Annotated in this window: 94 protein-coding genes, 19 tRNA genes, 2 pseudogenes and 1 riboswitch; of the genes and pseudogenes, 90 read left to right on the forward strand and 25 right to left on the reverse strand. The window is 38.6% G+C overall.

Annotation, left to right across the window (positions count from 1 at the left end; translation table 11 throughout):
- The first annotated feature begins 58 nt into the window (after positions 1–58).
- From B5D30_RS03920 to metK, 21 genes are all read left to right on the forward strand, one after another.
- Positions 59–144, forward strand: a tRNA-Leu gene (locus B5D30_RS03920).
- 18 nt (positions 145–162) lie between these two features.
- Positions 163–236, forward strand: a tRNA-Arg gene (locus tag B5D30_RS03925).
- An 8-nt stretch (positions 237–244) separates the two neighbouring features.
- Positions 245–318 (forward strand) — tRNA-Pro (locus tag B5D30_RS03930).
- Between the two features lie 12 nt (positions 319–330).
- A tRNA-Ala gene (locus B5D30_RS03935) sits at positions 331–403 on the forward strand.
- A 5-nt stretch (positions 404–408) separates the two neighbouring features.
- Positions 409–482 (forward strand) — tRNA-Met (locus B5D30_RS03940).
- Between the two features lie 15 nt (positions 483–497).
- Positions 498–571, forward strand: a tRNA-Ile gene (locus B5D30_RS03945).
- 15 nt (positions 572–586) lie between these two features.
- Positions 587–676 (forward strand) — tRNA-Ser (locus tag B5D30_RS03950).
- Positions 677–691: 15 nt separating this feature from the next.
- A tRNA-Met gene (locus tag B5D30_RS03955) sits at positions 692–765 on the forward strand.
- A gap of 40 nt (positions 766–805) precedes the next feature.
- Positions 806–878, forward strand: a tRNA-Asp gene (locus B5D30_RS03960).
- Between the two features lie 13 nt (positions 879–891).
- Positions 892–964 (forward strand) — tRNA-Phe (locus tag B5D30_RS03965).
- Between the two features lie 5 nt (positions 965–969).
- Positions 970–1,040: transfer RNA gene (locus tag B5D30_RS03970), tRNA-Gly, on the forward strand.
- 25 nt (positions 1,041–1,065) lie between these two features.
- Positions 1,066–1,139 (forward strand) — tRNA-Ile (locus B5D30_RS03975).
- Positions 1,140–1,163: 24 nt separating this feature from the next.
- Positions 1,164–1,251: transfer RNA gene (locus tag B5D30_RS03980), tRNA-Ser, on the forward strand.
- Positions 1,252–1,261: 10 nt separating this feature from the next.
- A tRNA-Glu gene (locus B5D30_RS03985) sits at positions 1,262–1,333 on the forward strand.
- A gap of 12 nt (positions 1,334–1,345) precedes the next feature.
- Positions 1,346–1,435: transfer RNA gene (locus B5D30_RS03990), tRNA-Ser, on the forward strand.
- A gap of 14 nt (positions 1,436–1,449) precedes the next feature.
- Positions 1,450–1,523, forward strand: a tRNA-Met gene (locus B5D30_RS03995).
- Between the two features lie 68 nt (positions 1,524–1,591).
- Positions 1,592–1,662, forward strand: a tRNA-Gly gene (locus B5D30_RS04000).
- A gap of 24 nt (positions 1,663–1,686) precedes the next feature.
- A tRNA-Ile gene (locus tag B5D30_RS04005) sits at positions 1,687–1,760 on the forward strand.
- Between the two features lie 12 nt (positions 1,761–1,772).
- Positions 1,773–1,844: transfer RNA gene (locus B5D30_RS04010), tRNA-Glu, on the forward strand.
- Between the two features lie 6 nt (positions 1,845–1,850).
- A riboswitch (SAM riboswitch) is annotated at positions 1,851–1,935 on the forward strand.
- 70 nt (positions 1,936–2,005) lie between these two features.
- On the forward strand, positions 2,006–2,773 hold the full coding sequence (locus B5D30_RS04015) for a hypothetical protein (protein ID WP_078806745.1): 768 nt from the start codon (positions 2,006–2,008) through the stop codon (positions 2,771–2,773).
- 18 nt (positions 2,774–2,791) lie between these two features.
- A complete protein-coding gene (gene metK / locus B5D30_RS04020; protein WP_078806746.1) occupies positions 2,792–3,988 on the forward strand; it encodes a methionine adenosyltransferase in 1,197 nt (398 codons plus the stop codon).
- A 143-nt stretch (positions 3,989–4,131) separates the two neighbouring features.
- On the opposite strand, the gene B5D30_RS04025 is transcribed toward metK, so the two are convergent.
- Positions 4,132–4,818: a MurR/RpiR family transcriptional regulator gene (locus B5D30_RS04025; RefSeq protein WP_078806747.1), complete on the reverse strand. Its 687-nt coding sequence runs from the start codon at positions 4,816–4,818 to the stop codon at positions 4,132–4,134.
- 134 nt (positions 4,819–4,952) lie between these two features.
- On the opposite strand from B5D30_RS04025, the gene B5D30_RS04030 reads away from it, so the two are divergent.
- From B5D30_RS04030 to B5D30_RS04040, 4 genes are all read left to right on the forward strand, one after another.
- Positions 4,953–6,569, forward strand: a complete 1,617-nt coding sequence (locus B5D30_RS04030; protein WP_234984618.1) for a peptide ABC transporter substrate-binding protein — start codon at positions 4,953–4,955, stop codon at positions 6,567–6,569.
- Between the two features lie 39 nt (positions 6,570–6,608).
- Positions 6,609–7,694, forward strand: coding sequence for a M42 family metallopeptidase (locus tag B5D30_RS04035; protein WP_200806709.1), 1,086 nt, complete (start codon positions 6,609–6,611; stop codon positions 7,692–7,694).
- An 87-nt stretch (positions 7,695–7,781) separates the two neighbouring features.
- Complete coding sequence (locus B5D30_RS13470) at positions 7,782–7,949, forward strand: hypothetical protein (protein ID WP_159443195.1); 168 nt, start codon at positions 7,782–7,784, stop codon at positions 7,947–7,949.
- Positions 7,946–8,788, forward strand: coding sequence for a M55 family metallopeptidase (locus tag B5D30_RS04040; RefSeq protein WP_078806750.1), 843 nt, complete (start codon positions 7,946–7,948; stop codon positions 8,786–8,788). The genes B5D30_RS13470 and B5D30_RS04040 overlap by 4 nt, the downstream gene beginning before the upstream one ends.
- Positions 8,789–9,037: 249 nt before the next feature.
- On the opposite strand, the gene B5D30_RS04045 is transcribed toward B5D30_RS04040, so the two are convergent.
- The gene (locus B5D30_RS04045) at positions 9,038–9,388 is read right to left on the reverse strand and encodes a hypothetical protein (protein ID WP_144399475.1); all 351 of its coding nucleotides are present in this window, start codon (positions 9,386–9,388) and stop codon (positions 9,038–9,040) included.
- Between the two features lie 278 nt (positions 9,389–9,666).
- Positions 9,667–11,022, reverse strand: coding sequence for an Nramp family divalent metal transporter (locus B5D30_RS04050; protein ID WP_078806752.1), 1,356 nt, complete (start codon positions 11,020–11,022; stop codon positions 9,667–9,669).
- A gap of 210 nt (positions 11,023–11,232) precedes the next feature.
- Between B5D30_RS04050 and B5D30_RS04055 the strand changes: the two genes are divergently transcribed.
- Positions 11,233–11,637: a hypothetical protein gene (locus B5D30_RS04055; RefSeq protein ID WP_159443196.1), complete on the forward strand. Its 405-nt coding sequence runs from the start codon at positions 11,233–11,235 to the stop codon at positions 11,635–11,637.
- Between the two features lie 185 nt (positions 11,638–11,822).
- The gene (gene glmU / locus B5D30_RS04060; RefSeq protein ID WP_078806754.1) at positions 11,823–13,199 is read left to right on the forward strand and encodes a bifunctional UDP-N-acetylglucosamine diphosphorylase/glucosamine-1-phosphate N-acetyltransferase GlmU; all 1,377 of its coding nucleotides are present in this window, start codon (positions 11,823–11,825) and stop codon (positions 13,197–13,199) included.
- A gap of 221 nt (positions 13,200–13,420) precedes the next feature.
- Here glmU and B5D30_RS04065 read toward each other — a convergent pair whose 3' ends face one another.
- Positions 13,421–14,281, reverse strand: a complete 861-nt coding sequence (locus B5D30_RS04065) for a methyltransferase domain-containing protein (RefSeq protein WP_078806755.1) — start codon at positions 14,279–14,281, stop codon at positions 13,421–13,423.
- A 263-nt stretch (positions 14,282–14,544) separates the two neighbouring features.
- Between B5D30_RS04065 and B5D30_RS04070 the strand changes: the two genes are divergently transcribed.
- The 4 genes from B5D30_RS04070 to B5D30_RS04085 all read left to right on the forward strand — a co-directional run bounded on the left by B5D30_RS04070 (position 14,545) and on the right by B5D30_RS04085 (position 17,240).
- The gene (locus tag B5D30_RS04070; RefSeq protein ID WP_078806829.1) at positions 14,545–15,183 is read left to right on the forward strand and encodes a copper homeostasis protein CutC; all 639 of its coding nucleotides are present in this window, start codon (positions 14,545–14,547) and stop codon (positions 15,181–15,183) included.
- A gap of 174 nt (positions 15,184–15,357) precedes the next feature.
- Positions 15,358–15,762 (forward strand): hypothetical protein, encoded by a 405-nt coding sequence (locus B5D30_RS04075; RefSeq protein ID WP_144399476.1) that lies wholly within the window; start codon positions 15,358–15,360, stop codon positions 15,760–15,762.
- Positions 15,763–15,881: 119 nt separating this feature from the next.
- Positions 15,882–16,280, forward strand: a complete 399-nt coding sequence (gene spx / locus B5D30_RS04080) for a transcriptional regulator Spx (protein ID WP_078806757.1) — start codon at positions 15,882–15,884, stop codon at positions 16,278–16,280.
- 162 nt (positions 16,281–16,442) lie between these two features.
- On the forward strand, positions 16,443–17,240 hold the full coding sequence (locus B5D30_RS04085) for a formate/nitrite transporter family protein (protein ID WP_078806830.1): 798 nt from the start codon (positions 16,443–16,445) through the stop codon (positions 17,238–17,240).
- 55 nt (positions 17,241–17,295) lie between these two features.
- Here the strand turns inward: B5D30_RS04085 and B5D30_RS04090 are convergent, their stop codons facing one another.
- From B5D30_RS04090 to B5D30_RS04100, 3 genes are read right to left on the reverse strand one after another with little or no spacing between them, the layout of a single operon-like run.
- Entirely contained in the window at positions 17,296–18,069 is a 774-nt protein-coding gene (locus tag B5D30_RS04090; RefSeq protein WP_078806758.1) for a TPM domain-containing protein, read from the reverse strand.
- Positions 18,066–19,151, reverse strand: coding sequence for an ATP-binding protein (locus B5D30_RS04095; protein ID WP_078806759.1), 1,086 nt, complete (start codon positions 19,149–19,151; stop codon positions 18,066–18,068). Before B5D30_RS04095 ends, B5D30_RS04090 begins: the two co-directional genes overlap by 4 nt.
- Positions 19,152–19,176: 25 nt before the next feature.
- On the reverse strand, positions 19,177–20,400 hold the full coding sequence (locus B5D30_RS04100; RefSeq protein WP_078806760.1) for an SPFH domain-containing protein: 1,224 nt from the start codon (positions 20,398–20,400) through the stop codon (positions 19,177–19,179).
- 479 nt (positions 20,401–20,879) lie between these two features.
- On the opposite strand from B5D30_RS04100, the gene B5D30_RS04105 reads away from it, so the two are divergent.
- The 5 genes from B5D30_RS04105 to B5D30_RS13140 all read left to right on the forward strand — a co-directional run bounded on the left by B5D30_RS04105 (position 20,880) and on the right by B5D30_RS13140 (position 29,903).
- A complete protein-coding gene (locus B5D30_RS04105; protein ID WP_078806761.1) occupies positions 20,880–21,371 on the forward strand; it encodes a GAF domain-containing protein in 492 nt (163 codons plus the stop codon).
- 268 nt (positions 21,372–21,639) lie between these two features.
- Positions 21,640–21,858, forward strand: coding sequence for a hypothetical protein (locus B5D30_RS04110; RefSeq protein ID WP_078806762.1), 219 nt, complete (start codon positions 21,640–21,642; stop codon positions 21,856–21,858).
- A 369-nt stretch (positions 21,859–22,227) separates the two neighbouring features.
- Entirely contained in the window at positions 22,228–25,857 is a 3,630-nt protein-coding gene (rpoB, locus tag B5D30_RS04115) for a DNA-directed RNA polymerase subunit beta (RefSeq protein WP_078806763.1), read from the forward strand.
- A gap of 179 nt (positions 25,858–26,036) precedes the next feature.
- Positions 26,037–29,690 (forward strand): DNA-directed RNA polymerase subunit beta', encoded by a 3,654-nt coding sequence (gene rpoC, locus B5D30_RS04120; RefSeq protein ID WP_078806764.1) that lies wholly within the window; start codon positions 26,037–26,039, stop codon positions 29,688–29,690.
- 30 nt (positions 29,691–29,720) lie between these two features.
- Complete coding sequence (locus B5D30_RS13140) at positions 29,721–29,903, forward strand: hypothetical protein (RefSeq protein WP_144399478.1); 183 nt, start codon at positions 29,721–29,723, stop codon at positions 29,901–29,903.
- Between the two features lie 31 nt (positions 29,904–29,934).
- Here B5D30_RS13140 and B5D30_RS04125 read toward each other — a convergent pair whose 3' ends face one another.
- Positions 29,935–30,741, reverse strand: coding sequence for an AraC family transcriptional regulator (locus B5D30_RS04125; protein ID WP_078806765.1), 807 nt, complete (start codon positions 30,739–30,741; stop codon positions 29,935–29,937).
- Between the two features lie 296 nt (positions 30,742–31,037).
- The gene (locus tag B5D30_RS04130) at positions 31,038–31,814 is read right to left on the reverse strand and encodes a helix-turn-helix domain-containing protein (protein ID WP_078806766.1); all 777 of its coding nucleotides are present in this window, start codon (positions 31,812–31,814) and stop codon (positions 31,038–31,040) included.
- Between the two features lie 410 nt (positions 31,815–32,224).
- On the opposite strand from B5D30_RS04130, the gene B5D30_RS04135 reads away from it, so the two are divergent.
- Positions 32,225–32,629, forward strand: coding sequence for a hypothetical protein (locus B5D30_RS04135; RefSeq protein ID WP_078806767.1), 405 nt, complete (start codon positions 32,225–32,227; stop codon positions 32,627–32,629).
- A gap of 612 nt (positions 32,630–33,241) precedes the next feature.
- On the opposite strand, the gene B5D30_RS04140 is transcribed toward B5D30_RS04135, so the two are convergent.
- Both B5D30_RS04140 and B5D30_RS04145 read right to left on the reverse strand, forming a co-directional pair.
- Complete coding sequence (locus B5D30_RS04140; protein WP_078806768.1) at positions 33,242–34,903, reverse strand: helix-turn-helix domain-containing protein; 1,662 nt, start codon at positions 34,901–34,903, stop codon at positions 33,242–33,244.
- A 539-nt stretch (positions 34,904–35,442) separates the two neighbouring features.
- Positions 35,443–36,864 (reverse strand): MFS transporter, encoded by a 1,422-nt coding sequence (locus tag B5D30_RS04145; protein WP_234984619.1) that lies wholly within the window; start codon positions 36,862–36,864, stop codon positions 35,443–35,445.
- Positions 36,865–37,102: 238 nt separating this feature from the next.
- Here B5D30_RS04145 and pepV point away from each other — a divergent pair, with 238 nt between their 5' ends.
- The 23 genes from pepV to B5D30_RS13480 all read left to right on the forward strand — a co-directional run bounded on the left by pepV (position 37,103) and on the right by B5D30_RS13480 (position 63,078).
- Positions 37,103–38,509 (forward strand): dipeptidase PepV, encoded by a 1,407-nt coding sequence (gene pepV / locus B5D30_RS04150; protein WP_078806770.1) that lies wholly within the window; start codon positions 37,103–37,105, stop codon positions 38,507–38,509.
- Between the two features lie 32 nt (positions 38,510–38,541).
- Positions 38,542–39,507: a LacI family DNA-binding transcriptional regulator gene (locus B5D30_RS04155; protein WP_078806771.1), complete on the forward strand. Its 966-nt coding sequence runs from the start codon at positions 38,542–38,544 to the stop codon at positions 39,505–39,507.
- A gap of 15 nt (positions 39,508–39,522) precedes the next feature.
- Complete coding sequence (locus tag B5D30_RS04160) at positions 39,523–39,855, forward strand: hypothetical protein (RefSeq protein WP_078806772.1); 333 nt, start codon at positions 39,523–39,525, stop codon at positions 39,853–39,855.
- Between the two features lie 50 nt (positions 39,856–39,905).
- Positions 39,906–40,775 (forward strand): ribokinase, encoded by an 870-nt coding sequence (locus B5D30_RS04165; RefSeq protein WP_078806773.1) that lies wholly within the window; start codon positions 39,906–39,908, stop codon positions 40,773–40,775.
- A 130-nt stretch (positions 40,776–40,905) separates the two neighbouring features.
- Positions 40,906–41,535 carry an ECF transporter S component gene (locus tag B5D30_RS04170; protein WP_234984620.1) on the forward strand — a complete coding sequence of 210 codons (630 nt, stop codon included), beginning with the start codon at positions 40,906–40,908 and terminating at the stop codon, positions 41,533–41,535.
- Positions 41,528–42,268, forward strand: coding sequence for an energy-coupling factor transporter transmembrane component T (locus tag B5D30_RS04175; protein ID WP_078806774.1), 741 nt, complete (start codon positions 41,528–41,530; stop codon positions 42,266–42,268). The genes B5D30_RS04170 and B5D30_RS04175 overlap by 8 nt, the downstream gene beginning before the upstream one ends.
- On the forward strand, positions 42,265–43,110 hold the full coding sequence (locus B5D30_RS04180) for an energy-coupling factor ABC transporter ATP-binding protein (RefSeq protein ID WP_078806775.1): 846 nt from the start codon (positions 42,265–42,267) through the stop codon (positions 43,108–43,110). Before B5D30_RS04175 ends, B5D30_RS04180 begins: the two co-directional genes overlap by 4 nt.
- The gene (locus B5D30_RS04185) at positions 43,107–43,904 is read left to right on the forward strand and encodes an energy-coupling factor ABC transporter ATP-binding protein (RefSeq protein ID WP_078806776.1); all 798 of its coding nucleotides are present in this window, start codon (positions 43,107–43,109) and stop codon (positions 43,902–43,904) included. Before B5D30_RS04180 ends, B5D30_RS04185 begins: the two co-directional genes overlap by 4 nt.
- Positions 43,901–44,836 carry a nucleoside hydrolase gene (locus B5D30_RS04190; protein WP_078806777.1) on the forward strand — a complete coding sequence of 312 codons (936 nt, stop codon included), beginning with the start codon at positions 43,901–43,903 and terminating at the stop codon, positions 44,834–44,836. Before B5D30_RS04185 ends, B5D30_RS04190 begins: the two co-directional genes overlap by 4 nt.
- Positions 44,837–45,171: 335 nt before the next feature.
- A complete protein-coding gene (locus tag B5D30_RS04195) occupies positions 45,172–46,143 on the forward strand; it encodes a S66 family peptidase (RefSeq protein WP_078806778.1) in 972 nt (323 codons plus the stop codon).
- Between the two features lie 163 nt (positions 46,144–46,306).
- Positions 46,307–46,993 carry an ABC transporter ATP-binding protein gene (locus B5D30_RS04200; RefSeq protein ID WP_078806779.1) on the forward strand — a complete coding sequence of 229 codons (687 nt, stop codon included), beginning with the start codon at positions 46,307–46,309 and terminating at the stop codon, positions 46,991–46,993.
- Positions 46,990–48,309: an ABC transporter permease gene (locus tag B5D30_RS04205; RefSeq protein WP_078806780.1), complete on the forward strand. Its 1,320-nt coding sequence runs from the start codon at positions 46,990–46,992 to the stop codon at positions 48,307–48,309. Before B5D30_RS04200 ends, B5D30_RS04205 begins: the two co-directional genes overlap by 4 nt.
- 291 nt (positions 48,310–48,600) lie before the next feature.
- A complete protein-coding gene (locus tag B5D30_RS13475) occupies positions 48,601–48,777 on the forward strand; it encodes a hypothetical protein (protein WP_159443197.1) in 177 nt (58 codons plus the stop codon).
- A gap of 95 nt (positions 48,778–48,872) precedes the next feature.
- Positions 48,873–49,634 (forward strand): ABC transporter ATP-binding protein, encoded by a 762-nt coding sequence (locus B5D30_RS04210; protein ID WP_078806781.1) that lies wholly within the window; start codon positions 48,873–48,875, stop codon positions 49,632–49,634.
- Between the two features lie 4 nt (positions 49,635–49,638).
- A complete protein-coding gene (locus tag B5D30_RS04215) occupies positions 49,639–51,561 on the forward strand; it encodes an ABC transporter permease (RefSeq protein WP_078806782.1) in 1,923 nt (640 codons plus the stop codon).
- Positions 51,562–51,617: 56 nt separating this feature from the next.
- Entirely contained in the window at positions 51,618–51,980 is a 363-nt protein-coding gene (locus tag B5D30_RS04220; RefSeq protein ID WP_078806783.1) for a YxeA family protein, read from the forward strand.
- A 519-nt stretch (positions 51,981–52,499) separates the two neighbouring features.
- Entirely contained in the window at positions 52,500–53,147 is a 648-nt protein-coding gene (locus B5D30_RS04225) for a bifunctional 2-keto-4-hydroxyglutarate aldolase/2-keto-3-deoxy-6-phosphogluconate aldolase (protein WP_078806784.1), read from the forward strand.
- Between the two features lie 16 nt (positions 53,148–53,163).
- Positions 53,164–54,156, forward strand: a complete 993-nt coding sequence (locus B5D30_RS04230; RefSeq protein WP_078806785.1) for a sugar kinase — start codon at positions 53,164–53,166, stop codon at positions 54,154–54,156.
- 267 nt (positions 54,157–54,423) lie between these two features.
- Positions 54,424–58,749: a coiled-coil domain-containing protein gene (locus B5D30_RS04235; RefSeq protein WP_144399479.1), complete on the forward strand. Its 4,326-nt coding sequence runs from the start codon at positions 54,424–54,426 to the stop codon at positions 58,747–58,749.
- 248 nt (positions 58,750–58,997) lie between these two features.
- Positions 58,998–59,753: an IclR family transcriptional regulator gene (locus B5D30_RS04240; RefSeq protein WP_159443198.1), complete on the forward strand. Its 756-nt coding sequence runs from the start codon at positions 58,998–59,000 to the stop codon at positions 59,751–59,753.
- 445 nt (positions 59,754–60,198) lie between these two features.
- Positions 60,199–61,344 (forward strand): cysteine desulfurase family protein, encoded by a 1,146-nt coding sequence (locus B5D30_RS04245; protein ID WP_078806788.1) that lies wholly within the window; start codon positions 60,199–60,201, stop codon positions 61,342–61,344.
- A gap of 283 nt (positions 61,345–61,627) precedes the next feature.
- The gene (thiI, locus tag B5D30_RS04250; protein ID WP_078806789.1) at positions 61,628–62,848 is read left to right on the forward strand and encodes a tRNA uracil 4-sulfurtransferase ThiI; all 1,221 of its coding nucleotides are present in this window, start codon (positions 61,628–61,630) and stop codon (positions 62,846–62,848) included.
- Positions 62,849–62,922: 74 nt separating this feature from the next.
- On the forward strand, positions 62,923–63,078 hold the full coding sequence (locus tag B5D30_RS13480; RefSeq protein WP_159443199.1) for a hypothetical protein: 156 nt from the start codon (positions 62,923–62,925) through the stop codon (positions 63,076–63,078).
- Positions 63,079–63,252: 174 nt separating this feature from the next.
- On the opposite strand, the gene B5D30_RS04255 is transcribed toward B5D30_RS13480, so the two are convergent.
- Positions 63,253–63,702, reverse strand: coding sequence for a YybH family protein (locus B5D30_RS04255; RefSeq protein WP_078806790.1), 450 nt, complete (start codon positions 63,700–63,702; stop codon positions 63,253–63,255).
- Positions 63,699–64,883 carry an MFS transporter gene (locus B5D30_RS04260; RefSeq protein WP_078806791.1) on the reverse strand — a complete coding sequence of 395 codons (1,185 nt, stop codon included), beginning with the start codon at positions 64,881–64,883 and terminating at the stop codon, positions 63,699–63,701. Before B5D30_RS04260 ends, B5D30_RS04255 begins: the two co-directional genes overlap by 4 nt.
- A 460-nt stretch (positions 64,884–65,343) precedes the next feature.
- Here B5D30_RS04260 and B5D30_RS04265 point away from each other — a divergent pair, with 460 nt between their 5' ends.
- The 16 genes from B5D30_RS04265 to B5D30_RS04335 all read left to right on the forward strand — a co-directional run bounded on the left by B5D30_RS04265 (position 65,344) and on the right by B5D30_RS04335 (position 80,946).
- Entirely contained in the window at positions 65,344–66,132 is a 789-nt protein-coding gene (locus B5D30_RS04265; RefSeq protein ID WP_078806792.1) for a helix-turn-helix domain-containing protein, read from the forward strand.
- A gap of 309 nt (positions 66,133–66,441) precedes the next feature.
- Positions 66,442–67,911, forward strand: a complete 1,470-nt coding sequence (locus tag B5D30_RS04270; protein WP_078806793.1) for a nicotinate phosphoribosyltransferase — start codon at positions 66,442–66,444, stop codon at positions 67,909–67,911.
- A gap of 84 nt (positions 67,912–67,995) precedes the next feature.
- Positions 67,996–68,475, forward strand: a complete 480-nt coding sequence (locus B5D30_RS04275) for a hypothetical protein (protein WP_078806794.1) — start codon at positions 67,996–67,998, stop codon at positions 68,473–68,475.
- 45 nt (positions 68,476–68,520) lie between these two features.
- Positions 68,521–68,850, forward strand: coding sequence for a hypothetical protein (locus tag B5D30_RS04280; protein WP_078806795.1), 330 nt, complete (start codon positions 68,521–68,523; stop codon positions 68,848–68,850).
- Between the two features lie 40 nt (positions 68,851–68,890).
- Positions 68,891–69,034, forward strand: coding sequence for a hypothetical protein (locus B5D30_RS13485; protein WP_159443200.1), 144 nt, complete (start codon positions 68,891–68,893; stop codon positions 69,032–69,034).
- A 23-nt stretch (positions 69,035–69,057) separates the two neighbouring features.
- The gene (gene nadE / locus B5D30_RS04285) at positions 69,058–69,882 is read left to right on the forward strand and encodes an ammonia-dependent NAD(+) synthetase (RefSeq protein WP_078806796.1); all 825 of its coding nucleotides are present in this window, start codon (positions 69,058–69,060) and stop codon (positions 69,880–69,882) included.
- Between the two features lie 25 nt (positions 69,883–69,907).
- Positions 69,908–70,774 (forward strand): alpha/beta fold hydrolase, encoded by an 867-nt coding sequence (locus B5D30_RS04290; RefSeq protein WP_078806797.1) that lies wholly within the window; start codon positions 69,908–69,910, stop codon positions 70,772–70,774.
- A 200-nt stretch (positions 70,775–70,974) separates the two neighbouring features.
- On the forward strand, positions 70,975–73,155 hold the full coding sequence (locus B5D30_RS04295) for a BglG family transcription antiterminator (protein WP_078806798.1): 2,181 nt from the start codon (positions 70,975–70,977) through the stop codon (positions 73,153–73,155).
- On the forward strand, positions 73,155–73,646 hold the full coding sequence (locus B5D30_RS04300) for a PTS sugar transporter subunit IIA (protein ID WP_078806799.1): 492 nt from the start codon (positions 73,155–73,157) through the stop codon (positions 73,644–73,646). Before B5D30_RS04295 ends, B5D30_RS04300 begins: the two co-directional genes overlap by 1 nt.
- Positions 73,633–73,929, forward strand: a complete 297-nt coding sequence (locus B5D30_RS04305) for a PTS sugar transporter subunit IIB (protein ID WP_078806800.1) — start codon at positions 73,633–73,635, stop codon at positions 73,927–73,929. The genes B5D30_RS04300 and B5D30_RS04305 overlap by 14 nt, the downstream gene beginning before the upstream one ends.
- 87 nt (positions 73,930–74,016) lie before the next feature.
- Complete coding sequence (locus tag B5D30_RS04310) at positions 74,017–75,294, forward strand: PTS galactitol transporter subunit IIC (protein WP_078806832.1); 1,278 nt, start codon at positions 74,017–74,019, stop codon at positions 75,292–75,294.
- Between the two features lie 124 nt (positions 75,295–75,418).
- The gene (locus tag B5D30_RS04315) at positions 75,419–76,486 is read left to right on the forward strand and encodes a galactitol-1-phosphate 5-dehydrogenase (protein WP_078806801.1); all 1,068 of its coding nucleotides are present in this window, start codon (positions 75,419–75,421) and stop codon (positions 76,484–76,486) included.
- 440 nt (positions 76,487–76,926) lie between these two features.
- On the forward strand, positions 76,927–77,358 hold the full coding sequence (gene rpiB, locus B5D30_RS04320; protein WP_078806802.1) for a ribose 5-phosphate isomerase B: 432 nt from the start codon (positions 76,927–76,929) through the stop codon (positions 77,356–77,358).
- 32 nt (positions 77,359–77,390) lie between these two features.
- Positions 77,391–79,385, forward strand: a complete 1,995-nt coding sequence (gene tkt, locus B5D30_RS04325; RefSeq protein WP_078806803.1) for a transketolase — start codon at positions 77,391–77,393, stop codon at positions 79,383–79,385.
- An 8-nt stretch (positions 79,386–79,393) separates the two neighbouring features.
- Entirely contained in the window at positions 79,394–80,041 is a 648-nt protein-coding gene (gene rpe, locus B5D30_RS04330) for a ribulose-phosphate 3-epimerase (RefSeq protein ID WP_078806804.1), read from the forward strand.
- 2 nt (positions 80,042–80,043) lie between these two features.
- Positions 80,044–80,946 (forward strand): 6-phosphofructokinase, encoded by a 903-nt coding sequence (locus tag B5D30_RS04335; protein ID WP_078806805.1) that lies wholly within the window; start codon positions 80,044–80,046, stop codon positions 80,944–80,946.
- Between the two features lie 81 nt (positions 80,947–81,027).
- Here the strand turns inward: B5D30_RS04335 and B5D30_RS04340 are convergent, their stop codons facing one another.
- Entirely contained in the window at positions 81,028–82,122 is a 1,095-nt protein-coding gene (locus B5D30_RS04340; RefSeq protein WP_078806806.1) for a glycerol dehydrogenase, read from the reverse strand.
- 253 nt (positions 82,123–82,375) lie between these two features.
- Between B5D30_RS04340 and epsC the strand changes: the two are divergent.
- The 8 genes and pseudogenes from epsC to B5D30_RS04380 form a co-directional block, all read left to right on the forward strand.
- Positions 82,376–82,894, forward strand: a pseudogene (epsC, locus tag B5D30_RS04345) (serine O-acetyltransferase EpsC); the annotation flags it as partial.
- 211 nt (positions 82,895–83,105) lie between these two features.
- Positions 83,106–84,518, forward strand: coding sequence for a cysteine--tRNA ligase (gene cysS, locus B5D30_RS04350; protein ID WP_078806808.1), 1,413 nt, complete (start codon positions 83,106–83,108; stop codon positions 84,516–84,518).
- Entirely contained in the window at positions 84,518–84,931 is a 414-nt protein-coding gene (locus B5D30_RS04355; protein ID WP_078806809.1) for a Mini-ribonuclease 3, read from the forward strand. The genes cysS and B5D30_RS04355 overlap by 1 nt, the downstream gene beginning before the upstream one ends.
- Positions 84,918–85,688, forward strand: a complete 771-nt coding sequence (gene rlmB / locus B5D30_RS04360; RefSeq protein WP_078806810.1) for a 23S rRNA (guanosine(2251)-2'-O)-methyltransferase RlmB — start codon at positions 84,918–84,920, stop codon at positions 85,686–85,688. The genes B5D30_RS04355 and rlmB overlap by 14 nt, the downstream gene beginning before the upstream one ends.
- A 29-nt stretch (positions 85,689–85,717) precedes the next feature.
- Positions 85,718–86,239: an NYN domain-containing protein gene (locus tag B5D30_RS04365; RefSeq protein ID WP_078806811.1), complete on the forward strand. Its 522-nt coding sequence runs from the start codon at positions 85,718–85,720 to the stop codon at positions 86,237–86,239.
- Positions 86,240–86,313: 74 nt separating this feature from the next.
- The gene (gene fic, locus B5D30_RS04370) at positions 86,314–86,925 is read left to right on the forward strand and encodes a protein adenylyltransferase Fic (RefSeq protein ID WP_078806812.1); all 612 of its coding nucleotides are present in this window, start codon (positions 86,314–86,316) and stop codon (positions 86,923–86,925) included.
- 161 nt (positions 86,926–87,086) lie between these two features.
- A complete protein-coding gene (locus tag B5D30_RS04375) occupies positions 87,087–88,283 on the forward strand; it encodes an AAA family ATPase (protein WP_078806813.1) in 1,197 nt (398 codons plus the stop codon).
- Between the two features lies 1 nt (position 88,284).
- The gene (locus B5D30_RS04380; RefSeq protein WP_078806814.1) at positions 88,285–88,839 is read left to right on the forward strand and encodes an RloB family protein; all 555 of its coding nucleotides are present in this window, start codon (positions 88,285–88,287) and stop codon (positions 88,837–88,839) included.
- A gap of 708 nt (positions 88,840–89,547) precedes the next feature.
- On the opposite strand, the gene B5D30_RS04385 is transcribed toward B5D30_RS04380, so the two are convergent.
- Together B5D30_RS04385 and B5D30_RS04390 are read right to left on the reverse strand one after the other, a co-directional pair.
- A complete protein-coding gene (locus tag B5D30_RS04385; protein ID WP_078806815.1) occupies positions 89,548–90,264 on the reverse strand; it encodes a pseudouridine synthase in 717 nt (238 codons plus the stop codon).
- Positions 90,265–90,325: 61 nt separating this feature from the next.
- Positions 90,326–91,972: a putative polysaccharide biosynthesis protein gene (locus tag B5D30_RS04390; protein ID WP_078806816.1), complete on the reverse strand. Its 1,647-nt coding sequence runs from the start codon at positions 91,970–91,972 to the stop codon at positions 90,326–90,328.
- Positions 91,973–92,124: 152 nt separating this feature from the next.
- Between B5D30_RS04390 and B5D30_RS04395 the strand changes: the two genes are divergently transcribed.
- The 3 genes from B5D30_RS04395 to B5D30_RS04405 all read left to right on the forward strand — a co-directional run bounded on the left by B5D30_RS04395 (position 92,125) and on the right by B5D30_RS04405 (position 97,860).
- Positions 92,125–93,645: a UDP-N-acetylmuramoyl-L-alanyl-D-glutamate--L-lysine ligase gene (locus tag B5D30_RS04395; RefSeq protein ID WP_078806833.1), complete on the forward strand. Its 1,521-nt coding sequence runs from the start codon at positions 92,125–92,127 to the stop codon at positions 93,643–93,645.
- A 294-nt stretch (positions 93,646–93,939) separates the two neighbouring features.
- Positions 93,940–95,850, forward strand: coding sequence for a fructose-specific PTS transporter subunit EIIC (locus B5D30_RS04400; RefSeq protein ID WP_078806817.1), 1,911 nt, complete (start codon positions 93,940–93,942; stop codon positions 95,848–95,850).
- 90 nt (positions 95,851–95,940) lie between these two features.
- A complete protein-coding gene (locus tag B5D30_RS04405; protein ID WP_159443202.1) occupies positions 95,941–97,860 on the forward strand; it encodes a BglG family transcription antiterminator in 1,920 nt (639 codons plus the stop codon).
- 61 nt (positions 97,861–97,921) lie between these two features.
- On the opposite strand, the gene B5D30_RS04410 is transcribed toward B5D30_RS04405, so the two are convergent.
- The gene (locus B5D30_RS04410; protein WP_078806819.1) at positions 97,922–98,584 is read right to left on the reverse strand and encodes a hypothetical protein; all 663 of its coding nucleotides are present in this window, start codon (positions 98,582–98,584) and stop codon (positions 97,922–97,924) included.
- A gap of 136 nt (positions 98,585–98,720) precedes the next feature.
- The gene (locus B5D30_RS04415; RefSeq protein ID WP_078806820.1) at positions 98,721–99,455 is read right to left on the reverse strand and encodes an epoxyqueuosine reductase QueH; all 735 of its coding nucleotides are present in this window, start codon (positions 99,453–99,455) and stop codon (positions 98,721–98,723) included.
- Between the two features lie 481 nt (positions 99,456–99,936).
- Between B5D30_RS04415 and B5D30_RS14255 the strand changes: the two genes are divergently transcribed.
- Positions 99,937–100,068 (forward strand): hypothetical protein, encoded by a 132-nt coding sequence (locus B5D30_RS14255; protein ID WP_268802096.1) that lies wholly within the window; start codon positions 99,937–99,939, stop codon positions 100,066–100,068.
- A gap of 83 nt (positions 100,069–100,151) precedes the next feature.
- On the opposite strand, the gene ntdP is transcribed toward B5D30_RS14255, so the two are convergent.
- The 7 genes from ntdP to B5D30_RS04450 form a co-directional block, all read right to left on the reverse strand.
- Positions 100,152–100,685 carry a nucleoside tri-diphosphate phosphatase gene (gene ntdP / locus B5D30_RS04420; protein ID WP_078806834.1) on the reverse strand — a complete coding sequence of 178 codons (534 nt, stop codon included), beginning with the start codon at positions 100,683–100,685 and terminating at the stop codon, positions 100,152–100,154.
- A gap of 124 nt (positions 100,686–100,809) precedes the next feature.
- Positions 100,810–101,934: an A/G-specific adenine glycosylase gene (gene mutY / locus B5D30_RS04425; protein ID WP_078806821.1), complete on the reverse strand. Its 1,125-nt coding sequence runs from the start codon at positions 101,932–101,934 to the stop codon at positions 100,810–100,812.
- On the reverse strand, positions 101,924–102,724 hold the full coding sequence (gene recX / locus B5D30_RS04430) for a recombination regulator RecX (RefSeq protein WP_078806822.1): 801 nt from the start codon (positions 102,722–102,724) through the stop codon (positions 101,924–101,926). Before recX ends, mutY begins: the two co-directional genes overlap by 11 nt.
- A gap of 64 nt (positions 102,725–102,788) precedes the next feature.
- Positions 102,789–104,285 (reverse strand): glycosyltransferase family 39 protein, encoded by a 1,497-nt coding sequence (locus B5D30_RS04435; protein WP_159443203.1) that lies wholly within the window; start codon positions 104,283–104,285, stop codon positions 102,789–102,791.
- A gap of 365 nt (positions 104,286–104,650) precedes the next feature.
- Entirely contained in the window at positions 104,651–105,406 is a 756-nt protein-coding gene (locus tag B5D30_RS04440) for an ABC transporter permease (RefSeq protein ID WP_078806824.1), read from the reverse strand.
- On the reverse strand, positions 105,393–106,262 hold the full coding sequence (locus B5D30_RS04445; RefSeq protein ID WP_078806825.1) for an ABC transporter ATP-binding protein: 870 nt from the start codon (positions 106,260–106,262) through the stop codon (positions 105,393–105,395). The genes B5D30_RS04440 and B5D30_RS04445 overlap by 14 nt, the downstream gene beginning before the upstream one ends.
- 387 nt (positions 106,263–106,649) lie before the next feature.
- Positions 106,650–107,516 (reverse strand): helix-turn-helix domain-containing protein, encoded by an 867-nt coding sequence (locus B5D30_RS04450; protein ID WP_078806826.1) that lies wholly within the window; start codon positions 107,514–107,516, stop codon positions 106,650–106,652.
- Positions 107,517–107,675: 159 nt separating this feature from the next.
- On the opposite strand from B5D30_RS04450, the gene rlmD reads away from it, so the two are divergent.
- Both rlmD and B5D30_RS04460 read left to right on the forward strand, forming a co-directional pair.
- Positions 107,676–109,052, forward strand: coding sequence for a 23S rRNA (uracil(1939)-C(5))-methyltransferase RlmD (gene rlmD, locus B5D30_RS04455; RefSeq protein ID WP_078806827.1), 1,377 nt, complete (start codon positions 107,676–107,678; stop codon positions 109,050–109,052).
- Between the two features lie 201 nt (positions 109,053–109,253).
- Positions 109,254–109,495: pseudogene (locus B5D30_RS04460) on the forward strand (hypothetical protein); the annotation flags it as partial.

The following is a 109,495-nucleotide window of genomic DNA, read 5'->3' on the forward strand; positions in this document are numbered from 1 at the left end:
TCACCTTGCCAAGGTGGGGGTCGCGGGTTCGAACCCCGTCGTTCGCTTGACTACTCTCGCCGGGGTGGCGGAACTGGCAGACGCACAGGACTTAAAATCCTGCGGTGAGCGATCACCGTACCGGTTCGATTCCGGTCCTCGGCATTCTAAGAAGTAAATAACGCACCCTTAGCTCAACTGGATAGAGTACCTGACTACGAATCAGGCGGTTAGAGGTTCGACTCCTCTAGGGTGCATAGACGAACGGGACGTAGCTCAGCTTGGTAGAGCACTTGGTTTGGGACCAAGGGGTCGCAGGTTCGAATCCTGTCGTCCCGATTTTTCTATTTTGGGGCCTTAGCTCAGCTGGGAGAGCGCCTGCTTTGCACGCAGGAGGTCAGCGGTTCGATCCCGCTAGGCTCCATTTTTGGCGGTGTAGCTCAGCTGGCTAGAGCGTCCGGTTCATACCCGGGAGGTCGGGGGTTCGATCCCCTTCGCCGCTATAAATATTGGATAAAGGACCTTTAGCTCAGGTGGTTAGAGCTCTCGGCTCATAACCGAGCGGTCGTAGGTTCGAGTCCTACAAGGTCCATGTGGCTTTGTTTCTGGAGGATTACCCAAGTCCGGCTGAAGGGAACGGTCTTGAAAACCGTCAGGCGTGTAAAAGCGTGCGTGGGTTCGAATCCCACATCCTCCTTTTTTATTCATTTATCGCGGGATGGAGCAGTCTGGTAGCTCGTCGGGCTCATAACCCGAAGGTCGTAGGTTCAAATCCTGCTCCCGCAATTCTGTAAAAAATATTTACAGTGAAATTTTCTATTAAAATGGTCCCGTAGTGTAGCGGTTATCACGTCGCCCTGTCACGGCGAAGATCGCGGGTTCGATTCCCGTCGGGACCGTTAAAAATCATTTGGCTCGGTAGCTCAGTTGGTAGAGCAATGGATTGAAGCTCCATGTGTCGGCGGTTCGATTCCGTCTCGCGCCATTTCTGCGGGTGTAGTTTAGTGGTAAAACTACAGCCTTCCAAGCTGTTGTCGCGAGTTCGATTCTCGTCACCCGCTTTACCATAGTAATGGTTTTCAATAGGGGCCTATAGCTCAGCTGGTTAGAGCGCACGCCTGATAAGCGTGAGGTCGATGGTTCGAGTCCATTTAGGCCCATTATATCAATATTTATATTGGTATGGGGAAGTACTCAAGAGGCTGAAGAGGCGCCCCTGCTAAGGGTGTAGGTCGGGAAACCGGCGCGAGGGTTCAAATCCCTCCTTCTCCGTTTTATATACGGCCCGTTGGTCAAGCGGTTAAGACACCGCCCTTTCACGGCGGTAACACGGGTTCGATTCCCGTACGGGTCATTTTTGAATATTGGAGGATTACCCAAGTCCGGCTGAAGGGAACGGTCTTGAAAACCGTCAGGCGTGTAAAAGCGTGCGTGGGTTCGAATCCCACATCCTCCTTTTTTATTCGTTATCGCGGGATGGAGCAGTCTGGTAGCTCGTCGGGCTCATAACCCGAAGGTCGTAGGTTCAAATCCTGCTCCCGCAATTTTGATAATTTCATCTCTCGGAACGTTCTCTACGAGAACGATATTTTTCTGTTAGGAGAGAATTTCTGCGGGTGTAGTTTAGTGGTAAAACTACAGCCTTCCAAGCTGTTGTCGCGAGTTCGATTCTCGTCACCCGCTTTACCATAGTAATGGTTTCAATAGGGGCCTATAGCTCAGCTGGTTAGAGCGCACGCCTGATAAGCGTGAGGTCGATGGTTCGAGTCCATTTAGGCCCATTTTATTTTTATGGCCCGTTGGTCAAGCGGTTAAGACACCGCCCTTTCACGGCGGTAACACGGGTTCGATTCCCGTACGGGTCATTATTATATTTATCAAGAGTACGCGAGAGACTGGCTCCATGACCGTACAGCAACCTGCATTTGTAAGGTGCTAAACCCAGAGAGATAAAGGAAAAGTTTGTCAGCCTTTATCGGCTGGCTTTTTTGTTTAGAGACACCCTTATTACAAGGAGGTGAATAACGTGTTGAAAAAATTTTTAAAATTGGATAGACCAGAGCTCTATGATTTTAAAACGGTTGATAGAAACAAAGGAAGTAGCGAGAGTATTCATCCGATTGAGTTGTTTTTGCGTTATAAAAATGGTGAGTTAAAGGTGAAAGATTGCGATAAGGAAGCGTTCTTTATTTATCAGACGTTTGGTTGGCAAGAGGATGTTGACAGTATCATCAGAGGGGAGGTTATGAACTCTTTTTGGAATCCATATAAGACCATGATGAAGTTGTCTTATCCAGAAAAATGGAGAGGACAACATCCGACATTAAAAGATATTCCCTATATTTTGGCTCATTTTCATGAATTTCAAGAGGTTCATGAAAATCATGAATTAAAAAAATTCGCCACGCTTACGCATACGATTGGCAATTTTATTGTCATTCCGCATTGGATGAATACAGGACGAAGTCTTCCTTTGAGAGATTACTGGGATTTGACTTTGAAGTCGTTGTACGATTATTTTCATCTATTTGATGATGAGGACGATGCATGGGAGAAGTTTATTCAAATATTTTATTTAGAGCCGTTTGTAGAAAGGAAAAAATTTGAGCCTAAGATATTTGACAAACTTCATTTTGCGAGTAACCAAGGAAAAGATGAGCTAAATCTTTTTTTACAAAAGACCAATCAAAGAATTGAGCAGCGTGGAAAATATATGGTGAATGAACTTTATAAAAGTTATGAGAGTGAAAAATATAATGCACAGATGAAAATTCTTTTTTCAGATGAACTATAAAAAATAAGGAGAAACATTATGACAGAAAAACGTTTGTTTACATCAGAATCTGTATCTGAAGGACATCCTGATAAGATTGCAGATCAGATAAGTGATGCGATTTTGGATGAGATTTTAAAACAGGACCCAAATGCACGTGTGGCAGCTGAAACAGCGGTTTATACAGGGAGTGTTCATGTGTTTGGTGAAATTACGACAAGTGCGTATGTTGACATTAATAAAATCGTACGTGATACCATTCGTGAAATTGGCTACACACGTGCAAAATTTGGGTTTGATGCGGATACAGTAGGTGTTCATCCGTCAATTGTGGAGCAATCACCTGATATTGCTCAAGGGGTCAACCTTGCACAAGAGGCACGTGAAAATAATGATCACGATCCACTTGATGAAATTGGTGCGGGAGACCAAGGATTGATGTTTGGTTTTGCAGTAGATGAAACGCCAGAATTGATGCCTTTGCCGATTTCTCTTAGTCATAAACTTGTTTGGAAATTAACAGAGCTAAGAAAAACGAATAGACTTCCATATTTGCGACCAGATGCGAAAAGTCAAGTGACAGTGGAATATGATGAATTTGACCACCCAAAACGTGTGGATACGATTGTTATTTCTACACAGCATGACCCAGAAGTAACGCTTGAGCAAATTAAAAAAGATGTGATTGAGCAAGTGATTCATGCGGTGATTGCAAGTGAATTACTAGATGATGAGACGAAAATTTACATCAATCCAACAGGTCGTTTTGTTATCGGTGGCCCTCAAGGAGATTCTGGATTGACAGGTCGAAAAATCATCGTGGATACTTACGGAGGGTATGCACATCATGGTGGCGGTGCATTTAGTGGAAAAGATCCAACAAAAGTTGACCGTTCTGCAAGCTACGCAGCACGTTACATTGCCAAAAATATTGTCGCAGCAGGAATTGCTAAAAAACTAGAAGTTCAGCTTGCCTATGCGATCGGAGTCGCCCACCCTGTTTCCATTTCAGTGAATACATTTGGGACAGGAGAAGTGAGTGATGAAAAAATCATTCAAGCGATTCGTCAATTCTTTGATTTACGTCCCGCAGGAATTATCGAAATGCTTGATTTGAAACGCCCAATTTACAAACAAACCGCAGCCTACGGTCATTTTGGTCGAACAGATATGGCATTGCCTTGGGAAAAATTGGACAAAGTAGAAATTTTGAGAGATTTTTTTGCGAAAAGTTAAGCAGTATTATTTTAGAGGTGTCCTTATAAACGAAGAAACATATTCCAAAGTAAAAGGAATATGTTTCTTTTTGACTAATAATGCTTGTGTTGTTTGGAATTTTCTATAAAATAAAGAGAAATACTTTATTTTTAGAGGTACACTTAAATCTGGTTAAGATACTCACAAATTAACTCCTCAAAAGAGATAAGTGTCTGCCCGAAAAACACTTGTGGTTTTGCATGAGAGGTTGAAAATGGACTATAAGAGTTTGTGGAAAACGTAAGGTCAGCCATTTTTCCAAGCGTTGAAAATTTATCACCTAAAAACGCAATGGTTGGGTGATGATACTTTTTAGCAAAAGTGATTGTTTTCACCAATTCTTCCTCCTCGCCAGAGTGAGACACAAAGAGAAAAAGGATTTTCTGCTGTTCGGTTTTCTGTATGAGCCTCGTATGAGAGGTACAGACATTCGGGATAAAATGAAAATTCAGCACTTCGCTAATGTAAGAGCAAATAGGAAATGAAAACCCCGTTCCGATAATTGCGACCAAACCGTCTTGATTTTCTTTGAAAAATTTGGCAAATTTCCTCTTCTCCTCATCAGAAATACTAGGCGAGGTTTGTGAAGGAAAATGCATTGCTTTAATCTTGAAAAGAAGTTCGTTATAGCCAGATAAATTCAATTTTTTGGCTAATCGGACGATACTAGACGGAGAAGTGAAACATTCTTTGGCAAGTTTTCGAATACTTATCTCAACGCCTGCATTGACCTGTGTGTCAAGATAGTCGAGAATAGTACATTCGTTTTCGGTAAGGTCAAATAAATCTTTTAAGTAGTAAATATCCATGAGTGCCTCCTACCAATTTAAAGTATGAAGTAAGTGTACCAAAAGAATAGGTTGTCGTCAAAGTTATATCTGAAAATTTTGAATCCCCAGAGTTTTATCGGATAGAACGAAAAGAAAAGGAAAAGGTGAAGAAAATGAAGAAATGGAAATTAGCTGTAAGTTTCATGATGTTACTAAGTTTGGCTGCGTGTAGTTCGCCAAAAGAGTCCTCTAAAAAAGAGGTAGAACAAGTATTGAAAGCCAGTATCGCCTCAGAGCTTTCAACGGCAGATGTTTCACTTGCTATGGATAATACAGCTTGTGAGGTGATGAGCCAAGTTGCTGAGGGGCTTTATTCTTTTGATATAAAAGGAAATGCTATCCCTGCTTTAGCGGAAGAAAAAGTTACACCAACAGAAGAAGGCTTGCGTTACACTTTTAAAATCAGAAAAGGGGCAAAATGGAGTAATGGCGAGGAGATTACGGCAAAGGATTTTGTCTATTCATGGCAAAGAACGGTTGATCCAAAAACGACTTCTCCTCAAGCATTTTATTTCTCAGGGATTGAAAACTATGCAGAAATTAGCGAGGGGAAAAAACAGCCGAGTGAGTTAGGAGTGAAAGCGACAGATGATTACACATTGGAAGTCAAACTTGCTTATCCAATGAGTTATTTCCAACAATTACTTGCCGTGCCTGCATTTTTCCCACTAAATCAGGCGTTTGTAGAAAAAGAGGGGGCAAAATATGGAACAAATGCCACTTCAACTCTTTACAATGGTGCCTTTACCCTAAAAGATTGGGACGGAACAAGTATGTCTTGGACGTATGAAAAAAATAATCAATACTGGGATAAAAAGAATGTAAAACTAGAAAAAGTTCAAATGCAAGTTGTAAAAGAAGTGGGAACAGGGAAAAATTTATTTGATGACGGAAAACTAGATGAAGTAGCGATTTCTGGAGAAGTAGTCGCTCAAGAAAAAGCAAACAAAGCACTTCACATTCGTGAACTTCCGGGAACGTATTATGTGGAGTTAAACACGCAAAAGAAATTGTTTGCCAATAAAAATGCACGGAAAGCCATGTCTTTAGCATTAGATTCTGAAAAACTTGCCAAAAATGTATTGAATGACGGGTCGCAAAAAGCGTTGGGATTTGTTCCAGCAGGTTTTGTCAATCAAGAAACGCAAAAAGATTTTGCCAAAGAAGTAGGCGATATTAACCCTCATGATAGCAAAGAGGCGAAAAAACTTTGGGAGGAAGCGAAAAAAGAGCTTGGTGTAACCAAAGCGGAATTTACCATTCTTTGCTCAGATGCGGAAGGGCCTAAAAAAGTGAGTGAGTACATTCAAGGGGCATTAAGTGAAACACTTGACGGCTTGAGTATCTCTATTTCACCCGTACCGTTTGCCAATCGTTTAGAAAAAAGTAGAAGTGGTGATTTTGACGTTGTGCTAGGAGGGTGGACACCAGTCTATGCTGACCCAATTGATTTCTTGAATTTATTGCAATCAGAGAACTCTAACAACTTTGGAAAGTGGAAAAATACAGCATTTGACCAATATGTTGAGCAAGCCAATGTTACTTATGCCAACGACTATCAAAAACGCTGGGAAGCAATGAAATCTGCCGACAAACTTATTTCTGAGGAAGTGCCATTGATTCCGCTTTATCAAATCTCTGAGGCACATTTAATCAATTCAAAAGTAAAAGGTTTAGAATTTGGTCCGCTAGGTTCTGCTTACTATAAAAATGTAGAAATTGTAAAATAGAGTAAGAAGTACCCAAAAATGAAAGAAGGTATAAATTTCGTGAAAAAAATGGAAACTATTGAACTCATTCAAACACTTTCCACAGCGAATGGAGTGTCAGGTTTTGAAGAGGAAGTTGTGAAAATTTACAAAGAAACGTGTCAAGAAATAGGCGAAATGTCAACGGACGGCATGAAAAATCTCTACATTCAACGCAAAGAAAATCAGGGCAATCGCCGAATTGTTCAGCTAGATGCACATAGCGACGAGGTGGGATTGATTGTGCAAGCAATTTTGCCAAACGGTATGCTCCGATTTTTGACTGTTGGCGGTTGGGTGGCAAACAATTTATCAGCTCAAAAGGTGAGAGTGAGAAATCGGCAGAAAAAATATATCACAGGTGTCGTAACAAGTATTCCTCCGCATTTTCTATCGGAAAGTGAACGCAAAAAACCGCTTTCGGTGCAAGATTTGCTGATTGATGTTGGTGCGAAAAGTAAAAAGGAAGTAGAAGAAATTTACGGCATTGCTATTGGTTCACCGATAGTACCAGATGTAGAGTGTAAATTTGACGAAAAACGAGGATTATTTTTAGGGAAAGCATTTGACTGTCGCATTGGTTGTGCTTGCATGGCAGATGTTTTAGACGAGTTAAAAGGTGAAGAATTGCCATTTGACGTAGTAGCAACACTTTCTTCCCAAGAAGAAGTTGGTTTGCGTGGTGCAACAGTTGCTGCAAATAAAGTAAAAAGTGATCTTGCAATAGTCTTTGAGGGTTGTCCAGCAGACGATTTATCAAAAGAAAGTTTCATGATACAATCGGCAATGGGGAAAGGTCCAATGCTTCGCCATTTTGATGTTTCGATGATTACAAGCCCAGAATTTCAAGAATATGCTTTAGAAGTTGCTAAAAAGTTGAATATTCCAGTGCAAGTATCCGTTAGAAGTGGTGGAGGAACCAATGGTGCAGCGATCCAAAAGGCAACAGGCTCCCCAACGATTGTGATAGCCATACCAGTCCGCTACGCACACACACACCACGGCATGGTAGAGTATCAAGACTACCTTTACGCAAAAGAACTTGCCCTAGGCATTCTAAGAAAACTTTCCAACGAAGAAATAACCACACTAATTCAACCAGTGTGAGAATAAGAAAAGCTACGAGGGGCGTTTTGAAGTCTGCAACAGCGAACACTGTCGTTCATTTACTAGAAACGTAAGTTTCTAGCGACATTGAGAGCAGTTGCCAGACTTCAGCCCCTCACAGCTAGACAAAGAAAAGCGAAGAGGGGCGATTTGAAGTCTGCAACAGCGAACCATGCCGTTTATTTACTTCAAGCGACATTGCGAGCAACCACCAGACTTCAGCACTTCACAGTTAGATCAAGGAGAATAAAATGAAACTATATATATCATGCGATATTGAGGGATTAGCAGGAATTGCGAATTTTGATATGGAGAAAGACGATCACGAGCGTTTTTTAGATTTATACCACGCCCATGTTCAATGGGTGATAGAGGGGATTCAACAAAGCGAGAAAAATCAAGAGATTACAACGATTACGATTTCTGATTCTCATGCAAGAGGAGTGAATTTGAGTTTGCCACGTCTTTGCGAAATGGACGAGAGAGTAGAGCTTATTAGCGGGTTTCCTCGAATGGACTATATGATGACAGGTTTAGATGAATCCTATGACATGGTCATTTTTCTAGGGTATCACGCAGGAATTGGCAAAAAGTATGGAAGTATGGACCATGGGTATAGTGCAAGTGTTGCGTATTCTTTAGAGATAAATGGAAAATACATGAATGAAACAACTATTAATGCTGCATTTGCAAGTGAATTAGGTGTGCCAGTTGCCTTAATCATTGGCGAAAGCGGGCTAAAAGAACAGCTTTTTGATGAAAAAATGTTTCCATATGTTGATTATGTATCGACAAAGCAATCACTTGGACGATATAGCGTAAAAAACAAACCGCTACAACAAGTAAGAGAAGAAATAATTGCCCAGACAAAAGCGACTTTGGCTAAGGAAGTTTCACAACTCAAGAAATACACGCTCACCACACCGTTAGAAGTGAAATTGCAATGCTACACAACAGCACAAGCGGATAGATTAGAGATGCTTTCGACGATAGATCGAATAGACGGGCGAAGTGTCTCTTTTACAGGCGAGAGTATGAAAAATGTTATGAATGACATTGTAGCACTTGTAGGATTAGCGGGAACGGTGCATTAAGGGGAACTCTAAAAACTCACGCTTACCCAAAATTGCTAATTTTGGCTTAACTGGAGTTTTTAGCTCCCTTTAAGCAAATACCAGAGATAAGCACATTCGCTTACCTCTGGTATTTTTATCTTGGTGTAGAATTTGTCGTCGAATAACTTGTAGTGGTTCGTTTGTCTTTTTCACGTTTGGCAACACTTGCTTTGATTTGGTCTAAAAGCTGTGAAAAGTCCTTGTTGAATGTTTCAATAACATGATTTACTAGTTCCCCAAATTTTTCATCAAAGAAATAACGGGAGTCGTATCGTTGGATTTAAATTCCAAAGACTTTAAGAACACTGCATTTTCGGCTAAATTGTTGTTCCAAAGTCGTTTTTCTAACCCCGGGAGGAAAATCATAAGGGTGTAGCCCATTTTTATTAATTCGTTGATGTTTCCTTCTGTACTATCCAAATCAACTGTCCACTCGAGATTGTCTTGAAGAATATCTTTTTGTAACTTTTTCAAATATTTCTCTACATTTCCATCAAACCGAAAAGTTGATTGTGGTGACATCATAAGAAGTGGTTCAGCATAATAGATTATTACGGCTTTGTTCATTTTTATAATCATTCCTTTCGCTCCGAAAAAGGCACAACACCGTATGAAAACGGTCTTCTTGAACGGTTTTTTTTCTTTTCTTTGTTATAAAATCTATTTAGAAGAAGTCTGCATACACTACAAATCACGGGGAGGTGAATAAGTGCGAAGAATCACTTTTCTTTTCTTGTATGTTTATATGTGTCGCTCGACTTTTCAAGTGCAACTAACTGTGGTAATGAACACGTAAACTTATCTTTGGATAAACGACTCGTTTGTGTAGGTCTGGCAGTTAAGGTGCTGTACTTCTTCTAAAACAACGTTGCAAGTGTCTCATAGACGAGACGGATATTCAATAAGGTCAAGACAATGGTAATCACCCAACTTAAAACACTTACCCATTTACTATTGACAAATCTTCCCATGAGCTTTTTGTCGCTTGTATAGATTGTCAATGGAATCATGGAAATAGGCAGAGCGATAGAAAGAAAGACTTGAGAATAAAGCAACAAACTTTCTACGGCACTTTCTTTTCCACCGTAAAGGATAACGCAGATGATAACTGGTGTTACAGCAAGTCCACGTGTTACCACACGACGTAGCCAGAGTGGCATTTTCAAGTGTAAAAATCCTTCCATAACGACTTCCCCAGTCAATGTGCCGGTAATCGTTGAATTTTGCCCACTAGCGAGTAAGGCAATGGCAAACAATACGGAGAGTACGGGACTAGCGATAGCTCCGACAATTTTATCGTTTGAAAGGGCGTTGTATAAATCGACAAATCGCCCGAGAGAATCGCCATGACCAAAAAACATAGAGGCACCTAAAATCAAGAGTAAACTATTGATAACAAATGCACCAGCAAGTTGGATATTGCTATCAATTCCTGCAAAACGTACTGCACGAGCGACTTCTTCTTCATTTGTGTAATCAATTTTCCTCGTTTGTGAAATGGCGGAGTGTAAATAAAGATTATGTGGCATAACGGTTGCCCCGACAATTCCGAGTGCAACGGTTAGCATAGAGCCGTTTGTTACAACTTTTGTTTGTGGCACATATCCTTTTACAACACTTGCCCAATTGGGATTGCTGAGTAGCACTTCGTAGGCGAATACAATCAAAATGACTGCGATGAGTGTGACCACAATTGCCTCCACTTTTCTAAAACCTAGTTTTTGTAAAAGTAATAAGAGCATGACGTCAAATACTGTAATAATCACACCAAGGAGCAATGGAATGTGAAAGAGTAACTCAAGAGCCACCGCACTTCCGATAATTTCGGCAATATCCGTTGCCATAATTGCCAATTCCGTTGTCACCCAGAGTGTTATACCGAGTTTTTTTCCTGTATGGTGGCGAGTGGCTTGTGCCAAGTCCATGCGAGTAACAATGCCAAGTTTTGCTGCCATATATTGCAATAGCATGGCAATAAGAGAACTTAGTAAAATAAAAGAAAGCAATGTATATTCAAATCGACTTCCACCTTCGATAGAGGTAATCCAGTTTCCGGGGTCCATATATCCAACTGCTACCAACGCACCGGGTCCTGAAAAGGCGAAAAGCGTCCGCCAAAAACCAGCATTTTTCGGCACATCAACGGTAGCATTTACTTCTTCTAAACTAGGACCGTTCGCATATTTCAACATTTGTTCATGTTTTTCTTCCATTTGAACCCTTCTTTCTTTATGTAAATTTACTGAATCATTTATTTTTAGAAAATCCCATAGTTGCATTATATAAGAAATTAAAGCAGTTGTAAACAAAAAAGTTAGGCGAACCGAAAAAATAAGTAACGGTTTCAAAGGGGAGAAAAACGAAGAGGGGTGTTTTGAAGTTTGCAACAGTGAGCCGTGTCGTTTATTTAATCGCAACGTTAGTTGCGATCGACACTGCGAACAGTTGCCAAACTTCAGCCCCTCGTAGTTAGACAAAGAAAAACGAAGAGGGGCGTTCAGGAGTTTGTCGCAGTGAGCCATACCATTTACTTGCCTGAAGCAGAGCTTCAGGTGGCATTGCGAACAGCGACCCAACTCCTGCCCCTCGCAGTTAGACAAAGAAAAGCTACGAGGGGCGTTTTGAAGTCTGCAACAGCGAACCATGTCGTTTATTTACTTGAAGCAAAGCTTCAAGCGACACTGCGAACAGTTGCCAAACTTCAGCCCCTCGTAGCTAGACAAAGAAAAACGAAGAGGGGCGTTCAGGAGTTTGTCGCAGTGAACTATGTCGTCCATTTACTTGCAACGTCAGTTTCAAGCGACATTGCGAACAGTTGCCAGTCATAGCTAGACAAGAAGAAAACTTGCAATTTGAAAGAAGTTTGAGTTTTTATAGTTCTACACATTATTACTGTCTCCATTGAAAAATGATAAAGACACTTTCTCCTCCAGTTGTTCTTTCTTTCTCTCATTTTCAAACTGTGCTAAACTTAACGGAGAAACAAAAAAAGCAAACAGAAAAGAGTGAAATTATGGAAAATCGGTTTGTAATTATTTTGGCGGCAGGTAAAGGGACACGTATGAAGTCCAAACTTTACAAAGTTTTGCACAAAGTGGCAGGAAAAGCTATGGTTGACCATGTGCTAACGCAGGTGGAAAACACACGTCCTGACGAAATCGTGACGATTGTAGGGCATGGAGCGGAGGCTGTAAAGGCGACACTTGGCGAAAGAAGTAAGTATGCACTTCAAGCAGAACAGCTTGGAACGGGACACGCCGTTTTGCAGGCAAAAGAACTTCTTGCAGGAAAAAAAGGAACGACTTTGGTTGTCAGCGGAGATACACCGTTATTGACTTGGGAAACACTATCCAATCTTTTTGAATACCATGCAACACGTCAGTCAAGTGCGACAATTTTAACTGCAAATGCACCCGATCCATTTGGCTATGGTCGAATTATTCGTGACCATATTGGGATTGTGGAGCGTATTGTGGAGCAAAAAGATGCGAGTGCAGAAGAAGCACGAGTTACGGAAATCAACACAGGAACGTATGTTTTTGACAATGAACTACTTTTTGATGCTCTTGGGAAAATTGACACGAACAACGCACAAGGCGAATATTATTTGACAGATATTATCGAGATTTTGAAAAATGAAGGACAAACGGTTGCGGCTTTCCAAATGGATAATTTTGATGAATCTCTTGGAGTGAACGATCGCATTGCACTATCGGAGGCAAACCGCATTATGCGTGATAGAATCAACAAATACCATATGGTGCAAGGAGTAACGCTCGTTGATCCTGCGTCTACTTACATTCAATACGGTGTAAAAATTGGCAGTGATACGATTATTGAGCCAAATGTGCATATCAAAGGGAAAACAGTGATTGGCAGTGACGTGGTTATTGGAGCAAACAGTGAAATTGTTGACTCTACGATAGAAGACAATGTGAAAATCAGAAGTTCTGTGATTGAAGAAAGCATTGTCAGAACAGGTGCTGACGTAGGACCAATGGCACACCTTCGCCCGCTTGCTGAAATTGGCGAAAATGCACACGTTGGCAACTTTGTCGAGGTGAAAAAAGCGACACTTGGCAAGGGAACAAAAGCAGGACACCTCACCTACATTGGCAACGCTGAAATTGGGAACGAAGTGAACATTGGTGCAGGTGTTATTTTCGTCAATTATGACGGAAAAAATAAATACGAATCAAAAGTAGATGATTTTGCATTTATCGGTAGCAATGCCAATATTGTCAGCCCCGTTCACGTTGGAAAAAATGGCTTGGTAACGGCAGGAAGTACGATTACAGAAGATGTGGCGGAAGATGCTCTTGCATTTGGACGTGCAAGACAGGTAAATAAAGAAGATAGAGCAAAAAACTACCCTCATTATAAAGGGTAAAGAAAAGGACGATAGCCTTGATTGTTATCGTCCTTTTTGTGCAAAAAAAAAGAACGAAACCATTCGAGCCAATGCTTGCGAACAATCCCGTTGTGTAGTGCTGTTTACGGACTTTTATCTGAGGGCAACAGGTAAAAACCAATAAAGAGCGACCTGCTAGTAACTATAACAAAAGATGTAGGAAGTTGCAAGGAAAATTTGAATTTTTTCAGAGAATTTTCTTATCCTACGATTTCACGCTTTTCTCCTACCAAAATTAAGACGTCCACTGTAATTTTTTCCAAAGGATGTTTTTGTAATTCACGCTTTACTTCTTCTGTCACCCCCCACTCAAGTGGCGACATTTCAAGCAAATCAAGCTGATTTTCTTTTGGCAAATCAAACGTATAGCTCACTCTCTCCATAGCTGCTACATTCATCTCCTGCTGAAATTTGGCAAGCACTTCTGCATTGGAGTAGTGCTGTTTTTGCTCATCGTCAGGATAAAACGCAAGACGTAGCTCTTCTAAATAATGTTCTTCAGGAATCACTTTGATAAGCACCCCGTCCTCTTTCAACGCTCGTTGAAGTTCTCCGTAGTGTGAGGGAGAGAAAATGTTCAAAATGCAGTCGAATGCTCCTGTTTCAAAAGGAAGTCTCGTCAAATCCGCTACGCACCAAAGTGTTTCTTCGAGAGCATGATTGGTTGCAAGTTGAATGGCATCTTTTGAAATATCAATCCCAAATTTAATCCCTAAATTTTGTAAACAAGCCAGTTTTGCAAGAAAACCGCCCTCGCCAGCACCTGCGTCTAGCACATTGGCATTTTTCGGTAAAAATTCTGCGAGTTTTTCGAGCATTTTATCATACATTCCACAAGCAATGATTCGTCCACGTGGTGCCAACATTTTCTTTGTGTAACCAGTATCCACCGCTTTTTTCAAAAAATACAGCGTTCCTTTTTTGGACAAATCAAATTGATGACGATTCTCACAAATAAGAGAAATCCCACAACCATTCATTGTCGTATGGCAAAACGGACAACGGAAAAATGTTTCATTTTTTGCTAAAAATTCACTTGCCAACTCAATTTTTTTCTTCATGAAGAACCTCTTTTCTTTTATTTTTATGTAAATTATTAACTTCAGTTTACCAAAGACATGGTAAAATAGACAATGAAAATAAATTTAATAAGGGCACCTCTAAAAACTCCGCTTAAGACTAAATTAGCTAGTTTTTCGATTTTCGAGGAAATCGACGAAAGCTATGTGGTTCATAGGTTGAGGAGATTGACGAAGAAAATCGGAAAACTAGCAATTTAGGATAAGTGCGAGTTTTTAGAGGTGCCCATAAGGAGACAGTCATGATTTTAAAAGAATTTTGTGCAGAAAATTTCACTCGTATTCCACAAGCGATTCGAGCAGGGGCAAAACGCATTGAGCTTTGTGATAATTTGGCAGTAGGAGGGACAACTCCGTCTATTGCGGTGATTGAGGAGTCGGTCAAATATGCACATGAAAAAAATGTAAGTGTTTTTGTAATGATTCGTCCACGTGGCGGAAATTTTGTTTACAACGACATTGAAATCAAAATGATGGAAATTGACATCTTAGAGGCGATGAAACGTGAAGTAGACGGTGTGGTGTTTGGTTTACTAACTCCGGATAATTGGATTGACACAGAAGCACTTGAAACACTCATGCTTGCAGCGAATGGCGTGGAAGTAACGTTTCACATGGCGTTTGACGAAATTCCAAAAGAACGGCAAAAAGAAGCGATTGATGTGCTTGCAGACTTAGGTGTGAGCCGTATTTTGACACACGGAAGTGCATTAGCAAGCGAAATCAATGAAAACTACGAACATTTGCGAGAAATTGTCGATTATGCAAAAGGCAAACTCCATATTCTCATCGGTGGCGGTGTGCGGTTTGACAATTTTGAGGAAGTCGTTGATAAAACTGGCACAAGAGAGGTACATGGAACGAAGATTGTGGCAATGCAATAGAACAAAGCGAGTGGGAATATTTTCCTGCTCGTTTTTTATAGTTTGTCTTTCAATAAATCGCTTTATTTCTTTTGACGATTATAGGAAAAGGTGTTATTCTGTTTTTATATTAGAAAACGATAAAAAAATTAGAGGTAATATCATTTGCTTCAGAAAGAAATAGAGGGCAAGCATATGGAGAAAAAACGGTGGGGCATCTATACGCAAGGAATGTTTTTGCTAGATATGATTATCAAGGATAGCCTTTTTCAAATGTATGAGAACGGACATCTTCAAGAAAATTATTATCGTAAAGCATGGGAATTGGAGCAGTTGGCAAAACAGCATATTTCTCATTTTTTGCCAAGTCATAAGGAAGGATTGCCGATGATTGAGGCGGAAAAACTCGAGCTTGCCATGCTAGAAAAAGAGGGGGTTTGCGTTTATTATGCTGAAAAATATTTGGACATTTGCGAACGATTGACCAATGAAACCGCACCACTCGGCAATAGCAATCGTGTTGTTTATCATGAAATGATGAGAGAAATTCATGAAAATATGCAGGACGAGGCAAAACGGATTTTGTATTACATGACTTAAAGAATGTAAAGAAAAAAATCTCTATTTTTAGAGATTTTTTTATCTTAGGGGTATATTTTATCAATGAAAAGTTGTATCATAAAAGAAAGCAAAAAAGATATGAAAAGTGAGGTGAGAGAATGCTGACATTATACTTTTCTCCAAGCTGTACGAGTTGTCGTAAGGAGAAAGCTTGGTTGAACGAGCATAAGTTGCCGTATAAGGAGCGAAATATTTTCCAAGATCCATTACAAGCAGACGAATTAAAGGAATTGCTAATGCTAACGGAAAATGGCACGGAGGATTTGATTTCTGAGAGAAGTAAAGTCTTTCAAAAGCTAGACATGGATTTTGATGATTTGTCAATGAGTGAATTATTGAACTTAGTGCAAGAACATCCAAGCCTGCTCAGACGCCCAATGTTGACAGACGGGCAACGCTTGTTAATCGGCTTTAACGACGAGGAAATTCGTATGTTTTTGCCAAGAGATTTGAAAAAAATGGAACAAAAAAACGCTCGATTGCGTGCGGGGTTATAAGGGGTTCTTTCGTAGAATCTCTTTTTTGCCGTAGTCTATATTTTTAGAGGTGCCCTTAAGATAGAATTTTTTAGTAAAAATATTCGCTCATTATAAAAAAATTGGTTATACTATTATAAGTGAAAAAATATGGAAGAAGATAAAATTCAGAAAGGAGCAACAATGTTATCACCAGCAGAAATTTTAAAAGTAACCGTTCATCATGGGCGTCATAAGGTTGACAAACCTTTTGTGGAAAAGGCGATTTTGGGCTTTATCGGAGGGGCGATGATTAGTCTAGGCTATCTTGCGTATATTCGTGTTGTTAGTTCAATGGCACACGAGTGGGGAAGTTTTGCCTCATTTATCGGAGCTTGCGTATTTCCAATCGGACTAATTGTTATTTTAATGGCAGGTGGCGAATTAATCACAGGAAACATGATGGCAGTTGCCGCAGCATTTTTTGCTAAACACGTAAAACTAAAAGAACTTTTGTATAATTGGCTTGTGATTACAATTTTTAATGTTATCGGGGCAATTTTTGTAGCGTATGTATTTGGTCATGTTGTAGGTTTGACGGAAGTTGCTGCTTTTAAAGAAGAAACAATTCTTGTTGCTCAAGCAAAAATTTCAGCCTCACCACTTCAAGCGATGATTTCAGGGATTGGGTGTAACTGGTTTGTAGGGCTTGCTTTATGGCTTTGCTACGGAGCAAAAGATGCCACAGGGAAATTTTTAGGAACGTGGTTTCCCGTTATGACATTTGTGGCAATTGGTTTTCAGCACAGTGTGGCAAATGCGTTTGTTATCCCTGCTGCCATTTTTGAAGGTGGAGCAACGTGGGGGCAATTTCTTGCCAACTTTTTCCCTGTCTATCTAGGAAATATTATCGGTGGAGCGATATTTGTTGGTGGATTTTATTACTACGCGTATAGAAACGACCCAAAATTGCAAACAGATGAAGAAGCACAAGTAAAATAAGGCTAATCGTATATAAAAGACCTCTCGGAATCAAAGAGGTCTTTTGAGCATAGAATTAAAAACTTCGTCCTCCGCCACTTCCGCCAGAGCTGCCACCACCAAAACTACTGTTATCAGTATGTTTTGGAATACGGCGAGTTGTGACATAGGTGTTTGTGAGAATATCTTCACGTATATGAATGTTGCGGGTGCTGTTTTCACGGAAAGGATATTTCCACGTGCCGAATTTGAGCTGATAGCGTCCAACAGTCGTGGAAATGAACACACCAGTTGCTATCGCCGCAATTGCTAAAGCGATCAAGATTTCGGTTTGGTCGAGAGATTTTTGAACGGTAATATCGCCAGTCGCCTCATCAACGGTATAATTTTGATTATTTGGCAATCCTTTGTCAAAATATTTCTCCACATCTGCCAAAAAATATTCGGCAGATTGAGCATAGTTTCCGTTTCTCATTTCAGGTGTAATATCATCTAAAATGCTCTCAATTCGAGCATTTGTGATATAATACTCCATATTTCCGGTTGCCCAGATATAATTTTTCCTTTGCCCCATATCAATCAATAGCACAATTCCGTTCTTTCCCTCGCCCACACGTTCGGCAAGGTAATTTCTAGCAAAATCTTCAGGTTCATCGTTATTTTCTTTTGTTGTGACAACAAATACGCCAGCTTTTGTCTTTTCTGAAAGAGTTTGTGCTTTGCTGGAAAGTTGCGTTGTATTGCCAAAAATCTTCGCTCCGTCCTCAATACTGCTTAGAACATCTGCAAATGCGTGGTGCGGTAGGAGGCATGAGAGCAATAGAAAACAAGTAAGCAAAAATTTTCTCATATGAACCAACCTCCAATCAACGCAAGAATGAGTACAAGAATGAAAATCAAAATTCCCGCTTGTGCCAATTTTCCACGGCTAATCGGTAAAACTCCACTTGTCTTTCCTGTTTGTCCGTTCATTGCATAATAATAAAGTGTGTCGCTTCCTCGGTCACGGTACGTTACAAGCCAGACAGGCAAAAGCACATAGGAATTTTGTTGGTCAACAAGTTCGAGTGAACTTGTGACATTACTCACAGTCGTATAACCGCTAATTTCTTCTCGAAGTAAACTTGTGCCATATTCCTTTAGCTCATGATCAATTTCTTCTTTTAAGTCGGAAAACTCAAGGTCACGTTTTTCCGCTTGGAAACCAGCCAAATACTGATTTTTAAAAGGAATTGCTCTGTCGAAATCAAAAGGTTGTACACCTGTAACCATTTTTTGCGTCGTATTTTTCCGTAGAGCATTTTTGACTAAATCAAAAAATGTCATATCGCCTTCACGATAAATACGGTACTGTTTTGTTTCTGTGTATTCAATATCCCCAACTACCCAGCTGCGTATGCGTACGCCTTTGGCTTTCATACTACCATGTAGCTTACTGTCAACGAGAAAATAAGGGAAATATACACCTGTTAAGTTTTTAATTTGTTCTTTATTAAAAAATGCTTTCGGCACAAATCGTTTTTTTGCTGTCCACTCTAAAAATTTCTTCTCCGCCTCTTTTTTATCAATCAGAAAAGGAATGACTTTTTCAGGCAAAAATTCTCCACTTAATCGCTCGTTTAAAACCACAGGATTGTGGCAAAAATAACAAGTAGTTGCAGCAGTTGTCGTTTCGGTGACAATTTGAGCCGCACAATTTGGGCAGATAAATAAGCCAATATCATCCACACCGTCACCGTCAGTATCTTTTGGTACTTCTTGTTGTGAAGTTGAGGCAACACTCGCCTGTTTTTCCTCAAACTTGGAGACTTCTTGCTCAGAAAAAACGGACAAACAATATTCGCAATGGAATTTTTGGTCAGTTGGATTGAATGTAAGAGCTCCAGCACAGTTTGGACATTTGTGCGTAAGAACAGTAGTATTTTCTACCATAAGCGTTCAACCTTTCTTTAAAAAATTATAAAGGTTTTGCAATAAATGGTTTGCCACATTCTGGGCAGAATTTTGGCACGCCGTTTGACAAATCAATCACCCCGCCACATTCAGAACAAGCCATTTGGATTTTTACGCTTGTAGTGATTGTTCTCCCCTCACCACAATTGGAACAGAATTTCCCAGTGTTTTGACTGTTACATTTTGGACAAGTCCAGCTTTCAGGTGTGTTTGTTTGTTGAGATTGCTGGCTCATTTGACTTCGATTAGTCTCGCTCGCACTTTGCATAAATCCGCCTGCGGTATTCATGCCCATATTGATACCCATAAACGCATTGCCACTTCCAGCAGGGTTACTTCCGGCATCTTGAATCCCTTTTGCCACGGCACCTTGCACATACCCCTCACGAATGGTTGCATCTTGGAGCATTGCCCCTTGATTTCGCATATTGATGAGTTGTTGGCTTTCATCTGTATAAGAAATGCTTGCCACAGCAACACTTACAATTTCAAGTCCACGCAAATTTTTCCAATCTTCGTCTAAAACGTTTGACATGAACTTTGAAAGCTCCATGCTTTTTGACGGAATATGGCTGACACGTTCGCCTTGTGCAGAATATTGATTGATAGAAGTATTGAGTGCGGTCAAAAATTCTTGCAAATATTGCTCGTTAATATCTGAAATTTCCACTTGCGACTTGTTTTTCGGAATGGCGTTGACGTAAAACGAAATCGGGTCTGTAATTTTTACAGAATACGTGCCGTGAGCACGCAAGAACAACTCTGCGTTATAAAAATTATCAAAGTATTGAAGTGGGGACTGCGTACCAAACTTAATTCCTTTGATTTCTTGCAAATTGATAAAGAAAACTTGTTGTTTTTGAGGGCTGACTCCGCCAAATTTGAAACGGTTGAAAGCCTCACCGACAGCCTCTTTGAGTGATCCGTTAAGCATACTAGGTGCGAGATCATTTTTAACGGTGTAATAGCCTTCTTCTGCGGTATAATCAATAATTTTCCCGCCGTCAACCAAGAGCATCATCATATTTGGGTAAACGTGTACAACGCTACCGTCTGTAATGACATCAACGGTTGATTTTGTATTATTGTTCCGCTTGTCATCTCGGCGAACCATGACTCCTTTTGTCATAACGGTCATATCGCTCATCTCATCAGGTTCAATGACTTCAATCCATTGGTCTGCCGCTGCACCTGCGACACTGTTAATTGCTGCTTTTATAATACCCATTTTTTATAACCTCCTCATTCAGTTGCAAACAACTTTAGGGCACCTCTAAAAACTCGCACTTATCCTAAATTGCTAGTTTTCCGATTTTCTTCGTCAATCTCCTCAACCTTGTCTAGCTACGAGGGGCAGGAGTTTGGTCGCTGTTCGCAATGCTACTTGAAACTTCGTTTCAAGCAAGTAAATAGCATGGCTCACTACGACAAACTCCTGAACACCCCTCTTAGCTTTTTGATGAACCACATAGCTTTCGTCGATTTCCTCGAAAACAAGAAAAACTAGCTAATTTAGTCTTAAGCGGAGTTTTTAGAGGTGCCCTTTACATAATATCATCATTATATCACTCAACAGAAAAACTGTTTACCAAAAGTGTATCACACTTATAAAAAATTCTTTTCAGTCTAAGGAATGATTTTTCTATAAAAAATGATAAGATAGAAAATGTAGTATAAAAACAGAGAGTATAGAAAGCAGGGAAAACAATGGAATGGAAAAATAAACAAGAGAAAAAAGAGGCATATGAATTATTTTTGGCACAACTTTCAGCAGTATTGAAAGCAGAAAAAGACCCGATAGCCAATCTTGCCAATACAAGTGCAATGCTTAACGAGTTTCTGCCAAATACTGTATTCGCAGGTTTTTACTTATTTGACGGTACCTCTCTTGTGTTAGGACCTTTTCAAGGTGGTGTGAGTTGCACGAGAATTGCACTAGGCAAAGGTGTTTGTGGTATTTCAGCTGAGGAGAGACGAACGGTGGTTGTCGATGACGTCAAAAAGTTTGACAATTATATCTCTTGCGACGCTCGAGCTAAATCAGAAATCGTTGTCCCAATGCTCCAAAACGGGAAATTACTCGGAGTTTTGGATATTGACGCCTCTGTCGAAGAAGGGTATGACGAAATTGACCAAGAAAATTTGGAGAAAGTAGTGGAAGTAGTGGTTTCTGAGAGTGAATTTTTAGAGGTGCCCTAAAATAATCCCCTTTGACAACTCACGACACACATGATAAAATGGTAACTGAAGTTATTGTCGGATAAGAACACATAAGCGAGTGAGAAATATTGTCCTCATACGCTTTTATAGAGCTGAAACGGGATTTGACGACTCCTTTATGTAAACGTTTAAATGAAAATCGTTTTTTAAACGTGAATTTTGGTGTGTTTTAGCTGTTATGAATCTTCAGTAAAAAATTTGATCATTTTGAGTATCGTTGGATACAAGTATAGAAAAGAGTGAGACTATGTTTCTTATATCTAGTGCAATTTGCTTTTCATTCTCCATGTTTCTTTTTTGTGGTATTGAAATCTCTAAAATTGTGATGAATGGAGAAGGAAATTTTCTTCATGAGGCAATGAAATATCCAATTATTTTGCTAGTGGTTAGCATTTTGTTACTGGTGATTGAATTATGGACGAATGATTCAATCAAACAATTATTGAACCCGAAAATAAGAAAATGACAGTGTAACTCCCGATTAGCATACGTATTGTGTGTGCTAATTGGGAGTTACACTGCTATTTTTTCCATTTCTTTTTGAGTATAATTTATTTGCCATTCCTCTTGACAATCAAGAAGTTATACGCTAAAATGATAAATTGAAGTTATTGTCGGATAAAAACACATAAGCGAGTGAGAAATATTGTCCTCATACGCTTTCATAGAGCTGAAACGGAATTTGGCGGCAGTCAATCTCTGTTTAAGCTTTTTTTGTGCCTAAAAATCAGTTAAAATGTGATATTTAACGAAAAAGTAAACAAAATGTAATATTTGTAATATCGCAATTGGCTGTTTCCGCAATGAAAAAATTATAGAACAAGAGGTGTTGAACTTGGCTGGACATATTGTCAAATATGGAAAACATCGCGAGCGTCGTAGCTTTGCACGCATTTCCGAGGCGTTAGAATTACCAGACTTGACGGAAATTCAAACAAATTCTTATCAGTGGTTTCTTGACGAGGGACTCAAAGAAATGTTTGAGGACGTATTGCCAATCAATGATTTCAATGACAATCTTTCATTGGAATTTGTTGGTTATGAATTAAAAGATGCCAAATATACAGTAGAAGAAGCTCGTATTCATGATGCGAACTATTCTGCTCCACTTCACGTGACACTTCGTCTTGCCAATAAAGAAACAGGCGAAATCAAGTCACAAGAGGTGTTCTTTGGCGACTTCCCACTTATGACGGAAATGGGAACATTCATCATTAACGGTGCGGAACGTGTTATCGTTTCTCAGCTTGTCAGAAGTCCGGGGGTGTATTTCCACGGAAAAGAAGACAAGAACGGAAAACTAGGCTTTGGAACAACGGTTATTCCAAACCGTGGTGCATGGCTAGAACTTGAAACAGATGCAAAGGATATTAGCTATGTGCGTATTGACCGTACACGTAAAATTCCATTGACGACACTTGTTCGTGCATTAGGATTTCCAGGAGATACCGAGATTTTAGATATTTTCGGTGAGTCAGAAAGTCTACACAACACCATTGAAAAAGATATTCATAAAAACGCAAGCGATTCTCGTACGGAAGAAGGGCTAAAAGACATTTACGAGCGTCTACGTCCGGGAGAACCAAAAACGGCGGACTCATCAAGAAACTTGTTAAACGCACGTTTCTTTGACCCAAAACGTTATGACTTGGCAGCGGTTGGTCGCTACAAAATCAACAAAAAATTAGACTTGAAAACACGTCTATTGAATTTGACCTTAGCGGAAACATTGGCTGACGCTGAAACGGGCGAAGTAATCGTACAAAAAGGAACGGTTCTTAACCATGAAGTGTTGGAAACTTTAGCTCCGCATATTGAAAATGGTTTGAACAAGACAACACTTTATCCAACAGATGATGCCGTTGTTACAGAGCCAGTAGACATTCAAACGATTAAAGTGTACTCGCCAAACGATAGTGAACGCATTGTCAATGTCATCGGGAATGCTTATCCAGACGAGCATACACGTATCGTTACACCAAGTGACATTATTGCCAGCATGAGCTATTTCTTCAACTTAATGGAAGGAATTGGCAATGTGGACGATATTGACCACTTAGGAAACCGTCGTATTCGTTCAGTTGGGGAATTATTGCAAAATCAATTCCGTATTGGTCTTTCTCGTATGGAACGTGTGGTACGTGAGCGTATGAGTGTACAAGACACTGAAACGTTGACACCACAACACTTGATTAACATTCGTCCAGTGGTTGCAAGTATCAAAGAGTTCTTCGGTTCTTCTCAGCTTTCGCAGTTCATGGACCAGCACAACCCGCTTTCTGAGCTTTCCCACAAACGTCGTTTGTCAGCCTTAGGGCCGGGCGGTTTGACACGTGATAGAGCAGGATATGAAGTGCGTGACGTACACTATTCTCACTATGGTCGTATGTGTCCAATTGAAACACCTGAAGGACCAAACATTGGTTTGATTAATAACTTATCTTCTTACGCGAAGATTAATAAATATGGTTTCATTGAAAGTCCGTATCGCCGTGTAGATAAGGCAAATGGTCGTGTAACCGATCAGATTGATTATCTTTCTGCTGATGTGGAAGATTTGTACGTTGTTGCCCAAGCGAACTCACCGTTAAATGAAGACGGAACGTTCAAAACAGATGTCGTAATGGCACGTTCAACAGGTAGCAATATCGAAATTTCAACAGACAGAATTGATTATATGGACGTTTCGCCAAAACAGGTAGTCGCAGTGGCGACAGCGTGTATTCCTTTCTTGGAAAATGACGATAGTAACCGTGCCTTGATGGGTGCGAACATGCAACGTCAGGCGGTGCCATTGATTGACCCGCACGCTCCATTTGTTGGGACAGGAATGGAATATCAAGCGGCACATGACTCAGGTAGTGCTTTGCTTGCACACCATGCGGGAGTTGTAGAATATGCAGATGCAGATGAAATCCGTATTCGCCGTGAGGACGGAAGTCTCGATAAATATGGGGTAACCAAATTCCGTCGTTCAAACTCAGGGAACTCTTACAACCAACGCACGCTTGTAAAACCGGGAGACAAAGTAGATGTAGATGAAATTATCGCAGACGGACCTTCCATGCAAGACGGCGAACTCGCTCTTGGTCAAAACCCACTTGTTGCGTTTATGACGTGGGAAGGGTACAACTATGAAGATGCGGTTATCATGAGTGAACGCTTAGTAAAAGATGATGTTTATACTTCTATTCATATCGAAGAGTACGAAAGTGAGGCACGTGATACAAAACTAGGACCTGAGGAAATCACACGTGAAATTCCAAACGTTGGGGATGATGCGTTGAAAAACCTTGATGAGCTAGGAATTATCCGCATTGGTGCTGAAGTAAAAGAGGGCGATTTGCTTGTCGGGAAAGTAACACCAAAAGGTGTAACAGAACTTACCGCAGAAGAACGCTTGTTGCACGCTATCTTTGGTGAAAAAGCTCGTGAAGTGCGTGATACTTCACTTCGTGTGCCACATGGTGCGGACGGAATTGTGCATGATGTGAAAATTTTCACTCGTGAAAACAATGATGAACTTGCACCAGGTGTCAATATGCTCGTGCGTGTTTATATCGTACAAAAACGTAAAATTCACGTTGGAGACAAAATGGCGGGACGTCATGGAAACAAAGGGGTTGTTTCACGTATCTTGCCAGTAGAAGATATGCCTTATCTTCCAGACGGAACCCCTGTTGACATCATGTTGAATCCACTTGGGGTACCAAGTCGTATGAACATTGGACAAGTAATGGAACTTCACTTAGGTATGGCGGCTAGAACGCTTGGTATTCATATTGCTACACCAGTATTTGACGGAGCTCGTGATGAAGATTTGTGGGCGACTGTTAAAGAGGCGGGTATGGCAAGAGATGCGAAAACTGTTCTTTATGACGGACGTACGGGTGAACCATTTGACAACCGTGTATCTGTGGGTGTGATGTATATGATTAAATTGCACCACATGGTTGATGATAAATTGCACGCTCGTTCGATTGGACCGTACTCACTTGTTACACAACAACCACTTGGTGGGAAAGCACAATTTGGTGGACAACGTTTTGGAGAAATGGAAGTATGGGCATTGGAAGCATACGGTGCGGCTTACATTCTGCAAGAAATCCTTACGTACAAATCAGATGACGTGGTAGGACGTGTGAAAACTTACGAGGCAATTGTCAAGGGCGAACGTATTCAAAAACCTGGCGTACCAGAAAGTTTCCGTGTATTAGTGAAAGAATTGCAATCACTTGGACTTGATATGCGTGTATTGGACGATGAGGAACAAGAAGTCGAATTACGTGATATGGATGACGATGATGATGATTTGATTACTGTTGATGCACTGGCAAAATATGCAGAAGAACATCAAGCGAAAATGGCAGCAAAACAAGCCAAAAATGCTGAGGCAGAAGGTGAAAACACTTCTGAAGAGGAAACTGACGCACAACAAGAAGAAACAGAAGAAGGCGAAGAGTAAGGGATAAAGAATTTTTCACGAACATCATTCGAGCGAAACGATTGTTCGATTTTGCTCGAATGAAAAAGTGAAAACTTCGCAATATCCTCTCTAGTTCTTTATTAAATAGAAAAATTTAAATAAGAAAACAGACCTTTTTGCGAGAAGTGTCGCAGAAAAGTTGAATTGGAGGGAAAAACTTGATTGATGTGAATAAATTTGAGAGTATGCAAATCGGTCTTGCCTCGCCTGAAAAAGTGCGCAGCTGGAGTTATGGTGAAGTCAAAAAGCCAGAAACGATTAACTATCGTACTCTTAAACCTGAAAAAGAGGGTTTGTTTGATGAACGCATTTTCGGTCCGTCAAAAGATTGGGAATGTGCGTGTGGAAAATACAAACGAATCCGTTACAAAGGCATTGTCTGTGACCGCTGTGGAGTAGAAGTCACTCGTTCTAAAGTACGTCGTGAACGCATGGCTCATATTGAGCTTGCAGCACCAGTGTCACACATTTGGTATTTCAAGGGAATCCCAAGCCGTATGGGACTTGTTCTTGATATGTCACCAAGAAGTTTAGAAGAAATTATTTATTTTGCAAGCTATGTGGTTATTGATGCAGGTAGCACTCCGCTTGAGAAAAAACAACTTCTTTCAGAACGTGAATATCGTGAAAAACGTAGCCTTTATGGCATGGAATTTCACGCACTTATGGGAGCAGAGGCGGTTAAGCAACTGCTTGACGGTGTAGATTTGGAAAAAGAAATCGGTGAATTAAAAGAAATGCTGAAAGACGCAACAGGTCAAAAGCGTACAAAAGCTATTCGCCGTTTGGATATTTTGGATGCGTTCCGCAAATCTGGCAACAAACCAAGCTGGATGGTCATGGACGTATTGCCAGTTATTCCGCCAGATTTACGTCCAATGGTACAGCTTGAAGGTGGACGTTTTGCGACAAGTGATTTGAATGACTTGTATCGCCGTGTCATCAACCGTAACAATCGTTTGAAACGTCTACTTGACTTGAACGCACCGAATATTATCGTGCAAAACGAAAAACGTATGCTCCAAGAAGCAGTGGACGCTTTGATTGATAACGGTCGCCGTGGTCGCCCTGTAACAGGACCGGGTAACCGTCCGTTGAAATCTCTTTCTCATATGTTGAAAGGGAAACAAGGTCGTTTCCGTCAAAACTTGCTCGGAAAACGTGTAGACTACTCAGGACGTTCCGTAATCGTTGTGGGACCAAACCTTAAAATGTATCAATGTGGTCTGCCAAAAGAAATGGCGATTGAATTGTTCAAGCCATTTGTAATGCACCAATTGGTTGAACGTGAAATTGCAAACAATATTAAAAATGCGAAGCGTAAAATTGAACGCTTAGATGATGATATTTGGGATGTATTAGAAGATGTTATTAAAGAACACCCAGTTCTTTTGAACCGAGCACCTACATTGCACCGTTTAGGTATCCAAGCGTTTGAGCCTGTCTTGATTGAAGGGCGTGCGATTCGTTTGCACCCGCTTGTGTGTGAGGCGTACAATGCCGACTTTGACGGAGACCAAATGGCGGTTCACGTGCCGCTTTCTGAAGAGGCACAAGCAGAGGCTCGTCTATTGATGTTGGCTGCTGAACACATTCTAAATCCAAAAGACGGAAAACCAGTGGTTACACCGTCTCAGGATATGGTACTAGGAAACTACTACTTGACAATGGAACAAGCAGGTCGTGAGGGTGAAGGGATGATTTTCCGTGATGCAAATGAAGCGGTCATGGCTTACAAAAACGGATATGTTCACTTGCACTCTCGTGTAGGTATCTCGCCACTTGCCGCTGATTTGGATAAACCATTTACCGAAGAGCAAAAAGAGAAAATCCTTGTGACTACGGTTGGGAAAATTATTTTCAACTCGATTATGCCGAAAGAATTTCCATACTTGAACGAGCCAACGCAAAGCAATTTGACGGAAAAAACGCCAGATAAATACTTCGTTGCTCGTGGTGAAGATGTGAAATCTTATATTGAGAGCCAACCACTTGTAGCACCGTTTAAGAAGAAAAATCTTGGGAATGTCATTGCCGAAGTCTTTAAGATTTTCCGCACGACATTGACAAGTGAAATGCTTGACCGCATGAAAGATTTGGGTTATCACCATTCTACTCATGCAGGTTTAACGGTAGGGATTGCGGACATTTCTGCACTTCCAGAAAAAGCGGGAATTATTGAAAAAGCACACGAACAAGTGGAGCTGATTACGAAAAACTTCCGCCGTGGATTTGCCACAGATGATGAGCGTTACCAAGCGGTTATCAACACATGGAATAGTGCAAAAGACGAAATCCAAGGAAAACTTGCCGATGCACTGGATGACAACAACCCAATCTTTATGATGAGTGATTCTGGAGCCCGTGGGAACATCTCCAACTTTACGCAGCTTGCGGGTATGCGTGGATTAATGGCGGCACCGAACGGTCGCATTATGGAATTGCCAATCGTATCGAACTTCCGTGAAGGACTTTCAGTCTTGGAAATGTTCTTGTCTACACATGGTGCTCGTAAAGGGATGACCGATACAGCGTTAAAAACAGCCGACTCAGGTTACCTTACTCGTCGTTTGGTTGATGTGGCACAAGATGTCATTATTCGTGAAGATGACTGTGGAACAGACAGAGGCTTGCGTATTTCTACGATTAAGAACGGAAACGAAATCGTAGAAACGCTTGAAGAACGTCTAATTGGTCGTTATACGAGAAAAACAGTATTCCACCCTGAGACGAATAAAGTAATCATTGACCAAGATGAATTGATTACAGAAGACATTGCACGTGAAATCGTAGGTGCTGGTGTAGAAGAAGTAACCATTCGCTCAGTATTTACTTGTAATACAAAACATGGTGTATGTAAACATTGTTATGGTATGAACCTTGCCACAGGAGATGCCGTTGAAGTAGGTGAAGCAGTCGGAACGATTGCCGCTCAATCTATCGGAGAACCTGGTACTCAGTTGACCATGCGTACATTCCATACGGGTGGGGTTGCCTCTAGTGAAGATATTACACAAGGTCTCCCTCGTATCCAAGAAATCTTTGAAGCACGGAATCCTAAAGGGGAAGCGGTCGTAACAGAAGTGACAGGTATCGTCGAAGAAATTTTTGAAGACCCTGCAACTCGTACAAAACGTGTAACCGTGAAAGGAAATACTGGCGAAGAAGAATATACAGTGCCTTACACTGCACGCATGAAAGTTTCTCAAGGCGACAGTATTCATCGTGGAGATGCCTTAACAGAAGGTTCTATCGAACCAAAACACTTGCTTTCTATTCGTGATGCTCTAACCGTTGAACAATATCTTCTTGCCGAAGTGCAAAAAGTTTACCGTTCGCAAGGGGTGGAAATCGGAGATAAGCACGTTGAGGTAATGGTACGTCAAATGTTGCGTAAAGTGCGTGTCATGGATCCGGGAGATACGGATATTTTACCGGGAACACTTTTGGATATTCAAGATTTCAAAGACTCAAACTACGAAACCTTGATGAATGGTGGCACACCAGCAACAGCTCGTCCTGTTCTTCTAGGAATTACGAAAGCAAGTTTGGAAACAAATTCATTCTTGTCAGCTGCCTCATTCCAAGAAACAACACGTGTCTTGACAGATGCCTCTATTCGTGGCAAAAAAGACCCACTTCTTGGACTCAAAGAAAATGTTATCATCGGGAAAATCATTCCTGCTGGTACAGGTATGGCTCGCTATCGCAACATGGAGCCAAAAGACGAAGTGGCAACTGTCAGTGAAAATGTGTACTCAATCGCAGACATTGAAAAACAACTTGCAGCCGAGGACTCAGAAGAAGAGTAGGAAAGAAAAGCGAGCGGGGCGTTCAGGAGTTTGCGACATTGTGAACAGTTGCCAAACTTCAGCCCCGTACAGCTAGACAATAGAAAAGCAAAGAGGGGCGTTCATGGTTTTGTCGCAGAGAGCCATGCCATTTACTTGCCTGAAGCAGAGCTTCAGGTGGCATTGCGAACAGCGACCAAAACCATGCCCCTCGTAGCTAGACAAACTAAATAATAGAGTCTGCTTTTCGAGCAGGCTCTATTTTTTACCTAGGTGTGTAGCCGTAAAATCGTTTGAATGCATTGAGAAAGGAAGAAACTGTGCCATAGCCAGTTTGAGCGGAAATTTCTTCGATTGTATAATGTTTTCTCATCAGTAATTTTCTGGCATATTGCATTTTCAAAATATGATAAAATTCTGTAAAGCTCATGTTCAATATCATTTGAAAACGACGTTGAATTGTTCGTTCCGTCAGAGTGAATTTTTCAGCTAATTCGCTTAACGAGTGATGAATGGAGAAATCTTTCTTCAAAAAAGCGACAATTTCCATTAATTCCCTCTCATTTTTGCTAAATAGGCAATGAATTACTTGATGATGTAGTGCGTGGTAAATTGTTTCTGTAAAATACAGATTCTTTTTTGGAAATTGTTTGCTGAGTTTCATGAGTTTTAAAAATTCCTCGTTTTTAAATGTAGCAATCTCCTCTGAACTCTCGCTTTGATAAGCACCAGCGATAATCAAGATGTTTTTTGAAGGAAATTCGATAATGCAAAAAGTCAATCCTAAAAAATCATGGAAAATATAAAAACTTTTCCCTAAAAGCATTTCGCAAAATGAAATTTCTTCACATGGTTCTTTACCAAACATTCGATTCAAGTTAGCAATATTTTTTTGTCGCAATTTGTAAGTTTGGATTTTGAATAAATTTTTAATCCAATCATTTTCTACTAATTCTCTTACAAATTTCCCTTCATTTTTGTAAAGTAGAAATCGTTCATTTTCCGTATCCTTCACATGAATAAATGGCAAATCTATTTCCCCCAAACTTTCTAGTAGCACTCCTTTTTCCAATGTAAACCCTCCTTTTGATTTTATTTGATGATTCCCAATTAATTCTAAAATTAAATCAGCATTAAAATTCCCTTTTTTATATAGCTTACATTTTTCTACCGTTTCTTTCAAATAAAAAATGATAGATTTTATAATTTTGTCAGAAACGAACAATTTATTGTCGTGTTTGGCTATGTTTTTTTGGAAAGGATGTAAAAGTTAGGTGTTGAAAAAAATCAAACCAATAGAACATCTAGGAAAAGTGTTCTATTGGTTTGATAGGATTTGATAAGATGTAGAGCGTGGGTTTGAGTCGTTCATTTTGGCAAATTAAAACTTTCGATTTTTCTATATTTATTTGGAGTAATTTTATAAAGTTTTTTAAATGTTCTACTAAAGGAAGAAGCAAACGAAAATCCTGTTAGAAAAGCAATTTCATTTATGTGTAGTTCAGAATTTTTTAGTAAGCTCTTTGCAAATTCCATTCTTAAATAAGTATAATATTGAGAATAATTTTTTCCAGTTTGATTTTTAATGCACTTGGCTATTGTTTTTTCAGAACAGACTAACTCTTTTGCGACTGTGGCTATCGAATGATTGATTGAAAAATCTTTTTTTAAAAAAGCAATTACTTCTGTCAGCAATCGGACTTCTTCGTTAGAAGCAATTCGACTGATTTCACATCTTATCTTAGAAAAGATACGTTCTACTTCTATTTTTTCCTTTTTTGGAAATTGCTTTGACAATCTATCTAAACGAGTGTATTCACAATCGATAAAATCATAGGAAATGCATGGCACACGGTAACCTCCTGCAAGTATCATTAAATCCATTTCTTTAACATAGGTTAAGAAATAATTAATTCCGAAAGCGTCTACAATTGTCTGCTCATACTTATGTTCGTGATTCCCTAGTTCCTTTAATTTTCTAAATTGTATGAGAAAATAGCGATGACAAAATTCATCTTCGACAAAATCTTTCAAGTGCTGCAATAGATTCTTTTTCAACAACGTTTTTTCGCTTTTCATATGAACTGCGAAAACAAATGGTACTTTTAGCGTTGTTAAGGCATTTTCTATTTTTTCTATAATCATGTAATCTTCCTCCAATCATTTTTATTAGGAAATTCTGGAAAAAATAACTTTTATCCAAAAAATAATATTTTTTTCTTTATTATGAACCGTTTTCTTTATGGAAAGTATATCACAACATTTTAAAGAAAAAAAGCGGAAAGTCACAAATTGTAACTTTCCACTCACGAACGATTCTTTTTACATTCTAGGAACTCTTTTGCGAAGTTTATGATTTTAGGATTATGTATGAATTTGTATCAAGAAAAAATGGAATAGGCATATCTCTAGTTTATTTTTTTGTAAAAAGTGTTTTTGGTTAATTTTTTTTCCGTTTCGGCTAATTGTCAAGAAATTTTTTGTGGTATAATCTACGCAAATGAAAAGATTTTATGGTGAAATAGAAAATTTATCTGTTAAGGAGGTATTGTACCATGAACAAAAAAATTTTTTTAACAACCCTACTTATTTCTTCAATTTTTGCAGTTGGAGTATTAGTTTCAACCCAAGTAAATGGAGAATTAAAACAAGAAAGCACTAAAAAGCAAACAGAAATTTCAGAGCAAAAAGCCGAACATAAAGCTATAAGGACAATGGACGAAGCTTATTCAGGTGAAACGATAGATGCTTTGGACATCATCACTGGAGAAGTGATTGGCTCTGTAAAAACATTTAAAGGTCCTGTAACATTGGAAGAATTGGAATCATGGTTCCCCAATGAAGAAATGGATTCATGGTCCCGAGATAAGAATACGGAGGAAGCTGCCGAAAGCTCAAGGGGATATTCAAATGACGAGTTTGAAGCAGCACTAAAAAGAAGACTTTCGCAAAATAATTGAGTTAACAAAAAGATTGTGACAAGATTCAAAGTATAGCTTTAAACAATTTAAAAACAGAAAATCGCAGAAACCTCATTCTCTCAAATGTTGATTTTCAGCGATTTTTCTATTATAATGCCTCTAACAACTCCGTCTAAGCCAAAACTAGCATTTTTTGATAAGCCTGAGTTTTTAGAGGTATCCGTATTTTAACCGCAAAAAAATTTTTATGGTACAATTATTAAAAATTAGGAAAATGGAGTGTTGAACAGACTTTTAGTTTTATAGAATTAAAAATGCACAGACATTCACTAACGTTATAAGGAGAGCTTTATTATGCCAACAATCCAAAACAAAATCTCAATTGCACGAGTAGTAGATAACGGGAAAAATACACAATGATAGATTATATTGTAATAACAATCATTTTCCTATTTTCTCAAATTTTTTATTCTTTTCCTAAGGAAAAACAGAAAAAGAAAGAACTTCGAATTTTAAGAGTGTTAGTAATTGCTCTTTATCTCGCTTATTCTCTTTATCGTCTATTTTTGAACGGTTGATTTCTATTGAAATAAAATCTGATAAATTGCTAAACAACCCCTCGTATCTGTTTCAAGATATGAGGGGATTTTTTTAAGCCAATTCACCTTTTTCCTGTAAGGACTTTCTCGCCTTTTCATGAGCCTCGCGTCTGCGTTCGTCCATTTTTTCCAAATAAATTTTGTCAACGACGACTCTAAAGGTTTCCATCATTTGCTCAGAAATTACTTTATCCCAAAGAAAGACAGTTGTTTCTTTTGAAATGTCTTGCATTGGCAAAGTATTGCCCACAAATATATCCGTTGTATCCGTCAACTTCTCAGAAAAAATCAAATTCTTATCCACGTGCTTGGACAAAATCAATTGAATGTATTCATTTCGGTAAGGGTCATACATATTTTCTACGCAGATAAAAACAGGAGGCGTAAACCGAAAGTAAGGCTGGTCAATTTTCTTGCTTTTGAAAAACACAGTAATAATGCTACGCACCAACTGAAGGAAAACGTGTGTCGTTACGTTTTCCGCATCATTTCTTGATAATGCAGAAGTGTAAAGTTCTTTTTGCAAAACCCGTGCATAACTTCTTGCCACCTGACAAGATAATGGAAATTTCCGTAGGAAATAGGCGTTTTCCATTGTGATATTTCGTGTATAGTCCTGATTGTAAATCAATCTGGCAATAATAGAGGGGAGAATATCGTGAATTTTTTCTCTTTCTTGATTTTCCATAGGTAGAAAAAAGACATTCTCAAAACTATTGTCAAAAAGTTCCAAGAGATAATCAACACGTTCAGAGTAAGTTTCTGAAAATGGCAGTTTTGAGTTCTCTAGCGGTTGGATATACAAGAAGAAAAAGACTGCGATATTTTTTAACTCTAAGTCCAACACTTCTGCTGGGGGATTGAAAATTTTCAAAATTTTACGAAGTACAGTTAGTTTTGGTTCTAATTCTTTCGGAATCCGATTGGCTATATCAAAATAGCGTGATAGATGATCTCGTTTCATATAGTGCTTGGTGTTGATACGAGTGAATGAAACGAAAAGGAAAACTGCAAAACTCAATTGTTCCTCTGATTTCATGTTTCCGAAAAGCTCTGGGTTATCGTTGACCATTTCTTGCACTTGCGTGTAGATAAATTGAAAATCGGCAATCAATTCCTTGTCGGGCAGTGTTTTTTCAGCGAAAAAGAGTGCTGCATTTGACAAGAAAAACTGATGAAGTTGCACTCTAAGCTGTTGCTCGTTGCCGATAAGCTGTAAATTATGATCAAACGAAAATCCGAGATTTTCAAAACGGCGGTTGAACATATTTGTTTTTTTGTAAATCGTTGACTTGGAAACTCCTTTGTATTCTTTGTCATTTGATGTAGGCAGGCAATTATTGTCTACTAATTCACAGAGGTCTGTAAGCTCTACCTTTTCTTGTCGGAAAGCAAGCAAAAGTAGGAAGAATTTCACAGAGTGTGTAAGGTAATAGTTGCTAAGGTAGGCAGATTGCACCACGGAGGTAGGCTCTAAAAATAAGGCATTTCCTCGATTTTCTAGGGGAATTTTATCAAAAATCCCTGCATCTTTGATATCGTTGTCAATTTCGTTAATGTAGCGTTCATAAGTAGAACGAGATTTTTTGTAGTAGGCAAACTCGGGCAACGTTTCAAACCAGTAAGCATTCGCCGAAGCTACTCCGTATCTTTCAATGGCTAACACCATCTCATACTTGATTTTCTCTTTCGGCTCTAATAATTCTAATAACATAAGAATAGCCCCTCCTCATTCTAGCATAAAAATAGTAGGAAAAAATAAATTAAAAACTACCGTTTTACGTCCTTATTATAATAAAGTTAAAAAGGAATTGCAATACCTAAAATTAATTACTATTTTTTGCTTAAAAGCGTAATAATAATTTTTCCTTTGAGTTTAAACTGCTTTACAAACGGCGAAAAGAAAGGCTTTTGTCTATTTATGCAAAAAAACGAGAGGCTTGCCAATGCGAGCTTTTCTCAGTTTCAGAGAGCTTTTTCAAAAAATAACGGGCTAGAACTATCTCGAAATCACGAACATTCCCTTGAGAAAGCGATAAGGTGAGGATCGTTTATTTTAGTATAAAATTTTATCCTATCCTATCCTATCAAAAGATTAGAGAGAAAGGAACAAAAGAACAACACTTTATAATGTAGAACAGTTGTTTTTTTGCTCATTTAATCAAGGAAACAATGAGAGAGGGCAAGAGAGCCTTCTCATCATAAGGGGATTTAAAAAAACCAGAGCAGTGACACAATGCTCTGGTTTCTTTTTTATTTGCTTTTTTTCAACATTCTCCCGACAACAATAATTAATGTAACAACTGAAATCCCAAATGAAACGTAAAAAGCAACGTGCATACCGTTTAGGAAAATATCGTCACGCCCTTCAACGTACGTTGTCACACGATACCCGATATTCTTGCTCATCGTACTGAAAAGGGTAGTAGTGGCAATGGAAATCCCTGTAATCATTCCGAGATTTCGAGCTAGAGCATTGATGCTCCCTGCGACACCGAGATAGTCTTTTTCAACACTTTCCATGACGAGAGCGTTGTTTGGCGATTGGAAAAGACTTGCCCCTGCGGCGTTAAAAACGGTGAAAATCACGATAAACCACCAACTTGTGTCCGCTGCAAAATAAGTATAGCCAAGTTGTGCGATTGCGACGAGGAAAATTCCTGCAACAGCAATTTTTTCCTTGTCGAAATGGTCGCCCAAATACCCTCCGATTGGGCTTACCACCATCATAACAAGAGGAAACACCATCATCAAAATCCCCGCATTTCCCGGAGAATATTTCAACAAATCTTGAAGATAGAACGGCATTAAAATGCTTGCGAAAAAGTTTGTTACAAAGATGAGCATGGCACTGATAAGACTTACTGAAAACAAGGAGTTTTTAAACATTTTCAGCTGAATCATCGGTGTCTTAGTTTTCATTTCGCACAGAATAAATAGGACGAATAAAATAACCGCCAAAATGACTGAAACCACGGTAATTGGCTGATTAAACCCTTGATTTTGCCCGATTTCAATACCGAGAAAGAGACTGCCGATAGAAAAGAAGAACAAAATAGTTCCCCACCAGTCGAGTTGTTTCCTATCAAGTGGTTGTTTTGGCTCTTTCGGGAAAAGTTTTTCTCCGAGAATCATGGCGAAAATTCCAATTGGCACGTTTACCCAGAAAATAGAACTCCAGTGAGAAACTTGCAAGAGCAATCCACCAAGTCCGGGACCTGTAACGGAACCTAGGGCAACGAAAATACCAATCATAGACATAGCTCTCGCACGTGTTTTTGGCGGAAAACAGCTAGTGGTAATGCCAAAACTATTACTCATGGTCATAGAAGCACCGAGTGCTTGGACGAATCGAGCGAATAGCAGAAACTCGAGACCGAAATTTAATCCGCACAGCAAGGAGCCGATAGTGAAAATCAGCGTTCCAACACGGAAAACACGGATTTTTCCGATTAAATCGCCCAGACGACCGAAGAAAATGAGCATGGCACTTACGGCGATTAAATAAATAGAAACCGTCCAAGTTGCCTGATTCATCTGAATGCCAAGCTCTTTAGAAATAGTCGGCAGAGCGATATTGACAATAGAAGAATCAAGTGTAGACATAAAGGTGAACAGTCCGACTGCGACCAAAATGAGCCAGCGACGTGCTGGTGTTAAGTGTTCTGTTTGCAAAAAAATACCCCCTAATTTTTGTTTCTTGCTTGAGAGTAATCCACTCCCCACAAGTAGTCCCCTAATATTCAAGCAAAAATTTTTGTGGAATTGTTTTCCACTTGCGTATCTTATCAAGGAACTTCCGAAATATCAAAAATCTTGTTTAGTTTTATTTTGACACCTTGTATTGTACTAATTTTTTGGGGAAAATGATATACTTATATTAGTTTGATATTAATTTTGGAGGCAAAAAAGAATGAGCATTGATTTTAAAAAAGAAGTGGAATCACGAAAAGAGGCGTTAATTGAGGATTTATTTACTTTGTTGCGTGTTAAATCAGAGCGTGAGGACGAGTTAGCGACGAAGGAGGCTCCATTTGGACCGGGACCGTTGGCTGCAATGAAAAAAATGCTAGAACTTGCACAGCGAGACGGCTTTGCAACGAAAAATATTGACAACTATGTAGGCGAATTTGAATATGGCACTGGCGATGAAACGCTTGGTGTATATGCACATATGGACGTTGTGCCTGCAGGAAATGGCTGGGAAAGCGACCCGTACAATCCAGAAATTCGTGACGGAAAAATTTATGCACGTGGTGCAAGTGATGACAAAGGACCAACTGTTGCTTGTTATTATGGCTTGAAAATATTAAAAGAGTTAGGCGTTCCGCTTTCTAAGAAAATCAAATTTATCATTGGAACAGATGAAGAAAGTGGCTGGGCGGATATGGATTATTATTTCCAACACGCAAAAAAAGCGGATTTTGGTTTTTCTCCAGACGCAGAATTTCCAATTATCAATGGTGAAAAAGGAAATATTACGGAATATCTGCATTTTGCAGGCGACAATAGTGGAGCGTTTACGCTTCATTCGTTCAAAGGAGGGTTGCGTGAAAATATGGTGCCAGAAAGTGCGACAGCGATTTTTACTACGAATCTTCCGTTTTCAGATGTGCAAGCAGACCTTTCTGCTTTCCTTGAGGCTCACGGGGTGAAAGGTGAATTGAGCGAAGAAGAGGGCAAAATTTCCGTTACGATTATCGGAAAATCCGCTCATGGAGCAAATCCACAATCAGGTGTGAACGGAGCGACTTATTTGGCTCGTTTCCTTGTAGCATATGCGTTTGAGGGTGCGGCGAAGAACTTTTTGACGGCAGCAGGGCATTTTGCGTTTAACGACCATTATGGTGAACGTCTAGGTGTTGCCAGTGAAGATGAAAAAATGGGCAAATTAACCATGAATGCTGGAGTATTTTTCTTTGAAAAGGATAGCGACGAAAACAAAATCGCTCTAAATTTCCGTTACCCGAAAGGGACTGATGCCAAAGAAATTATGGCTGGTTTAACAAAAACGGTAGGAAATTTGGTGAGTGAAATTACTTTGAGCGAACATGAGCATACACCGCACTATGTGCCAATGGAAGATCCGCTTGTTTCGACATTGCTTGAAGTTTACGAAGATCATACAGGTGAAAAAGGCTACGAGCAAGTAATCGGTGGTGGTACGTTTGGTCGATTAATGGAGCGTGGCGTGGCATTTGGAGCGATGTTCCCGGGAGATGTGGATACTATGCACCAAGCAAATGAATTTATTCCAGTTGACGTGTTATTGCGTGCGGCTGCAATTTATGCAGATGCACTTTATCGCCTAGCGAAGTAGTAAACACTTTGCAGGTTTTGGAGAGGATTGTTATGACTACAATAAAAGATGTAGCAAAAGAGGCGGGGGTTTCGGTTGCAACGGTTTCTCGCTATATGAATAAAAGTGGGTATATTAAAAAAGAAACGGGCGAAAAAATTGAGCAAGCAATTCAAAAATTCCACTACGTTCCAAACGAAGTGGCACGCTCGCTTTTTCAGAAAAAATCAAAGTTGGTCGGTTTGTTGATACCCGATATTGAAAATCCGTTTTTCCCAACGCTTGCCAAAGGTGCAGAAGATGTTTTCAATCAGCATGGCTATACAATGCTTTTAGGAAATGCGACAGATTCGGAAGAACAAAATCAAGAATATCTTTTGACTTTTGCTAAAAATAATATCGGGGGCATTTTGTCTACCGAGAAAAAAACAGAGAATATCAACGTTCCATTTGTCAGTATTGACCGTTTTTATAACGATGATGATTATGCTGTTTTCTGCAATAATTATGAGGGCGGAAAATTGGCAGCCGAAGAAATTTTGAAAACTAATTTTCACAAGATCACCCTTGTCAAAGGACCGAAAACTTTGAAAGGGGCAGTGGATAGATTTGAGGGTATTTCGGAAGTGCTAACAAGGGAAAATATTCCATATGAAGTCATGGAAATTTCCTCTTATAATGGAGAAAAAGTGAAAGAATACACCGAGCGATTCTTTCGAGAGTACCCGCAAACAGACACGGTTATCGCCTCTCACGATATGCTTGCATTGACAATTTTGCAAGAGGCACAGACACGAGGGATTAAAGTTCCCGAAGAACTGCAAATTATTGGTTATGACGGGATTTTATTTAGCGAAATGTGTTATCCAAAACTCGTTACCATTCGCCAGCCTGTCTATGAAATGGGGGCAGAGTCTGCAAGACAGCTCATTCGCTTGATGAAAGAGGAAGAAATCGAAGAAAAACAGATTATTCTTCCAGTTACGCTTTCTGAGGGGGCGACTTTGAGGTATTTGTAGAGGATTTTGACGTGCTTGTTACAGAATAAAGGAGGTTATCGAAAAGTTGCACAAAGTAAAACGGATGTTTTTTATCAAAGGAAAAACAGAAATTACGATAAAAAAATAGATAACCTCTCTGTCGGCATGAGAATACGAGGAGCAAGTGGGAAAGTGTACCAAGTTACAGGTATTCCTTTTATGCGATACTTCGATAGTTCAAAGCGAAACACGGAGAGTTCCTTTGTGATTGACAGCACATTTGATGAAAAAGAGAGAAAAAGTCGCTTAACGGTGGCTTTTTTTCTTGCTCAAAAAATATTTTTCAAAAAAGACTTGACAAATAAACAGGAAACGGTTACAGTATAATTATGAAATGGGTTACAGAAAACAATTTTGCATGGAGAGGAAATTAGTACATGAAGAAAATAGCGGTATTTGGAAGTATTTCTACCGATTTTGTAGTAGAAACAAAACGGATAGCCGAGAAAGGAGAAACCATTATTGCCGAGAGTTTCCACCGTTATTTTGGTGGAAAAGGAGCAAATCAAGCACTAAGCATTGCACGAAGTGGTGAAGAAGTTGTCTTTATTGGTTGTGTTGGAGCGGATTTGTACGGAGATGAAGCAGTTGAAAATTTGAAAAAGGAGGGAATTGATACAAGTGGCATTGTGCGGACAAAGGAATTTCCGACAGGTTCGGCACATATTACGGTTTGCCAAGGGGATAACCGAATTTTGATTGTTCAAGGGGCGAACAATTCCTCAGATTTTATCGAGAAACACGAGATAGCGAGGTTGCTTGAGGGCTGTGCGTTTGCGGTTATTCAAAACGAAGTGAATCCTAAAATGAATGAGTTATTGCTAAATGTTTGTGAGGAAAAGAATATTTCTGTGCTGTACAATCCAGCACCTGTTACAACGGTAACAAATGAACTGCTGGAAAAAGTACATTTTTTAACTCCAAATGAACACGAGGCAAAAGAGCTATTTCCCGAGAAAACTCTTGAGGAAATGGTGCTTGCGTATCCCGAAAAACTCCTGATTACACTTGGCGAAAATGGCGTTTTATACGCTGAGGGAACAAACGTTAAACGCATAGCTGCCTACAAAGTTGCACCAGTTGATACAACAGGAGCAGGCGATACGTTTAATGGCTACTTTATTTCTGGCATTGTAAAGGGTTACTCAATAGAAAAAGCAATCCGATTTGCCAACAAAGCAGCTTCTCTATCCGTCCAAAAATCTGGTGCTCAAGAGGGTGTGCCTTTTTTGGGGGAAGTGGAGTGAGCAAATGAAACAAAAATAATTGGCAAAGCAACGATTCTTGAAACTGGCTTTGCGAAGAAAGGTTTCGATCGGGCGAAGCGAAAGTTTCAAGATTTCATGCAGTGAAACCGCAGAAAGGAAATAGAAAAAAATGAAAATGAAACAAGGAATTAAATATGATTTTTCACTTTTAGCATTATTGCTAATCCCTGTAGGTGTTTCGTTAAGCGTAGTTGGTTACCAACTTTCTTCGCTGTTGAAATTACCTGTTTTTATTGATTTAATTGGAACAGTTATGGTTGGAATGATTGCAGGACCTTGGGTCGGGATGATTACAGGTTTATTGGGAAATGTGGTCAATGGCACGCTCAATCCGATTGCCATTCCGTTTGGCTTTGTAGCGATGTGCGTAGGTTTTAGTACAGGTTATTTTTCAAAATGGAAAATGTATACCAATATTGTCGGCATTCTAATCTCTGGAGCTTTAGGAGCGATTATTGCAGCAATGTCGTCTGCCGTTGTAACAGTCTTTCTTTTTGGAGGGGTTACAGGAAGCGGAACGGACCTTTTAACCGCAGCATTTTTAACGACAGGTAAACAAATTTGGGAAGCAGTTTTTACAACGAATATTATTTCGGGAATCATTAATACTACGATTAATATGACAATTGCTTTAATTATTATTAAGCGTATCCCAGAGCGATTTCTAGTGAAATTAAACTATGGTTTCCCTTATCTATCGAAAAAATCAAGAGAACAGGAGAAGAGTCGTCATGAATAATTGGGCAACGAGATTGTATCCGTCAACTAAAGTTTTATTTGTTTTACTCGTGATTGTCTTAGGAGTAATGGTACCGGGATATACTTTTCAGTATAGTATTTTTCCTTTTATGATAATTGTTGCATTACTTTCGCAATGTGCAGGAAAATTTCTCTCTTTGTTTATGAAATCAATTTTTGTCATCGTTCTTTTTATTTTTGTTATCCAAGTTTGCATTATTAAAAATGGTGACGAGCAATCACTATTTGCGTTTCTCCATTTTTCAAAAATTGGACTGGATACAAGTTTGAATATGACATCAAAAATTGTTGCAATTAGTTCGTCAGTAATTTGGTTCTTCCAAGTGACGAGTGTTAAAGATATTATTTATTCAATGGAAAAAATTAATGCTCCAAGAAAGATGACTTTTGTGATTGCTTCGACCATTCAACTGATTCCACAGATGACGGCTCTATCTAAGACGATTACAGATGCTCAAAAATCACGTGGTATTGAGACTGAGGGAAATGTTTTAGTGCGGGCAAAAGCGTTTGTTCCAATGCTTGGACCGCTTGTTCTTTCTTCCATTCAACAAATTGAAGAAAGAGTTCTAGCATTAGAAAGTCGTGCGTTTTCGGCAACTGGCAGAAAAACAAGTTTTTATAGTGTACGAAAAACGGTACTGGACTATATATTGGTTATCTTGATGCTGGTCGGATTTATTGCTTATTTATGGATTGGGGGCAAATCATGATTGTTTCACTGAAAAATATAAGTTATCGTTATCCTTTAGAAAAGGAGAGTGTCATTCATAATGTTTCCTTTTCGTTTGAAAAAGGAAAAGTTTACGGAATGCTTGGAGAAAATGAGGCTGGAAAAACCAGTATTTGCAATATTATTCGTGGATTTATCCCGAATTTCTTTCAAGGTGAATTGACAGGAGAAGTTTTCATTAAGGGAAAAGCAATTTCGGAATATACAGTAGGAGAACTTTCTTCGATTGTCGGTTATTCTTTTCAAAATCCTTTTACACAAATTTCTGGTGTAAAAGAAACGGTGGAAGAAGAACTTGCTTACGGTATGGAAAATCTAGGTGTTTCACCAGAAAAAATGAGAAGAAAAGTAGATGAGTTGATTGAGTTGTTTCATTTGCAACCGTTAGTAAATAAAAATCCTTACGAACTTTCAGGAGGACAAAAACAAAGGGTGGCTCTAGCGTCTATGCTGTCACTTGAGCCAGAAGTTGTTATATTAGATGAACCAACTTCGCAATTAGACCCGAAAAGTACCGAGGATATTTTTGAAATTGTTCAGATTTTAAAAGAACAAGGTAAAACGATTTTACTCGTGGAGCATAAAGTAGACTTGTTGGCACAATATTGTGATGAAATTTTCGTTATGCAAAAAGGTGAAATTAAATTTTCAGGTAAGACAGAGGACGTTTTAACCAATCCAGAAATTTTACAATTTGGCGGTCAATTGCCACAGGCAACGCTATTTTGTTTGAAAATGCAAGAAAGAGGAAAACAATTTGCCAAACTTCCACTTTCGGTTGATGAAGCAGTGAGCGTGCTTAGGAATGGAGGGTTAGCATGAGTTTTTTAGAGCTGAGAAATGCACATTATACTTATGAAAATGGTTATCAAGCTGTAAAAGATGTAAACATGAGCTTTGATTTGGGAGAAAAAGTTGCGATTATCGGACAAAACGGTGCGGGAAAAACAACGACAGTGAAATTAATGAATGGTTTGCTAAAGGCGACAAAAGGAGAAGTGCTAGTTGACGGGCAATCGACTTCTAGCCAAACGACTGCTCAAGTTGCTAAAAAAGTAGGTTATGTGTTTCAAAATCCAGATGACCAAATTTTTCAAAGTAGTATTTACAAAGAAATCTCCTTTGGTTTGAAACGCTTAGGTTTAGAAGAAAGTGAAATAACGCAACGTGTACGTGAAGCGGCAAAACTTTGCGGTTTACTTGAACATTTAGAGGAACATCCGTATAATCTTCCATACTCTAAACGAAAATTTGTCACACTTGCAGCTGTTATTGCAATGAATCCACAAGTCATAGTATTAGATGAACCGACAGCAGGGCAAGATAGACTCTCGATTGAGCGACTAGGAGTAATAATTGACGAATTAGCTAAACAAGGAAAACTCGTTATCACGATAACGCACGATATGGAGTTTGTCGTTAATAAATTTGAGCGAGTCATTGTCATGTCAAATAAGCAAGTGCAATTAGATAGTCATGCACGAGAAGTATTTTGGAATGAGGAAGTGCTAAAAATAAGTGATTTGAAACAACCTTATATTTGTCAATTAGCCAATCAATTAGGCTTGAGAGATGTTTTGACGATTGATGAGTTGCTGGAGGAAGTGAATCAATGAAGAAAAATATTTGGATAGATTGCGACCCGGGGCATGATGACGCTCTAGCTATTTTGGTTGCTTTAGCGAATCCGGAGAAACTCAATGTTTTGGGTATTTCAACGATTGGTGGCAATCAACGGCTTGAAAAAGTAACGCAAAATGCTCGCAACATTTTACAATTTATTCATGCTAAAACACCACTTGTTGCAGGACAGGAAACGCCATTGGTAAAAACTTTGACCATTGCTCCAGAAGCACATGGCGACTCTGGCATGGATGGTCCATTTTTTGAGGACGGAGAATATCCTGTTTTATCACAAAATGCGATTTTGTATATGTATGAAACATTGATGAAAACGGAGGGAAAAACGACTTTAGTCGGTTTAGGACCGTTGACGAATCTTGCGTTGTTATTAAAAACTTTTCCAGAGGTTAAAGACAAAATTGAGTGCATTAGCATTATGGGGGGAGGGCTTGATAGAGGGAATTACAATTCATTAGCAGAGTTCAATATTTTTGTCGATCCAGAGGCAGCCCATATCGTATTTCATTCAGGGATAAACATAATTATGTCAGGATTAGATGTAACAGAAAAAGCAGCGATTACTCTTGGAGAAATTCAATCTTTAAAAAACAAAGGTCGAGTAAGTCAATTAGTGTACGAATTGCTTTCATTTTACAACGAAAGTGGCAAACAATTTGGATTTGTAGACAGTCCGTTGCATGATTTGTGTGCTATCGCCTATTTATTGGCACCCGATATGTTTTGCGGAGAAAATTATTATGTAGATGTTATTACTGACAACAATGCTTCACGAGGAATGACATTTGCGGACAAACGGCTTGTCACACAATCTAAAACAAACTCTTTTGTATTGCTTGATGTAAAACGAAAAGAATTTGTGGAATTATTATTGAAGAGCTTAGAGGAACTGGATAATGCTAGGTAAAAAAGGTGTTAAAGTTTTGCTGTAAATAGCTTGATATTTTATTTTGGCGGTTGGTTGTTTCAATCTGAATTAAAATCATGTATATAAAGGAGAACTCTAAAAAATCCGTTTAAGCCAAAACTAACAATTCTGGATAATCTTGAATTTTTAGAGTTACCCTTAAAAATAAATCTAAGCGAAACAAATCCTCAAAGTAAGTTTCACGCATCCACCACTGTGGAACTTGCTTTGAGGATTTGTTGTTTTATTTAGAACAGGATTTTCCTCCCCCATTGCATTCCCAAAAATTCTCCGTTATAATAGAAAAAATCCCCACATCAAGAAAGAGGTTTCAGATGAAAAAAATTTATCCAGAAAAATTAGAAGTTGGCGATGAGATTCGAGTGGTGAGTCCGTCTAGTTCGATTGCGAGAATCGGGGGAATGAAAGTTAATTTTCCAGCGAAAGAGCGTTTGGAGGCGTTTGGCTTTACGGTGACATTTGGCGAATATCTTGAAGAAGATGACTTAGTACATTCTTCTACGATTGAAAGCAGAGTGAAAGATTTGCACAATGCGTTTTTGGATAAAAATGTCAAAATGGTGCTAGTAGTGATTGGCGGGTTTAATTGTAACGAGATTTTGCCTTATTTGGACTTTGATTTGATACGAAACAATCCGAAAATTATTTGTGGCTATTCGGACACGACCGCTCTGCTCAATGCGATTTTTGTGAAAACGGGACTTGTGACTTACTATGGCCCGAGCTATTCCAGTTTCAAGATGAATGGTTTGCAGGAATACCAAAGTGAAATGTGGTTACGTGCAGTGCAAAATACAAGTTATTCCCTAGAAAAAAGTGAAAAATGGAGTAGTGACAATTGGTTTATTCCGTTAATTCCAAGGGAATACTATGCGACAGAGTGGAAAGTTTATCAGAGTGGCAAGACGTGTGGCGAGATCATTGGCGGGGAAATCACGACATTTGCTCTTTTGCAAGGAACGGAGTATCAGCCGACAACGAAAAATCCTGTGCTATTTTTGGAGCTTGCCGAGGAGGACACCTATCACGACTTCAATCGAATGTTAAGTTCGATTTTGCAAATATATCCAAAACCAAAAGCATTGATGATTGGTCGGTTTCCGAAACCGACAGGTATGAGCGAAGAATTACTTTTGTTTATTCTTGCAAAATACCCTATTTTAAAAGAAATACCTGTAATGTATGATTTAGACTTTGGTCACACTCAGCCGATTTTCACGTTTGAAATCGGTGCGGAAATTGAGATTGATACTCAAGCAGGAAAATTAAAAATACAAGAAAAATAAAAGAACCTATGAGAATGCGGAATTACATTCTCGTAGGTTCTTTTTCTAATTCTTAATAAAGCATAAGAAAAGTTAAGATTTTGATAATAATTTATCAAAAAAATTTTGTTATAGTGAACACATAGCTTGAAAACGAGTGAAAAATAGCGAATGGAGAAAGAAAATGATAGACGTAAAAGGTATTAGCAAGAGTTTTGGAAAAGGAGCCAACAGGTTTTATGCGTTGAGAAGTGTGAGTTTTAAAGCGGAGTCAGGAGAAAGTATTGCGATTATAGGGAAAAGTGGAAGTGGAAAATCGACACTTATTCACGCAATTAGCGGGCTTGAAAAAGCAGACAGCGGCAGTGTATTTGTCGAAGGCGTGGATATTTTAAAACTAAACGAAAAAGAAACAGATAAATTTCGTGCGGAAAAACTCGGGTTTGTTTTCCAGCAATTTTTTGTGCAAGGAGACGAGACGGCATATGACAATATCTCGCTTTCGCTTGAGATTAATAACGCAAAATCTAGCGAGCGAACAACGCTCATTCGTCAGGCACTTTCGCAAGTAGGGCTTGAGGGCAAGGAAAAAAGTTTGGCGAGAGATTTGAGTGGAGGAGAAAAACAACGTTTGGCGATTGCAAGAGCAATTGTTAACAACCCGAAAATCTTAATTGCAGACGAACCAACGGGAAATTTAGACAGTCAGACAGGTGCGGAAATTGAGCAATTGCTTTTTGAGTTAAATCAAAAAGGCACAACGCTTATGATTGTTACACATGATAATGAGTTAGCGGAAAAATGTGATATGCAGATTACGATTAAAGACGGAGAAGTGCAAAACGTGAAAAGAAGAGGAGTATCAGCATGAAAAAGACGGATATTTTAAAACGTGCAGTGAAAAATATAAAAAAATCAAAGCGTAGAACAATTTTAACAGCGATGAGTATTTCAGTTGGAGCATTTACCATTTGTCTGGCACTTGCAGCGGGAGGTGGGGCAAATGAATATATTTACAATGTGGCGGAAAAAGTTTCGGCGATAAATGAAATGACGATTACAAAATTTGGGAATATGTTTGAATCAAATGACGAACTAAGGGACACGCCAACTGAAGAAGAACCAGATTTGTCTACTTATACGATTTCCAAAAAGGAACTAGAGCAAATAAAGAAAATCGAAGGTGTGGCGAAAGCCGAGGAGGATTTTTACATTCAGGCAAATGCGATTTATCAAGGCGAAACACCTGAGGGGACGACAAAAACAGCAGAAATTCATACATCAATCAATCCAGCAAAACTCCAAATTATTGCTGGTGAAATCAAGAACAATACAATCGGGAAAAATGAAATAGTTTTACCAAAAGTGTATTGTAAACCGCTAGGTTTCTCCTCTGCAAAAGATGCCGTTGGCAAAGAAGTTACGCTTGAGCTGTATGATTATAGTAAGGAAGATACACCTGCCCTAAAAAGTGAGATGGATCTAAAAACTGTAAAAGTGAAGATGAAAATTATTGCAGTAGAAGAAAGTCAAGATTCCGTTGTGAGTGGTGTTCAGGAAGTGAAAATAGGTGCAGCAAGTGTTCCAACGTTGAAACAATACGATTTTCCAGAGTCGAAAAACGGGGAAGAATACTGCCATTCCGTTCAAGTCTTGACAAAAGAAAGTGATGAAACAAGCGTTCAAGCAGTCAAAGATAAGATTTTGGATACGGTAAAAGGCTCTGGCACTCAAACGTTTTATGATACAAGCAAAACGATGAAAAACGCAATTCTTGTCGCACAAGCAGGGTTAATCGGTTTTGGGTTGCTTGCACTTTTAGCCTCTGTTTTTGGCATTATCAACACGCAATATATCAGCGTATTAGAGCGTACTCGTCAAATTGGGATTATGAAATCTCTAGGTATGAGCAAACGAGATGTTTCCGCTCTTTTCCGCTATGAAGCAGCGAGCATTGGTTTTCTTGGCAGTATGATTGGTATTTTCATTGCCTTTTTGGCAACATTGTTCAATCCAATAATTTCAAGCACGTTAAATTTGCCAAAAGGCATTTCCATTTTACAAATGAAATTATTACCAAACCTCATCTTAGTCCTTTCGCTCATGCTTATTGCTGTTTTAGCAGGATATTTCCCAGCAAGAAAAGCAGCAAGACTTGACCCGGTAAAAGCATTAAAGACAGAATAAGGGAAAAATCGCAGAAAAAACTCTGCGATTTTTTTGTTTTTCCAACCTTACAAAACTGTAAGTTTCCAATCAAATTTGTAAGCTGACTTTATGAAAAAAAGGTCTATAATAAAAAGAAAAGCGAAGAGGGGCGTTTTGAAGTTTGCAACAGTGAGCCACAGCATTTACTTGCTGGAAACGCAGTTTCCAGTGCTGTTGTGAACAGTTGCCAAACTTCAGCCCCTCGTAGCTAGACAAAGAAAAGCGGAGAGGGGCGGTCAGGAGATTGTCGCAGAGAGCCATGCCATTTACTTGCCTGAAGCAGAGCTTCAGGTGGCATTGCGAACAGCGACCAAGCCCCTGCCCCTCGCAGCTAGACAAAGAAAAGCGAAATGGTGCGTTTTGGAGTTTGTAACAGTGAACACTGTCGTTTATTTACTGCTACACTTCGTTTCGCATACAGTCTTTCTAAGAATCAAAGATTCTTGAAAGACTAGCATTGAAGCGTTAGCTTCAAGCGACATTGTGAACAGTTGCCAAACTCCAGCACCATGCAGCTAGACAAAAAAATAAGGAGACTCATCATGTCATTTGTAAAAGTAAATCATGTAAAAAAACAATATCAAACAAAATTTAGTGCAACAACGGTGCAAGCGTTGAAAGATGTGCATTTTGAAGTAGAAAAAGGCGAGTTTATTTCGATTATGGGCGAAAGTGGTTCAGGGAAAAGTACGCTATTGAACATTTTGGCAACGCTAGATGTCGCAACAGAGGGCGAAGTTTTACTTGACGGCAAAGATCTTGCCAATATCCCAGAGGGCAAACTTGCAGCGTTTCGTCGTGACCATTTAGGGTTTGTTTTCCAAGATTTCAACTTGCTTGATACGTTTACCGTTCGAGACAATATTTATTTACCGCTTGTTTTGGCGAAACAAAAATTGTCAATTATGGAAGAGAGAATCAAGCCTTTAGCAAAACAATTAGCGATTGAGGAATTGCTTGAAAAACATCCGTTTGAGCTTTCTGGTGGACAAAAACAACGTGTAGCAATTGCTCGTGCGTTAATTACACAACCAGAAATCGTGCTTGCAGATGAGCCAACTGGAGCGTTAGACTCCAAAAACTCTGAAGAAGTGCTAGAGATGTTTGAGCGAATCAATGCAGAAGGGCAAACACTTCTTATGGTAACGCACTCTGCACTTGCCGCAAGTCGTAGCTCACGTGTGCTTTTTATCAAAGACGGACGTGTATTTCACCAACTTTATCGTGCAGGAAAAAGTCATGAAGAATTTTTCAACATGATTAGCAATACTATGACCAATTTACTAAGCACAAGAGGGGAGTAAGAAAATGCTATTTGCAAAATTAGCGAGCCAAAGTGTTCGTAAAAATAAAATGGAATATTATCCATTTATCTTCGGTGTGATTGTGACATTTGTATTAAATACAATCGTGCAACTCATCATGAACAATCCCGCACTTGACAAGATGAAAGGAGCAGAAACGCTCAAGACACTTTTAAGTTTTGGGAATGTTGTCATCGTGATTTTTACCGTTGTCTTTGTTTTATACGCTCATTCTTTTGTGGCGAAAAAACGTAAGAAAGAGTTTGGATTATATAGCGTTCTCGGCATGAGCAAACGAGATTTGCGGAAGTATCTTCTTTTACAAGCAATGTTCATTTTTGCGATTTCCATTGTTATTGGCTTAATCGTAGGGCTTGTATTTTCAAAAGCGATGTTTCTTGTTTTGGTGAAATTGCTCGGGGAAAGTAATTTTGGCTTACACTTAGAAATCTCCGTCATTTTGAAACTCGTGATAGAATTTTTCATTTTGTTTTTATTGATTTATCTCGTTGACGTGTGGGATGTGCAACGCACGAAGTCAATTGATTTATTAAAATCTGAGAGCATTGGAGAAAAAGAACCGAAAGGTCGTCTTGTGATTAGTTTGATTGGTGTTGTTATGCTAATTGTCGCTTACTCAATGACTTTGCAAATTAGTAACCCAATTTCAGCATTGTTCAAATTTTTCCTTGCGGTGATTTTGGTTATTGTTTCAACCTATATTCTCTACATTGCAGGAAGTATCACAATTTTAAAATTGATGAAGAAAAACAAACGATTTTTCTATCAACCAAAACATTTCATTTCCGTTTCAGGCATGATTTTCCGCATGAAACAAAACGGAGTAGGGCTTGCCAATATTGCGATTCTAACGACGATGACGTTGGTGACATTTGTGACAACCGTAGCACTTTATGCAGGAAAAGAAGTAGTGATTCGTGAAATGGCACCAAGAGAATACGTGGTGAATGTTCTTTCAGGCAGTGAAGAAGAAAAGAAATTAAATGATTTAATGAGCAATCCTGATATAAAAGTAAAAAACAAAGTGACGTATGAAGTTTTCGGAAGTTATACAGGTACGTTTGAAGGGGATGTTTTCAGTAATACCGCTCGCTCAACCAATCTTTCCATGTTGAGTTTTATGACAATAGAAGAGTATGAAAAATTGACAGGAAAAAATGAAAGTCTAAATGCTGGCGAGGCTCTTCTTTTTGACCAGACAGGAAAATTTAAAGGCAAAACTTTCTATGTGAACAAGCAGAAATTTGATGTGAAAGTTGTAGATGAAGTGGCAAATATGGAACGATTGCCAGATTTTGCTCATCCTTTTTACATGATTGTCAAAGACAAGGCTGAGATTGAGAAGATAAGTGCAGATTTGAATAAAGTGCAAAAAGAGGGCGGCAATTTCAGTGAGAACGTGTTGTTTGATATTTCTGCGAGTGACAAACAACGTACTTCTTTTGACAAAGAATTGGTCAAAGAACTTGGAGGAATGGCACGTGTCAAATCAGAAATGGAATCTGCGTACAAATTTTTAACAGGTGGATTCTTATTTATCGGCGTGTTATTCGGATTTAGCTTTATTTTGGCGACAGGTTTGATTATTTATTACAAGCAAATCACAGAGGGCATGGCAGATCAAAAACGCTTTGATATTCTGCAAAAAGTTGGCATGAGTCATAAAGAAGTCAAGCAAACAATTAACGGGCAAATTATCTGGGTGTTTGCATTGCCGATTGCTACGGCGGTAGTTCATTTATTGGTTGCCTTGCCATTTATTTACAGTATGATTGGTTTGTTCAATTTGAACAAATGGAGTGTTATTTTACCAACAGCGGTAGGCGTTGTTGTAATTATTAGCTTGATTTACTATGTCATTTATACAAAAACTTCAAAAGTTTATTACAAGCTAGTAGAAAGATAATTGTTGGGGAGAATGTTTGCAGATGAAGAGAAAACTAGATTTTATGAGGTGATAGTATGAAAGGGAAAATTATTTTTGCGTTACTCATTGTCGTAGCTCTCGTAGTAGCTGGCTATACATGGTATCAATCAGAATACGGCGGGGAAAACTATTATACGCAAATCGTTTCGACAGGTAAAAAAGAAGTTCAAAAAACGGATAGCGGGGAAAAATTCACTCGATATTTTTACAATCAAGCAGTTTTTAACAAAGACGGTAAAGAAATTCAAGCAGAATTTTCAAGTGTAGCCAACGCAGAACCGCTCAGAAAAAATGCCTATCTTGAAATTTTATACAACAAGAAAAAAGGCGTGATAAGCTGGCAAGAAGTAGAAGAAAAAGACGTACCAAAGCCTGCTATGGAAAAACTGAAAGAATAAGTGGACTCTAAAAACTCACGCTCACCTAAAATTGCTAGTTTTTAGAGGAGCCAATATTTACCCTTAATCCAAAAAAATCGCAAGAAGGAGAACTTGCGATTTTTTTGTTGTAAAAACGGTTGACAAAATCGGGAATTTTTTTATAATTTGTGTATAAATAGGAAATAGAGTTTCTTAATAAGAAACGAAAAGGAAAGCGGAGAAGTGCGTTTTGAAGTCTGTGGCAGTGAACCATGCCGTTTACTTGCTCGAAACTTAGTTTCGAGTGGCATTGTGAACAGCCACCAGACTTCAGCACTTCGTAGCTAGACAAAAGAAAAGCGAAATGGTGCGTTTTGGAGTTTGCAACAGTGAACACTGTCGTTTATTTACTGCTACACTTCGTTTCGCATACAGTCTTTCTAAGAATCAAAGATTCTTGAAAGACTAGCATTGAAGCGTTAGCTTCAAGCGGCATTGTGAACAGTTGCCAAACTCCAGCACCATGTAGCTAGACAAAAGAAAAGCGAGGAAACAAGCATGAAAAAAATGAACATTCTTTATCAATTAAGGTCAGCGGGAGTGATTGCGGTAGTGCGTGCGGATAGTGCGGAAGATGCAATCAAAGCAAGCGAGGCAATTATCGAAGGAGGTCTTGCAGGAATCGAAGTAACTTACACCACACCAAATGCAAGCGAAGTCATTCGCACATTAGCGGAGAAATATAAAGAGAAAGACGATGTAGTAATTGGTGCTGGAACGGTCTTGGACGAAGTTTCGACAATGGACGCAATTAATGCAGGAGCTGCATTTGTTGTGAGTCCTTGTTTTGATGAGGCGAGTGCGAAACTTTGCAACTTGTATCAAATTCCTTACCTTCCGGGGTGCTTAACACCGACAGAAATTCGTACAGCATTGACGTTTGGTGTGGATATTGTCAAATTATTCCCGGGAAGTGCGTTTTCGCCAAGCTATGTCAAAAATCTAAAAGCTCCACTTCCGCATATTAACATTATGCCAACTGGCGGGGTAAGTCTTGACAATATGCAAGATTGGTTTGATATGGGCGTAATTGCTGTTGGAATTGGTGGCGACTTACTTGCTCCTCTTGCCAATCGAGATTTCGCAGGTATCACTGAAAAAGCACGAGCTTACAAAGAGAAGTTTTTGTCTATTCAAAAGGGCTAGGCAAAGGAGGAAAAAAATGGCAAATATTGTAAGTTTTGGAGAAATTCTTCTTCGTCTTGCAAGCGAAAATCATACACGTTTTGGCAACGACAGCAAATTATCAGCGAACTTTGGCGGAAGCGAGATGAATGTCGGAGTGAGTTTGTCGCATTTTGGGCATAATGTACGTGTGGCATCTGTTTTGCCAAAAAATAGAATTGGCACAGCAGTAAAGCAGTTTCTTCATTCGCATGAAGTTTCAACAGAGTTCATTTGTGAGTCTGACGGCAGAATGGGAATTTATTTTGTAGAGGCTGGTGCAGGCAATCGTGGAGGCAATGTCATTTATGACCGTGCTTATTCCGTTTTTTCACAAATAAAAGAATTTCCATTTGAACTAGCGGCATTATTGAAAGGGTGCGATTTACTTTTTGTCTCAGGAATCACCCCAGCATTGAGCGAAGAATTGCAAGAGATGACGCTATCTCTTTTGCAAACGGCGAAAAAAATGGGGGTGCGTGTGGCGTATGATAATAATTATCGTGAAAAACTTTGGTCAACTCGTGAAGCAGCTTTTGAAATGACGCGTAAAATTTTACCGTATGTTGATATTTTATCCGCAGGAATTTTAGATATTCGAGCGATTTTTCAGGATGAATCCATAGAAGATTTGGCGACAGGGTATGATTTGTTAACGGAAAAATATCCGAATATCCAAGCTATTTTTTCAACTAATCGTACAACACATTCCACAGAGGATTATGAATTGCAGGGGAATCTTTATGTAGAAGGCAAGTTGTACCAAACAGAAGTAGAGAAAATCGCCAATGCTATTGATCGAATTGGTGGCGGAGATGCTTATGCGGCAGGGATTTTACATGGTTTGATAAATGGCATGGAAAATCAAGAAACCGTCTCATTTGGTGTGGCGGCAACGGTATTAAAACATACGGTTTATGGCGATGTGAACCTCTTTTCAGAAGAAGAAGTGCTTGCGTTTATGAGAGGTGGCAAAGGAATTAAAAGGTAAGGCATACAAGGTGTGGCGAAATGCTGTGCCTTGTTTTTTTAGGTTAATTTAAAGATGAAGTATTATAAATAATACAAAGTATTTTATCAATGTAAAAATACGAAAATGAAAATTTATTTTTTCTTGATAAATATGATTTTAAAAAACGAAAAATTCGATGTATAATTAAAGTAGGATTAATAAAATAAGAGAAGTTTGCCTTTTTCTAAAATCCCCCTAGGTTATTACTACATAGATTCAAAAAATGCTAAGAGGGGTGTTCGGGAGTTGCCGTTGCGAACCGTTGCCCAACTCCTGCACTTCGTAGCTAGCCAAAGAAAAGCGAAGGAGGGGAATAAGATGACGAAGAACACGAAGAGGTTAAGAAAAGCGTCCTCGCTTGCGATTGCGACAGGTTATTTGGCATTTTCTGTTGTGCAACCGGTCAAAATTGTGGCAGATGAGATAATCAAAGTGCAAAGTGCTGGGCGACAGACGAGAGCAGGTACAACGTTTGATGACTATGAAATTTCTAGGCAAGCGTATGAAGAAAAAAGAGCGATTTATGCAGAAAAATTGGCGGATTATTTATCTAAGCAGGCTGATTTAGACGATAAAAGGGCGAGTGCGGATCTTGCGGCAAAAGCATTGGCTCAATTAAAGCCTGAGTATGAGGCTGAAGTGAATGATTATTTGCAGGCAAAAGCAATATATGAAAACGCACTTGCTCAATACGAAACAAATCAAACTGCAAATAAAGAAATTATCAGCCAATATGTTTCAGCTCAAAGTGAATATGTATTGAAAAAGAAAGACTATGATGATATTGTAAATGAATTTGTAAACAAAACGAAAGAGCAAAGCCAAAATTTGGATGCGTTTCATCAAGCGAAAACGAGTTTGGAAGATTTGGCAACAGAATTTCAAACGGCAAAAGATGTGTATGAAACGGCAAAGAGCGAGTATGATACCAAATTGGCAAATATGCTTGAGATGAGAAATGCTTACTTAGCGTTGCAAGAAGAATATTTGGCAGAAGTGGCGAAGACGACTCAAGTGACCTTGGTTTGTGAGGAAGCACTTGAAAAATATCAAGCGATTTTGACGAAATATGACCAAGAACGTGTAGAATTTCAAGCGAAGAAAGAGGCATACGAAGAAGTTAAAGAAACATTTGCCCAAGCAACAGCAGAGTTTAACGAGAAAAAACAAGAGTATGAAACATTGCTTGCTCAATATAAAACGAAACTAGCGAGCTATGAAGAAAATAATCAAAAATATGAGCAAATCAAAGCACAATATGAATCTGTTCTTGCCGAATATAATGAAATAAAAAGTCATTATGATGAAAAATGTGCAGCATTTAACGAGAAAAAAGCGGCATATCTTCAAACAGAGAGCAACTATAATGAAATTGTCGCACAACTTGAGCGTTTGCACGAAGAATTGCAACAAGAGGTTGAGCGTTATACTGTGAAAAAAGTAGCTTATGAAAAAATGCAGGTTGCGTACAATCAAGAGTTTCGTGCTTATCAGTCATATGTTGCGAACTACAAAGACGAAAAAGCGATTTATGATGAAAAGCTGGCTAATTTTGCTCCGATAGAGAAATCCTACAACGAGGCACTTGCAGCTTATAATAAAGTCAAAGAGCAATTTGAGGCTGGAAGTGAACCTTATCAAGAAGCGTTGGAAGAATACAATCGAGTCAAAGAACAATACGACAATGCAAAAAGTGAAGTAGATGTCTTGACGGCTGAATTTGAGCGATTGAGCGAGGAATATCGTGAAAAAACAGAGCAAATGGAGCAAGTTCACGCAGATTACGAAAAAACGCACAATGAATACCTTGAGACAAAAGCAGTCTATGAAGAAACCGAGCAATCGTTGATTGAAACCAAGAAGAAAATGGAAGAAACAAGAGCATTATTTTCACAAGCGAAAACGGAGTACCAAATGCTTGAAGAAGAATATCAACTCGTATTTTCCGATTATCAAACGATAGAACGTGATTTCAAAGAATTAGAAGGAGTCTTTCATCTTAGTCAAGAGCAAAAAGCAGAGTTTGACAAATTGTCCTTGCTTTATCAAGAAACCGAGGGAAATTATAAAGATTTGAAGACGACTTATGTCAATGATGTTTTGGTAAAATATGAGCAAGCGAAAACTTCTTATGATGAGGCGGTAGCAGAATTTACGGTAACGCAAGTAAGTTATGAAGAATGTTATGCAAGATATTTGGCGATTAAAGCTGATTTGGATCATTTGGCAGTAGATAGTGAAAAAAATAAGGAACGCTATCAAACGCTTGAGGCTAAATACAACCAAACGAAAGCTGAGTTAGATGAATTTGCCAAGGAAACGAGTGGTTTACAAACGCAATACATGGCAATCGTCGAAAAATACAATCTTGCGAATTTACAATATACGCAAGTGGTTGCGTTAAAAGATGCGTACAATCAGCAAGTGGCGGATTTGAAAGTGGAATATGATGCGATTGGTGAGGAGTATTTGCAGATTTTGACGAATTTCATCACTCTTGAGACAAAGTACCTTGACGCTGTTATAGCAGTTGTCGATGACGGAACCCAGCACGATGTTCTTGAGGAAGAATATCGCTTGCTCAAAAACGAATATGATGAAATAGAGGCAAAATATGAAAATACCCACCAAGCATACGTTGAGGCACAAGAAGCATATGAGGTGGCTCAAACGGCATATGATGTGGCGAATGCAAGCTATACCGAAGTAGCCGAGAGCTACCCAGAAATCACCGAGCTTTATTCTCAAGTAGAGGGAATGTATCACCAAGCAGTTGATGAGTATGAAACTGTTTATCCTGACTATATTTATGCGATTTTTGCTTATGGTGCAGCGTTGGCTGATTTGGAAGGTTTAGACTATCAAATGACAGAGTTTAAGAAATTTTTGACAACATTTCCAATAGATAATGTCGAAAGCTCAGATTATGCGACCACTCTTTCTGCATGGGAAAGTGATTTGGGCAATTGGGAGACGACTTTGACGACTACGACTGCCCAGTTAGAAACGGATTTTCAAGAGTATGAGGAAAAAGCTGAGGAGTATTATGCAACTGGTTTTGTGGTGGACCCGACAGGTTTGCCGGTAATCAATACGAATGGATTTAATGCAAATGACGTAGTAGCACAGGCGAGAAGTTCTGCTGGGGCAATTACGACACTTGTTGATTCTTACAAAGAGTATTATGCACAATACAATGATTTACTTGAAAAATGGGCGATTTATAATAGTGCGTATCTTTCTAAAAAAGAAGATTATAAGAGAAATGCTGCGATTGTGAATGCTTTAAATGACGCAAACTTTGACGGTTGCCCAGATCACCCTGAGTTGATTGGCTACACGTTAGCCGATTTGCAAAATTTGTCAGGCACAGAAGAATTAGAAAAATTAATTGAGGCGTACAAACAAGCGGCTATACCAGCAGCTCAAAAAGTAACGGAAATCGCTCAATTTCTTTTGCCTTATGCTCAGGGTTGGAAACAAGAAAAAGAAGCGTTTAAGGACGAATTGAAAACATTTGAAGAAAAAACAGGGGTGACAACGGATAATCTAGGCAATCCGTTAACGTTGAGGAATGGTGGAATTGACCAATCTATCGGTATTTTGGAAAATGTAGAGCAAACTTCTTCTTCAATTGTCAGTCGCAATATTTCTGGTTTGGAAAGTTATTTGGAAGGGGTGGATGAAAAATCTAGTTTGCTTGAGTTGTTTGAGAATAACAATTCGACTGGACTTCAAGGCATTTACAATGCACAAGCGAAACCGAGCATAAATGCACCAAAGGCGATTACGCAAAAAATCGAAGTTACTTACAAACTACCGGAACTCAAGGAAATTTCTCATCCAAAAGATGTTGACTTCCAACCTCCGATTAAGCCGATAAGCGTGAAAGGACCAACACCACCGCAACCGGTGAGTGATGTGAGTATGGTTGACATTGTTCCACTACCAGCGGAACAATTGCCAATCGTGTTAAATGTGGAAATGCCAGAACTTCCAGAGTTTGATGATACAAAAGTTGATGTTTCATGGTCTGCGAGTTTGCCGAAAGAAGTTACAGGTGTTGCGGATATTACGTTGTCAAAAGAACCACCAACGGATACACCAAACGCTATTTCGCCTGTTGCACCAGAAGTGATTTTACCATTGCTAAGTTTGCCAGACTTGGCAGAAGTAATACCACCGTTACCTGAGCATGATGACATTTGGATAGAAGAGATTACACCTCCGATTATGCCAGAAGACCAGCTCTACTCACTTGCCATTCAACTCCCAATCATAGATGATGTAGCTGATGTAACGTATGTAGCAGATGAGGCGGAAATGCCAGAAAATGTAACGATTACTCCGCCGACACCGCCGAAAGAATCGCCAAGCGTTCCACCGGGAACTCCACCGAGTGTTCCACCAAACACGCCTCCTGAAAAAGAGCCGAAACGAGTGGAGCACAAGACGAAACATTCTATGCCAAAAACAAGCGAAAAAAGTGGTATGAGCTTGTCTGTTATTGGTGGTGTGATGATTGCGATGATAAGTGTAATCAAACGTAGAATGAAAAAACACAACTCTTAGATTTTAATCGAGCCAGAATTTTTGGCTCGATTTTTTTAGAACACCCTTAAGGGGACGTTCAAAATATTCCCCAAGAGAGCGAAAAAACGGTACAATATAGAAAAAGTAATGCTTAGATTATAGAGTTGACCCCGTATGAAAAGACTTTGAGCGAACGTATTTCGCTAATGCCCCGCTTGGACGGAGCGAAGCGTAGTTCAAGTTTCGAGCAATTTCGCATAAATTGTGTAGAAAGGGAATGGAAAATAATGGAACAAGAAAAACTATACGGCGGAGTCGTTATCAAGGTGATTGCAATTTTGGATTTTTTGCGAGATAGCACTATTCCTCCGACATCAACAGAAATCGCTAAAGAAATCAAGGTGACTAAAGGGACTGCCTCAAAAATTATGAACACCATGACGCAATTAAGACTTGCTACGAAAGACAATGCAACGCAAGGCTATACGATAGGTGTGCGTTTAATTGGCTATGGTGAAAAAGCGATTGAGAGCTTTAGTTTTGAAAAAGAATTACATTCATCTATTGAAAAAATTCACGACGAAATTGGTGAAACTATTCACGTTGGAGTGGAACAAAGTGGCGAGATTGTCTATATTTTAAAGCGAGAAGCCAAAGATGCTGTAACGCTGAAAAGTCGTGTAGGCGATAAATTAAGGATGTACGCAAGTGCGATGGGAAAAGCGATTTTAGCAGAAAAGACGAAACGAAGTGTACAGCAATATTTTAGAGAAACTGCCATTGAGCAATTAACACCACATACGATAACAGAAGAATCTGCGTTTTTAGAGGAATTGGCAGAAATACGAAGAAGTGGTGTCTCTTTTGATCGTGAAGAAAATGAGCAAGGTATTTTTTGCATTGGCGTTTCTTTGACGAGGCGGGGGCATATTTACGGTGCGGTCAGTGTAAGCGTGCCAACGTATCGGTTAGACGAAGAAAAAAAAGAGCGGATTGTGACCGTCTTACTAGAAATGAAAAAAGAAGTACAAGAAAAACTTTAGAACAAAAAGAAAAGCGAAGAAGTGCGTTTTGAAGTCTGTGGCAGTGAGCTACGTCGTTTATTCACTTGAAACTTTAGTTTCAAGCGACGTTGCGAACAGCCACCAGACTTCAGCACTTCGTAGCTAGACAAAGAAAAGCGATCGGTGCGGTTAGGGGATTGTCGCAGTGAGCAATGCCATTTACTTGCCTGAAGCAGAGCTTCAGGTGGTATTGTGAACAGCGACCAAGCCCCTGCCCCTCGTAGCTAGACACAGAAAAGCGAAGAAGTGCGTTTTGAAGTCTGTGGCAGTGAGCTACGTCGTTTATTTACTACTACACTTCGTTTCGCATACAGTCTTTCTAAGAATCAAAGATTCTTGAAAGACTAGCATTGAAACGAAGTTTCAATTGACGTTGCGAACAGCCACCAGACTTCAGCATTTCGTGTTAGATAAGGAGAAATTCATGATTTATTTTGACAATGCAGCAACGACTATTCCATTTCCAGAAGTGTTAGACACGTACATGAAAACAAGTCAGCGAATTATTGGGAACCCTTCTAGTTTGCATAGTTTGGGGGAGGAGGCACGTCGTTTGCTAGTACGAGCTAGAGGGCAAGTTGCCGATATTTTAGGTGTAAAAGGTGAGGAGATTTTCTTCACTTCGGGAGGGACAGAAAGTGACAATTGGGCGTTAAAAGGTAGTGCGATTGCCAAGAAAAATTTCGGGAGACACATCATCATTTCAGCGATTGAACACCCTGCAGTTTATGAAACAGCCAACCAGCTGGAACTTCTTGGTTTTGAAATTAGTCGTGTAGGTGTAGATAATCGTGGAATGGTAAAACTAGACGAGCTTTCTTCGCTTATTCGCAAGGATACTATTTTAGTTTCGATTATGGCAGTGAATAATGAAATTGGCAGTATTCAGCCAATTTCGGCGATTGGCGAGTTGTTAGAACATTACCCCAACATTCATTTTCATGTGGATGCAGTTCAAGCAGTTGGAAAAATTCCAACGGAGAAGTATTTACATCCACGAGTGGATTTTGCGAGTTTTTCGGCACATAAATTTCACGGAGTGCGTGGTGTAGGATTTCTTTATGCAAAAAAAGGCAAAGATCTTGCACCACTTTTGACAGGTGGCGGACAAGAGAGTAATAGGCGTTCCACAACGGAAAACGTGGCAGGTATTGTATCTAGTGCGAAAGCATTGCGGTTATATATGGAAAAAGTAAAGGCGAAAGAAAATCATTTACAGGCACTTCAAAAATATTTGCTCGAATCACTGAAAACCTATGAAAACGTGACATTGTTTACAGAGTGCGATGAAGATTTTTCACCACATATTGTCACATTTGGTCTAAGAGGAGTACGAGGAGAAGTGTTGGTTCATGCGTTTGAGGAAAAGCAAATTTATATTTCGACTACAAGTGCTTGTAGCAGTCGAAAAAAATATCCTGCAAGTACGCTAAAAGCAATGAACGTGCCAACAAACCTCTCTGAAACAGCTGTGCGTGTATCGCTTGATGAGAGCAATACTATGGCAGAAGTGGAACAGTTTTTGATTGTATTTCGTCTTTTGAGTGAGAAGTTTGCGAAAATATCTTAGAGTTTGATACAAAAGCGAAAAGAGGTTAGGACAAAACTAGTAAATCAGGCTAGATTTTAAATGTTGCCACAACTAAGAGAAACTCTAAAAACTAGATAGTTTTTAGGATTCGGTTTGAGTAGTTTGGCTTTTACCTAGCTACGAGTAGCAGGAAGCTAGTCATTGTTCTCAATGGCAAGGTTCACTACAACAAACGCCTCTTTTTCGCTTTTCTTTTTTCTTTGCTTTTAAGATGATATAATAAGAAAGCAAAAAAATAACAAGAGGGAGTAGTGCAGAGGCTATGAAATACACCGAAATAATGGTTCGCTACGGCGAGCTTTCGACAAAAGGAAAGAATCGCAAGAGGTTTATTCAGCAGTTGGCGAAAAATATTCGTCTGGCATTGGTGGATTTTCCTAAAATTAAAATTATTGCAGAGCGGGATCGGACGCATTTGTTGCTAAATGGTGAGGATAGCGATTTGTTGATTCCTGAGTTGAAAAAAGTGTTTGGTATACAAAGTTTTTCGCCAGTTGTGAGAGTGGAGAAAGATTTGGAAGAGATGAAAAAAATGGCGGTGAGTATTGTCCGTGAGCAATTTTTTGAGGGCATGACGTTTAAAATAACAAGTAAACGTAGTGACCATGACTTTGAACTTGATACAACAGGGTTAAATCAATTTCTTGGAAGTGCAGTATTTAACAAAGTCGAAGGTATTCAGGCGAAAATGAAGAAACCCGACTTAGATTTACGTGTGGAAGTCCGCATGGATGCTGTTTATTTTAGTTTTGAAACAATCAAAGGTGCAGGAGGACTTCCTGTTGCAACGAGTGGTCGTGGAATGTTAATGCTCTCTGGTGGAATAGATTCTCCCGTGGCAGGTTATTTGGCAATGAAACGTGGGGTAGAACTTGAAATGGTGCATTTTGCCTCTCCGCCGTACACTTCAGCAGGAGCATTGCAAAAGGCAAAAGATTTAACGCAAAAACTCACTGTTTTCGGTGGCAATATCCAGTTTATCGAAGTGCCGTTTACGGAAATTCAAGAGGAAATTAAAGCAAAAGCACCTGAGGCGTATTTGATGACCATTACACGTCGAATGATGATGAGATTGACCGATAAAATCCGCCAAATGCGTAAGGGATACGTGATTATCAACGGTGAGTCGCTTGGTCAAGTGGCAAGTCAAACGCTGGAGAGTATGCAGGCAATCAACGATGTGACAACGACACCCGTTATTCGTCCTGTTGTTACAATGGATAAACTTGAAATTATTGAGCTAAGCCAAAAAATTGATACTTTTGAAATTTCGATTCAACCTTTTGAGGATTGTTGCACGATTTTTTCTCCAGCCAGCCCGAAAACTCGTCCAAATTTGGAACTTACAAGAGAATATGAGGCACGCCTTGACATTGAGGGCTTGATAGAGAGAGCAATCGCAGGACTAAAAATTTCCGAAATCACCCCACTCGGCGAAGTAGGAAACGTGCGACTAGAAGATGAATTTGAGGATTTATTATAAGAAAAGCTACGAGGGGCGTTCTGGAGTTTGTCGCAGTAAGCCATGCCATTTACTTGCTTGAAGCAGAGCTTCAAGTGGCATTGCGAACAGCGACCAAAGTCCAGCCCCTCGTAGCTAGACACAGAAAAGCGAAGAAGTGCGTTTTGAAGTCTGTGGCAGTGAGTCACGTCGTTTATTTACTGCTATACTTCGTTTCGCATACAGTCTTTCTAAGAATCAAAGATTCTTGAAAGACTAGCATTGAAACTTTAGTTTCAAGCGACGTTGCGAACAGCCACCAGACTTTAGCACTTCGTAGCTAGACAAAAAAAGTTACTAAGAACTTCTATTTTCAATTTTTGAAAAAAATCTAGTTTTTAGAAGTACCCATACAAGCATACGATAGTTTTTAATGCAAAAGAAGTTTAATAACAACTTAAATGTTCATGAATTAATTTCCATTCATTATTTATTTTAGAAAAAATATTTGTGGCTTCTCCATTTCCACTTATTGCTTCCCCTACCGTATTTGTTCCATAGTAATAAAAATTATAGGTAAAAATTTTTAAATATTCGTTTTCTATCAATATCTTTGAGTTTTTTGCCTCATACACTTCATCGCTAAGTTCTTCCCATGCTTTTATAAAATATTCCTCGATATCTTCTATTTTTGAACATTTTTTATCTGAGAAAATAAATTCGGCATTAGGCGATAAAATTTTTCTAACATTTTCAAAATCATGAGAATTAATACTAGAAATATACTCATTAAGAATATCTTCATCTTTTTGAGCATTTTCTTCTTTTAAATAAAAACAGCATTGAGAAACTTCCGTATGTATGTCTGGAAATATTATTTTTTCTATATTTTTCATTTTATCTCTTCTCCTTGTAAACTATGAATTCCTATTAGTAATAAAACGCTTATAGAACTTACTATCAAAAGAATCATCTTATAATCAGTAATAAGAAACAAAAGTCCAACAGTAATAAAACCTAATAAGTAAGCTATCATAGAGAAAAAATGGTTTAAAAAAAATATCCCACTTCTTTCTGTTCCTGTTGTGCTTTTAGTAATTATAACATTAATTATAATCCCGATGGGGTTGTAAAAGATATTTGAGAAAAAATTAAGAATGAAAAATGCTATCGGATAAACTACCATATATGAACTATCATGTAATAGCAGTAATGACAAAATAAAAAAAGGTAACACTTTAGTTAATGATGAATCGCTTATTCTATTTTTTAAATATTTAGTCATTAAATATGCACCTAAAATTTGTCCTATTCCACTTGCGATATACCCATAAGAAAGTCCTACACTCCCCATTTGTAATAGTTGAAGAATTTTATATGAGAAAAAAACATATACAAAACCTGCTATGAATTCTCTTAAAGAGGAATAAGCGATAGCCATTTTTAAGTTTCTCGTTTCTTTTACAACTAAAAAATTTTCACTCAATAAATTTAGATATGATTTTCCAGACTTATCATTTTCTACATCTTCAATTATATCTATTGAAAATACTAATAGTATGGCTAAGAAAAAACTGAACGCATCTATTAATAAAATAATAGGAGCGGATAAATAATTTGTAGCCACTCCACCTAAAGCTGTAGAGATAAGCATTATTCCACTCTGCGAAGTAGCCATGAGACTATTTCCTTTAACTAAGTCTTCCTCTGAAATAATCAATGGAAGAAAAGCTGTTTTTGTAGGGGTAGAAATGGCAGAAAAACAACCATTTACAAATATCAATAGAAATAGAAAACTGATATTTTTTTCACTAATAGCAATTATAAAAAGTAAACTAATAAATAATCGTACTATATCACAAAAAATCAACAACCTTTTTTTCTTTATATATCGAGATATAGGACTAATTATTGGTGTTAATATAATTGAAGGCAATATGCTTAGAATGAAAAAGAAACTAATCACAGAGGGATTTTTTGTTAATACACTTAAAGTTGTAATCAACAAAACTGTTCTAAACCAATCTCCTGTTGCTGATAAAATGATAGATAGTACAAATTTATAGAGATTTTTCATCTTATCTCCTCCTCCTATTTTTGAACAAATATCTTACGGGTAATTCATAAGATAAAAATAGTTTATCGAAATTTTTATATAAAGTACATAACAAAAATAGACAAAATTCTTTGCATAAACGGACAACTTGTGCAATTTTTTATATTTCTATTTGAAATTTTAGAAAGAACAATATAAAATATGGGTACCTCTAAAAACTCCGCTTAATACTAAATTAGCTAGTTTTTCGATTTTCGAGGAAATCGACGAAAGCTATGTGGTTCATAGGTTGAGGAGATTGACAAAGAAAATCGGAAAACTAGCAATTTAGGATAAGTGCGAGTTTTTAGAGGTACCCATATAATTATCGTTTCATTTTCTAATACATCAACTTTTTTGATTGAGATGTTTAATTTCAAGTGTTATATAGTTATAGTAATATTGTTACATTGTTACATAAAGGGAAAGGGGAATTTTTTGTATGGAAAATACTGCAATACTAGAATACTGTAAAACACTTAATCATTCTCTTGTTTATGTGTTAGACGTAAAAAAGAACAAAGTTTTGCTCAACGAAAACAATAACAAACTCATGTGTGAATTAAGTAAAGATGATTTTTTCAAACATCTTCTTCATTCACAAGTAGAACAAATGAAACAAAATTGTTTTATTGGTGGGAAATTTGAGGAAAATCTTTTTTTGGGAGAAAACTTTTCTATCTTTTATGATTTTTTGGGGCTCGCCTACTGTTCATTTGCTATTCCTAGCAAAAATCTTGTATTTATTATTGGTGCTTATCGAACGAATATAAAAAAGATTTCTTTGCGAAACAAGAAGTTATCACGTTATTTAAAGTTGAGCAAAGACATCTTACAGGTTCATTTTTCAGAAATCAAACGCATTTTTATAGGAATCTACAATAGAATTTTGGATTGTGTGTTCGAACATAAAAAGATGATTTACTTAAATTTGAAATCTTTTCTGAAAAACAATATTCACCAACATTATCGACTGAAGGAATTGGCAGAATTGTTTTTTATTTCGCCAAAGACTATTAACAGATATTCTCATCTCTTTGATAGCAAGCCTTTTGCTGATTGCTACAATGAATTAAAGATGGAAAAAGCCAAAGAATTTATTCTTGAAGGTAAAAATTCTCTTCAAGAAATCAGTCAAATGGTCGGCTATCAGGAATATTCTTCCTTTTCACGTGCTTTTAAGCTTTATTTTAATTGTACGCCTAGAGAATTTTCGAAAAATATGGATTAAACTGAACTACTGCGTGTTTTCTATTGAATCATGCAGTATTTTGTCACTTATTCCTTGATTTGCTACATTTTCGCTATCGCAAGAGGCACTTATCGTGAACAAAGGCGATTCCTATACCACGAACTTGCAAAGACTCGCAATCAAATGAAAATGTAACTTGTTCTTTGTAATTTTAAATTTTTTAGAGGTATCTTTGTTGGAGTTATGATTTTATTTTAACGACAAACATCTTCAAGGTTCGCTTATTTTCACAGTTTGTGGTTCATTTGTTATAATAGTATTTATAACTAAAGAACGGAGGCGAAAGAAATGCCACGATTTTATCCAGATGATAGTTTAACACTTCATACGGACTTGTACCAAATTAATATGATGCAGACGTATTGGGCTTGTGGACGTGCGGAAAAAAAGGCGGTTTTTGAGCTTTATTTCCGCAATTTACCATTTAAAAATGGCTATGCAGTGTTTGCAGGACTTGAGCGTATGGTGGAATATTTGAGCAATTTGAGTTTTTCATTGACAGATATTGCCTATTTGCGTGAGGTAGCAGAATATCCAGAAGATTTTTTGGCTTATTTGAAAAATTTTCAATTCACTTGTACGGTGAGAAGTGCGTTGGAGGGCGATTTGGTTTTTAGCAATGAACCGATTGTGCAGGTGGAAGGTCCTTTAGTGCAATGTCAATTAATCGAAACAGCTTTGCTGAACATTATCAATTTCCAGACGTTGATTGCAACAAAAGCAGCACGTATCAAATCTGTTATTGGCGATGACCCGTTGCTTGAATTTGGCACAAGACGTTCGCAAGAAATGGACGCTGCCGTTTGGGGAACGAGAGCAGCGGTGATTGGTGGAGCGAGTGCAACGAGTAATGTGCGAGCAAGCAAAATGTTTGGCATAAAAGCAAGTGGGACACACGCTCACGCTTTGGTGCAAAGTTATGGCAATGATTATGAAGCGTTCAAAGCATATGCACAAACGCACAAAGATTGCGTATTTTTAGTCGACACTTATGACACGCTAAAAGTAGGTGTTCCAAGTGCTATTCGTGTGGCAAGAGAATTTGGAGAAAAAATTAATTTCCTTGGTGTGCGAATTGACTCAGGTGATATGGCATATATTTCCAAAAAAGTGCGTGAACAACTAGATGAGGCAGGTTTTACCGAGGCAAAAATTTACGCGTCAAATGATTTAGACGAAAGTACGATTTTGAGCTTGAAAATGCAAAAGGCGAAAATTGACGTCTGGGGTGTGGGAACGAAGTTGATTACTGCATATGACCAGCCAGCTCTTGGGGGAGTGTATAAAATCGTCTCTATCGAGGACGAACAGGGTGAAATGCAAGACACGATAAAACTCTCTAGCAATGCAGAGAAAGTTTCCACTCCAGGAAAAAAACAAGTGTGGCGAATTACACGCAAAAGTGATGGTAAAAGTGAGGGGGATTACATTTGTTTGGCAGATGAAAATCCAAAGGAACAAGAAGAAATTTTCATGTTTCACCCTGTGCATACGTTTATCAATAAAACGGTGAAAGATTTTGAGGCAAAACCACTTTTACACGACATTTTTGTCAACGGAGAACTTGTGTATGAATTGCCAAAATTAGAGGAAATTTGCAAGTTTCAGCAAGAAAAACTAGGCGAGCTTTGGGATGAGTACAAGCGTGATTTGAACCCACAGCCATATCCAGTTGATTTATCCAAACAGCTATGGCAACATAAAATGAACTTAATCGAGGATGTTAGAAAGAAAGTGAGCAGTTTAGGACATCTCTAAAAACTTGCACTTATCCAAAATTGCGAGCGAACGGGGCTTTCTGAGTTTGAACCATACAATTAAACAAGGCAAGGAGAGAATAAAATGGGAAAATTATTTTTTGAACAAACAGCACTTTCATTTATAAAAGAGGGGAAAGTAATAAATACCAGAGATACATTAGCTTATAAAATGGAAGTACGACGTAGCAAAATGAAAAAGCACTTTTCTTTTTTGCAAGACGGAGTAGAGGTTCTCAGCATTACACGAGAAAGTGGTTCGTTTAACCGTGGGTTTATTGTATGGACGAAAAACGAAACTTTTTCGGTTCAAGTGGATTATCAAAATTTTCAAGAAAAGTATCAAATTCAAGGTTTGAAAGGTCTGAGTTGTACTGAATCAATGGGCGGACATACTATTGAGAGAAATGGCAAAGAAATTGGCGGAGTAACTACGAGGGGACGAACATATGAAATATGGACGGAAGAAGATAAAGACGAGCTACTTCTTTTAGCATTCGGTTTGATTCTTAGTATTGTAAATATACAGAAAAAATTAGGACAACTAGCGGTGCTTATTCCATAATTTAAGCAAAGAAAAGCTACAAGGGGCGTTCAGGAGTTTGTCGTAGTGAGCCATGCCATTTACTTGCTTGAAACGAAGTTTCAAGTGGCATTGCGAACAGCGACCCAACTCCTGCCCCTTGTAGCTCGACAAAGAAAAGCTACGAGGGGCGTTTTGAAGTCTGTGGCAGTGAGCCGTGCCGTTTACTTGATCGAAACGCAAGTTTCGATCGGTACTGCGAACAGCCACCAGACTTCAGCCCCTCACAGCTCGACAAAGAAAAGCTACGAGGGGCGTTTTGAAGTTTGCAACAGTGAGTCACAGCATTTACTTGCTGGAAACGCAGTTTCCAGTGCTGTTGCGAACAGTTGCCAAACTTCAGCCCCTCACAGCTAGACAAAGAAAAGCTACGAGGGGCGTTTAGGAGTTTGTCGCAGTGAGCCATGCCATTTACTTGCTTGAAACGAAGTTTCAAGTGGCATTGCGAACAGCGACCCAACTCCTGCCCCTTGTAGCTAGACAAAGAAAAGCTAAGAGGGGCGTTTTAAAGTTTCCAACAGCGACCGAATACTTCCCCTAGCAACTAGACAAAGGAGATTACTCATGAGTTTACAAGAAGAAATCATCAAGGAATTAGGTGTCAAGCCTGAAATTGACCCAAAAGAAGAAATTAGAAAAAGTATTGATTTTCTAAAAGAATACTTGAAAAAACATCCGTTTATAAAATCGTACGTTTTAGGAATTAGCGGTGGGCAAGATTCAAGCCTTTCTGGTCGCTTGGCACAGTTGGCAATTGAAGAAATGCGTGAGGAGACGAAAGATGCGAGTTATCAATTTATCGCTATTCGATTACCTTATGGTGTACAAGCTGATGAAGAAGATGCACAGCGTGCGTTGAATTTCATTCAACCAGATATTCGTTTAACAGTCAATATCAAAGAGGCGGTGGACGGACAAGTAAATGCCTTAGTAACTTCAGGCGTTGAAGTGAGTGATTTTAACAAAGGAAACATCAAAGCACGTCAGCGAATGATTACTCAATATGCCGTAGCAGGAAGTTATAATGGTGCTGTTCTTGGAACAGACCATGCAGCAGAAAATATTACAGGATTTTACACAAAATACGGTGACGGCGGGGCAGATTTGTTGCCAATTTTCCGCTTGAACAAGCGACAAGGGAAAATGCTTTTGGCAGAGCTTGGAGCAGATGTAGCGATTTATGAAAAAGTGCCGACAGCTGACCTAGAGGACGGGAAACCCGGACTTGCAGATGAGGTAGCTCTTGGTGTAAGCTATACGGACATTGACGACTACACCGAGGGGAAAACAATTAGCACAGAGGCGAAGGAGAAAATTGAAAATTGGTATTTAAAAACGCAACACAAACGTCATTTACCGATTACGATTTTTGATGATTTCTGGAAATGAGACACGTCTCAGAGGGGAAATGAATATGAGGGTAATAGAAGTAAAAAATTATACTTTTGGTAACTTTGAGGTTCAGCAGAAAACCTTTGAATTTGAGGGTGTTCAAGGAAAATATACGGTGAGTGGCGAGGGAAAATCATTTCTACTTGCGATTTTATCCAACAATACAGGACATTTGCTCGCTTTACCGCTTGCTAAAGAATTTCGAAAAGACTACACGACAATCGCTCTTTCCATGCCACCAGTTGCTCAATTTTCGCAAACTGCCGAAGTGTTAAGAGAGATTTTAGAACTTGAAGGCGTGAGGGAATGTCACATGATTGGTCATTCAAACGGTGGTGTGCATTTGCAAAATCTCATCAGCAAGTACCCAGAGTTTGCAAAGAAAATAATATTTTCACATAGTTTGACGGCAATGGAAGAAAAGGACGCACAAACAACCAATGCCTCAGAACTGAGAATTTACAAATGGGCAAGGCGAGTATTAAAGGTACTTCCTGTCTCTGTTTTGACTAATCGACTAGGAAAAATGGTTTTGCCGAAACTAGAATTTTGGAATGACGAAGTGGCAACGAAATTGTTACGAGAATTGTGTAGGGAAGATATGAAACTTATCACGAAAGAAGATTTTTTGGCGATGATTACGTGTATGGAGGAATTTCTCTATGAGTACACGTTCACATCCGAAACGTATGCTGAAAAAGAAGTGTTGATACTAGATAGCCCGACGGATAAAATCGCTAATCCTTTGCAACGAGCGAAAATGCTTGAACTCGCTCCAAATGCCAAGCATTACGAATTTCAAAGCGGTGGGCACGTGCCAATGGTGAGCTGCCCGAGGGAGTATATGACGGTGGTGAAGGAATTTTTGGATTGCAATGAGAACAACTAGAGCAGTCGTATAAAAACGTAGGAAATCAAAGGTTTTAAAATCAGTGATTTCCTGCGTTTTTTTGTGGTGTATCAGTCCAGTCCCACGTTGCACAAAGTGTTGACGGAAAACTTGTGCCAAGAAAGCCTTTTCTTTATAAAATCCTTTTGTATAATAAAAGATATAGAAAAGCTACGAGGGGCGTTTAGGAGTTTGTCGTAGTGAGCCGTGCCATTTACTTGCTTGAAACGAAGTTTCAAGTGGCACTGCGAACAGCGACCAACTCCTGCCCCTCACAGCTAGACAAAACAGAAAGTCAGGAGGAAATTGATATGTTGGATTCGAGAAGTGAATTGCTATTTACAGAATTGATTCATGGTCAACAAAATATGAATACGCAATTTTTCAAAGAGAAATACAAATGGACAAGAGGTCAAATGAATTATTCATTGAAAAATATAAATGAGTGGCTACTCGAACAAAATTACTCACCGATTACAAGAAACAAAAATGGTTATTTTGTAATTGACAATGAGCTTAGAATTGCGTTCAAGAAAAATGCAATTATCCAGCAAAATTCTGACGGTTATTTTAGACGAGAGCAAAGAGTTTTACTGACAGAGCTAATTCTTCTGACGTCAAGCGAATATTTGTCTACCTATTGGTTTATTGATTTTTTCCAAACGAGCAAAAACACAGTGTTGAGAGATTTGAAAATCGTCAAAAAGGAAATGAAAGAAAGAGAATTATATTTTCAATACGATTCGGAAAATGGTTATTTTGTGCAAGGAACGGAATGGATAAAACGCAATTATCTTTTAGAGTTGGTCAATATTTTGATTATAGAGCAAAAAGAATATTCGTTAGTGGAGAAAATTTGCCAGCTTGACAAAGAACGGCTCCAGCTGAGTCATCAGCTGTTAGAAAGATTAGAGGAACAGCTAAAAATTCAATTTTCGGATGAACAGTTGTCTCTTTTGACGTATTTCATTCCTCTGGTGTGCAGTCGAATCCAAAGGGGATTAGAGCTTGATTGTATGTATAGACAAATTGATTTTCACGAGGCATTTTTGAAAACTACGACATCATTAGAACTAAAAAAATTGAGTAGCCTCCTAGAATTGTCCGAGGAGGAGCAAAACTATTTTGCCCTATTGATTTTAAGTGCAAATCGCAGGAAATCCTATCCTCTTGAGCCGATACTTTACCAAAAACTAGAGCAGGCGATGAGGAAAATTATAGAGGAAATCGCACTATTTCTCATGATAGAAATAGATAAAAAGGAGGAATTGATTAGCAAGTTAATGTCGCATATGGAGTCTGCTTACTATCGAATGAAATTTCATTTGACACTGAAAACGGCAGATAAACATTTGTCTGAAATGCAACATTTTCCAATTTATCACTTGATGAAAGGATTTGTTGCACCGCTTGAAGAAGTATTAGGAGAAGCAATGCCTGATGAAGAAGTCTTTTTCCTCTCCATTTTTGTAGGCAGTCATCTGCAAAGTATGAACGAGTCGAATAAATCGGAGAAAAACGTAAAAAAAGCCTTGATTGTCTGTCAAAATGGTATTTTCATCTCCAACTATTATTTCAATATCTTAACGGCAATTTTCCCAGAAATTTTATTTGTTGATACGATTTCGATACGAGATATTGCAAGTTATGAAGAGGAAGTGGATTATTATTTTTCGACAGATGCGATTGTAAAAACGGAAAAACCAGTGTTTTTACTGAGAAATTTACTCTCTACTTTGGCTGAAAAACAGAGATTTCGACAGAGGATTTTGGAGGAGACAAATAATTTTGGGGAAAGTCTTTATGATTTAGGAAAAATGGAGGATTTATTTCGACATTTTGAGGACAAAAACCAAGCGAAAAGAGTGTTGGCAGAAGTATTGGAAATCGTCAATGAAAGACGACCAAAAATTTTTAATCAAAGGGAATCTATCTTTTCTACAATAAAAGATATGTCCATACAAATTTTTCAAAATGAAAGTTGGCAGGAGGTCGTGCAGTCTTTGGGAAATATTTTAATTGAGAAAAAAATTATTGCTCAAAGATATATTGACGAGGTTTTACGGCAATATACAGAAATCACCCCTCAAATCGCTTTGCGTGAGACAATCGCCTTGCCTCACGTGGCAAGTGAGTTTGAGGTTTATGGGACAGGGCTTGCAATGGGAATTGTAAAGGAGGGTATTTGTTTTAAGAAAACCCAGTCTATTTATTTAGTGATTCTTTTCGCTACGAACACCAAAGAGGCGATAGCTGAAACCATGCTAGAGCTAGTTCAGCTATCAGGACAAACGGAGGTGATAGAAAAATTAAAGAAAAGCACAAATGCCAAAGAAGCTAGAGGGTATTTGGAAGAATATTTACGAGAGGAGGTGATTTAATGAGTGCAAATGAGAAAAAATTATCCGACTACATTCAACCCTCATTAGTTTTTCTAGGGGAGGAATTTGAGCAGTCAGACAATGTTTTCGATTATGTCCACAATCAAGCGAGAAAGGATGGATTTGTAGAGGAAATATTTTTGGAAAAAATAAAAGCAAGAGAAGTAGAATTTCCAACAGGAATACAGCTAGAAAAAATTGGTGTAGCCATACCACATACAGATGCCGAGTGTATCAGAGAGGAGTTTATCTCCGTTCTTACTGTACCTGAGGGTGTATCATTTGCCAGAATGGATTTACCCACCTCAAATGTTGAGGCAAAAATCATTTTTGTCTTGGGGCTAAAAGAACCACACGCACAACTATCCATGCTCCAATCGCTTATTAGCATACTAAGGCAAACCGAGGAAATAGAAAAATTGCAAACACAAAAAGAGGTTCAAGCATTTATTGAACAAATAAAGGAGATTGAAAGAAATGAAGAAAATTAAAGTATTAGTAGCTTGCGGTGCAGGAATTGCAACAAGCACAGTCGCAATGAAAAAGATTACCGATTTATTTGCAACAAGCGAATTAGAAGCGGACATCACGCAAATCAAAATTGCCGAGGCGGCAAATATGCAGAGCAAAGCAGATATGCTGATTTCGACTTCTGTTTTGCCGACAACCTATGATATACCCGCAATCACAGCGATTGCCTTTATCAGCGGCATTGGTGAAGAACAGCTGAACGAAAAGATTTTGGCAACAGCCAGAGAGGTGGCATTAGCGTAGGTTAAATTTTTAGAAATCACGAGGAACCTCCTCTGCTGAACAAAAAAATTAGGTATAAAAAATATAAGGAGAAAAACTATGGAATTTATAAAAACAGTCAACGACGTAGTGCAGTACGTGCTAGGACTAGGGCCGTCTGTCATGCTGCCAATTATGATTTTCATCATTGCTTTGATTTTTCGTGTGAAAATTGGTGAAGCGATTCGCTCAGGTATCACGATTGGGATTGCAATGATTGGAGTAAATTTGGTGATTGGTGTTTTGAGTGACAACATCGGTCCTGCCGCTCAAGAAATGGTGAAGCGATTTGGTTTAAATTTAACCATTGTAGATGCAGGGTGGCCCGCAGCGGCGGCAGCAGCATGGGCGGCACCAGTAGCAGCACTCATCATCCCGATTTGCTTAGTGGTCAATTTGCTTTTAGTCGTCATCAAGTTTACCAAAACAGTCGATATTGACATATGGAATTATTGGCATTTTGTTGCAAGTGCCTCAACAGCCTATGTTGTGACAGGAGGGAATTGGGGGATTTCAATTATTGCTGCAATTATCAATGAGGTGATTGTGCTGAAAATTGCTGATAAAACAGCTCCGATTGTTTCAGAGTTTTATGGTTTAGAGGGCATTACTTTGCCGACTACTTCAACGGATGCTTACGGCTTGCTTGGGATTCCGATTGGTTACGGGATTTCAAAAATCCCCGGATTGAATAAAATCAACATCAGTTCAGACACCATTCAAAAACGTTTTGGGATTTTTGGCGAACCAATGATGATGGGTGTGTTCATTGGGATTCTCCTTGGCGTACTTGCAGGTTATGACGTTGGAAAGGTGTGTCAGTTAGCAATGAGTCTTGGAGCGGTAATGTTTTTAATGCCACGTATGGTAAAAATTTTAATGGAAGGTTTAGTGCCGATTTCAGAGGCAGCCAAAGAGTTTCTTTCCACACGTTTCAAAGGAAGAGAAATTTATCTCGGGCTAGATGCCGCTCTCACCACAGGACACCCTGCAAACTTAGCCACTGGTCTACTACTTGTTCCGATTACTTTGCTTGTCGCAGTGATTTTACCGGGAAACAAAGTGCTACCATTTGGGGATTTAGCGACCATTCCGTTTTACGTTTCGTTGATTGTCGGAAGTCGTAAAGGGAATATTTTCCATAGTGTGCTAACAGGTACGGTTGTCATTGCCATTGGGTTACTTTTAGCGACAAATTTCGCCCCTGTTCATACGCAAATGATGGAAGGTGTGGGCAATAAGTTAGTCGAACAAGGAACAACCATTTCCTCTCTTGATGTAGGTGGAAACGTCATTCACTGGGTAATTTTAAAACTGAGCGAATTGTATCAAAGCATTGCTGGCTAGACAATAGTTGGCTTGGTCTATGTTCCAGAATCTTCTGGAGAGCAAGAATCTTTTGTATAGATAGAAATATCTCTCTAAACGAAAAGGAAAACAGACAAAGAAAACAAGAAGAAAGAGGCAATACATGAAAGCAGGAGTATTAAAAGCAGTCAATGAATTTCATTATGAGGATGTAGAATTAGGAGCATTAGCAAGCGGAGATGTACGGATAAGAGTGGCAGCCGCGGGAATTTGTGGTTCAGACATTCACAAAATGCAAGGGCATTGGAAATATCAACTTCCAATGATTACAGGACATGAATTTGCAGGAGTGGTGGAAGAAATCGGAAGTGATGTGCAAAAATTTAAAAAAGGTGATCGTGTGGCGGTAGCTCCGTTAATTCCTTGCTATGAGTGCTATTACTGCCGTTCTGGGCAATATCAAATGTGTGAAGAATACACAATGACAGGCACGCACAGATATGGAGGATTTGCCGAATATTGTGATGCACCGCAAGAAAATATTATCCCGATTGGCGATGATTTATCGTTTGAATCGGCAGCAATGATTGAACCTTTAGCTGTTGCAAGTCATGGCGTAATTGGAATTGAGCCAAAAGTTGGCGATATAGTGGCGATTTTTGGTTTAGGAACAATTGGGCTTTTAACACTGGAATGGCTAAAACTAGCAGGTGTAAAGAAAATTATTGGCATTGACATTGATGAAAACAAACTAATCGAAGCTAAAAAACGTGGGTGTACGCATATGATTAATCCATTAAAGGAGGATTTAGTGGAAAAGGTCAACGAATATACTGACGGCATGGGGGTAGATATTTCAATGGAATGTGCGGGGAGCAAAATCACCGAGGAGCAGTGCTTGTTGATTACACGGAAACAAGGGAAAATCGGCTATCAAGGAATTGCCTATTCAGATGTAACATTAAAGCAAGAGGCATTTGAGAATATTTTCAGACGAGAATGTACGATTAAAGGTTTTTGGAACTCCTATTCCTCCCCATTCCCGGGAAAAGAATGGTTCAATTCGGTAGATTATTTGAGAAATGGAATGTTGAAAATTTCCGACATGATTTCTCATCGTTTTGAACTAGCAGACTTACAAAGAGCATTCAACATCGCCGTCAACCGAGAAGAAAGCTACAACAAAATCATGATATACCCCAACGGAATAGAATTTGCACAAAGGAATTAACAGAAAAGCGAGCGGGGCGATTTGAAGTCTGCAACAGCGAACCATGTCGTTTATTTACTTGAAGCGAAGCTTCAAGCGACATTGTGAGCAGTTGCCAGACTTCAGCCCCTCGTAGCTAGACAAAGAAAAGCAAGCGGGGCGTTCTGAAGTCTGTGGCAGTGAGCCGTGCCGTTTACTTGATCGAAACGCAAGTTTCGATCGGCACTGGGAACAGCCACCAGACTTCAGCCCCTCATAGCTAGACACAGAAAAGCGGAGAGGAGCGATTTGAAGTCTGCAACAGCGAACCATGTCGTTTATTTACTGCTACACTTCGTTTCGCATACAGTCTTTCTAAGAATCAAAGATTCTTGAAAGACTAGCATCGAAACGAAGTTTCGAGCGACATTGTGAGCAGTTGCCAGACTTTAGCTCCTCATAGCTAGACAAGGAGGAACCCAATGAAAATAGCAATCGCAAGCGACCACGGAGGATTTCAGTTGAAAAATGCTTTGATTCAACATTTAGTTCAAAAAGGAATTGAAGTGGAAGATTATGGCACGCAAAATGATGTTGCCTCAGTTGATTATCCTTACTATGGACGACTAATTGGAGAGGCGGTTGTCAATCAAAAGGCGGATTATGGCATTGCCATTTGTGGTACAGGAATTGGCATAAGCATTGCAGCAAATAAAGTTTCGGGCGTTCGTGCGGCACTTTGCCATGATGTATTTTCAGCAAAAGCCACAAGAGAGCATAATGATAGTAATGTACTTTGCATGGGACAACGAGTTATCGGTGAAGGATTAGCTTGTCTCATCGTAGATACATGGCTTGAGGCAGTGTATCAAGGTGGTCGACATGAAAAACGTGTTCAAATGTTGAATGAGTAGAAATCATGAGATAAAATTGGAGGAATATTTACATGAGTCAAGAAGATTTAAACGCAATAACAGCAATTCGAGCATTAAGCATTGATATGATAGAAAAGGCAAATTCTGGTCACCCCGGAATGCCACTTGGAGCAGCGGTAATGGGCTATGCACTTTTTGGGCGAGAGATGAACATTTCACCAAGTACACCTCATTGGTTTAATCGTGACCGTTTTGTATTGGCGGCAGGGCATGGGAGTGCGTTGCTTTATAGCATGATGTATTTACTAGGTTACGAAGACGTGAGTTTAGAGGAATTAAAGCAATTTCGACAGCTTGGCAGTAAAACTCCGGGACATCCAGAATATACGCATACGGTAGGAGTTGACGCAACGAGTGGACCACTTGGTCAAGGAATTGGCACAGCTTGTGGTTTCGCCTTGGCGGAATCCTATTTATCCGCAAAATACAATCAAGAAAACTTTGATTTAGTGAATCACTACACATTTGCTTTATGCGGGGACGGCGATTTGATGGAAGGAGTGAGTGGGGAATCCTCTTCCCTTGCAGGACACCTAGGGCTTGGGAAATTGATTGTCCTATACGATAGCAACGATATTTCGCTAGACGGAGAATTGAGTGAGTCGTTTTCTGAAAATGTACGTCAGCGTTATGAGGCTTACGGTTGGCAAACGTTATTGGTTGAGGACGGGAATGATTTGGAGGCGATTATAAACGCTATTCAAATGGCAAAAGACGAAAGTAATAAACCGACATTAATTGAAGTGAAAACAACGATTGGTTTTGGTTCACCGAATAAAGCAGGAAAATCTTCTTCTCACGGTTCCCCTCTTGGTGAAGTGGAGGCACAAGCAGCCAAAGATTTTTACGGTTGGCAATCGGCACCGTTTGAAGTGCCAGAGGAAATTTTAGCTTATACAAGAGAAATTGGTGTGCAAGGAGATAAAAAGGCTCAAGAATGGTTAGAGTTGTATTTGGCATATCAAGAACAATATCCTCAATTAGCCGAAGAATTTTTAGCAAGTATCGAAGGAGACATAGAATTAGAAGGGCTTGTATTGCCGTCTTTTGAGGAGAACGGAGCAATTGCGACACGAAGTGCCTCAGGTATCGTATTAAATGCACTTAGCGAGCAACTACCAGACTTTTTAGGCGGTTCTGCTGACTTAGCAAGCTCTAATAAAACCAATTTGACCAAATTTGAACGATTTTCTGCAAAGAATCGTCAAGGGAAAAATATTTGGTTTGGTGTGCGTGAATTTGGCATGGGAACGATATTGAATGGTATGACACTTCATGGAGGAGTGAGAGTATTTGGTTCAACGTTCTTTGTCTTTTCAGATTATGTTCGCCCTGCTATTCGGATGTCTGCGTTGATGAATTTGCCAGTATGGTACATTTTCACCCATGACAGCATTGCCGTTGGCGAGGACGGACCAACACATGAGCCAATCGAACATTTAGCAAGCCTACGAGCAATGCCAAACGTGAGAATGTATCGCCCAGCAGATGCAAAAGAAGTGGTAGCTGCATACAAACACGCTCTGCTTGAGACGAATAAACCGAGTATTTTTGTCCTCTCTCGTCAAGATTTGCCTGTCTTGCCAAATCCGCAACAGGTGATAGATGAGGGGGTAGCAAAAGGAGCTTACATTGTTTCCACTCAGAAAAAAGAAAGTGACGGAATTTTGATTGCCACAGGAAGTGAAGTCGCACTTGCCTTAGAGGTGCAAGCACTACTAGCGGAAAAAGGAATTTACACTCGAGTTGTTTCTATGCCAAGTAGTCAATTATTTGATGAACAGTCAAAAGAATATCAAGAAGAAATTTTGCCAGAAAAACAAAAAAATCGACTTTCTATTGAATGTGGGACGAGTTTGGGCTGGAGAAAATATGTTGGCGACAGCGGAGTTGTTATCTCGATAGATGAGTTCGGAGCAAGTGGAAAAGCAGAAGTGTTAATGGAACATTTTGGCTTTACGGCAACCTCTATTGCTGAGAAATATTTAGCAGCATTTGGAAAGTAGGTGAGAAAATGAGCATAAAAATTGCCCCCTCTATTTTAGCAGGAACTTTTGAAAATCTAGGTGCGGTTGTCGAAAAAATTGAACAAACGAATGCAGAAGTAATTCATATAGATGTAATGGACGGTCAATTTGTTCCACCGATTACTTTTGGCTCTCAAATGGTTCAAAGTCTTAGAGCGTACTCGAAAAAACGGTTTGATGTGCATTTAATGGTGCAAAATCCGGAACAGCAAATTCCTTTATTTATTCATGCGGGAGCAGATATGATTAGTTTTCACGTTGAGGCAAGTCGTCACCCACATCGCTTGCTCCAACAAATCAAGCAATCAGGCGTGAAAGCAGGTATTGTCTTAAATCCGGGAACTTCGGCATTTAGTGTTGCTCCATTGTTGAATGAAGTGGATTATGTATTGCAAATGTCTGTCAATCCGGGGTTTGGCGGTCAAGCGTTTATTCCAGAAGTGCTGAAAAATGTTGAACAACTTGCCAAATGGCGAAAAGAGGAACATCTGACATTTGAAATTGAAATTGACGGAGGAGTCAATGAAGAAACAGCTTTTCTTTGCAAACAAGCTGGAGTAGATATTTTGGTGGCAGGAAGTGCGGTACTAGGCACAAATGATTGGCAGAAGGCAATAGACAAATTAAGAGGTTGAATATGAAAAAAGTAGTAGTAATAACGAGCGGGGGAGACGCACCGGGAATGAACGCTGCTTTGTACGGCATTGTCAAGAAAGCAACGGAGGAAAATATCGAAGTGTACGGTGCAAAATGTGGGTATATTGGAATTATCGAGGAAAATTTTGTTCCCTTGACCATAGAAAATACATTTCCCTACCTTCGTCAAGGCGGAACGATTTTAGAAACGATTCGATTTCCCGCTTTTCAAGAAAAAGAAGTCCAAAGAACTGCCGTTGAAATTATGGAAAAACATGACTTTGATGCCCTAATTGTCATTGGTGGCGACGGTAGTTACAAAGGAGCTGCCAAACTCTCGCAATTTTACTTTCCAGTTATTGCGATTCCTGCAACGATTGACAATGATATTTTCGGAACAGAAAATTCACTAGGTTTTTCCACAGCGGTGAGTAACGCAACGGCGGTAATTGACAAGTTAAGTACGACAGCTGCAAGTCATGGGCATATTTTTGTAGTCGAGGTTATGGGCAGACATTCTGGGAATATTGCCAAAAAAGTTGGAAAAGCAGTCGGGGCGGATATGACGATTATTCCTGAAAAAGAATTTACAACAGAGGAAGTCATTGAAAGTTTAGACTTGAGCAAAAAACAGGACAAAAAATATAGCATGATTGTAACGGCAGAAGGTGCAATTAGCTGTCTTGAGTTGACAAAAAACATCGAAAGAAATAGCAAATACAAAGTACACCCACTCATTTTAGGACATATCCAACGAGGAGGAGACCCTGCTTGTGAGGATAGAATTTTAGGCATAGAATTTGGCGAAGTGGCAATCAAACTTTTAAAGAAAAAGAAATATGGCATTGCATTAAGAGTTTACGGCGGAAAAATTGACGCATTACCACTATCAGAGTATCTATAAGAAAAAAGGCTGGGTACAACGATAACCCAGCCTTATTTTGAACGGATAAAATGAACGGAATTAATATGGGTTACCCATATTTTATTTCAAACTCTTAACATAAGCATCCACAGCAAGTAAAGCATCTGCTACGTCTTCAGCTGTTACGACAAAAGGCATTTGGTGAATTGTTTCACCTTCAATGGTGGCTTGTTTGCCGACTTTGAGCAATTCTTCGTAATTTGCATTTCCTAGATGAATTTCTTCAAGAGTAGTCGGTAAGTCAAGAGATTGATAGAAACGGATATATTTATCCAAAATTTCTTTTGGTTTATTTTCTAGTACGAGTTGTGTTAACGTGCCGTAGGCAACTTTTTCGCCATGTGTCAAATGATGAATATCGCCATGCAACGCTGTAAAACCATTGTGGATTGCGTGAGTAGCAGCCAAACCACAGCTTTCAAAACCAATACCACTTAACAAAGTATTTGCCTCTACAACAGCCTCAAGAGCTTCCGTTACCACATTTGCACGATTTGCCTCGATTGCTTGACGTCCGTAGGCAAATAGAGTTTCTTCACATTTTTCAGCAATTGCAATTGCTGCGAGACTTGGTTTTCCACCTGCCATAGTATCTCCATTTTTCTGCAACACGGCACGACCTTCTACCCACGTCGCTAAACCGTCTGCGATACCAGAGGCAAGTAAGCGAGTAGGTGCTTTACTAATTACTTCGGTATCTACCAGCACTAACTCTGGATTTTTCTTGTAGAAAAGATATTGCTCAAATGCTCCTTCTTCTGAATAAATAACAGACAATGCAGAGGTTGGAGCGTCAGTTGATGCGATAGTTGGCAAGATTGCCACAGGTAAAGATAACTTATCAGCAATTGCTTTTGCCGAATCAATCGTTTTTCCTCCACCAAGACCTAGCACTACATCAGACTGATTTTCTGCTGCGATTTTCGACACACGCTCAACTTCAACAAGAGAGGCTTCCCCGTTAAATGCGACACGCACGGTTGTTAAATCTTTTGCGGTCAAATTTTCGACCAACTTCTCCCCAGCGATTTTCCAAACGACATCATCGCAGAGTAACAAGGGTTTCACCCCTAATTTTGCGATATGTTCAATTCCAGTAGTTAACACACCTTTTCCTTGAACATAGCGAGACGGACTTGCAAATACTTTAGTCATGTAAAATCCTCCATTTCTATTTTGAAAACACTTTCTTCGTTACCTGTTCATCATATAGCGGATTACTTGTGAAATCAATATCACAAAGTGAATTTAAAATTATTTGCACATTTGTGCGATTCCTTTTTCACTACTTACCAAGATAGAAAAAAATAATCAAGAAATTCCTCTTTCTTCTCATTTAGTTTTCGAGAATTTCCTTAAAAAATGCTACAATAGGAAAAAGATAATGATTTAGAAAGTAGGGAGTGCAATGGGCTTTTGGAAAGAGGCGATTAAAGTAGTTTTGAAAAATGATCCTGCTGCGAGAAATGCGATAGATGTGCTATTGACCTATCCGGGAGTACACGCACTTGCAGCTCATAGGATTAGTCATTTTCTTTACAATAAAAAATGCTTTTTACTAGCAAAAATGCACAGTCAACTCTGGCGATTTCTTACGCAAATTGAAATTCACCCGGGAGCAAAAATTGCCTATGGAGTGTTTATTGACCATGGAAGTGGTCTAGTCATTGGTGAGACAGCTGAAGTTGAGCGTGGTGTGAAATTGTATCATGGAGTAACCCTTGGGGGTACAGGGAAAGATACAGGGAAACGCCACCCTACCGTTCGTGAAAATGCACTCATCAGTGCACACGCACAAGTCATTGGCCCAGTTGAAATTGGCAAAAATGCAAAAGTTGGAGCAAGTGCAGTTGTCAACAAAGACGTACCAGAAGGTGCCACAGTAGTAGGGATTCCTGCCAAAGTCGTGAGAATTTATGGAGAAAAAATAGGAAAATAAAAGCGAGCGGAGCGTTCTGAAGTCTGCAACAGCGAACCATGTCGTTTATTCACTGCTACACTTCGTTTCGCATACAGTCTTTCTAAGAATCAAAGATTCTTGAAAGACTAGCATCGAAACGAAGTTTCGAGCGACATTGTGAGCAGTTGCCAGACTTCAGCCCCTCGTAGCTAGAAAAAGTAGAAAAAGGAGCATTGAAATGAAGTTATACAACACAATGACAAGACAAAAAGAAGTGTTTGTTCCAATAGAAGAAGGAAAAGTAAGAATGTATGTTTGCGGGCCGACCGTTTACAACTACATTCATATCGGTAATGCAAGAAGTACGGTTGCTTTTGACGTAATTCGTCGCTTTTTGGAATATCGTGGCTACGAGGTGAATTATGTATCAAATTTCACAGATGTAGATGATAAAATTATTCAGCGTGCCAAAGAAGAACAGTTGACACCTGAAGAAATTGCTGAAAAATATATTCAGGCTTTCCGCAAAGATGTCGGAGCGTTGAACGTACTTGAGGCGACAAGCCACCCACGTGTTGTGGAAAATATGGACGATATTATTTCATTTATTGAGGTATTAATTGAAAAAGGATTTGCATATGAAAGTTCTGGAGATGTGTATTTTCGTGCTAGAAAATCGGAAAACTATGGAGCGTTAGCCAATAAAACGATTGACGATTTGGAAATCGGTGCGGGCGGACGTGTGGGTGAGGAGGCAAATCGAAAGGAAGACCCGATTGATTTTGCTCTTTGGAAACAGGCGAAAGAAGGCGAAATCTCATGGCGTTCTCCTTGGGGTGACGGCAGACCCGGCTGGCATATTGAGTGTTCGGTGATGGCAACTAAATTTTTGGGAGAAACCATTGACATTCACGGAGGCGGTAGTGATTTGGAATTTCCACATCACACCAATGAAATCGCACAATCTGAGGCGAAAACGGGAAAAAAATTTGCAAATTATTGGTTGCACAATGGATTTGTAACCATTGGCGAAGATGACGAAAAAATGAGCAAGTCGCTTGGGAACTTTGTCACAGCTCACGAATTGCTCAAGCGTGTAGACCCTCAAATCGTTCGATTTTTGATGAGTACAACGCAATACAGACGTCCGATTCGCTTTAGTGAAACGGCATTGCTTGAGGCAGAAGTAAATTTGAACAAGCTGAAAAATAGCTATCACAATTTTACATTTAGAGAAGAAAGTCTTGTGGAATCTCTTGCGAGTGATGACGAAAAAATGAGCGAACTCATCCGTCTGGAAAATAGATTTATTGCGGAAATGGAAGACGATTTTAACGCGGCAAATGGTGTGAGTGTTTTTTACGAGCTTGCAACATGGATGAACAAAACAGCGGAGGAAACAGCGATTTCTGAGAAAGTTTATGCTCAAACAATCAAAATTTTCCTAGGAATTGCTGAGGTTTTCGGGCTGACATTTACCAAAGAAGAAAATTCACTAGATGAAGAAATTGAACGATTGATTGAAGAGAGAAATCTCGCAAGGAAAAATCGTGATTTTGCAAGAAGTGACGAAATTCGTGATACATTAGCAAGTCGTGGCATTGTGCTAGAAGATACTGCCAATGGTACACGTTGGAAAGTGGTTGAATAATGGAGAAAAAAGATGTGTTACAGATGAACGGTGTCGCTCTTGCGTACATGGGAGATGCGATTTATGAGGTGTATGTGCGAAAATTCCTCATGGAAACAGGTGTCCATAGACCTGCACAATTTCATCATAGAGCAAAGCAATATGTCAGTGCCAAGGCACAAGCTTTTTTGTGGCAAGAAATGACTGCTGCGGAATTGTTGAGTGAAGCGGAAGTTTCCATTTTCAAACGCGGACGAAATGCTCACACGCACACAAAGGCGAAAAATACAGATGCAAAAACCTATGCGATTTCCACGGGATTTGAGGCGGTGCTTGGCTATCTTTATTTGACGGAAGAAACTGCACGGCTAGAGGAAATTATCAATTGGTGTATTGCAAAAATCGGAAAGGTTGACAAATATGACCCGAAATAAACAAGAACATGAAAAAAAAGAAATAGATGAAAATCTTCTCTACGGTCATCACGCAGTCAAAGAGGCACTTTTGAGCGGACGTGTGAATAAATTATTTTTCGTAGAAGAAAGTCGTGGAAAATCTTTAGATGAGCTAAAACGCATTGCTAGAGAAAAGAAAGTACCTGTCAAATTCATTTCCAAGCAAAAAATGGATTCTTTGACAAATGGTGCGGTTCATCAAAATGTCTTGGTTTCAACTCAACCTTTCGAGTATTTGGAGTTAGAAGAATTACTTGCCAAAACCGACAAGGAACAAGCATTTTTGATTGTTTTAGATTCATTGACCGACCCACACAATTTTGGCTCGATTTTGCGAACGAGTGATGCCGCAGGTGTGGACGGTGTGATTATTCCTAAGCATAGAGCGGTTGGCGTGACACCGACAGTTGTGAAAACTTCAACAGGTGCGATTGAACACGTACCAATTGCCCGTGTAACCAATCTTACGCAGGCGATGAAACAACTAAAAGAGCAAGGCTATTGGGTGTTTGGCACAGATATGAAAGGTGTCCCATATCAAAAATGGCAAACAAAGGGGAAAATCGCTTTGATTATCGGCAATGAAGGAAAAGGCATGAGTCAAGGGCTGAAAAAAGAAGTGGACGAGATGATTACGATTCCGATGAGTGAAACTTCTCACGTTCAAAGCCTAAATGCGAGTGTAGCAGCAAGTTTGCTGATTTATGAAGTGTATCGAAATAGAATGAACGGATAGCATAAAAATCTTGGGAACGGAGGTGTAGCATGAAAAAACAACTGTTGATTGTAGACGGGTATAACATGATTGGCTCTTGGCAGGAGTTGGTTTTATTGAAAAAATTGGAACAGCTAGAGGAGGCTAGAGAGCTACTTTTGTTTGAGTTGTCAAATTATGCAAAATTTGAGCATTTACAAGTCATTGTTGTTTTTGATGCTATGCACGTTCCGGGTATTTCCAGAAGTTATGATAAATATCAGCTAGAAGTTGTCTTTACAGGTGAGGGAGAGACTGCTGATAGCTACATAGAAAGATTGGCAGTTGAGAAAAACAATGTTTTGACACAAGTCAGTGTCGCCACAAGTGATTTAGCAGAGCAGTGGGCGATTTTTTCACAAGGTGCATTGCGTGTGAGTGCCAGAGAGCTTTATCAAAAAGTTCAAACGGCGAAGAAAAATATTACAGGTGTTGCCCTAGCCACTCAGGAGCAAGCGAGGCGGCGAAATTCACCTTGGAGTGCGGGACAGTTGTCGGTGTTGGAGGAGATGCGGAAGAGTTTGGAAAAATAATTTCTAGGAGGAAAACGATTGATGACAGAGAATAAAAGCGAGTTAACAGAAAGAATGTAGAGGAGCTGAGCTAATTGTTAGAAAATAGACTGGGGATTACCGATAGCCTCGAATTAGCGAGACAAGAGGAGAAAATCACAAAACTAAAAGCTAAAAAGTTTTTTGACAGTGATGAAATGAATACTATTCAAGTCGGTACGTTCAAAGGTTTGGCAACGATTCATCAATATTTATTTGAAGATGTTTATGATTTTGCTGGTAAGATAAGGGAAGTAAATATCGCAAAAGATAATTTTCAATTTGCACCAAGGATGTTTCTTCCTGCCTCTTTGGACTTTATTGATACATTACCGCAAAATACTTTTGATGAAATTGTTGAAAAATATGTAGAGATGAATATTGCTCACCCTTTTCGTGAGGGGAACGGTCGAGCAATGCGAATTTGGCTTGATTTAATTTTGAAAAAGGAATTAAAGAAAGTGGTTGATTGGTCGCAAGTGGACAAAGATGATTATTTATTGGCAATAGAACGTAGTCCAATTAAAACAACAGAAATCAAAGTAGTGCTATCAAATGCCTTAACTGATAAAGTAGACGACCGAGATATTTACATGAAAGGCATTGACTATTCTTATTATTATGAAGGGTATATGGAATATCATACGGAAGATTTAGATGAAAGTTAAAAATAAGGATACCTCTAAAAACTAGCGATTTTGAGTGAGTGTGAGTTTTTAGAAATATTCATATAAAAAGCTTAACGAAAGTCCATGAAAACGTTTTTCTGTTTTTATGGATTTTTTATGGAAGGCTTGATATAATATAAAAAAGGACAAGGAGGTTTGTGATGTTAATAGAGTTCACATTTGAAAATTTTAAAAGCTATAAAGATGAAGCGTATTTTTCAATGGAAACTGGAGAAAAAGTTAGAAGAACGACAGCAACAAAGTTTAATACGTTTGAAACAAAGCAATTAAGATTATTAAAATCCAGTCTTATTTTTGGTGCAAACGCAAGCGGAAAAACAACTGTAATTGAGGCTTTGTCCGTTTTTCAAAACATTGTGTTGAATCCATTACCAACGATTAATCATATGTTTCCTTTTTCGCCATATAAATTTGATGAAAAGACAATTAATGAACCAACGAATTTTGTATTGAAATTTGTTGATGAAGAAATAGTTTATGAATATTCATTAGCTTATAAGAAAAATAAAGTGGTGAAAGAAACTCTTAAATACACAAAAAATACGAAGAAAGATTTGGATCTTATTTTTTCAAGAGAAAATAAAAACATTCGTGAAAATCAATTGTATCTACATTTTTTGCAACAGGAAAACAATGAGCATTCTAATCGAGTGATGAAATATTTTTCAGAAAAAATTATTATTTTTACAGGGGATACGGAATTTAATACTAGTATTTTCTCAATGTTAGAAGAAGAAAATAATAGGCGTATCTTTTTAGAATTTATGAATGCAGCAGATTTTTCAATCGTAGATTGTGAAGTTGTTGAGGATGAAATGCCATTGGAACTTCGTGAAGAGCTAATTCAAAAATTTAATATTCCAATTTCTCATTTAAAAACGAAGAGGCTTATTTTAAAGCATAGAGTACAGAATGAAAATGCAAACATTAACGGCTCATTAATGTTTGAAGAGGAGAGTCAAGGGACCAAAAAAATGATTTTCGTTGCTTTATTGATGTTGGCTCAAAAACAACAACAAGCAACTTTGTTGATAGATGAATTTGATTCAAATATTCATTTTGAATTAGCACAAAATATATTATCACTTTTTCATTCTGAGTTAAATAGGGGGCAATTGGTTGCGACAACACATAATGTGGAACTTATGGATTGTAATTTACGCAAAGACCAAATATATCTAACAGATAAAAACGAATATGGAGAGAGTACGATAAAAAGTATTTTTGATTTTTCAACTCGAACGGATATTTCATTTAGCAAGCGATATATTCAAGGGAGATTTGGCAGTCTTCCTGTTGTTGATACATTGAAATTAGAGCGTATTTTTGGTGAATGATATGGGAAGGAAGCAATCAAAGAATTTAAAAGAAAATAAGATTCTTACGATTTATACAGAAGGTGAAACGGAGAGAATTTATTTTTCAAAAATCAAGAGTTTGCTAAGAAAGGCAAACCTCAAAATAAATATCACAAATTCGAAAGGGAAATCGGCTCAGAATCTTGTTGATTACGCAGAAAAAACAGAGAAGAAGAAATCTAAAAAAGACAAGTCAGATGTTGTAATACTAATTTTTGATAAAGACGAAAATGATTTGAATGAAATTCAAAGTGTATTAAACAGAAAGAGAGTTGGTTTTTGTAATGAAAGTTTTGAATTGTGGTTGTTATTGCATTATCAAGAAGTAAAAGAGGAATTATCCAGAGAAAAACTTTTGAAGAAGCTAAAAGAAGTAAATCCCAATTATGAAAAAACAGATGAGCGGACAATAGAAGAAATAGCACAATTACTGGATACAGCCGTGAACAATTCAAAAAAACTTTTCAACAAAGAATTTAGAAAAAATCCTTATTGTAATATAGAGAAAGTAATTGAATTACTCAAGGAGAATTAAGGGTACCTCTAAAAACTTCATTTAAGACTAAATTAGCTAGTTTTTCTTGTTTTCGATGCTGTGACCAGTTGCCAGACTTCAGCCCCTCGTAGCTAGACAATAAGAAAAGCGGAGAGGGGCGATTTGAAGTCTGCAACAGCGAACACTGTCGTTCATTTACTAGAAACGTAAGTTTCTAGCGACATTGTGAGCAGTTGCCAGACTTCAACCCCTCGTAGCTAGACAGTCGTTGAGGAGACTGACGAAGAAAATCGGAAAACTAGCAATTTTGGATAAACGTGAGTTTTTAGAGGTGTCCTTTATAGATGAAAGTGAAAACTATAAAGAATACGTTATTCATGAAATGCTATTGAAAGACAATGGTATCTTTCAGTTTTGTATATTGTTGCTGTTGTGACGGAGAAAACTGAACGAAGTAAGGCGTTATACCAGTGGAATAAGTTGAAAAAGCGAAACTGGTAAAAGAAGAATGTGGCTATACGTTTTACAGAATGGCAGATCACAGATGAGTGCAACGTGTTATGGAGGTGATAACTGTTTGGTAAGCTATAAAACTCATTGAGATTATAGATGTTCCTGTTGATGAAGAATTTATTGAATGGTTAGTAATGCTTCATAAAGAACTTCACCACCGTGCTTTACGCTTGCCGTCGTTGGGGGATTTGTTTTGTTATAGGCGATGAAAGAATGGAAAAAAGAGGTTGCCTATTATAAAGCCAACCTCTCAACCTCCTCCCCCGTCAACCTCCGATACTCCCCACGTTCCAATTTTTCATCCAACAAAAGTGATCCCATTCGCACTCGTTCCAAAAATATGACTTTCATTCCCACAGCCTCAAACATTCGCTTAATCTGATGAAATTTTCCTTCGTGTAGAATGATTCTTATTTCACTTGTATGCGTTGTTTCATCGACTTTTTCGATAATGAGTTGGGCTGGGAGGGTTGCCTCCTTGTTTTCAAGAGTGATACCTTTTGCGAATTTTTCAGCGGTATCAAGTGTGGCAATGCCCTTTATTTTTGCGAAATATTCTTTTTCCACGTGCTTTTTCGGTGAAAGTAATTCGTGTGCCAACATTCCGTTATTGGTAATTAATAATAGACCTACGGTATCTTTATCTAATCGACCAACAGGGAATAAATCACTGCGGAAATCATGTTCGTCAAGCAAGTCAATGACTGTTTTCTGCACCTTATCTTCTGTTGCAGACAAGACACCTTTTGGTTTATTGAGTAAAAAATAGTGGAATTTTTGATAGTGAAGTTTCTCGCCATGAAAGCAAATAGTATCTACTTCTTCATTTACATGAAATTTTCCATCTTTTTTCACAACATCATTGACAGTTACCCCGCCTTTTTTCAACAAAAACTTGACCTCTTTGCGAGTGCCAAGACCTGTTTCGGATAGAAATTTGTCTAATCTCATAGTTTTAAAACAAGGCTAAAGCAACACTTCGCCAGTATTGTTTTAGCCTTACCTTTCGTTTTTATTTCATCTTTAATTTCCGTCTTAAACCTGCAATTAGTCCGCCTAACAATCTATCCGCAATCCGTGTAGACAAACTTAGGAATAAATATGCCCCGCCACCAACGAAAGCCGTCAGCATGACCAAGATGAATGAGCTAAACTTATGCGTGTCATCAAGGAAAATGCCGAAAATTTGTTTGGCAATGAACGATAGAAGTGCCATAATTAACGTTAAAATTAATAGCAAGATTGTGCGACGTGTAACTTTTGATAGATTGACCCGACTTACTTTGCGAATGTGTCGAGTAATTAAATAACAAGAAACCCCGAATCCGACAAATGTAGAGATTATTGGACCGTAAACTTCAAAAAGTTTGACGGCAGGAAATTGTACGATAATTTTTACGACCAAACCAACCATCAAATATTTCACTGTAATGCGATTTTGGTACATTCCTTGGAGCATATTGCTTGTGAGCATATAATAGCCAAGAAACAGACTCTGGAGAGCTGCCCATGCAAGAACGTTTGTCCCAAGAGCATCAGGGGTGTAAAAAATCGTGTAAAGTGGTTTGGCAAGAATCATCATGCCTGCGACACTAGGTAGCATAATAAAGAAAAATAGTTGTAAATTATTGGAAACAAGTGTAGCTAATTCACGCTTTTTTCCAAGTGTATAATTTTCCGTAATCAATGGTAATCCAGTGCCAGAAAGGCTGGTCGCAAGTGCAATAATTACCATAGTCAATTTATCAGGATTGGCACTGAAAATGGAGAACAACGTCATTAATTGTTTGTCGGAATACTCGGTGAACAATCCCATTAGTTTTGAAAATGTGAACTGGTCAACAATCTTAAACAATTGCACACCACTTCCCACAATGATAAACGGAATTGACTGCCGAATGGTTTCAATGAGCAGATCGCTCCCTTTAATTTTGATATTTTCCACTCCATGCTTACGCTCTATTGCATCAAGGACGGGCATCTCTCGCCATAAATACCAAATTAAAACGGCAAACGAGGCAATCATACCGATAAACGCGGCGAATGTTGATTGTACAACAGCATTGACATAATCGCCTTTTTGCACTTTCATAATGATAAAAGCAGTCAAAAGCATATAGGCGACACGTGCTACTTGTTCAATAATTTGTGAAACAGCCATTGGTGCCATTTGATTGTTTCCTTGGAAAAAACCTCGGATAACGCTCATGCAAGGGAATACAAAGACTGCTATCGCAAGAGAACGCATGACAGGTACAAGACTTTCCCCACCACCAGATAAATTAGCTAATAAAGGAGCAAAGAGAAACATAATCAGAGCAAAAAACGCTCCAAGTACCGCCATTGCTTTCAGTCCTGTAAAAAAGAGTTTGCGTGAAACTTTATATTCATTGAGTGCATTGTATTTTGCAGTTTGTTTGGCGACTGCCCCCGGAATCCCTGCTGTTGAAATTAAAAGGAACAACGCATAAATATTGTACCCCATACTAAAAAGACCATTTGCCTGATTGGCGTGCGACCCCATCCATGCGTACCAAGGGATAATATAAACAGCACCCAGCAAGCGACTAACCAGATTCCCTGCTGCCATCCACAAACTTCCCCGCACCATTTGACTTTTTTGCTGATCCATTTTTTCAGCATCTATTTGAACGTCCATTATTTTTCCTACTTTCAGTGACCATTTATATATTCTTTTTTTCTCCTAAAGCCTATTTTAATCAATTCCCAGCGGATATGCAATCAAATTTAAAAAGGAATTTCAAAATGTGTTATACTCAAAGAGAAAGTGAACGAAACGGAGGCACAAAGATGAGATTGAACTTCAATAGAGTGAGAGAAATTTTAGTGAAAGACAACTTATTTCGAGAGATGATTGTTGAGGGGAAATGGTTTTATGAAACACCTGAGACAGTAGCAAAACGTGAATTTTACAATTTATCTTATGACTCACGCCAGACGGATAAGGATACCTTATTTTTCGTGAAAGGAATGAATTTTAAGGAAGAATTTTTGAAAAAAGCAGTAGAAGAAAATGGTTTGGAGTTTTACGTTTCAGAAGTAGTCTATGACGTGGAGGCGACAGCGATTATCGTAAGTGATGTCAAAAAAGCAATGTCACTTCTTGCCCAAGCGTTTTACGATTTTCCGCAAAATGACTTGAAAATTATCGCTTTTACAGGGACGAAAGGGAAAACGACAAGTGCTTATTTTGCTAAAGCGATTTTAGATGAAACAACGAAGTGTAAAACCGCTCTGCTTTCAACAATGAACACCACACTTGACGGGGTAACGTTTTTCAAATCACAGCTTACCACGCCAGAGAGCTTGGATTTGTTTCGCATGATGAATGAGGCACGAGAGAATGGAATGACACATTTAATCATGGAAGTTTCTTCACAAGCGTACAAAACCAGCCGAGTGTACGGTTTGCTTTTTGATGTAGGGATTTTCCTTAATATTTCGCCAGACCATATCGGACCGATTGAACATCCTAGCTTTGAGGATTATTTCTATTGCAAACGTCAGATTTTGTCACATTCTAAGGCAATCGTGCTAAATCGTGAGGCAGATTATTTTGAGTTGCTCAAAGAAGAAGCTCTTTCTCAGGAAAAACAAGTGCTAATTTACGGAACAAGCAAGGAAGATGTAGATGTATTTGTCCAGACAAATAAAGAAAAGGTCTTTTCTTTTACACTTGAAAATGGAGAACGCTCGAATTTTTCTGAGTTAAATGGAGAATACTCACTCCGTCTCTCTGGAGATTTCAACAAAGGAAATGCCCTTGCAGCCTCTCTTGCCAGCCTGCTTGTCGGAGCGAGTAAGGAAGAAATCAAAACAGGAGTTGCCCAAACAACCGTTCCGGGACGAATGGAGACACTAGAATTGGCAAATGGTGCGACAGTATATGTCGATTATGCACACAATAAAATTTCCCTTTCTTCCCTTTTGTCAGAAGTGCGAAAACAGCACACAGGGAAAATGATTGTTGTGTTAGGAAGTCCTGGAAATAAAGGGGAAAGTCGCAGAAGTGATTTTGGAGAAGTGCTAAGCGAACAAGCTGATATTGTCATTTTAACAGCGGACGACCCAAATTATGAAAATCCAAAAACAATTGCCAAAGAAATTCAACTGGCGATGAAACACCCAAGAGAAACGCACGTCGAAATTGATAGAGAACGTGCCATTGCTCTTGCGATAAGTCTCGCAGAAAATCCTGAGGATGCCGTTGTTCTCGCAGGAAAAGGTGCCGATTTGTACCAAATTGTCGAAGGGAAACGTGTAGAATATCTCGGAGATTTTGAGGTGGCAAGGAGAATGAGCGAGGGGTAAGGAATGATTGTCAAGTCGAAGATTTCGGCTTGGCTTTTTTGCAAGACAAGACTACAAGGAACTTTAGAGGTACCCTTGAAATAGTTAGCGAATTTCTGTTACAACGGAAAAAAATTGTACTTAATAAAATAAGGTATTCTATTTTATACTATGGTCAGGTCAAATAAAAAAGAAATGCGAAGAAGTGCGTTTTGAAGTCAGCGGTAGTGAGTCACGTTGTTTATTTTAGTTCTATTCGACGTTGCCAACTGCCACCAGACTTCAGCATTTCGTAGCTAGAAAAAGGAGAAAATCATGAAAAAAATTGTAGCTATTACTTCATGCCCAGTAGGCGTGGCACATACCTACATGGCAGCAGAAAATCTTGAGAAAGCAGGAAAAGCACTAGGCATTGAGGTCAAAGTTGAAACGCATGGCTCAATTGGGATTGAAAATCAATTAAGCCCCTCTGATATTGCAGCAGCAGAAGGCGTGGTGATTGCAGCAGATACTAATATTGACAAATCAAGATTTAATGGCAAGGCAATGATAGTTGTTGGCGTGCAAGACGGGATTCATAATGCTACAAAATTATTGCAAGATATTTTAGCTGGAAATGCCTCGATTTATCACGACACATCAAGTACTGGCAATCAAAATACTTCTATACAAGAAGAAGGGCTAGGTAAAAAAATTTACAAGAGTTTGATGAATGGAGTTTCCTACATGGTGCCATTCGTTGTAACAGGAGGATTATTAATCGCTATTTCCTTGACATTGGGGGGAAAAGCAACATCTGAGGGAATTGTTATTCCTGAGGGAACACTTTGGCATACGATGAATACTATTGGCGGGATTGCAATGGGATTAATGGTGCCGATTTTGTCAGCGTTCATTTCACAAAGTATCGCAGATAGACCGGGTCTTGTTCCGGGATTTGTAGGAGGAATGCTTGCGGCGAACGGTTCGCTTTATGGTAGCAGTGCTAACGCAGGATTTTTAGGAGGAATTGTTGCAGGTTTTATTGCGGGATTTGTCGCATTAGGATTGAAAAAAATACCCGTGCCTAAGGCAGTTCAGTCCATTATGCCGATTATTATGATTCCGATTTGCTCTTCTCTCATTGTTGGATTTCTCTTTATTTATATCATCGGGGAACCTGTTGCAACGCTATTTACAGCACTATCCAAGTTTTTAGTGAGTATGCAAGGAGGCAGTGAAATAATTTTGGCAATGATTTTAGGTGCGATGATTGCGTTTGACATGGGCGGACCATTCAATAAAGTGGCATTTCTTTTTGGGTCAGGATTGATTGCAGAAGGCAATTATTCAATCATGGGACCAATTGCAGTTGCTATTTGTATTCCGCCACTTAGTTTAGGTCTTGCATCATTTGTTCTAAAAAATAAATTTTCACCTGCTGAAAAAGAAGCTGGAAAAGCTGCATTTACAATGGGATTATTCGGTATCACAGAAGGAGCGATTCCTTTTGCCTCAAGTGACCCGTTGCGAGTGATTCCTGCGATTGTTGTTGGTGCTATGGCAGGAAGTGTGAGTGCGATGTTGTCCGGTGTAACAGATCACGTTGCTCACGGGGGACCGATTGTTGCCGTTCTTGGTGCGGTGGACAATGTAGTGATGTTTTTCGTTTCTGTAATTATAGGTTGTGTAGTTGTGGTTGGAATGTTACAATTTTTGAAAAAGGATACAGTAAGTGCAGCTCAAGAAACAGTAAATACTGCGGATGTTCCAACAATTGCAGAGGAAAAAATAGACTCCATTGGCTCATTAATTGATTTGGATTCTATTGTGATAGACGAAGAAATTTCTACTAAAGAAAATATGATTTCAATGCTTGTAGCGAGTTTGGAGAAAACAGGAAAAATCACAAGTGCCTCTTCTTTTGAAAAAGCAATTTACGAACGTGAAGAACAAAGCACGACTGGGATTGGTATGGGGATTGCGATACCGCATGGAAAATCTGAAACGGTGAAAAAACCAAGCATAGCTTTTGCAAGGGAAGTAGCAGGGATTAATTGGTCTTCTCTTGATGGCAAACCAGTGAATTTATTGTTCATGATAGCCGTTCCAAAAGAAAGCAGTGGAGATGCACATTTGAAAATTTTACAGCATTTGTCAAGAAAACTTATGGATGAAGAATTTAGAGAAAATCTACTCTCTGCACCAGACAAATATGCGATTAAACAGCTTTTAGATAAAATGTAATTAAGGGTACTTAGCCAAGCATTGGACTTCTATTATTAGTGCTTGGCTGAGTATCATTGTACTTTCACATGAGGAGCAATGGAGAATGAGATGAATAAACGACAAAACAACCTACTTATAGCATTACTTCAGCAAGAAAGTTTTCAAACGCTCAAATTTTATGCAGCGACTCTCTCTGTTTCCGAACGTACTCTACAATCTGATTTGAAAGTAATTGACGAATATTTAAAAACGCAATGTTTAAAACTATTTATTGAGCGAAAAAAGGGGATTGGCATTAGGTTAGTAGCAAATAATATAGAACGCACGCAGTTACTAAAGGACATAGGATTTGTAACGGACAATAACAACGAAGAAGATTTTTTAAGAAAACAGGAATTGATATTTTATCTAGTCATTGGAAAATCACCGCAGTCCATTGAGGAATTGATTGAACGCCTGTATATTAGCAAACAATTACTGAAAAAAGATTTAAAAGCAATAGAGCCTACGATTCAACGCTTTGGGTTAGAATTGATTTCTAAGACGAGAGTAGGCACGTATATTGCTGGCGATGAGCGAAACAAAAGGGAACTTCTCGCTACGACGTTAAAGAATATACGACAAAATAATTTGAATGATGTATTATTAGAGGATTTTTTAGGGAAAGATACGCTACTTGTCATTCAGCACATTCTTGAAGAAGTTTTTCAAAAATTTGATTTTGTGTATGACACGAATAATTTTAGCATTGACGTTCACGTGTACTTCATGCTTGAGCGAATGAAACAAGGTGAAACAGTTCAACTAACAGAAGAAGAACGAGTGCATATTCAAAATTCACTTGCACAAAAGATGAGTGGCTCTATTATTGGTTTGCTTTCTAAAATCTACCCTATAAAATTTTTTCCAGATGAGATAGATTATTTAGCTTGCAGAATTAATGGCGTTATTAATGCGGATTTATCTGGAAAAACAACCAACGATATTTATACAGATGATGTGACAGACTTGATTATTCACAAAGTGGAACAATTAATGGATGTATCTTTACAAGATGATTTTGAATTGAAAGAAAATCTATACAATCACTTGCGTTCGGTTTATTATCGAGTAAAACATGGGTTTTCAATCGCCAATCCTTTGAAAAAAGAAATAATGACAGCCTACACGCAGCTTTTTTTAATTATCCAAATGGTATTGGAAGAGGTTTACGCAGATGAAAAATTCTTGATTCCTCAAGAAGAAATTGCCTATTTGACCATTCATTTCCAAACGGCTATTGAACGAAAGAAAAAACAAAATTTGAAAAGCTATAAAGTAGTTTTGCTTACGCAATATACAAAGTCTATGGCGACTTTTTTTGAGGCAAGATTACAAGCTGAAATTCCAGAGTTAGTGATTGTAGAAAGTATGCAAATAGGAACGGAGAATGTTATTCCAGAGGATTTAGATTTTATCATTAGCACTATACCAATTGAGAGCAGAAATAGCGTAATTACGATTTCACCGATGATTACGGAAATGGATATTGCCAATATTAAAGAGTGGATGTTGCACAACAAACCGAACTGTAAAACAAAAAAACTAGACATTTCTAAATTTGTCACACCGTTTTTAGTTTTTCCGCAATTAGAAATTGAGAACATGGAAAATCTATTGACCATGCTTGGTCAAAACCTTGTAAAACACGGCTATGTTCAAGAAGAGTTTATCACCTCTTTGTTGCAACGTGAATTACGTTCAAGCACAAGAGTCGCACCTCTCATCTCACTTCCACACGGCAATCCTAATTTTGTCAATCATTCAACGATTTCGATTGCTACTATGAAAACACCAATTGATTCTCAAGGCGAAAGCACACAGTTAATTTTATTGCTTGCATTAAGAAAAGAAGATATAAAAACACCGAGTTTTCGCCAAATTTTTTCAGTAGTTGATTTTTTGAAAAGAAGTCCACAACATCTTCAGAGAATTTTACAAGAAAAAAATCAGATTGAACTAATTAAATTATTATCAGAGTATGAATAACCAAAAAAAATCGCATTGAGTGAATGCGATTTTTTTAGTTGAGAATTAGCATATATTTTCACTAATAAGTCTCCTGCAAATATTTCATAGCTTTTTCTGGTGGCGTGATTGCAAAATGTTCTTGGATAAATTCCTTCTCGCTCGGCAATTTGTTTCCATAGTGCAAGAAAAAGTCAACCGCCCATTTGCCTGAGAATTTATTTATATGATAAGAAAAATTATAGGTAATTTCGCAATTTTTTGGGTCATTCAAATAGTTTTCATCTGGTAATTTTTCACCAGATAGCAAAGTACCGCTCTTTTTGACTATTTTTTGCCACGCTCTAACGTCTTCTTTTGTCGTGACTGTTTTGCAAGACGAAGGATTCCAATCTAAAATATTCCCGCTAGGCTCATTATCATTGATTTCAATGAGTTCCTCTGACGGAATTTGGAAAGTGGAAAGATAATCCGTACATTCTTTTTTTGCAGTAGCATTCACATAAGAATAGCGAGCGAAAAATGCAATGCTAAGAACCACAACAGGCAACGCTACCAGACCAATTGCACCCAAAAAACCTAGTAAGATTCGTTTCTTGCTTATGCCAAGATAGAAAAGAGCAAGAATAATTGTGATTGTAGCAGCCAAAAGCACCCATTTGTTCAAGATAATTACAAGCAATGTCAACACAGGAGAAGCTAAAAGTAATCCTAGACCAATCAAAAGTTTCTTTCTTTTTTGCATTGTCCTCGACCTCCAGTTTTTATTTTCACAAGGTTATTTTATCAAAAAAACTTGTCGAAAAGTGTTGATTTGATAGAGTTAAGAAAAAGATAAGAAATAACATAGGACTTCACAATAAAAAAGGATTGAGTCGACATCAATCCTCGTTTTTCGTCTGTTTTTCTAAAAATGCTACCGCCTCGCGATTTTGTTCTTTTAAATCCACGCCTTGCTGTTTTGCTGCAAAAACGCAACCGCAATAGCATTGACGGTAAATATCGTACTCTTTGCACATTTCAATCGAACGTTTATAACCGTTATTCTTTTTAAAATCGCTCGGTAAATAATGCACACCGTAAATTTTCTGTATATCCAATCCGATTTCATTAATTAATTGCCCGTTTTTTTTTGGTGACAACGTCAACGCACTGCCAAAATAGTCATAACCAAGCTCGAGAGCTTTTTCTGCCACAATATCTAGTCGCATTTGGAAACAACTCGCACATCTTTTACCACCTTCAACTTCTGTTTCCAAATTCAAACGTTGCACCATTTGCATAAATTCGTTTGGTTTGTACTCTGCACTTAAAAATTGCACTTGATTATTTGTTCGCTCGTTGAAATCTTTGACAAAATTTTCCTGCACAATCTTGCGACGTTCGTACTCACTTCGTGGGTGGATATTTGAGTTGGCAAAGTAAATTGTAACATCTGCACTTTGTGATAAATATTCCAAACTATATGTGCTACAAGGAGCACAGCAAGAATGTAGCAAAATCTTTGGACGAACATTCTCCCTCGCCCAACTTGTTGCCACTTGCTGAAACACCTTATCATAATTGATTTTCTGATTTTTATTCAACCGCTGTAAAATCTCTTCCGCATTTATCATAATAACACCTTACATTCATTCATTTTTTTTTAGTGTATAACGAAAAAAGAAAACACGCAAGCATTAAAAGCTACGAGGGGCGTTCAGGAGGTTGCGACAGTGAACCATGTCGTTTATATACTCGAAACGAAGTTTCGAGCGACATTGTGAGCAGTCGCCCACCTCCTGCCCCTTGTAGCTAGACAGCATTAAAAGCTACGAGGGGCGTTCAGGAGTTTGTCGCAGTGAGCCATGCCATTTACTCGCCTGAAGCAGAGCTTCAGGTGGCATTGCGAACAGCGACCAAACTCCTGCCCCTTGTAGCTAGATAGTATTAAAAGCTACGAGGGGCGTTTAGGAGGTTGCGACAGCGAACCATGTCGTTTATATACTCGAAACGAAGTTTCGAGCGACATTGTGAGCAGTCGCCCACCTCCTGCCCCTAGTAGCTAGACAGCATTAAAAGCTACGAGGGGCGTTTTGAAGTTTGTGGTAGTGAGCCGTGCCGTTTACTTGCTCGAAACGTAAGTTTCGAGCGGCACAGCGAACAGCCACCCAACTTCAGCCCCTAGTAGCTAGACAAATAAAAGTGAAGAGGAGCGTTCAGGAGCCTGACGAAAAAACGGAAAACTAGCAATTTGGGATAAGTGTGAGTTTTTAGAGGTACCCATATAAAAAAGCGAGGCTAGGAAAAATTCCCAGCCTCCTCATTGTTCATCATCTCCGAGCTAACTGCTTATATCTTTCGTACCAAATATTCACATACTCATCAGAAAAAGGACCTTTTTCGTTGTTAATCCAGTCAACAAGAATTTTGACATTCTCTTTTAGGATAAAATCAAGCTCAGGTGAATAGTGCATTTTCCGCCTATGAGATTCATATTCATCTACATCTAACAAGCGTTTTTCGCCGTCAGGAAATACTTTGATGTCCAAATCGTAATCAATGTATTTCAATGCCTCGTCATCCAAAACGTATGGTGAGGCGAGGTTGCAGTAATAAGACACTCCTTTTTCTCGAATCATCGCAATCACGTTGAACCAAAATTTCTTGTGAAAATAGACAATCGCAGGTTCTCTTGTCACCCAACGTCTGCCGTCACTTTCAGTTACAAGTGTATGGTCGTTGACTCCGATAATGCTATGCTCGCTTGTTTTTAGTACCATTGTATCTCGCCATGTACGGTGCAATTGCCCGTCATGTTTGTAGCTCTGGATAGTGATAAATTCCGCTTCTTTTGGAACCACGATACACCACTTTCTAGTGAATACACACAATCCTACTCAAAAACATTTTACCACAAAAACAGCAAGGGGTTTAATTTTTCGCACGATTTATAAAGGAAAATAGAAGAAATTGCTTTTTATCAAGTTTTCACGAGTTTTCATTTTCCATTTTCAACAGCTCGAAAAGTTTGATTTGAGGTTTTGGGAAAACGAGTTTTGCATAGTCGTCCTCTTTTGCCCAGACAGATTTTTCGTCGAATTTTTTTTCACTAAGCAAAAAGTTTTCCTTTTCAAATCCGCGGAAAAGTAAAATATGCCATTTTAGATGTGAGAAAATGTGCGTTACTTCACCAAGAGGCTCTTTTGTGAAAATGAAGTCCTCAAATTCCTCAGAACCCAAAAATTCACGTTTTTTCTTCAAAAACTCATTATATTCACTTTTGCCGACTTCGATAAGCGGGAAAGTCCACATATTTGCGAGTAACCCAGTGTCCTTACGCTGTTTTAAATAGTATTCACCTTGTTCATTTTGCATGGCAAGTGCCACGTAGTAAAGCGGTTTTTGCTTTAATTTCTTCGTTTTCACGGGAAAATTGAGCTGAGTGTCCTTTTGATAACTCAAACAATAATTTTGAATAGGACATTCTTCACATTTTGGGCTTGTCGGCGTGCAAATGCGACTGCCCAAATCCATGAGTGCTTGATTGAAATCACCGGCATACTCATGAGAAATAATTTTTCGCATACACAGATCAAATATTTTCCTGCTGGAAGTCTTTGAAATGTCGTGTTCGATTTCAAAAAGTCTACTTGTTACACGTTGAACATTCCCGTCAATTGCTGGCTCGGGTAAGCCGAAAGAAATGCTTGCAATCGCCCCTGTCGTATAAGGTCCGATACCTTTTAACGTGCTGATTTCATGAGGAGTGCTAGGGAATATGCCGTTAAATTCTTCCATAATTTGCGTAGCAGCGATTTTCAAATTTCTAGCACGTGAATAATACCCCAACCCCTCCCAAATTTTTAACAACTCCTCCTCATTGGCATTAGCCAAATCAGATATGTTCGGATATTTTTCCATAAAACGATAAAAATAATCAATAACGGTTTCTACACGTGTTTGTTGTAGCATAATTTCACTTATCCACACACGATAAGCCTCCGTATTTTCTCGCCAAGGAAGATTGCGTTTGTTTTTGAAATACCATGAGAGAAAATCTTGTTGAAATGTTGAAATTTCGGTATTTCCCCACTTCTCCCAATTATTCTTCATCACTTTCAACCTCCTCAATTGCATGAGTTATCAAATCTGATTCAAAACCTTTTTGGTAGAGTTTTTCTTTTGTTTTCATCACACGTTTATAACGGTCAAAATTTCTAAATTTATGCCAAAGTTTTTCACATTCACGCAAAAGCAACGTCCACTCGGCTTCCTCGTCCTTTTCAAATTCTAAATGCTCAAAAGCAAACTGAATGTCTTGCGAGGTGAACCCCTTGTTATTCAAGCCAAGGCGAATTTTCTGCAAAGCCTCACGATAACTCCGTTTTCGATATTGTTTCGCCAAACTTCCCGCCACTTTTAAAGCAAGTTCATGCTGTTCTTCCTCAGAAAATTCAAGCAGAGCCTCCTCAATAAGTTCACTTTTCACGCCTTTTTGCTTTAGCTGATAACTGAGGTGGTACACTCCTTTATCGCTCACACGTTTTTTCGTGCGAACAAAACTTTTGGCATAATTCAAATCATCGAGCCATTTCATTTCTTGCAGACGTTCTAAAATTGCTATTCGAGAGGGTTCGTCAATTTCTTTCTCTCGCAAGTACTGATCGGTTTCCAGAATACTCCGCATTTGAAAATCAATATAACGAAGTGCCAAATTCAAGCCTTTTTGTAGCTGATTTTCCTGTTGAATTTCAAGAAATTCTTCTTCGGTCAACTCTCGCTCTTTTGTTAAGCGATACTTTACAAGCACGTCCTCAACAACAAATAACGCCTCGCCATTGTCAAATTCTATTTTGAAAACTCCTTGCTTTTTCCCTTGTGCAATTGAAATTATTTTTATCATGACTTTGTTTCCTTACATATTCTTTTCTTCTATCATACTAAAAAAACGCAAAATGAACCTCATTTTAGCGTTTTAGATTTACGTATATTCTATTTTCTTGTATAAAGTCGATACAAATACTCCCCCTCAGTATTAAATCGTACAGGAATTTCTTTTGTTTTGTGGTGCCACGCTCGAGTAGTTTTTTCTCGTTTTCATCTGTTTTTTCGTTTGGTGACAGATAGAAAAGCGTGTCAGCTAGTTTATCGGCGGAGGTAAAATGGCGATAAACTGCTTTGGTGAGAGGTGATTGCGGATTGTTTTCATATACATTTTGAGAATAAATCGTTGCAATTCTGGCACTTATGTTTGAATCTGAAAGCACTGGAGTGTTGGTTAGTGCTTTGGATTGTATCGCATCCTCTAGCGTTTTGTTCCCTTGAAACTGTCTGACATCCGTCCAGCCAGTGTAGAGTAGCGTTAGGGCGAAAAAGGAAAATGTGAGTTTTTTGATTGCTCTTTTTTGCTTTCTTTTTTCGATTAAAGAAATTACATTGAACAGAGCAACGAAAAAAATCGGAGTGGCAACGATTAAGTATCTGGGTAAAAAGATTGGTCGGAACAATATTGAAACGCTAAGACCTATCAATAGGAGCATGAGAGGTGTAAAGAGTCCGAGTAAAATTTCATCAGAGAAAAACTTGCGAATTTCTCCGCCTTTCCAGACGAAAAATAGAAATCCTAAAAATAGGCAAAGACTAACTGCTAATACGACAAAAGCAATTTTGTGCGAGACATTTCCGTCAGCTGAAGAAATCAAGTAGAGAAAGCTAAGGAGGAAATCTCGCAGACTTAGGCGAGGAATCCAAAAGCCTTTTTCTTGAATGGTTGAAAGCTGATGAAGTAAAATTTTAAGCCAAGGTAGGTAGCAAAGAATTGTACCTATGCCGAACATAAGCGTAGCAAGTGCTTTTCTGAAATTTTTCCTTTTTAGCCAGACAATCAAGCTGTATAAAAACAAAACGCCTGCCCCAAGTCCTGCGAAGTAATTCGTATAAAGACATAACAGGCTCGTGATAGAGCAAAGGGCTAGATGTTTCAAATCACTCGTTTCCAAAAAACGTAGCATCAAAAGGTAGCTGGCAAATAGAAATAGTTGGCTAAAGCTATACATACGCAAGTCTGTTGCGGAAAGTAGCACGTGTGGCATGAGCGTAAATAGTAGTGCTGTGAGCAGTGACGTGCTACTTGGGTAGCTTTTTCCTCTCATATGTCGATACATTAATACGGCGATTAGAAAAATTGCTAGGCATGAGAGCAAGCGTAATAGCCGAATTTCAAGCGATAAATCTCCCCCACTTAGTAGCTGCACTGGTTTTGCCAAGAGGTAATAAAGTGGCGGATGCACATCTTGAGCGGTGAGGCTGAGGATTTCGCTCGTTGGGTGTTGCAAAAGTTGCAAAGTGAATGCCTCATCTCGCCAGAGAGCTAGATTTTGAATTTGGGTGTAGAGTAGTATGAGTAGACTTGTGGTGAGGAGGACAATTATTAGAACGTTTCTCCCCTTTTTCATTCTTTTCATTAGCTGACCTCGCTTTCTTTTTCGATATACTACCATATTTTCAAAGGGAGTCGGAAAGTTTTGCGTATATGCAATGCCTAAAAAGGAGAAACTGGGTAAAAATTGTTATATTATGAAGTGAAAAAGTTGATTTTTCGGTGTTTTTCTTTTTTATTAAATTTATTTATAGAAAATCTTAAATTTGCATATATGTAATGAATTTAGAGGTAATTTCAAGATAAAGAGATTTTTTTGAAAAGAGGTGTGGATAGACACTCCCCACACCTCAACTTTCAGCTGAGGCAAACAATCCGATTTTGGTTGAAAATGAAACTTTACGTTCTATTTTCAACACAAAAAACGAACAGATAACTTTGCTTATGTTATTAATAATGTTTATCCAAACCAGCCACTCGACTTTTTTCTAAAATGAAGTTAAATAACAAAAATCCAATAAAGAAATAAATAATCGAAACTACGGCAAGTGGCACGAAATATTGCAGACTTACAGTTTCACCTAAAATCAATTTTTTACTCATTGCAATTCCTTGGGTGATTGGCAAATAGTTTCCAATGAGCTGAATGGCTTTTGGCAAACTTGCCAAAGGGAAAACAGCACCAGAGAGAATCATGAGAGAGTAAGAAATAATGGATTCAAAAGAGGCTGTTTTTGTATATTTTAATGTTAACGCACATAAAAATAAAGTAAATCCTAAAATACCGAAAGAGACAACAAGAAAAAGAGGGATCATTCCCCAATGAAATCCTATTGGCAAACCGAGTATGATTTTTAATATTACAAGCGAGAGAATGACTTTTATAAAATTGACCATTCCCCAAACGGAAGAACGGATAATGATGAGTTTTTTCAAGCCAACCGGTTGAATCATTAATTGATCCAAAATCCCCATTTGTTTCTCGCTTGATGTGGAAATGGCAGCCTCACCGATTAGACTACTTAGCAGAAACCAGTAGACAAATCCAACATAAAAAGTTGAGTCGTTCATGTTTCCATTCATCATACCCATAACAATAAAAATGAAAATGGTAATTAACACGCTGACAATTTGGTCGGGATAATAAGTTTTTAGTTCAAAGAGATATTTTCTTAGCTCTCCTTTAAAAAATTCAATTGTTTTCACTATATACCTCCAATAAAATATCTTCAATTGTTTTTTCTCGTTCATGAAATTCCAAAAGTGTATGCCCGGCATGGAGAAGTTTGCTCAATTCTTCGCTTGCACTTTCGCTTGTTGGAAAAGTTTTCTTTTGAACAATATTGTTTTGAACGGTTTGAAGTTCAAAAGATTGTGGTTTATATTGTTTGATAAATTCCTTATACTTCCCGCAATAGAGCTGTTTGTGGTTGTTTAATAACAACACGGTATCAGATAAATTATCTAAAACATCTGCTTGGTGAGAAGTTAAAATAATTGTTTTCTTCTCTTTTTTTGCAAGGTCGCTGATAATGTTCATCATCTCTTGATTTGCCTCGAAATCAAGCCCGAGCGTTGGCTCGTCAAGGAAAATAGTTTCCGTATTTCTTGCCAAACAACAAATAATTGCTAATTTTTGTTGCATTCCTCTGGAGTACGTTCCAACAGGTTTGTGAATTGCCTCTTTCATATTGAAACGTTCAATTAATTCGTTCATTCTTTCTTTTTCATTTTGAATGGTTTTCCCCGACATACTTAAAAAATAACGGATATTTTCCCAGCCAGAGAGAAAAGGATAGACATTTTCGACAGATTCTAAAACGGCACTTACGTTACGATAAAAGTTTTCATTTGTTTTCACTTTTTCGCCACGATAAGAAATCGCACCACTGCTCGCTTTTATCATTCCTAACAAAATTTTAATCAGTGTTGATTTTCCAGCACCGTTTTTCCCAAGGACAACAAAAATCTCCCCTTGTCGAATAGAGAAATTTAAATTTTCAAATATAACGTGTTTTCCATATGTTTTAGATAAGTTTTCACATAAAAAGATTTCAGACATAGAGTTTCTCGCTTTCTGGTAATAATTGCATTTATACCTATTATCGCAACTAATTTATTAGAATAACATATTTTAGGCTTTGCTAAAAAAACATTACATATATGCAATAGCAAAAACGACAAATTCCTCTGCTTTTTGTTATATTAAGAGCTGGAAACGCTGAAAGTAGGGCAAAAAATTTTTTTTTGAATTTATTTTATTAAAAATCCCTATTTTGCATATACGCAACAAATTTAAGAGGAATCGTTTTTTCTGTTATACTTTTTGGTGGAGGTGAGTAGTATGCTTAGTATTTTTTCTTATTTTGGACGTCTGCTAGGAATCATCATTTCAGTAGGGTAACACGAATGTAAGGTACGCAAGGAATCTAGACTGCGTACCTATTTTTTAGCTCTTTTCGATGAGTGCTAAAATTTTTTGATAATCCTGTTGATAACTTTTTGCTAAAGTATCGCTATCTAAATCACGAAAAATTTGAATCGCTCGATCCACTTTGTCTTTTCCCTTGTCCAGTTTAGAGTCAATGCAATCTAGCAATCCAGACATTACCAATAAAACAGTTTTATAATATAAATCAGTCTCGTCAAGTAACTCTTGTACGATTTGTTGATAATAAAGTCCTTCTTTTAATTTTTGTTTAAACGCACATATATAAATTGTGTTTAACAACGCTTGGATAACAAGTTGTCTATTCTTAGGGATTTTTCTGTAATACGCCGTTCTCATAACTAATTCTTTTGAGAATTGCATAACGGTTTTAAATTCATAGCTTGTAATAGTATTGGTGTAAAATACTAATTGATAATATCCCCAATCTTCAATAGAGAATAAATACCCTGCCATTTCTTTTATTTCATTAGTAGTAAGATATTCTTGCTCAGTCATAAGACCCCATATAGATTTCAGCATATAGTAATTCCATTTATCATGTTCATCACTGGAATTTTTCCTTTTTTCTTGCTTGTCCAACAGACTTTTTATTTTATCCGTATCGTTGTTTACATAGGCTTTGGATAATTTTTCTAATAATTGATTGCGTTCGCTTTGTTGATAGCCAGAAAGGATATACTCAAATTCTTCTAACGACACCCCCAATCTCTTCAACGACTTATAAAACCTAGAAATAGAAATATCCGTTTTTCCTTTTTCAAATCTTGAAAATTGTGCAGTTGAAATATGCTCTTCACAAACATCAGAAAGTGAAAAATTTCGATTCTCTCGAATTTCTTTAAATGTTTTTCCAAAATATTCCATGATTCTCTCCCTCTGAATACACTAATGTTCATTTTTCCTATAAAAAGTATAACGTTTTTTCGTTATGCTAACAACGTTTTCATGTGACGCTTTACGTTTTGTTTAAATTTCATCAATATGCTAAACTAAAGGCAACCAAAAAGAAAGCAGAGGAAGAAAATGTCAGTTCAGCTAAAAAAAGGGCAACGCTTGCTTGGGGTGAAAATCAAGAGAATCGGGATAAATGGCGAAGGTGTGGCAAATTATAAAGGCAAGATTTTGTTTGTAAATGGGGCAATCACTGGCGAAGTTTGCGACGTTCGTGTGGCAGATGTGCAAAAAACATTTGCAACAGGAAATGTGATTAAGCTGAAGAAAAAGAGTAAAAATCGTGTGAAACCATTTTGTGAAGTTTACGGCAAATGCGGTGGCTGTCAATTACAGCATTTAGATTATACCGCTCAGCTTGAGTTGAAAAAAGATTTACTACGTCAAGCGTTGGAAAAATTTAAACCGCAAGGCTATAAAAATTACCCTTTACTTGATACAATTGGCATGGAAAATCCGAAAAATTATCGCAATAAAGCACAGTTTCAACTCGCTAGTTTCCATGGAAAAGTGGTGAGTGGTTTGTATGAGTTAAATTCACATAAAATAGTCGATTTGAGCAATTGTCCTATTCAAGATGAACGGACTCAAAAAGTGATGAATACGGCAGTACGATTGCTTGAAAAGTATAAATTACCAATTTACAATGAAAGAAGTCGCACGGGGAATTTTCGTACGTTGATGACACGTGTCGCCCTTGCTACTGGAGAAGTACAGCTTGTTTTTATCACAGCAAAAGCTGAATTTCCAAAAAAAGAAGTGATAATCAAAGAATTGCAGGCTCTGCACCCTGAAATCACAAGTATCATGCAAAATATCAACGCAAAACGCACGTCAGAGATTTTTGGTAATAAAACTCTTAATCTTTGGGGAAAATCTGCAATTAATGAGCGACTTGGCGATGTAGCATTTGAATTGTCCGCCAGAGCATTTTTTCAGCTGAACCCTGTTCAGACGAAGAAATTATACGAACTAGCTATTTCAGCCCTTGATTTGACGAGTGAGGATATTTTAGTTGATGCCTATTGTGGCGTGGGAACAATTGGGCTGAGTGCAGCGAAGTTTGTGAAAGAAGTTCGTGGTATGGATACTATTCCGCAGGCGATTGCTGACGCTCAAAAAAATGCGGAAACTCTTGGAATATCGCACGCAACATATGAAGTCGGCACCGCAGAACACCTTTTGCCAAAATGGATAAATGAAGGATTTCAGCTGACAAGTGTTATCGTTGACCCGCCAAGAAGTGGTTTAGATGAACGATTAATTCAAACACTGCTTGAGATAACACCTGAAAAATTTGTCTATATTAGCTGTAACGTCTCTACGCTTGCACGAGATATGGTCAAACTCTCACAAAAATACGAAGTGGAATCTATGCAATCCGTCGATATGTTCCCGCACACTGCCAGATGTGAAGTGGTGGTGAAAATGAAATTAAAGAGCAATTAATGGGTACCTCTAAAAATTCACGCTTATCCCCAATTGCTAGTTTTGGAGTTTTTAGAGGTACCCTAATAAAGAAGGTCGCAAAGTTTGGGCTCTATACTAAATCGTGTGGAATAACAAAAATTCCATGCGATTTTTTTGCATAAAAAAAGACATCTCGTTTACAATGTAAGTGCCTAACCCAACAGTAAAGGAGATGTCTTCATGGATAAGTGTACAAGAGAATTACTAGGATTTCAAGATGAAAGTTTGATATTTGAAAAGGACCGTTGGTTTTCTAGAGGGGTAGATAAGAAAAATAGAAAATTCAACAGAATTGATGGGCTATATGCGAAAGTTCCTACGCATTGCGAGAGTTGTGGGGTTCTATTTCAGAGCTCAGCAGATTACTATAAACATGGAACTATCGCAAATAAGCGAGTGATTCAGGTTCCAGAATACAATGG

It is taken from the genome of Pilibacter termitis (genome assembly GCF_900167335.1).
Lineage (GTDB): Bacteria > Bacillota > Bacilli > Lactobacillales > Streptococcaceae > Pilibacter > Pilibacter termitis.

What these genes read in the sequence shown, in the direction of transcription:
- metK (WP_078806746.1), top strand. Translation starts at nt 2,792, where the DNA reads ATGACAGAAAAACGTTTGTTTACATCAGAATCTGTATCTGAAGGACAT.
- B5D30_RS04025 (WP_078806747.1), bottom strand. Translation starts at nt 4,818, where the DNA reads ATGGATATTTACTACTTAAAAGATTTATTTGACCTTACCGAAAACGAA.
- B5D30_RS04030 (WP_234984618.1), top strand. Translation starts at nt 4,953, where the DNA reads ATGAAGAAATGGAAATTAGCTGTAAGTTTCATGATGTTACTAAGTTTG.
- B5D30_RS04040 (WP_078806750.1), top strand. Translation starts at nt 7,946, where the DNA reads ATGAAACTATATATATCATGCGATATTGAGGGATTAGCAGGAATTGCG.
- B5D30_RS04045 (WP_144399475.1), bottom strand. Translation starts at nt 9,388, where the DNA reads ATGATTATAAAAATGAACAAAGCCGTAATAATCTATTATGCTGAACCA.
- B5D30_RS04050 (WP_078806752.1), bottom strand. Translation starts at nt 11,022, where the DNA reads ATGGAAGAAAAACATGAACAAATGTTGAAATATGCGAACGGTCCTAGT.
- glmU (WP_078806754.1), top strand. Translation starts at nt 11,823, where the DNA reads ATGGAAAATCGGTTTGTAATTATTTTGGCGGCAGGTAAAGGGACACGT.
- B5D30_RS04065 (WP_078806755.1), bottom strand. Translation starts at nt 14,281, where the DNA reads ATGAAGAAAAAAATTGAGTTGGCAAGTGAATTTTTAGCAAAAAATGAA.
- B5D30_RS04075 (WP_144399476.1), top strand. Translation starts at nt 15,358, where the DNA reads ATGGAGAAAAAACGGTGGGGCATCTATACGCAAGGAATGTTTTTGCTA.
- spx (WP_078806757.1), top strand. Translation starts at nt 15,882, where the DNA reads ATGCTGACATTATACTTTTCTCCAAGCTGTACGAGTTGTCGTAAGGAG.
- B5D30_RS04085 (WP_078806830.1), top strand. Translation starts at nt 16,443, where the DNA reads ATGTTATCACCAGCAGAAATTTTAAAAGTAACCGTTCATCATGGGCGT.
- B5D30_RS04090 (WP_078806758.1), bottom strand. Translation starts at nt 18,069, where the DNA reads ATGAGAAAATTTTTGCTTACTTGTTTTCTATTGCTCTCATGCCTCCTA.
- B5D30_RS04095 (WP_078806759.1), bottom strand. Translation starts at nt 19,151, where the DNA reads ATGGTAGAAAATACTACTGTTCTTACGCACAAATGTCCAAACTGTGCT.
- B5D30_RS04100 (WP_078806760.1), bottom strand. Translation starts at nt 20,400, where the DNA reads ATGGGTATTATAAAAGCAGCAATTAACAGTGTCGCAGGTGCAGCGGCA.
- B5D30_RS04105 (WP_078806761.1), top strand. Translation starts at nt 20,880, where the DNA reads ATGGAATGGAAAAATAAACAAGAGAAAAAAGAGGCATATGAATTATTT.
- B5D30_RS04110 (WP_078806762.1), top strand. Translation starts at nt 21,640, where the DNA reads ATGTTTCTTATATCTAGTGCAATTTGCTTTTCATTCTCCATGTTTCTT.
- B5D30_RS04130 (WP_078806766.1), bottom strand. Translation starts at nt 31,814, where the DNA reads ATGATTATAGAAAAAATAGAAAATGCCTTAACAACGCTAAAAGTACCA.
- B5D30_RS04135 (WP_078806767.1), top strand. Translation starts at nt 32,225, where the DNA reads ATGAACAAAAAAATTTTTTTAACAACCCTACTTATTTCTTCAATTTTT.
- B5D30_RS04140 (WP_078806768.1), bottom strand. Translation starts at nt 34,903, where the DNA reads ATGTTATTAGAATTATTAGAGCCGAAAGAGAAAATCAAGTATGAGATG.
- pepV (WP_078806770.1), top strand. Translation starts at nt 37,103, where the DNA reads ATGAGCATTGATTTTAAAAAAGAAGTGGAATCACGAAAAGAGGCGTTA.
- B5D30_RS04155 (WP_078806771.1), top strand. Translation starts at nt 38,542, where the DNA reads ATGACTACAATAAAAGATGTAGCAAAAGAGGCGGGGGTTTCGGTTGCA.
- B5D30_RS04165 (WP_078806773.1), top strand. Translation starts at nt 39,906, where the DNA reads ATGAAGAAAATAGCGGTATTTGGAAGTATTTCTACCGATTTTGTAGTA.
- B5D30_RS04170 (WP_234984620.1), top strand. Translation starts at nt 40,906, where the DNA reads ATGAAAATGAAACAAGGAATTAAATATGATTTTTCACTTTTAGCATTA.
- B5D30_RS04175 (WP_078806774.1), top strand. Translation starts at nt 41,528, where the DNA reads ATGAATAATTGGGCAACGAGATTGTATCCGTCAACTAAAGTTTTATTT.
- B5D30_RS04180 (WP_078806775.1), top strand. Translation starts at nt 42,265, where the DNA reads ATGATTGTTTCACTGAAAAATATAAGTTATCGTTATCCTTTAGAAAAG.
- B5D30_RS04185 (WP_078806776.1), top strand. Translation starts at nt 43,107, where the DNA reads ATGAGTTTTTTAGAGCTGAGAAATGCACATTATACTTATGAAAATGGT.
- B5D30_RS04190 (WP_078806777.1), top strand. Translation starts at nt 43,901, where the DNA reads ATGAAGAAAAATATTTGGATAGATTGCGACCCGGGGCATGATGACGCT.
- B5D30_RS04195 (WP_078806778.1), top strand. Translation starts at nt 45,172, where the DNA reads ATGAAAAAAATTTATCCAGAAAAATTAGAAGTTGGCGATGAGATTCGA.
- B5D30_RS04200 (WP_078806779.1), top strand. Translation starts at nt 46,307, where the DNA reads ATGATAGACGTAAAAGGTATTAGCAAGAGTTTTGGAAAAGGAGCCAAC.
- B5D30_RS04205 (WP_078806780.1), top strand. Translation starts at nt 46,990, where the DNA reads ATGAAAAAGACGGATATTTTAAAACGTGCAGTGAAAAATATAAAAAAA.
- B5D30_RS04210 (WP_078806781.1), top strand. Translation starts at nt 48,873, where the DNA reads ATGTCATTTGTAAAAGTAAATCATGTAAAAAAACAATATCAAACAAAA.
- B5D30_RS04215 (WP_078806782.1), top strand. Translation starts at nt 49,639, where the DNA reads ATGCTATTTGCAAAATTAGCGAGCCAAAGTGTTCGTAAAAATAAAATG.
- B5D30_RS04220 (WP_078806783.1), top strand. Translation starts at nt 51,618, where the DNA reads ATGAAAGGGAAAATTATTTTTGCGTTACTCATTGTCGTAGCTCTCGTA.
- B5D30_RS04225 (WP_078806784.1), top strand. Translation starts at nt 52,500, where the DNA reads ATGAAAAAAATGAACATTCTTTATCAATTAAGGTCAGCGGGAGTGATT.
- B5D30_RS04230 (WP_078806785.1), top strand. Translation starts at nt 53,164, where the DNA reads ATGGCAAATATTGTAAGTTTTGGAGAAATTCTTCTTCGTCTTGCAAGC.
- B5D30_RS04240 (WP_159443198.1), top strand. Translation starts at nt 58,998, where the DNA reads ATGGAACAAGAAAAACTATACGGCGGAGTCGTTATCAAGGTGATTGCA.
- B5D30_RS04245 (WP_078806788.1), top strand. Translation starts at nt 60,199, where the DNA reads ATGATTTATTTTGACAATGCAGCAACGACTATTCCATTTCCAGAAGTG.
- thiI (WP_078806789.1), top strand. Translation starts at nt 61,628, where the DNA reads ATGAAATACACCGAAATAATGGTTCGCTACGGCGAGCTTTCGACAAAA.
- B5D30_RS04255 (WP_078806790.1), bottom strand. Translation starts at nt 63,702, where the DNA reads ATGAAAAATATAGAAAAAATAATATTTCCAGACATACATACGGAAGTT.
- B5D30_RS04260 (WP_078806791.1), bottom strand. Translation starts at nt 64,883, where the DNA reads ATGAAAAATCTCTATAAATTTGTACTATCTATCATTTTATCAGCAACA.
- B5D30_RS04265 (WP_078806792.1), top strand. Translation starts at nt 65,344, where the DNA reads ATGGAAAATACTGCAATACTAGAATACTGTAAAACACTTAATCATTCT.
- B5D30_RS04270 (WP_078806793.1), top strand. Translation starts at nt 66,442, where the DNA reads ATGCCACGATTTTATCCAGATGATAGTTTAACACTTCATACGGACTTG.
- B5D30_RS04275 (WP_078806794.1), top strand. Translation starts at nt 67,996, where the DNA reads ATGGGAAAATTATTTTTTGAACAAACAGCACTTTCATTTATAAAAGAG.
- nadE (WP_078806796.1), top strand. Translation starts at nt 69,058, where the DNA reads ATGAGTTTACAAGAAGAAATCATCAAGGAATTAGGTGTCAAGCCTGAA.
- B5D30_RS04290 (WP_078806797.1), top strand. Translation starts at nt 69,908, where the DNA reads ATGAGGGTAATAGAAGTAAAAAATTATACTTTTGGTAACTTTGAGGTT.
- B5D30_RS04300 (WP_078806799.1), top strand. Translation starts at nt 73,155, where the DNA reads ATGAGTGCAAATGAGAAAAAATTATCCGACTACATTCAACCCTCATTA.
- B5D30_RS04305 (WP_078806800.1), top strand. Translation starts at nt 73,633, where the DNA reads ATGAAGAAAATTAAAGTATTAGTAGCTTGCGGTGCAGGAATTGCAACA.
- B5D30_RS04315 (WP_078806801.1), top strand. Translation starts at nt 75,419, where the DNA reads ATGAAAGCAGGAGTATTAAAAGCAGTCAATGAATTTCATTATGAGGAT.
- rpiB (WP_078806802.1), top strand. Translation starts at nt 76,927, where the DNA reads ATGAAAATAGCAATCGCAAGCGACCACGGAGGATTTCAGTTGAAAAAT.
- tkt (WP_078806803.1), top strand. Translation starts at nt 77,391, where the DNA reads ATGAGTCAAGAAGATTTAAACGCAATAACAGCAATTCGAGCATTAAGC.
- rpe (WP_078806804.1), top strand. Translation starts at nt 79,394, where the DNA reads ATGAGCATAAAAATTGCCCCCTCTATTTTAGCAGGAACTTTTGAAAAT.
- B5D30_RS04335 (WP_078806805.1), top strand. Translation starts at nt 80,044, where the DNA reads ATGAAAAAAGTAGTAGTAATAACGAGCGGGGGAGACGCACCGGGAATG.
- B5D30_RS04340 (WP_078806806.1), bottom strand. Translation starts at nt 82,122, where the DNA reads ATGACTAAAGTATTTGCAAGTCCGTCTCGCTATGTTCAAGGAAAAGGT.
- cysS (WP_078806808.1), top strand. Translation starts at nt 83,106, where the DNA reads ATGAAGTTATACAACACAATGACAAGACAAAAAGAAGTGTTTGTTCCA.
- B5D30_RS04355 (WP_078806809.1), top strand. Translation starts at nt 84,518, where the DNA reads ATGGAGAAAAAAGATGTGTTACAGATGAACGGTGTCGCTCTTGCGTAC.
- rlmB (WP_078806810.1), top strand. Translation starts at nt 84,918, where the DNA reads ATGACCCGAAATAAACAAGAACATGAAAAAAAAGAAATAGATGAAAAT.
- B5D30_RS04365 (WP_078806811.1), top strand. Translation starts at nt 85,718, where the DNA reads ATGAAAAAACAACTGTTGATTGTAGACGGGTATAACATGATTGGCTCT.
- B5D30_RS04375 (WP_078806813.1), top strand. Translation starts at nt 87,087, where the DNA reads ATGTTAATAGAGTTCACATTTGAAAATTTTAAAAGCTATAAAGATGAA.
- B5D30_RS04380 (WP_078806814.1), top strand. Translation starts at nt 88,285, where the DNA reads ATGGGAAGGAAGCAATCAAAGAATTTAAAAGAAAATAAGATTCTTACG.
- B5D30_RS04385 (WP_078806815.1), bottom strand. Translation starts at nt 90,264, where the DNA reads ATGAGATTAGACAAATTTCTATCCGAAACAGGTCTTGGCACTCGCAAA.
- B5D30_RS04390 (WP_078806816.1), bottom strand. Translation starts at nt 91,972, where the DNA reads ATGGACGTTCAAATAGATGCTGAAAAAATGGATCAGCAAAAAAGTCAA.
- B5D30_RS04395 (WP_078806833.1), top strand. Translation starts at nt 92,125, where the DNA reads ATGAGATTGAACTTCAATAGAGTGAGAGAAATTTTAGTGAAAGACAAC.
- B5D30_RS04400 (WP_078806817.1), top strand. Translation starts at nt 93,940, where the DNA reads ATGAAAAAAATTGTAGCTATTACTTCATGCCCAGTAGGCGTGGCACAT.
- B5D30_RS04405 (WP_159443202.1), top strand. Translation starts at nt 95,941, where the DNA reads ATGAATAAACGACAAAACAACCTACTTATAGCATTACTTCAGCAAGAA.
- B5D30_RS04410 (WP_078806819.1), bottom strand. Translation starts at nt 98,584, where the DNA reads ATGCAAAAAAGAAAGAAACTTTTGATTGGTCTAGGATTACTTTTAGCT.
- B5D30_RS04415 (WP_078806820.1), bottom strand. Translation starts at nt 99,455, where the DNA reads ATGATAAATGCGGAAGAGATTTTACAGCGGTTGAATAAAAATCAGAAA.
- mutY (WP_078806821.1), bottom strand. Translation starts at nt 101,934, where the DNA reads ATGAAGAATAATTGGGAGAAGTGGGGAAATACCGAAATTTCAACATTT.
- recX (WP_078806822.1), bottom strand. Translation starts at nt 102,724, where the DNA reads ATGATAAAAATAATTTCAATTGCACAAGGGAAAAAGCAAGGAGTTTTC.
- B5D30_RS04435 (WP_159443203.1), bottom strand. Translation starts at nt 104,285, where the DNA reads ATGAAAAGAATGAAAAAGGGGAGAAACGTTCTAATAATTGTCCTCCTC.
- B5D30_RS04445 (WP_078806825.1), bottom strand. Translation starts at nt 106,262, where the DNA reads ATGTCTGAAATCTTTTTATGTGAAAACTTATCTAAAACATATGGAAAA.
- B5D30_RS04450 (WP_078806826.1), bottom strand. Translation starts at nt 107,516, where the DNA reads ATGGAATATTTTGGAAAAACATTTAAAGAAATTCGAGAGAATCGAAAT.
- rlmD (WP_078806827.1), top strand. Translation starts at nt 107,676, where the DNA reads ATGTCAGTTCAGCTAAAAAAAGGGCAACGCTTGCTTGGGGTGAAAATC.